Genomic DNA, 112,619 nt, shown 5'->3' on the forward strand with positions numbered 1-112,619 from the left:
AGGTCCACTTCCGCGTCGCCAGTCCGCCGACGGCGCACTCTTGCTTCTACGGCGTCGATACGCCCGAACGCTCTAAGCTGCTCGCGGCGAGGATGGATATCGAGCCCATGCGCGATTTCATCAAGGCCGATAGCCTCGCCTTCGTGTCGATCGACGGCCTCTATCGCGCGGTAGCCGACCAGAAGCGCGACAACACGCGCCCTCAATATTGCGATGCCTGCTTCACCGGCGACTATCCGACATCACTCACCGATCTGGCGCAGCGCGAGAATCGCGACGCGCAGCTTCCCTTTCCAGCCAACAAGGTCGCCTGAATGACAGACCAGAAGCCGCTTTCGGGGCGCATTGCGCTCGTCACCGGCGCGAGCAGGGGCATCGGTGCTGCCACCGCTCGCGCCTTGGCCGAGGCGGGCGCTCACGTCCTGCTGACGGGGCGTGACGTGAAGGCGCTGGAAACGGTCGAGGAGGCGATCCACGAAGCGGGCGGCAGCGCGACCATCGCTCCGCTCGACCTTACCGAGGCGGACGGTGTCTCGCGGCTCGCGGCAGCGGTTGCCCAGCGGTGGGAAAAGCTCGACATCCTCGTGATCAACGCCGCATTCCTGCCTTCCCTCACGCCGGTGAGCCAGATCGAGCCCAAGCAGTTTGGCCAGGCGATGACGGTCAATGTCCTTGCTACCCAGGCGCTGCTCGCGGCGTTCGACCCGCTGCTGAAACGCGCCGGGCATGGCCGCGTGATCGGCTTGACCAGCTCCGTCGGCACGGCACCGCGCCCCTATTGGGGCGCCTACGCCGCGACCAAGGCCGCCTTCGAAGTTCTGCTCGATTGCTATGCAGGTGAGATCGAGAGGCTCGGCGATACCCGTGTCGCCATTATCGACCCTGGGGCAACCCGCACCACTATGCGCGCGCGGGCATATCCGGGCGAGGATCCCGCCAGCGTGAAGCCGCCGGAAGAAGTCGCGACCCGTATCGTGTCGCTTCTCCTCGAGGACTTTCCGACCAGACATCGTGAGCGGATCGGCAAGATCGGTTAACCATTTTCGCGAGCTAAGCGGAAACCAACCTCGGGCACTACCTGCAAAGCCTCGCCGCCACTTCGCGGCGTGGACCGGATTAAAGTGCTCGAGGAAAAGGCTGGCCCGCCATGATCAATACCCACGATCGCTATTCGCTGGCAGCGCAGGAAGATCGTTGCTCGCCGCGCACCAAGCTGACCATTCCGGCCCAGCTACGCGCTTCGGGCGGACGACCGTTCCGTACCGTGGTGCACGATCTGTCGATATCGGGATTCTCGGCTGCCGCAATCAACCGGATGCACGTGGGTCAGCTGTGCTGGCTCACCCTCCCGGGCCTCGAATCGCTCCAGGCGGAAGTGGTGTGGTGGGACAACTGCATCGCTGGTTGCGCTTTCGCCGAGCTGCTCAGCCCGATCGTCCACGACAACATCATCGCCCGCTACACGAGCGGCGGGGTGTTCCGGCCGATCGCCTGAGCTAGCGGACGCTCGCCGCGATGACCGCGTCGAGCATCTTGCGCCGGGCTTCGGAAATCGACTTGCCGGTGGCGGCGGGCCAGCTCGATACGACCGCAATCACCAGCCGCTTGTCCGGCACGATCGTGATGGATTGGCCGAAGATGCCCTGCGCGCCGAAGCTGGCGCCGGGATACGTCCACCATTGATAGCCGTAGCCGTACCCTTCGCCAAATTCGACCTGCGGCGCTCCCGCGCGGGTGAACCAGCCAGCCGGCACCGAAGGCTGCCCGCCCTCGAGCGCGAACTGGCCCATGCGGGCATAGTCGGACAGCCGTAGCGACAGGCAGCACCCGCCGATATTTCCGCCGGTCAGATCGGTCATCCAGAACATCGGCCCAGCAAATCCCGCCGGGTCGACGATCTTGTGTTTCGCGTATGCGGCCAGGGATTGGCCCGTCGCCGCGGCCACCAGGTCGCCGAGAAGATTTGTCTCGAGGGTCTTGTACACCCACTTCTGCCCCGCCGGCGCTTCCCGCGTCAGCGTCCGCGCATAAGTGACGGCCTGGGATTCGCCCGCGACGGGCTCGATCTGCAACATCCTCGCCACGTCGCTGGCCGGATCTGCGTAGTCCTCGTTCCATTTGACGCCGGATGTCATCGTGGCGAGTTGCTCGACACTGACTCCATCGTAGGCAGAGCCCGCGAGCCTGGGCAGGTATTTGGTGACCGGATCTGCCATGCTACCGATGAAGCCGTCCTTCACCGCCGCCCCGAGAAGGGTCGAGGTAAAGCTCTTGGCGACCGAGAAGCTCGTCCAGCGGCCCTCGGGGGTGAAGCCGAGGCCATATTTCTCGTAGCGAACGCGCCCGTCCTGCAGGACCATGATGCCCGCCGCGTTCGAGCTTGCGAGATAGGCATCGAGGGTGGACCTGGTCGCGGAATCGAGCGCGGTTCCCGCAGGCAGTTTTCGCACGACCGGGGCGGACGCGATCTCGTATCCGGCGAAGTAGTTTTCCATGTGACGAAAGCGGTCGGCGCGGGTCCCGTCATCCCAAAACAGGACCTGCTGGTCCTGCAGCGAAATCCGGGTGCTCGGCTGGGTGGGTCGAACCGCTTCGGGTGCGGAAACCGTCGCGCACGCACTCAAGGCGAGTGCCGCAAGCAGGGTGAGCTGTCGCCCCATCAATGTTCCTTCACTAGGGTCACTTGGTGGACGTCGATCCCGCCGCCGCGGAAGCCGCCTTCGCAATACATCAGGTAATAGCGCCAGAGGCGGACGAACCGCTCGTCGAAGCCGGCCGGCAGTCGGTTCGCGCTCGCAGCAGCGTCGAAATTCTCGCGCCACAGCCTGAGCGTTTCCGCGTAGTCGAGGCCAAAGTCCGACTGGTCTGTCCATTCGAGACCCCGCTCTTCAGCCAGCCGGCGGAATTCGGATGTCCGGATCAGCAGCCCGCCAGGAAAGATGTAGGCCTGGATGAAGTCGGCGCTGCGGGCGTAGTGATCGAACAGCGAATCCTTCATCGATATGAACTGTATCGCCGCCCTTCCGCCCGGCTTCAGGTTGCGGGCCACGCAGTCCATGAAATCGGGCCAGAATTCGCGTCCGAGAGCCTCGACCATCTCGACACTGACGATCGCGTCATACTGGCCGTGCATGTCGCGGTAATCGCGCTTGAGGAAAGCGGGCGGCGGCTGCCCAGGGGTCGCTTTCGCCCGGCAATAATCAAGCTGGGCATCGGAAAGGCTGATCGCATCCACCCGGGCGCCGTGGCCGGCCGCGGCATGAGCCAGCATCCCCCAGCCGCAGCCAATCTCGAGCACGGATTGGGCTTGCTCGATACGTACCCGGTCGAGCATCGCGGTGACTTTGCCGAGCTGTGCATAATCGAGCGGTGAGAGAAACTGTTCGGCGCGCGAAGGTGTGTTCGGCGCGCTAAACAAAGCGCTTGAATAACACATCGATTGCCCCAGCCAGGCCGCATAGAAATCGTTGCCGAGATCGTAATGCGCATGGATGTTGCGTTCGGCTCCCGCATGGGTGTTGCGGTTCAGCCAGTGCGCGAACCGTGCCGCCAGCCGAAACGGCCCCCGTGCCCGCCCGGTGTCTCCGAGCGCATCTCCATTGGCCATGAAGAGCGCGAAAAGGGGAACGGGATCGGGGCTGTCCCACTCTCCTGCCTCCCAAGCCTGGTACCAGCCGATCGAACCATTGGTGGCCAGCCGGAGCAGCGCGCGCCAGTCCCGGATCTCAACTTCCGCCTCGAAGCCGGGCGCTCGCCCGCCAAGAAGGCGAGTGCTGCCGTCGGGCAGCCGGCCCACGATCGAGCCGCGCTCCAGCCCTTCGTCGATCCGGTCGAGAACCTTGTGAAATCCCGGTGCGAACAGGCGCGCGAGCACGCCCGGGCTGCGCGCGAACCGCGCACCAGCCGATAGAAGGGAGCCTCCCCTGCCCAACCCCTCTGCATGCATTCCTGCGCTATGAACCGCTTCCTCGCGCGGGGCAAGCCGACCGGCAGCGGCCAAGTCAGTCCTTCTGGTCCCTATAGGCGCCAAGCGCCCTCTCGCGCGCCTCGCGGTGGCCGATCACCTTCGGCGGATATGATCCACGCATCTCATCGGGGGGATCGTGGATGAGCGGATCGCGCACGTCGGCAAGCTCGGGTACGAACTCGCGGATGTAATCCCCGGCGCGGAACTTCTCGCTCTGGGTCAGCGGGGCCATGATGCGGACGAACATGTTGCTGTCCACTCCGGTGCCGGAGATCCACTGCCAGTTGACCGAGTTGTTGCCGTAATCCGCGTCGACAAGGCAATCCCAGAACCATCGGGCTCCTTCGCGCCAGTCGATGAGAAGATGCTTCACCAGGAAGCTCGCCGCAACCATCCGCACCCGGTTGTGCATCCAGCCGGTCTGCCAAAGCTGGCGCATTCCGGCATCGACGATGGGATAGCCGGTCATGCCCCGCTGCCATGCGCGCAAATCGTCCCCGGCCGCTGCGCCGCTTCGCCAGACGCCGGAGAAACCATCGCGGCAACTTTGTTCGCCGTGACGGGGAAACTGGACGATGATGTTCTGTGCATAGTCGCGCCAGATCAGCTCCCTGGCAAAGGTAGACCAGCCCGCGCCACCGCCCCGGTCGAGCCGGTGCCAGACTTGAGCCGGCGAAATCTCGCCCCAATGAAGATGCGGTGACAGGCGGGAGGATCCGTCCTCGGAAGGCAGGTTGCGGGTCTCTGCGTAATCGTCGACGCGATCGGCCCAATCTTCGAGCTGTGCGTGAGCGGCCGCTTCGCCGACTTGCCAGAAAGCGGCCAGCCCGCCGGACCAGTCTGGATGACTCGGCAGGAGACGCCAATCGGCCAGGTTGTCACTCGCCGGCAAATTGCCCGGAGGTTGCAGACTTCCAGGCGCGGGCAATGGCTCGCGAGGTGGCATTTTGGCGAGCAACGCCTTGGAAAATGGGGTAAAAATCTTGTATGGGGTTTCCGCTCCCGTCCTCAAGACATCGGGCGGCAGCAGGTAATTCCCGTCGTAGAGCATTAACTCCACCGACTCCGCGAGGGCATTTTCGGCATCGCGCCACCACGGCTCGTAGTGCCGAATAGCGTGCACCGTCGTCGCGCCGGCCTCTCGCGCTACCTGTGCGACCTGATCGGCTGCCCGGCCCCGCCGAAGTATGAGGCGCGACCCCAGCCGGTCGAGGTCCCGCGAAAGGCTTTCGAGTGAATGGTGCAGCCACCAGCGGGCGGCGCCTCCGATAGCGTTTCGGCCTGCGATGCCATCGTCGAGGACGTAGACCGCAACGACAGGACCGGCCTGGGCGGCCGCGTGAAACGCGGGCTGGTCGGCCAGGCGCAGGTCACGGCGCAGCCACACAATCTGGGGCGAAGTCATCGCGAGCGGAACACAATCAATCGAACGCTGGTTCCTGCCCTCATGAGCGCATCCGACCTTGTTGTCCCCTCGGAACCACCGATCGAAGCGGAAAGCGTCCGACTGCCCCGACGCGGCTTTACCATCGATCGGCGCAAGGCGCTCATGGCGGCTGCATTATGCTGGACGGGGTTCGCGGTTGTCGCGATCCTCGTGGTCTCCGGCCGCACCGGAGCGTTCGACAGTTTCGGCCTGCTTGCCAATCGAAGGCAGGCCGACCTGTCTTTCGCCGGTTCGCAGTTAATGCTGGAAATGGTGAGGGACATGACCGCACTCGGCGGCGTCCTGCTGCGCAATCTGTTCGCCGTGGCGGCAGTCGTCGCGTTGCTGTTCCTCAAGCTGCGTCGCGAGGCAGTTCTTTTTGCGATGACCATCGAAGGCGGCTGGGTCGCGAACTCCATGCTCAAAGGCCTGGTAGGCCGCGAACGGCCGCAGATCGTACCGCACTTGATGGAAGCGGGGGGAGAAAGCTTCCCCTCGGGCCACAGCTTCAACTCCGCGGTGGTCTTTATCGCGATGGCGCTCGCCTTCGCAGCGATGAGCCAGCGCCATTCGGTGCGCTACACGCTGATCGGCAGCGCGATGGTGCTTTCAGCGATGATCGCGTGGAGCCGGGTGATGCTCGGCGTCCATTTTCCGAGCGATGTTGCCGCCGGCTGGCTGGGCGGGGCCGGATGGGCGTTCCTCGCCGCCGCGCTGCTCTACAAGCCCGCCCGGGCTGCGGCGGACAGCGAGGCCGTGCAAGCCATCGCCCCGTCCCCAGCGCTTCGCGACCAGGGCGCACCGAAATCCGGTTGATGCGCCCTTCGCTCGGCAGCGGACCTTTCTAAAGCGGATCGGCCGCGTTCGGCTCACCCTGGCCCGGAGGGCGGCTGTCGAACGGTTCGGGTCCGTTGCCCTCGACGGTCCAGGTCTGGCCCTTGGCGAGAAGCTTGGCCAGGTTCGGCTCCTTGCCCGCGCTCGCCTTTTGCCGCTCTTCGGCGACGGCGGTTTCAAAGGTTGGTCGTGGATCGTCATAGAGGACACCCAAAGCCATCGGGAAAGGCCCGAACGGCATTTCGACCAGCATGTGCGCGATCGAACGATTAGTGACGTCATGGACGATCACCCCGGCCGCCTGCCAGTCACCATCTTCGACCGCAACTATCATCAGGCGCAGCTTCTCCCGGTCGAGGGCGATGCCCTGGGTTCCGCCCGCGAACAGCATCGGCTCTCCATCCTGCAGCCATAGCTGACGGTCCTCGGCGCCCTTGGGTGCGGCGAAATCGTCAAATACGTCCTTGTTGTAGACGATGCAGTTCTGGAAGATCTCGATGAATGCGGCGCCCTGATGCGCATGCGCGGCCTTGAGTACCTCCGGAAGGTTCTTCGACACATCGAATCCCCTTCCGACGAACCGCGCCCCGGCACCCAGCGCAAATGCCGCCGGCCGCGCGGGATGATCGTAGCTCCCCAGCGGAGTCGACGGGCTCCTCGTACCCTCGCGGCTGGTCGGCGAGTATTGCCCCTTGGTAAGGCCGTAAATCTCGTTGTTGAACAGCATGATCTGCAAGTTCACGTTCCGCCGAAGGACGTGCATCAGGTGGTTGCCGCCAATCGACAGCCCATCGCCGTCGCCGGTCACCAGCCAGATATCCAGTTCCGGGTTGGCCAGCTTGACCCCCGTAGCGATCGCCGGCGCACGGCCGTGGATCGTGTGGAAGCCATAGCTTTCCATATAGTACGGAAAGCGGCTGGAGCAGCCGATGCCGCTGATGAACACGGTAGTCGCCGGGTTGGCGCCAATCTGCGGCAGGGTGCGCTGCACGGCCTTGAGGATCGCATAGTCACCGCAACCGGGGCACCAGCGAACTTCCTGGTCGGTTTCCCAGTCCTTCACCGTTGTCGCGAAGGGAGTCATGTCGTTCATTTCAATTGTCCCTGTCGTGATGACGGCGCAACTCGCGTGGCAGAGTGCCGTCATCGTGGCCCGCTTCGGGATTGGGTAGCTGGGTTGCGTCCGCGGGGACTTCCCCGCCCTCGTTGCCGGCAATACCGTCGAAGTACTTGGCGATCGCCGCGTCGAGTTCCGCGATGGCGAAGGGCTGTCCGCTCGTCTTGGTAAGCGGGGTGGCGTCCACGAGGTACTGGTCGCGCAGCACCGTCTTGAATTGGCCGGTGTTCATCTCGGGCACCAGCACATTGTCGAACCCGCGCAGAAGATCGCCGAGGTTCGCGGGAAGAGGCCAGATATGCCGCACGTGAATATGGCTGACGTCGAGGCCGCGCTTGCGAGCGCGACGCACAGCCTGGTGGATCGGACCGAAGGTGCTTCCCCAACCGACGACCGCGAGCTTGCCCGAGGCGTTGCCGAGACAGACGTCCTGGTCGGGCACCGCGACCCCGTCGATCTTGCCCTTTCGAGCGTCGGTCATCGCCTGATGATTGGACGGGGAATAGTCGATGTGGCCCGTATCCACCGCCTTCTCGATACCGCCGATGCGATGCATCAGGCCGGGTGTTCCGGGCTTGATCCACGGCCGGGCGCCCCTTCCGTCGCGCTTGAAGGGAAGCAACTCTTCCCCCGCGTTCTTCTCTTCGAGGAAGGTGACCGGGAAAGGTTCGTAGCTTGCCGGGTCGGGCACCTTCCATGGTTCGGCCGCGTTGGCGATATAGCCGTCGGTCAGCAGCATGACGGGGGTCATGTACTGAACAGCCATGCGGCAGGCTTCGATCGCGCAATCGAACGCATCGCCGGGGCTGCGGGCGGCGATGACAGGCATGGGCGCGTCGCCGTTGCGACCGTAGACCGCCTGATAAAGATCGCTTTGCTCGGTCTTGGTCGGCAGGCCTGTCGAAGGACCGCCGCGTTGCGAGTTGACTATAACGAGCGGAAGCTCGGTCATGATCGCGAGGCCCATCGCCTCGCCCTTCAGCGCGATGCCGGGGCCAGAGGACGACGTGACCCCAAGCTGCCCGGCATAGCTGGCGCCAATGGCAGCACAGATCGCGGCGATCTCGTCTTCGGCCTGGAAGGTGGTGACGCCGAATTCCTTGAGCCGGGCGAGATGGTGCAGGATCGCGCTCGCCGGAGTGATCGGATACCCGCCGAAGAACATCGGCAATTCGGCCAGTTGAGCTCCGGCTACGAGGCCCAGGCTGATCGCTTCGGCCCCGGTGATGGTGCGATACAGGCCCGGCGCGCTGGCCACGGGCTCGACATGCACCTGGCGCAGCGGACCCGATAGCTCGGCGGTTTCGCCATATGCGTGTCCCGCATCAAGAGCGGCGATGTTCGCCTCGGCCAGTTCGGGCTTGGTGCGGAACTTGGCCTTGAGCCACTCGTGGATAGGCTCGCGCGGGCGGTCGAACATCCATAGCGCCAGCCCCAGCGTCCACATGTTCTTGCAGCGCAGCGCGTCCTTGTTGCCTAGGCCGAACGGCTTGACCGCCTCCACCGTCTGCGCGCTGATGTCGAACGCGAGAACCTGCCACTTCGCAAGGCTGCCATCCTCGAGCGGGCTTGTCTCGTACTTCGCTTTCTCCAGGTTGCGCCTGGTGAACTCCCCTGTGTCGGCGATGATCAGTCCGCCGGGCTTCAACGCCGCGACATTCACCTTCAGGGCGGCGGGATTCATCGCGACCAGCACGTCCGGCGCGTCGCCCGCGGTTTCGATCGCGGTCGATCCGAAGTTGATCTGGAAGGCGCTGACCCCGAACAGCGTGCCTTGGGGGGCACGTATCTCGGCAGGAAAGTCCGGGAACGTCGCCAAGTCGTTGCCCGCCAGCGCGGTCGACAGGGTGAATTGCCCGCCGGTCAACTGCATTCCGTCGCCGGAATCGCCCGCGAACCGGACCACGACTGCTTCAGGATTTTCGGAAGAGACCGAGAGCTGTTCCCGCTCGGCGGCTTGGGTTGCCATGAGGTATCCTTATCGAGCGCCTCTGCCGGCGCGGGCACGGATGGCAGCTAGGCAGCACCCACCCGCGTCACAACCAAGTTTTTCTCCTCGCATTGGAAAATGTCGAGTGGAAAAGAACGTTGGGGGCGTTATTCATCTTCAAACGCAACCGATCTCGAAAACCAGGGAGTCCCGAGATGGCCGATACAGAACACTACGTGCGTGAAGACGTCCGCGGCTTTCTCGACATGCTCGAGCAGATGGGCGGCCCGCAACTGGATGAAGTGCCGCTCGACCAGGCCCGCGGCTCTTACGTCGCGATGGGCGCGTTGGCCGAGGCCGAAGCGCGCGATCTGGCAGTCGTGCGCGACTTGACCTGCCCTGGCCCGGCTGGCGAAATACCGCTGCGGCTATACGACAAACGGGAGAATCGCGAACCGGGGCCCGTGATCATGTTTTTCCACGGCGGTGGATTCGTGATCGGCGATCTCGACACCCACAATGCGTTTTGCACCGAGCTTGCCTACGCGCTCGATCTGCCGGTGGTGGCGGTCCATTACCGCCTGGCGCCCGAGGCGCCCTTCCCCGCCGCGCCGGACGATTGCGAGGCGGCTACCCGGTGGGTCGCCTCGAGCCCGTCGGCGCTTGGTCGGCAGGTGACCGGCCTCGTCACCACTGGCGACAGCGCGGGGGGCAATCTCACCATCGTCACCACGCAGGCGCTGACGGACAAGCCCGCCGACGTCCCGGTCATCGTCCAGGCGCCGATCTATCCGGTGGCCAGCGCCATCGAGGAAACCTCGAGCTACAAGAGCTTCGGCGAAGGCTTCCTGCTGACGGCGCGGACCATGGGCTTCTTCAGCGACAGCTATGCCGCGGACCCGCAGGACAAGCGCAACTACCCGATCCTGCACGAGGATCATGCCTCCACCCCCCCGACGGTCCTGATAACCGCAGGGCTCGATCCGCTGCGCGATTCGGGGCGTGAATACGCTTCCCACCTGATCCAGAACGGGGTGGATGTGATCTATATCGAGGCCAAGGGTAACGTTCATGGCTTCGTGACGATCCGCAAGGCTGTGCCGAGCTCCCAGTCCGACGTCGACGCGCTCGTCGCGGCAATCAAGCTGATGCTCGAACGTCACTCGTGAAGGCCGGCAAATGACTCCGACCGACTATCGGCCCTGCGTAGGCATCATGCTCGTGAATGAAGCCGGGCAAGCGTTCGTGGGGCGGCGGATCGACAACAAGGAAGGCGACTGGTGGCAGATGCCCCAGGGCGGAGTGGACGAAGGCGAAGACCTGACCGAAGCGGCGCTGCGCGAACTCGCCGAGGAAACCGGCATCACGGCTGACAAGATTTCCGTGATCGCTCGGCTAGAGGAAGCGATCCGCTACGACCTGCCGGAGGAGTTGATCGGCACCTTGTGGGGGGGGCGCTTCCGAGGTCAGGAGCAGACCTGGTTCCTCGCGCGGTTTTCTGGAACCGAGGAGGACGTGGACCTGGAAGCTCACGATCCTCCGGAATTTTGCGAGTTCCGCTGGATCGATCCGGAACACCTGCCCGAGATGATAATCCCGTTCAAGAAACGGGTCTATCGCGCTGTTCTGGAAGGATTTCGAGAGCTGGTTTGAAATTGGTCAGTTCTGCTGGCTGACCACCGCGTCGGGCATGACCGCCTCCGCGGTGAGCACCCGCGCCTGCGGACCTTTGGCGATGACCGACGCAAGCTGGCGGGTCTCTTCGCAAGTGTCTCCGCACATCGAGCGAAGCTTGGCGAGATTGCGCCGAGCCTTTTCCATGGCGCCCTTTTCGACAAGGGCCGCGCCCTCGCCCGAAAGCGCCGCCAGGTTTTCAGGCTCGCGCGCCAAGGCCAGGCGGTAATAACGAATAGCCTTTCCCTGCAATCCGTTAAGGCGCGCTGCTTGGGCCAGGTCGAGGAAAATCGACGTGGCAGCCGGGTCGATCGTCAGTGCCGCCTCAAAAGCGTCCACCGCCTTGTCAGGTTGACCGGCAGCAATTGCAGCGCGGCCTTCCGTCACCAACGCGGACGCTCGAGGGTCGGTTACGTGATCATCGCTCTGTCCGACGCTGGCTGTCACGGCGAACACGACGGCAAGAGCGGCGGCGGGGGCTGCGAAACGCATGACGAGCTCCTTCAAACGAGGTCGCGAGCTCGATAATCGTTCAACGACGGGCTCGACCATACCGGGCGTCGTTAACATGCCCGCGTCAGACGCGCGATGAAAAACCCGTCCGTTTCATCGCGGCCCGGCGACAATCGCCATCCCCGACCCCGCGCTTCGCCCAAGGGCAGGTCAATGTCGTCGGCGCCCCAGCCATCGTGCCGGGCAAGGAAGGACTCGATTTGACCAGCGCCCTCCTCGTCCAGCAGGGAACAGGTGACGTAGATCAGACGCCCGCCCGGCGCGACCAGGTTCGCTCCAACATCGAGTAGCCGCGCCTGTACTTGCGCGAACCGCGCAAGCCGGTCGGTAGTGAGCCGCCAGCGCGCTTCCGGATTGCGGCGCCAGGTGCCCGTGCCCGAACAAGGAGCATCGATCAGAACCGCGTCGCAGCGGTCTGCCAGATCGGCGAGCACCTCCAACTCTTGTCCAGGATTGAGCAGGCGGGTCTCGATCATCCCGGCGCCAGCTCGAATTGCGCGCGGGGCCATCCTCGCCAGTCGCGCACGATCGCTATCCGACGCCACCAGCTTGCCGCGGTTGTCCATAGCGGCGGCGATCGCCAGCGTCTTGCCGCCCGCGCCGGCGCACAGGTCGAGCACCGTCTCGCCAGGTTGCGCACCAATGGCCAGGCAGGCGAGCTGTGAGCCGGTATCCTGCACCTCTATCTGGCCGGCCTGGAAGGCATCCCAGGTCTCGACCGGTGCACCCGGCGCCACGCGCAGGCCTTGCGGGGCTGCCGTCCACTCCGCTTCGACGGGCAGCAAGATGCTTGCACGATCGGCCTTGAGCGTGTTGACCCTGAGGTCGAGTGGTGCCCGCTTGAGGAGCGAGGCCGCTTCCGCTTCGTCGATGCCCGAGGTCCTGAGCGCCGACACCAGCCACTCAGCCGCGATCCCGCCCTGGGCGACCGTCTCGCCCGGCTTAATCACTGCCGGTCCATGACCCGAGCCGTCGAACAGGTTAACCAACACCGGGTCGGTTTCGGCAAGACGGAGCATCGCCGCACGGCCGGTCGGCGGCACCGGCCCGCAGGCGCGTACTGCGCGGAAGACCAGTTCGCGCACGGCCCGCCGGTCTTTCGATCCGGCGTAGCGTCGGTTCTTGAAGTAATCGGAGATCAGGCGATCGGCCGGCGCGCCATCGGCCTTCGCAGCGGCGATGACCGCATCGAGCAACTCGATCGCGGCTTGGACTCGTGCGGCCGGAGTCATCGCCTCTTACCGGTGAGGGTAGTTCGGCGCCTCGCGCGTGATGGCGACGTCGTGCACATGGCTTTCCGCAAGGCCGGCACCCGTAATCCGCACGAAACGCGCTTTCTCTCGCAACTCCGGCAAAGTCGCGGAGCCGGTGTATCCCATCGCCGCCTTTATCCCGCCGACCAGCTGATGGACGACTTCCTTGGCCGGCCCCTTGTAAGGCACCTGACCTTCGATCCCCTCGGGCACCAGCTTCAGCGCAGAAACGTCTTGCTGGAAATACCGGTCTGCCGAACCCCGCGCCATGGCGCCGACGCTGCCCATGCCGCGATAGGCCTTGTAGCTGCGGCCCTGGAACAGGAACGATTCACCAGGGCTTTCCTCCGTCCCGGCGAGAAGCGACCCGATCATGACGCTTGAGGCCCCGGCCGCGAGCGCCTTGGCAGCGTCCCCGCTGGTACGCAGTCCGCCATCGGCAATGATCGGCACGCCCGACTTGAACGCCTCGGCCGCACATTCGAGCACCGCCGTGAGCTGGGGAACGCCTACGCCGGCGACCACGCGGGTCGTGCAGATGGAACCGGGTCCGATGCCGACCTTCACTGCATCCGCTCCGGCATCGATGAGCACACGGGTCGCCTCCGCCGTCGCGACGTTTCCGGCAACCACTTGCACCGAGTTGGAAAGAAGCTTGGCGCGCTCGACAGCGCGGGCGACATCCTTGTTATGCCCGTGCGCGGTGTCGATGATAACGACGTCGCATTCGGCCGCGATCAGCGCTTCGGTCCGGGCGAAGCCCTTGTCCCCGACAGTGGTCGCGGCGGCCACGCGCAGGCGGCCACTCTCATCCTTTGTGGAGTTGGGGTAAGTGACGGCCTTTTCGATATCCTTGACCGTGATCAGCCCCACGCAACGATAGTTCTCGTCGACCACCAGCAGCTTCTCGATGCGCCGCTGGTGGAGCAACCGGCGCGCCTCCTCCTGCCCGGTGCCGAGGGGAACTGTGGCGAGATTCTCGCTCGTCATCAATTCGCGCACCGGCTGGGCGGGATTTTCGGCAAAGCGCACGTCGCGGTTGGTCAGGATGCCGCACAGCTTGCCTGCTGAGTCCGTCACCGGGATGCCGCTGATGCGGTTCTCGGTCATCAGCGCCTGCGCTTCCCCCAGCGAGGCGTCGGGGCCGATGGTGATCGGGTTGACGACCATGCCACTTTCGAAGCGCTTGACCGCCCGTACGGCGGCGACCTGTTCCTCGATCTCGAGATTGCGGTGGAGGACGCCGATTCCGCCGAGCTGCGCCATGACAATGGCCATGTCCGCCTCGGTCACGGTGTCCATGGCGGCAGACAGTACCGGTATGTTCAGCGCAATCCCGCGCGTGAGCATGGTTCGCGTATCGGCCATGCTGGGGACGATGTCGCTTTCGCCCGGACGCAGGAGGACATCGTCGAAGGTAAGGGCCAGGGGGATGTCGTCGTGTGCCACTGCGTTACCGCTTTCCGCCGGAGTAATCGTGGCGGCCCATCTAACGAGACGGGCCCACGGCGGCTAGGGGGCGGCGCCGCTTTTTCCGCGCTTGCCCGGCCAGCGTTGCGGATCGGCGAAATATCGCACCAGTGCCTCGTTGAGCATAAGGTCTTCCGCCGCTCCGCCCAGCTCCACGCCAGCAGCCTCGTCGCTTGGTTGGTGGTAGTGCTCCGCAACGAAACGCTCGAACAGTTCCGGTCTTGCGAATGCGCTCGTTACCGAGACGGCCGGGACGTCGCGCTGGAGCAGCGCCCAGCTGTCCTGCCGCCGCACGTAATCCTGCGCCAGCCGCTCATCACCTTCCCTTCGGCCGGCTTCCGCTATTACCCGGGCTATTCCCGGCTCAAGGGGCGTGAGGCCCTTGCCGACGATCGAAACCGCGCTTCCGGCGGGCGCCACCGCCAGCGTATCGAGATTGAACGCCGCGACGATTGATTCGAGCGGTATCGAAGGGTTCTCAGTGAACGCCCTGGATCCGAGCAATCCCCACTCTTCGGCCGTTGTGGCGAGGAAATAAACGTCGCGCTCCAGCTTTGGCCCGGCCGCCAGCCGGCGCGCGAGTTCGGTCTGCACAGCGAGACCGCTCGCGTTATCGACCGCGCCGTTGCAGGTTAGGTCGTCGGCGGGCGGGGTCGCGCAACGGCCGAAATGATCCCAGTGCGCAAGCACTAGGACCGCGCCTGCGGAAGGTCGCCGGCCGGGAAGCCTCGCGATCAGGTTGTGGGTACGGACCGAACCCGGAGCCGAAGTCGCTTCCAGCGATGCGTTAAGATCCAGCGGCACGGGCCTGAAATCGGACTCCGACGCTGCACGCAGCAATTGGTCCAGCCGGTCCTGTCCCACGAGCGTCATGAGAGCGGCGCGAGTCAGGACGCCATCGATTGCGGCGCCGTCATCCCCTCCCGCGATGCGATAGGTCCCACGCCGCCGCGTGCCGGTGATCTTTGAGAGCTCGCCTTCGTCCGACACAATGGCCAGGACAGCCGAGGCGCCGGCCCGCAGAAGCGCATCGCGCTGCTCGACGTGCCCCGGATGGTCCCATAGCATGAGCGCGACCCTGCCGGCGACTTCGATACCTTCCAGCTGCTCGCCTTGCTCACCGACAAAAAGCACCGGCGCGCGCTGGACCAGGCCGCGCGTTCCAGTGGTGAAGACGGCTGCAGAACCCGCGGCCAGCGGAATTGGGCGCCCGTTGCGATAGAAGCGCACCGAGCTTTTTTCGGGCAAGCTCAGAGAAAGTTCGACAGGGGCAAACCACGGGTTCGCAGGATCGTTCGTCCCCGATTCAAGTCCGGCCGCCTGCCACTCGCGCGCGAGATATCGCAGGGTCTTCGTTTCACCGTCGGTGCCTGGCTGCCGCCCGCCAAAATCGTCGCTTGCCAGGACGGCGATGTGACGCGCCAGAGTGGCCTCAACCGCCGACTGTTCGCGCGACGACAGTGTCGCCTGCGGCGCCACCGTGGCACAGCCTGCCAGAACAGCTAGAAAGGGTAACCATGCGGACCGCATCATTTGACGTCGCAGAACCCGCATGGCGTCCCGGCTACTCGGTGGTCCACCCGCCATCTACGCTCCAGTTGGCGCCGGTGACGTTCTGTGCCTCGTCCCGGCAGAGGAAGACGGCCACCGCAGCGACCTCGGTGGGCTGAACGAACTTCTTGGTCGCCTGTTTGACCAGCAGGACGTCGTTGATGACCTCTTTGCGTGTCAAACCCCGCGCCTCCATCGTGTCGGGGATCTGGTTTTCTACCAAGGGCGTCCAGACATATCCCGGGCTGATGCAATTCGCGGTGATGCCATGCGGCGCCACTTCCAGGGCGACGGTCTTGGTCAACCCGTCGAGCCCGTGCTTGGCGGCGTTGTATGCGGACTTGAAAGGCGAGGCGACCTTGGAATGCGCGCTGGCGGTGTTGATTATCCGGCCCCACCCGCGCTGCTTCATGTGCGGCACCGCGAGACGAGTGGTGTGGAACGCGGCTGTCAGGTTGAGCGCGACGATCGAGTCCCACTTTTCAACCGGAAAGTCCTCAATAGGCGAAACATGCTGCATCCCGGCGTTGTTGACGAGGATATCGACCGCCCCCGCTCCGGCCATCAGCTCCTCGCACCCGGCGCGCGTCGTGAGGTCCGCGTTGACGTGCAATGCGCCCAGCTCTTCCCGGAGAGCGGCGATTTCGCGCTCATCGCCGAAACCGTTGAGCACGACCTCCGCGCCCTCCGCCCGCAGAGCCCGGGCCATCGCTAGCCCGATGCCCGAAGTGGATCCGGTAACCAGCGCGCGTTTGCCGTTCAGGAACATTTGCACCCCCCAGAGAATTGATCGGCCAAGCGGCCGGAGCTTGCCTTCGCGAACCGTATGGCCACTGTCCAGATTTATCACGGACATTTCGAGGGGGAGAATACATGCGGCTCAACCGGTTCGATCCATCAAGCATCAATGTTCGCGGTGGCGGTGGAGGTTTCCCCGGCGGAATGGGGGGCGGCGTCGGCTGCGGTTCCATAGTGATCGCGCTCATCGCGGCACTGGTATTCGGTGTCGATCCGAGTTCGATGCTCGGCGGGATGCAGGGCGGCGCGCCCACGACACAGCAAGGCGACGGCTCCGAACAATCGGTGGAAGCGCTATGCACCTCCAATCCTTACGCCACCGAAGCGTGCAACACGCTCCAGTCGCTCGACCAGACATGGGCACCGGTGTTCCGCCAGGCGAATGTGCCCTTCAAGCAGCCCACCCTGTTTTTCTATTCTGGGCAGGTCAATTCCGGCTGCGGGGGCGCTACCAGCGCGGTGGGCCCGTTCTACTGTCCGGCTGACGAGACGATGTACATCGACACGAGCTTCTATGATCAGCTTGACCGCCAGCTCGGCGCACGGGGTGATTTCGCTCGGTATTACGTCGTCGCCCATGAATATGGTCATCATATCCAGAAGCTCACCGGCATTGCCGACGCGATCCGAAGCGCACAAAGCCAGGATCCCCGCAGCGCGAACCAGCTCCAGGTGCGTATGGAGCTGCAGGCCGATTGCTACGCCGGGGTCTGGGCGGGGAAAAATCGCAATCTGATCGAGCCCGGGGATTTCGAGGAAGGCATGACCGCCGCCAGTGCGATCGGGGATGATCGACTGACAGGCGGGCGGGTCAGCTCCGAAAATTTCACTCACGGCACCAGTGCCCAGCGAATGGAAGCGCTGCGGGCGGGCATCGAGAGCGCCGACGACACGGTGTGCGATCGCTATGTTCAGGTCGGCTGAGGTGATCCGGGCTGGATTGCTTGCGCTGATGTTCGCTGCGGGAGCACTGACGAGCCCAGCCACAGCGCGCGACCGCAACGAGGCGGCCGCCAACCGGGAGCCTGACGCTCGCGATGTCGCGATGACGCCGATCACCGACCTCAACCTCAGCAAGGAACGAGTTCCTTCTGCCTTGGTGGCCGCACTGGCGGAACCGTATTCCAGCACCGGTCTGGAGGGATGCGCCGCGATCGAGACCGCGATTGCACAACTCGACAGTGCGTTGGGCCCCGACATGGACGTGCAGGCCACAGATGCCGACAGGCTCAGCACCGGGCGCGTAGCCAAGAGCCTGGTCGCTTCCTTCATTCCGTTTCGCGGGCTCTTGCGCGAGATCTCGGGGGCAGCCGAGCAGGAGCGAAACTGGCAGGCAGCAATCTACGCAGGTTCGGTCCGACGAGGTTTTCTGAAGGGCCTCGGGCAGCAAAAAGGTTGCAATTATCCTGCCCGCCCCGCGTTTGCCCGGGTCATCGTGTCAGACTCGGCGGAGGTTGACGACCGAGCCGCGAAGCCCGCAGAAAGCGGGGCAGCCGCGAACGCTAATCTGTCGCACGAGGTAGTGCAGCCCCTCCCCGCTGCGAAGCGCTGAAAACGCAAACGGGGGCGGCAACTGCCGCCCCCGTCGCCCGTCCGGGGCGGGGACAACGACCCGGCGGCTATTGATCCTTTTCCAGTCGCTCGATTTCGCGGTCCAGCGACCGAAGTGCTTCAGAGCGCGCGTTTTCCGGCATGTCGGCGTCGGCCGAGATGCTCGCCCGGGCCGAGCGGAGGCCTGCCAGTGCCTCCTGCCCGATGCGCTTCTGGCAGATGCGGATGACCTGCCGGCCATCGGCACTACGGCTTTCACTGACGTTGCCTTCGCCGTCGCAGGTCATGACAACCCTGGGAGCTGAGAGGCGCGCAATGCGCCCCACGCGAGCAGCCTCTTTGGCCGTCCGCGCGATCGCCTGGCGGTCGACCATGGCGATCCGCTCCTGATCCTCGCCAAGCCGCTCCATCCGCTTCTCGAGCGCCTCCATTTCCTTTTCGAAGGCTTTCTCATCGAACGCGCCATCCGGGCCCGCTCGAAGGACGCGACGCTCGATGACCCGCGGACCGCGCTCGCTATCCTCGGCCGTGCGAACGACCACGACCCGGCGCTTTCCATCCTTTCCGGTCTCGTGGATCACGTAGCGTTCTGCTTGAACCTCTGGCGGCAAAGGCGCTTCCGGCGCGGCTGGCGGAACCGGCACAGCTACGTCGTCGTTCACCAGCGGGGCAGCGGGTGGCACAGGCGGTTCGGGTAGCTGCGGCGCTTCGGGCGCTTCATCCTGAGCATAGCTGATCGACGCGGTGAGCGGGACGAGAAGCATGCTCGCACCGATCAGGAGCGCACCGGCACGCCGGCGGCGGAGAGATGGGTCAGTCATCGTAAGGTTCCTCAAGCGGTGGACGATGGATTTGTCGCCAAGCACGGGGCAAGCCATCGGCGCCGCCAGGGCACCTCGCGGGCCGGCCACCGCCGAAGCGATCAGGATGGCGTAGGCAGCGCGTTCGCTGCGGTCCCGATGCTCGATCACGCGGGCATCGCAAGCCGCCTCCTGGTCGCGCCTCATGGCGCGCCAACCGAGGAGAGACAGCGGGTTGAACCAGTGAAGCGCGAACAGTGGGAGGGCCAGAAAGTTGAACGCCAGGTCCTGTGCGCGGTGATGCGCAAGCTCGTGAGCCAGCGCGAGGTCGCGGGCGCGACGGTCGGATGACGCCATGAAGCCGGGCGGCAGCGCGACGACCTTGTCCAGCACCCCGAACGCCAGCGGAGAAGCCGTCGCGGGAGTTTCGACCAGACGAATGCGTCCGGCCTCTCCGACACAGCGTGCGCTTTCGAGCAGCTGCCGGCGGAGCTGGAAGTAGGAAGTCAGCCGCAAAGTGATGTAGATGACTACGCCGGCAGACCACACCGCAAGGAGCAGGAGTTGCCAATTGAAAGGCGCTTGTGCCGGGGCCGCGGCCAGGTAGCTCAATTCGGCGGTCCCGGTTGGCGGCAAAGGTGGCGGAACTAATACTGCCGGTCCGGGGGCGAGCCAGGCAGGAAGTACTATCGGCGGCAGCACCAGCCGCATCAGCGGCAGGAGCCAAAGCGCATAGGCGGCCTTTGGACCAAAGCTGCGCGATACCGGCCGACGGGCGGACAGGACCAGGGCGATTAGCGCCCCTGTCCAGACGAGCGTGTCGAAGATCCAGCTCATCGCCGCAGCTCCTTCAGGAGAGCCTCGATCTCCAACAAGTCTTGTTCACTGAGCGACTCGCTCTCTGCCAGATGCGCAATCAGGGGCGCTGCACGCCCTCCGAAAAGGCGCTCGACAAGCCGCCTGGATTCGCTTCCTACGTATTCGGATCGTGCGATTATTGGCGTGTAGAGGAACCGGCGTCCGTCTGGTTCGGTCTTGATGGCCCCCTTCGCCACCAACCGGCCGAGCAACGTCTTGACGGTTGGCATGGACCAATCCCGATCCTTGCAGACCCGGTCACACACCTCGGCAGCCGTAAGGGGGCTTTCGTCCCACAACGCTTCGATTACGGCGTGTTCCGCCTCGCTGATCCGCTCCGATTTCAGGTCGCTCTCATCGCTCACCGGTTGTCCTCCCCAGGTGCTTCGAACGACCTAACGATTACGTCTGTAAACATGAAGGTCAGATGAACGATTGCACAGTGCGATGCGGTTGGTAGACCGCTGGCATGCGTTTGTCCGATTGCCACAACGTGCAAGATCTCCGCCTTTTGGCGAAGAGCAGGTTGCCGTGGCCGGTGTTCGATTACATCGATGGCGCTGCGGACGATGAGCTGACCAAGCGCCGAAACACCGCTGCTTTTTCGGACTACGATCTGGTCCCGAACGTCCTCGCAGGCGTCGCTCAAATCGACACGAGTTGCACTATCATGGGCCGGCGTAGCGCGCTGCCACTGATGCTCAGTCCCACTGCGCTCCAGCGGGTATTTCACTGGCAGGGCGAGCGCGCTGTTGCCCAGGCGGCCGAGAAGTTTGGTCTATGGTTCGGCATTTCCAGCCTGGCCACCGTGAGCATCGAGGAGATCGCCGGACTGGTCTCGACGCCCAAGCTGTTCCAGCTTTACGTTCACAAGGACGCGGGCCTCAATTCCTCGATGATCGAGCGATGCCAGGCTGCCGGCTTCGACGCCTTGGCGCTGACGGTGGACACGATCGTCTCCGGGAAGCGCGAACGGTGCCAACGCAGCGGTTTCACCACCCCTCCCCGGTTCACTCCAGCCGCGCTCTGGTCGTACGCCACCCGGCCAAGATGGACCGCCGACTACGTGCTCCGCGAGCGGTTTCGCCTGCCGAATCTCGACAGCCACGTACAAGAGGGCACTGGCAAGGCAGTATCGATAGCCGAATACTTCAATACGATGCTCGACACGGCGATGGACTGGGACACGGCCGCGCGCATCCGGCAGGACTGGGGCGGCACGTTCTGCCTCAAGGGCGTGATGAGCGTGGGCGACGCGCGGCGGGCGGTCGAGATTGGGGCTGACGCCATCATGATTTCCAACCACGGGGGACGTCAGCTCGACGGGAGCCGCGCGCCGTTCGATCAGCTTGCCGAGATCGTCGATGCCGTCGGCGGGCAGATCGAGATAATCTGCGATGGGGGCGTCCGCCGGGGAACCCACGTCCTGAAAGCGTTGGCACAGGGCGCGACTGCTGCAAGCGGCGGGCGACTTTACCTGTATGCCCTCGCCGCCGCCGGCCAACCGGGTGTGGAACGTGCGCTAGGGCTGCTCCAGGACGAGATCGAACGGGGGATGCGGCTGATGGGTGTCACGTCCATCGATCAGCTTGACCGCTCGATGCTGCGGACACGCTAGTCCGCGGCGATTCCGACAAGGACCATCGCCACCAGCACGACCAGGAAACCGTTGAATACCAGGAGCAACCACTCCGGAAATTTCGCGGCGTCGGGCGCGGGGCGGAGCGATCTGCCGGTGAGTTCGCGCCAGATACCCGCCACGAAACAAAAGCCGGCAAAGACGATGAGCGCGAGTGAAGTGGCAAGCACCATCCACGGCGCTACCAGCTTGTCCAGCAGCGCCTTTGCGCCGATCCCGGCGGCCAGGCTGGCCAGACCCGTGCGCATCCAGGCCGCGTAAGTCCTTTCCGCCGCCAGCAAAGTGCGGTCCGCCGCCAATTTCGTCCGCCGCGATGCGCTGTCTTCCTGCGTTTCGGCGCTGTCGACCAAGGTGTCCGCGCTGTCGGCGAGCTTTTCCTGGGCAACGGCTGCGCGATGTTCGACCGGTGTCGCCATGCAGTCCCAACGCTTCGAGGCAAGAATGGTGGCAGGCCGAAATTTTTGCCGTAACAGCAAGCCGATGGGCAGGGCTTATTCCTTCGGACCATTTGTGCTCGACGGCGCCGAACGGCGGCTGCTGCGAGACGGGCGACCGGTGGACGTCTCGGGGCGCTATTTCGACGCCCTGGTGCTTCTCGCCAGCGAGGACGGCCGTCTGGTGACCAAGGAACGGTTTCACCAAGAGGTCTGGCGCGGCATTCCAGTAACCGACGAAGCGCTGACCCAGTGCATTCGCTCGCTCAGGAAGGCGCTCGATGATGATGCTGCGGCGCCCAGGTACATCGAGACCGTGCCGCGGCATGGCTACCGCTTCATCGCGCCCCTGGACGGTCCACGGGAGGATCCGGCACCCCACGAACGCACGGCATGGTCGCTGCATGCCACCGCACAAGATGCCGTTGCAGCTGCTATCGGAGGGGGCGTGGCGGGTGTGATCGGTGCCTTGCTCTACCTCTCGGCCGGTCTCGTAACGCCCCGGATGGGAACTGCTTCCACCCTTCTCGTCCTCGTCAGCATCAATCTCTTCCTCGGCGTGCTCGGCGGAGCAGCGGTGGGTCTTGGCCTCGCAGCCGGGCGGCGCAGCGGAAGGGGTGCGTGGCGGCTCCTGGCGGGGGGAGCAGCCGGAGGCCTCATCGTCGGGTCCTTCGCGCACATGATCGGTGCCGACCTGTTCGAACTCCTGTTCGGCCGATCCCCGGGCGCGATTACGGGCGCTGCCGAAGGCGCGACACTTGGCCTTGCGACCGGCGCCGGCCTCGCCCTTGCCTCTCGCACCTCGGCCCACCGCCTGTGGCTTCGCGGAACGACGGGGTTCCTCGCAGGAGCGACGGGAGGCGCAGCCATTGCGGCGGCAGGCGGCAAGCTCATGGTTGGAAGCCTGGCCGAACTGGCGCTGCGTTTCCCCTCTTCGCGATTGGGGATCGATCAAGCTAGCGCCGGAATGGCTGGAGGGACCAGCAGGCTCGCGCTGGCGATCGTAACGACCCTTGAGGGCGCATTGTTCGTCGGCACCGTTGTCGCGGCTCTCATGGCCGCAGAGCGCCTGCGTAGCGACAATTCCTGAGCCGGATTTCAGCCAAAGATCATTCCCACCTCATGACGCTCACCCGGCGCGGGTGAATGAAGACCCTCCTGCATCGATGGGAGTGAGTCCGATGAACCAAAATGTCATGATGAGCGAGCGCTCGACGCGTGTCCTGAGAATTGCCGGCTGGTCGCTGGCCATTATGCTCCTGATTGCGCCCGCGATAGCGATGCAGTTCCCCAACACCGGAGTGGACTGGACCGCCAGTGATTTCGTCTTCGCCGCGCTCGTGTTCGCCCTCGTGGGCGGGCTCCTGGAACTGGCGGCTCGGGCGAGTCGCAACATATCTTACCGTGCGGCGGTACTCATGGCCGTGGCTTGCGCCTTCCTGCAACTGTGGATCACACTCGCAGTCGGCATCATCGGCAGCGAGAACAATCCGGCAAACTGGACCTACATCGCCATGGTAGTGTTCGCCCTGTCGGTATCGACGGTCACCCGAGGAAAAGCGCAGGCACTCTCCCGCGGGATGGTGGTGATGGCCGTGGTCCAATTGTCATTCAGCGCGATGCATCTGCTGGATGGGCATTTCACTGCAGTGATCGACTTGTTCTTCGCCTGGCTGTGGCTCGGATCCTCACGCCTGTTCGCCCGCGCCGCGAGGCAGACCTTGGAGAGTTAGCACACCTCGGCGGTGTTAAGCGGGAGCGGCCCGGGCGGTGCCCTAGCCGGCGACATCCAGAACGGATCGCCGGCAAGCCGGTGCCGGTCACCGTAAACTTCTCTCAGCACACTCGCGAGAGATGGATCGTACAACGCGAGATCATCGTCATTCACGATCCGGCGCCCGTCGAAGGCGGCGAGCTTATTTGAATTGAACCAGAACTGCGTTCCCTCGGCCCAGTACTCGTCAACGCTCGTGGAAGCGTATTCGTTTTTCCAAAGCCCGGACGCGACCGCCCGAGCGTAGGATTCATCGATCCGCTTTGAAAGGCCGGGATCGACCGCTCTGATCGCGGCAAGGATATCGTGGCTGAACTCGTGAACAAAGATCGTCTCGCCGTAATACCGGCTGGAGGGTAGCCCGAGCAGGTCTTCCGCCGCCCCGCTGGTGAGCGGTCCTGCCATTCCCCGCGCGCGGGCATTCCAGTATTGGCGGTCCGTCATTGCACCGATGCGCTCGTCGTAATGCTTTCTCTCACACCGGGTCAGACGGGGATCAGAGCGATCGGGGCGGGTCCAGTGTGCCTGCTCCGGCAGGTCGGTAGTCGACTCGCTCTCGGCCATGATGGCGACGCGGTAGCCATTGAGCGCCAGCCAGCGCCCGAGGTCCGGCCGCCGCGACAACATGTCATCGATCACGCGGGCGGCGATTTCCAACGCCTGCGCCGGCACCTTGGCCGATCCGACAACCGGGATTCCGCTCGCATCCGCGCGCTGCGAGTAGAAGCGTTCCGCCGACAAGCCGTTACCCGGCACCGTTTGGCACGCGGCAATGCTCGCCGCAGCCACCGCCACGATGATGGTTTTGAGCGCCTTCGGCACCAAGCGCCGGTCAGTAAACCCGCTTCTTAGGCTTGATATACTGCACGTCGTCAGTGAGGGTGTATTCGTGCACCGGACGGTAATCGAGGCGGGTCGTACCGCCCTTGCCGCCCCAGCCATCGAACCAGGCCACCGTGTGCTTCATCCAGTTGGCATCGTCGCGTTCTGGGAAATCCTCGTTGGCATGGGCGCCGCGGCTTTCCTGGCGGTTTGCCGCGCTCGCGATGGTCACGCTTGCCTGCGAAATGAGGTTGTCGAGCTCAAGCGTCTCGATCAGGTCGCTGTTCCAGATGAGCGAGCGGTCAGTCACCGAGATGTCTTCCATTGAACGGTAAATCCCGCCGATCTGCTCCACGCCTTCCTTCATGAGCTCCTCGGTCCGGAACACCGCGGCATGCTTGCTCATCGACTGCTGCATCGCCTTGCGGATCGCCGCGGTCGGCTGACTTCCCTTGGCGTGGCGGAAGTGATCGAGCCGCGACAGCGCGAGCTCCGCACTGTCCTTGGGCAACTCCTCATGCGAAGTGCCCGGCTTGATCGTGTCGCGCAGACGATGACCGGTCGCCCGGCCGAACACCACGAGATCGATCAGCGAGTTCGAGCCAAGACGGTTGGCGCCGTGTACCGAGACGCATGCGGCCTCGCCCACCGCGAAGAGCCCGGGAACCACCGTTTCAGGATTGCCGTCCGGCCCGATGGTCACGACTTCGCCGTGATAGTTCGTCGGGATGCCGCCCATGTTGTAGTGCACGGTCGGTACCACCGGCAGCGGCTGGCGGGTCAGATCCACGCCGGCGAAAATCTTGCCGCTTTCGGTGATGCCCGGAAGCCGCTCGGCAAGGATCTTGGGATCGATGTGATCCAGGTGCAGGTAGATATGGTCCTTGTTCGGACCCACGCCGCGTCCCTCGCGGATTTCCAGCGCCATCGAACGGCTGACAACGTCGCGGCTCGCGAGGTCCTTCGCGCTGGGGGCGTAGCGCTCCATGAAACGCTCGCCTTCGGAATTCGTGAGGTAACCGCCCTCGCCGCGCGCGCCTTCGGTAATCAGAACGCCCGCGCCGTAGATGCCGGTCGGGTGGAACTGCACGAACTCCATGTCCTGCAGCGGCAGCCCGGCGCGCAGCACCATGCCGCCACCGTCGCCAGTGCAGGTGTGCGCGCTTGTCGCGGTGTAGTAGCAGCGCCCGTAACCGCCGGTCGCCAGCACCACCGATTTCGCCCGGAAGCGATGGATCGAACCGTCGTCCATGCACAGCGCGATCACGCCGCGGCAAGCGCCGTCCTGCATGATGAGATCGATCGCGAAATACTCGATGAAGAAGTCCGCATCATACTTCAGGCTCTGCTGGTAGAGCGCGTGAAGCATCGCGTGGCCGGTGCGGTCAGCGGCTGCGCAAGTGCGTTGCACTGGCGGACCTTCGCCCATGTTCTGCATATGGCCGCCGAAGGGGCGCTGGTAGATCGTCCCATCATCGTTGCGGCTGAATGGAACGCCGGCGTGCTCGAGTTCATAGACCGCCTGGGGCGCTTCGCGCACCATGTACTCGATTGCATCCTGGTCCCCGAGCCAGTCCGATCCCTTGACGGTATCGTACATGTGCCACTGCCAGTGATCCGGCGTATTGTTGCCGAGGCTTGCGGCGATACCGCCCTGTGCAGCGACCGTATGGCTGCGGGTCGGGAACACCTTGGTGATGCACGCGGTGCGCAAGCCGGCTTCGGCGGCGCCCATCGTCGCACGCAGGCCAGAGCCGCCTGCGCCGACGACGACGACGTCATACGTATGGTCGATGATCTTGTATGCCGGCTGCGTGCCGGAAGTCTGGGTATTCTGCGTCGCCATCAGGCGGCACCTCCGGAAAACGCAATGCGCGCGATGCAGAACAGGCCGAACGCGATCCCCGCGATAACAGCGAGCGACAGCGCCATCATCGCGCCGAACTTGTTGCCATCCTCATGAACGTAGTCGCCGATCATCTCGGCGACTCCCATGCGCGAATGCCAGAAGAACGTGATGACCATCAACGCCAGACCGGTGGCGACAAGTGGCTGAGCCGCCCACGCGCGCATGGTGGCGAACGAATAATCGTCCAGAAACGCGAGCGAAAACACCAGGAACGCGCCGAGCACGAGGCTCGCGACCGAGGTGTAGCGCATGAGGACCCAGTCATGGGCGCCGTGGCGCGCCGAGCCGAGGCCGCGCACCCGCCCGATCGGCGTCCCCTTGGGAACATAGCGTTCGATTGTCGGATCTTTGCTCATGCTTTGTCCTAGCGAAGAAGGATGAAAGCCCAGAAGACGACGGTCAGCAGTATTCCGCCGATCATCGACACCATCGAGCCAATCTTGTTGTTGCCGAGCTCATAGTTGGCGCCCATGTCGAGCACGAGGTGACGCAGCCCCGAGCACAGGTGAGTGAAGAAAGCCCAGCTCAGGCCAACCAGCACCACCATCCCCAACGGATGCCCCGCCACCGCCTGGAACGTCCCGTAGGCATCGGCGCCGCTCGCCAGTGCGCCGAGCCACCAGAGCAGTACCGGGAGACCGACGAAAGCCATTCCCTGGCCGGTGATCCGGTGAAGTATCGAGACCGCCATATGCGGCCCCCATTTCCAGATCTGCAAGTGCGGTGAAATCGGGCGGTTGGCCATCGACAGGTCCCGGTTGAAAAGTGCGCCTTCCCCTTAACGCCTTGCTCCCGGCGCGCAAGCGGGCCGCTTCGACTTCACGCGTGTTGTGTTGGTGCGACGAGTGATGAATAGCGCGCCGAATGACGACTATTCTCCTGACCGGCGCTTCGCGCGGCATCGGCGCGGCCGCCCTAGCCGCGCTCCAGGCACGCGGCGCGCAAGTTATTGGCCAGGCAACCCGTTCGGCGCCCGGTGTCCTCGGAGCCGATTTCACCGAACCCCAGGCTCCGCAGATACTGTGGGAGCAAGCTCTGGAAGCGGCCGGTGGCTCGATCGATGTGCTCGTCAACAACGCGGGGCTGTTCTCTCCTAACCCGGTCGAAGGCTCCGACATAGGCTGGCTCGATGCCTGGGAGGACACGCTGCGGATCAACCTGACCGCCGCCGCCCAGCTCAGCAGGTTCGCCATCCGCCACTGGCAGGAGCGGGGCGCCGAAGGACGGGTCGTGCACGTTGCTAGCCGCGCCGGACACCGCGGCGATTCGCCGGCGCACTGGCACTACGCGGCCGCGAAAGGCGGAATGCTGGCCCTGCACAAGACGATCGCGCGGGGCTACGCTGCGCAGGGGATCCTGAGTTACGCCATCGCGCCCGGGTTCACTGACACCGGGATGGCAGAAGACTACCTCGCAAGCCGTGGCGGGCCCGGCCTGCTCGCTGATATCCCGCTGGGCCGGGTAGCGACGCCCGACGAAATTGCCACCATGATCGTGTTCTGCGCGCTAGATGCACCGCCGAGCATGACTGGCGCCACGCTCGACGCAAACGGCGCGAGCTATGTTCGCTAGGATTCGTCTTTTCGCAGTTCTGGCTTTGCTCGGAGGCTGCGCGACTGTGCCTGCTCCGCAGCTGGCGGATGCCGCACCGGGGCAACGGGCATGGGCGCAGGCCTGTGACGAGTTCGACGAGTGGGACAAGCCCGGCCCTCCATTCCGGGTGTACGGCGATACCTATTATGTTGGAACTTGCGGTATCACGGCTCTCCTGGTCACGAGCCGAAAAGGTCATGTCCTAATCGACAGCGGCACCGAAAAGGGCGCCGAGATCGTCCTAGCCAATATCCGCTCGCTCGGGTTCGATCCGCGCGACGTGAAGGCTCTGCTGATGAGCCACGAGCACTTCGACCACGTTGGTGGAATGGCCCGCCTGCAGGCGGCGACGGGCGCACCTGTATTTGCCTCGCCAGAGGCGGCCGCCGTCCTTCGCACCGGGCTTCCCGGAGGAAGCGACCCGCAGGCCGCTTCCGGACATCCCGCTTTCCCGCCGGTGTCGGGGCCCATCCATGACGTGGCCTTTGAGATGCCCATGCTCGCATCGCGAAGGTTCCAGCCGATAATAACTCCGGGCCACACTCCCGGGGCGACCAGTTGGACATGGCCGAGCTGCGAGGGCACGACCTGCAAGCAGATCGTCTATGCCGATAGCCTCAGCGCGATTTCGGCGGATGGTTACCGCTTTTCGGATCACCCTGCGTATCTCGCCGGATTCCGCAGAGGGATAGCCCGGATTGCAGCTGCACCCTGTGACATCGTGCTCGCCCCGCACCCCAGCGCCGCGGACATGCGGGGGCGTTTGCTGGGTCACCGCGCAATATCCAATCCCGCGGGCTGCCGCGAGTATGCCGCGCGGGTCGGTTCAACGCTCGATAAACGCCTGGCAGACGAGACCACCGGTGGCTGACTGCTGGACCATCCGTGCGGAAGTGTCCAGGGAGGTTGCGCGCGCTGCCTTGCTGGCGCACGAGGACGCTGTCGACTGGCCCGATGACTGGGTGCTCACCGGCATGGAAGTCGCCGATGACCGTCCCGACGATTGGTTCGTGGAAGTATATCTGGCGCACGAACCCAGCGCATCCGACCGCAAGCGGGTTGCGGCATTGTTCCACGGTGGCTCGCCGGCGTTCCGGGTCTCGCGTCTGGAGAACGAGGACTGGGTGACTCTCAGCCAGGCCGGGCTGGAACCGATAAAGGCGGGACCGTTTCGCGTGCGCACGCCGGAATTCCCGAAAGAGCCGGGCACCCTGGATTTCGTGATCCCCGCTAGCCAGGCGTTCGGAACCGGACATCACGCCACCACCGCCGGTTGCCTGGCCATGCTCGCGGAAATGAAGCGGCGCGGCACCCTCGTCCGGAACGTGGCCGACATCGGCACCGGGACGGGGCTTCTCGCGTTCGCCGCTCTCGCGCTGTGGCCCCGTGCGCTAGCCACCGCGAGCGACATCGATCCTGTCTGCACGGCGGTCGTCGAAGCCAACGCGGTCGCCAATTCTGTGACTCTCGGCTCGCGACAAGGGGAAGTGACGATGGTCGTTGCGGACGGCATGGCAGACCCCCTGCTCCAGGCGCGCGGCCCGTATGACTTGCTGATCGCCAACATCCTCGCCGGTCCGCTGGAAGAGCTCGCGCCCGACTTCCGGCGCTCGGTAATCCCGGGAGGAAGCCTGCTGCTCGCAGGTCTCCTGACCACCCAGGAAGGTGCGGTTCGTTCCGCCTATCTCAGAGCCGGCTTCCGGCTCGCGGGTCGCCTCGTGAATGGCGACTGGTCGATCTTGTGGCTGCGTCGCAGGCGAAACTACTCGCTCCAGCGGTCGAGCGCGTCCCTGTAAGCATCCCGCGCGGTATCGCGCCGCTCTTTCAGCCGCCGAACTTCCTTTTCGTGTTTCGTCCGAAGCGACGAAAGCTTGCGCTCGATCGCGTCCCGTTGCTTCTCAAGTTCAGCGCGCTCCGCTGCCTGACGCTTCTCGGCATCGGCCAGCGCGGCATCGGCGGCATCGAGACGGCTGCGCTTGGGGGGCTTGCCCTTCTTCGGCTTGGGCTTTTCTTTGCCGGCCATCGCCGTAGGCTTCCTGCGCGGCCCCAAGGCCTTCAGTTGGTCGGCGAGGCCGCCACGCGATTTCATAATGACCTCGCCGGGGCGCTTGAGCGGCTCGGCCATCAGTTCCTTATCGGTAACCTGTTCGGCGACGCCGCGTGCAAACAGATCGACATCCGCTCCCCACGCTTCCAGGGCTGCCTTCCGGCTGGACGCGGCCACGTACGCATCGTGAAACCCGGCGGAAGTGCGGAAGACCTTGAGCGCGCGTGGCATGAGCACAAAGCGCCGTCATTCGGCCCTGGTTCCGCCTATTGCCCGACGCTGGCGACAATCTCGGCCCAGGCAGCCTCATCGATGACTTCGATGCCCAGTTCTGCAGCCTTCTTGAGCTTGCTGCCAGCGCCGGGGCCCGCGACGATCAGATCGGTCTTCGCGCTGACCGAACCGGCTGCCTTGGCGCCAAGCCGCTCCGCCTGTGCCTTGGCCTCGTCCCTGCTGATCGTCTCCAGCTTGCCGGTGAACACCACGGTCTTGCCGCTGACTGCACTCTCGAGCGTTTGCACCTCATAGCGCGGCGGAGCGACTTCCTGGAGGAGGTCATCCCAGACCGCGCGGTTGTGCTCTTCGTGGAAGAAGTCGCCCAACGCCTCGACAACCGCCGGCCCCACGCCTTCGATGGAAGTCAGTTCGCCCAACGCGGCCGGATCGCCGCGGGCAGCATCCTGAGCGGTCGAGCGCAGCACCGGAAGCTCGTGAAAACGCTTCATCAGGTCGCGAGCCGTCACCGCGCCTACGTGGCGAATGCCCAGGCCGAACAGCAGCCGCGCTGCATCGGGCGACCGCTTGGACTCGATCGCTGCCAGGAGGTTGTCGACCGATCTCTCCTGCCAGCCATCGCGGCCGATCAAGTCTGACCGGTGGAGCTTCAGACGGAAGATATCCGGTGGCCCCTTATCGAGCCAGCCAAGCTCCATGAACTCGGCGATGGTCTTTTCACCCAGGCCCTCGATATCGAGCGCGCCGCGGCTGACGAAGTGGCGCAGCCGCTCGAACTGCTGTGCCTTGCAAACGAGGCCGCCGGTGCAGCGGACATCCACTTCCCCTTCCTCGGCCACCGCTTCGCTGCCGCACACCGGGCAGTGACCGGGAAACTCGAAGGCGGGGCGCCGCTCGTCCCGCGTGAGGTTCTCGACCACCTGGGGTATAACATCACCGGCCCGTTGAACGACGATCCGGTCGCCTTCACGCAGGCCAAGACGAGCGATCTCATCGCGGTTGTGAAGGGTGACATTGACGACCGTCACGCCGCCGACGAGGACTGGGGAGAGTCGTCCGACCGGCGTCAGCTTGCCGGTCCTTCCGACCTGGATGTCGATTTTCTCAAGCGTCGTCTCGGCCTGCTCGGCCGGAAATTTGTGCGCCAGCGCCCAACGGGGAGCCTTACCCACCGCACCGAGCCGGCGCTGGAGGGCGAGATCGTCGACCTTGTAGACCACCCCGTCGATATCGTACGGGAGACTGGCTCTCCGCCTTCCAATGTCGCGATAGTGCCCCAGCATTTCCGCCACCGATCGGCAGAGCACCAGATCCGGGCTGACCGGCAGGCCCCAGCTTTCCATTCGCTTGACCATGGCGAATTGCCCGGGCTCCGGGAGATCCGAAGTGGCTCCCCAGCCGTGCGCCCAGAAGCGCAGCCGGCGCTGCGCGGTGATACCGGCGTCCTTTTGCCTCAGCGAACCCGCCGCGGCATTGCGCGGAGTCGCGAAAATCTTTCCGCCGGCTTCATGCTGCGCAACATTCAGCGCAGCAAAGTCATCCTTTGCCATGTACACTTCGCCGCGGACCTCGAAAACGGCCGGGACCTGTCCGCGCAGCTTCTGCGGGATATCCGGGATGTGCGCGACATTGGCTGTCACGTCTTCGCCGACCTCGCCGTCACCTCGCGTGGCCGCGCGCACGAGGACGCCACCCTCGTACCGCAGCGAGCAGGACAATCCGTCGATCTTGTCCTCGGCCGTGAAGGCAATCGGCGCATCGCCGGGCAAGGCGAGAAAGCGGCGGATACGGGCGACGAACTCCTCGACCTCGGCGTCCGAGAACGCGTTGTCGAGGCTCATCATGCGCACTTCATGGCGCACCTTGCTCAGGGGCGACGCGGCGACTTCGTGCCCTACCCCGCGCGAAGGGGAATCGGCACGCACGAGGTGAGGGAATGCCGCTTCGAGTTCCGCATTGCGCCGAACCAACGCGTCGTACTCGGCATCGGAGATCTCCGGCGCGTCCTCGGCATGATATAGCCGGTTATGCCGCGCGATCGCCTTGGCGAGCCGCATGAGTTCATTCGCCGCCTCGGCCTCGGAGACGGAAGGGATCATCGGCGACGCAACCTGGCGAGGATGGTGGGCTCCAGTTCCAGGTAAGCAGGGGCGCCCGGGGTGATGACGTCGAAATGGCTCGCGCCCGGGTTCTCGATCACGTCCACTTGCACACCCGCCTGACGCAGCGCTGCCAATCCTTCTGCCCCCGGCGCCGGGAGCCTGGCCTGGACAAACAGCACCTCGCCCAGACCGGAAGAGTGCCTCACGGGAGAGATCGCGGCATACCGTTCCGGGACCTCATCCACTGTCCCGCCCATGAAAGGGGTTACGGCAGCAAACTCGCACAAGGCATCGAACGGCTGCTGGTCGCGAGCGAGGTCGGCAGGGCCATCGAAAACAATCGCGTCCGCTCCAGTAACCGGCTCCCGCTTGCCAATCGGCCCGTCCGGACCCTGCCCGCTCGCCAGCCATTGCGCGGGCAAGGCGCCGGCGGAATGACCGACAAATGTCAGCCTGGTCATATCGAATCGTTGATCGTTGCGGAGATTCTGCACGAGGTGCCCGATCGCGTGCCAATCCGCGAAACTGCCTGGCCAGCCTCCGCCATCGCCGACCTCGCGGTAATCTACGTTGAGCGTGGCGATGCCCTCTTGCTGCCAGCGCGTCGCAAGCGGTGCCATGTAGCTGCGATCCGCGATGCCCGTTTTCCAGCACCCGCCGTGGAAAAGCACAGCGAGCGGGAATGGCCCCTGCCCGGTCGGAACCCGCAGATCGGCGACCGCTCGCGCGTGCGCTGCGTAGCGCAGGATCGCGTCAGGCTTTGACGGCGCAAGATACGCATCGGTGCCATACATGCCGAGCGGTGCCGCAGGCGTCTGGCGCTGTTCGCTCATCGCGCAACCTGCCAGCAGCAGCAATGCAGCGGTCGCCACGATAATTCGCGAAGACGCACTCACACCCCCTCCAGCAGCCGGTCGGCCTGGGCTCGCGCCTCCGGCGTGACTTCCGCACCGGAGAGCATCCGTGCGATTTCCTCCTGCCGGGCCGCGGCATCGAGAAGCGTTACGGAGGTGCGGGTCACGGTTCCTTCGCTCGTCTTGTGAATGACGAAATGCGTCCGTCCCCGCGCGGCCACTTGCGGTGAGTGGGTAACGACGAGGACTTGTCCGCCTTCCGCCAGACGCGACAGGCGCTCACCGATGGCGCTGGCGACCGCTCCGCCGACGCCGCGGTCGATTTCATCGAAAATCATGGCGGCCGCTCCGCCTCTTTCGGCCAGCGCGACCTTCAGAGCAAGAATGAAGCGGCTCAGCTCGCCGCCGCTCGCGATCTTGTTGAGCGGCGCGAAGTCCGCGCCGGGGTTGGTAGCGATGAGAAACTCCACCATGTCGATCCCGAAGGGTCCCCAGCGCTCCTCGGGAAGTTCAGTAACGGCCGTGCGGAAGCGGGCGGCGTCGAGCTTCAGGGGCGCCAGTTCTCCCGCCACGGCGCTGTCGAGCCTGTCGGCGGCGGTGATGCGCGCCTCGTGAAGCGCCCGCGCGCGCGCGCTATAAGTTTCACCGGCTTTCCTGGCAGCGGCCGACAGCACGTCGAGTTCGGCTTCCCCGCCCTCGATCGCGTCGAGTTGCGCCCGCAATTCGCGCATCTTGTCGGGCAGATGGTCAACCTCGCAGCGATGCTTGCGCGCAATCGCACGCAAATCAAACAGACGCGTCTCCGCGCGCTCCAGCGCCAACGGGTCGTGGACCAACGCGCTGGCTGCCGCCGAAAGTTTGTCTTCGGCCTCGCTCGCCTCGATCACCGCGCGGTCAAGCGCGCCCAGTGCATCGGCTAGAAGCGGGTGCTCGGCGGCAATCCGATCGAGCCGTCGGGCTGCCACCCGCAAGGCAGCGAGGGGGGAATCGGACCCCTCCCAAAGTTGCCGTAGCAGTTCGAGATCGCCGGAAAGCCGCTCTCCCTTCTGCATGGCTGCGCGCGCTTCGGCGAGCCGTGCTTCTTCTCCGGCCTGCGGCTCGATCGCGGATAGCTCCGCCAAGTGCGCCAGGAGCAGGTCCTGGTCCGCCTGGGCGGTTTCCACCTGAGTCCGCGCAGCGGCGAGACGCTCTTCCGCTGCGCGCCATTCCGCCCAAGCGGCAGTTACGCTGGCCGGATCGCTCTGAGCAAACCGGTCGAGCAGTGCGCGATGCCCGCGCGGATTGACGAGCCCGCGGTCGTCATGCTGACCGTGCAGTTCGACCAGCGCCGGTGCCATCTCCCGCAACAGCGCGACGCCGACCGCCTGGTCGTTCACGAACGCCTTGCTGCCGCCGTCAGCTTTCAAGGTACGCCGCAATATGAGCGGTTCGCCGGCTTCGATGACAATATCAGCATCGCTGAGCGTTTCCGATATCGCTGGCGGCAGGGCGGCAAATTCGAATGTTGCTGCGACGCTCGCCCGGTCGGCGCCCGCGCGCACCAGGCCGCTCTCGGCACGATTGCCCAGCACCAGGCCAAGTGCATCGAGGAGTATCGACTTGCCGGCACCCGTCTCGCCGGTGAGGACTCCGAGTCCTCCGCGAAAATCAAGGTCCAGTGCCTCTATCAGCACGATGTTGCGGATGGTGAGGCGCGTCAGCATTCGCGCTTTCTCTAGCTTAACCCCCTGCGCGCGTCACGCGGCGAGCGCGCATTTCCCACGCCGCTTGCGCACGAGCCAGCTCGAGAAATGCGTCGGGCGACACGGGTCTGGAGCGCAGAAAGCCCTGGAAGACGTCGCAACCCTCGCGCGCGGCGATTTCGCGCTGTCCCGCGGTTTCGATACCTTCGGCGATGACACTCAGCTCCAACGCTCGCGCCAGCGCGACGATCGCGCGCAATACTGCAAGATCGCGGCTATCCTCCTCGATGCCCTCGATCATGGATCGATCGAGTTTCAGCGCGTCCAGCGGGAGGAGCTTGAGATAGCGGAAATTACAGAAGCCCCCGCCGAAATCGTCGAGCGCGATCCGGACGCCGAAGCTCTTGAGAGCAGTCAGGATGCTGGCACTACGCTCGAGGTCGTCGAGCAGCACCTGCTCGGTAAGCTCGATGGTCAAGCGTTCGGCCGGAAAACCGCTGTCGCTGACAATATGCGCGAAGTCATGGGCAAACCCTGCGCTCGCCAGATCGGCCGGCGTAACATTGATGGAGAGGCGCATATCGGACGGCCAGTCTTTCGCCAGCGCCAGAGAGCGCTCAGCAATATGGCGCGACAGGTGTGCGACGTGTTCGGCCCTCTCGGCGATCGCGAACAGCGCACCGGCCGCAATCTGGCCCACCCTCGGATGATTCCAGCGCGCAAGAGCCTCGGCGCCGATGACCCGGTCGGTTGGGAGATCATACTGGGGCTGGAACGCGATCTCGATTTCACCGCAGTCGATTGCGGTGAGAAGATCCGCCTCGATCTCGGCCGCCCGCATCCCCATGGGGGCGCGGGAGTGACCTGCCCAGGCGATCCTCGCACCGGGCCGGTCGTGAGCTTGGGCCAACGCTCCTGCAAGGCGATCGAGCACATGGTCCGAACGCTCCCCTGGAAGAACGCGAAGAAGCGCGACGCGCGGCCACAGCCTGACGGTTCCGACGCCGTCGATAGCAGCGATCGGTGCGGCAAGCGCTTCGCCGAGGGCTTCGCCGAGCCACTGCCACCGTTCGCGGCTGATCGCCTCGCGAGCGATCAGAGCAAACTTTCCTCCGCCGAGGCGGGCGGCAAGCCATTGGCCGTGATCGAGTTCGTCCGTTGCAAAGTTGAGTATGCGGCGCGCCACTTCGATCAGCGCACCGTCTCCGGTCGCTTCTCCGTAAGCGAGGTTGACCGAATCGAACCTCCCGAGACCGATCAGCAAGGCATGGACCGGGGCCGCGCGAGATCCGCCGGTCGACTCTCCGCGCCAGGTGTCCAGGCACCTGCGCACGGCATCGACGTTGACCAACCCGGTCAGGGCGTCGCGGCGGCAATCATGGAGGTCGAGCATGCTGGCCATCGCTATCCCCCTAGCGCTTCTGTCGCAGCCAAGCGCCCCTGCCAAAGCGCGCGTTGCCAAATGGGACGACGGCAATTAGCGTTGGTGAACGGCCCTGGTAAACGCGGGGTATAGCGGAAGAGGGCGCGTGAACGGGGAGATCGACGTCAAGCGGCTCGCGCTTCTCGCGTCGCGTACCGACCGAGCGATGGCGGCGGCGGCAGAACTGCGCGAACATTTCGATTTCGTCTCGCTCGAGCGTGCAGCGGCAGTCGTGGTGCTTGGCGGCGACGGATTCATGCTCCACACCCTTCACCGGATGCTGGATCGGGGCACCGTCCTCCCGGCCTACGGGATGAATTGCGGCACGGTTGGTTTCCTGATGAACCGCTATCGCAACCCGGCCAAACTCGCCGAGCGGCTGGCCAAGGCGCGTGATTTCCAGATCGCGCCCCTGCGAATGGAAGCCATCCAGCAGGACGGAAAGCGACATATCGCCTGCGCGATCAACGAAGTGTCACTTCTGCGTGAAACGCGCCAGACGGCCAAGATCGAGATCGTCCTGGACGGGAAGACCCGGCTCAAGGAACTGGTCTGCGACGGAGTGCTGCTGGCCACTCCCGCCGGCTCGACCGCGTACAATCTATCGGCCAACGGCCCCATCCTCCCGCTTGATTCGCAACTGCTGGCCCTTACCCCGATCAGTCCGTTCCGGCCCCGGCGCTGGTCAGGCGCGGTGCTCCCCGAACGCAGCCGGGTCAGTTTCAAGGTCAACGAGCCGGCCAAGCGCCCGGTCTCCGTCGTCGCTGACCAGAAGGAATTCCGCGACATTGCGGAGGTGCACCTGGAGATCGCGCGCGAGAACCAGCTCACCTTGTTGTTCGACCCCGGCCATGCGCTCGACGAACGCATCGTCGCCGAACAATTCGCAGTATGAATTCGACAGACTTTCTACCGCGATCAGGTCGGGCTTGCCAAACCGCAGGGCCCTCCATATAGGCGCGCTCCTGCCGGATGGCTGCTCCCCGATAGCTCAGCGGTAGAGTAGGTGACTGTTAATCACTTGGTCGTTGGTTCGAATCCAACTCGGGGAGCCACTTTTCGCACTTGAAGGCGCTAGCGGCCGACTGCCCCGCTCTTCGGACAGTCAGTCGAGGTATCGCCGCCGCGGTGGATCGCATCGGCAGTCGTAACGCCCCTTCACCGCCGAGTTCAAGAACTGTCCTGCCGAGCGGGCTTCGCACAGCTCGCGGTACACTTCAGCCGGCACATCTGCGTAGATGTAACGTCGCCGACCAGTGAACCAGATGCTGAGTTCGCGCTTGCGGGCATTGTAGGCCACTCGCTCGATTGCGGACGACGCTCTCATTTCAAGGACTGGCATGATGCACCAGCGTCCGCGGAATCTCGGCGTTCCGCGACCAGCGGCAGAGCGAATCGGATTCGCGCCAGAACGAATCGAGGCACTTCCGGAACTGCATCCTGACCCTCAGGTTGACTCGCCCATGACCAGCTTTTCGAGAGCGCGCCGTGAGGCCGCGAACCGGCTTCGGGTGACGACACACGACCTGCCGGAGGTCGAGCATTTCCATGTATGTCCGGTGTGCGGCCAACGCGTGGACCGCCGCAGACTGGGCGACGTGATCTACCACGCGCGCCGCCTTCATTCACCTCTGCCGGAGATTGGCCCGGGAGACGGCGCGGACCTTTTGACAGCGCTCCCCGTTCTACATTTCTAACCACAAGGATCCGTTTCCATGCTTCTTCGAATGGCTACCCTGGGCGCGCTCGGTTACGCAGCCTACAAGTACTACGGGAACAACCGCGACAAGGTCGACGGCGCGATCCGCGGGCTCACCTCGGGCGAGAGAGGCTCCGGGTCGGTAATCGAGGATACGCCCGGCCTCGCCGGCGGGCCGCTGAGCGGCCAGGCGAGAGTGGTGCACGCCGGCGAAGGACCGCTTGCCTAGGCTCCGAACAGCAGGCGCGCGCCGACCCAGATCGTCAGCGCGGCGGTGAGCCACCTGATCGCGGTCTGAGGGAGATACCGGACCGCCAGCAGGCTGCCGATCTGTCCGCCGATGACGACCGCGAGCAGAAGTGGCAAGCCCAGCGCGATCGCCTCCCCCATCCGATCGGGTCCGCTTTTGACAAGCTGACCGGCAATGCCGAACAGCGAATTCACCAAGATGAAGAGTGCGGCTGTGGCCGCCACCGCCCGGGCGTTATTCCACCGCGTGAGGTGGAGAAGAGGGGCGAGAAAGATGCCGCCGCCGATTCCGACCAGACCCGCCAGATAACCGATTGGAGCCGCGGCCAGCGTCATCCATCTCGCTCCGCCTGTCGGCTCGCCCTCGCGAGTGGAGGTTTGCGGAAAGAGGAGCGTCGCCCCGGTGAGAACCAGGCTCCCTCCGAGCACAGTCATGAATGCAGCCTCCTTGATCGGAGTAAGCCCCCCCAGAAAGGCGGCCGGGGCGGCGATGGCGGTGAGCGTGGCTGCATTCCGCCACGGGATGATCCGCGCGCGCGCGAAACGAATCGAACTTCCGGCCACGACTGCCACGTTGCAGGCAAGGGAAAGTATCGGCAGCAACCGGTAATCGAAGCCAGAAAGCGCCAGCAACGCGCTGTAGGTCGAGCCGCCGCCGAAGCCCACCGAGGCGTAAAGGAGCGCTGTGAGCGCGAAGGCTGCGGCAAGCACGGGCACGACCCGGTTCCCCTAGCACAGCGCTTGCGGCATCATAGCGCCAGGAGGGATGCAAGCGATGGATCCAGCGACGATCAGACTGGGCGATAGCCTCACCCGTGCCAGACCTTCAGGCGCTGGCGCAATTGCCGCCATCACCGCCGACGCTTTTCGTGAGGATCCTTTCAATCGCTGGCTGTTCGGCTCCTTTTCGGGGATGGCCGGGGTGTTCGGCGCCCTCGCCCGGCATGTCTATGTACCGCGCGGGTTCTCCTACCTCCTCGACGATGCAGGGGCGGCGATGTGGATGCTGCCCGGCGGAGACAGCGAGCCGCCGCTGGCTGCGCTGCCGGGCCTCTACGCTTCGGTCATTTTCAAAAGTAGTTGGGGTGCAAGGCGGCGGACGGATGCAACCGTGGCAGCCATGGCCAGGCACCGCCCGACCTTCGACCATGCCTACCTGTTCACCATCGGACTCCGTCCTCATGCCCAGGGCAAGGGACATGGACGCAAGCTCATCCAGCCTGTGCTTGATGCATGCGACCGCGCGGGACTGCCGGCATATCTGGAGAATTCGAACCCGGCCAACCGTGGTTTCTACCGCTCTTGCGGCTTCGAGCGCGTGGCAATGATCGAGGTCATGCCGGGCGCGCCGCCGCTCGAAGCGATGCTACGCGCGCCCGGAGGAAAACTGCCCTAGACCGCGGCCTTGGCTCCCACCGCGCCGTGGCAATGCTTGTACTTGTTGCCCGAGCCGCAGGGGCACGGGGAATTGCGGCTGATGTCCTGACCCGCCCACGGGTTGTCAGCCACTCCGCCCGGCCCCGCTTCCGCCACCGGCGAACCGGCAAGCGAGCCGAACAACGCTTCCCGAACCCGCGAGCCATCGCCGTCGTCGGAATCTTCCACGCCCATCAGCGGGTCGATATGCCCGGTGAGGAAGTCCGGCAGGTCCGGCAGCGACAGCGGTGCCTGCGGCGCCGGGAGGCGGAACTCGCTGCGCATCAGGATCGAGGTGACGTCCTCACGCAGGGTTTCGAGCATCCGCTCGAACAGCATGAACGCTTCGCGCTTGTACTCGTTGATCGGCTGCTTCTGCGCATAGGCGCGCAGGAAGATCACCTGCCTGAGCGCGTCGAGAGTGGACAGGTGTTCCTTCCAGTGGTGGTCGAGCCGCTCGAGCAGGATCTGCTTCTCGATCCGCTTCCACATCTCGGGATCGGTATCGGCGACCTTGCGGTCCATGACCTCATCGGTGAGCGCGCGAAGGCGCTCCTCGAGCATCTCGGGTTCGACATGGTCTTCCTCGACCCATGCCTCGAACGGGGCATCGACGCCCAAGATATCGATGGCCCGCTGCTTCAACCCCGCGACATCCCACTGTTCGGGGTACGAACCCGGAGGACATGCTTCGCCCACCAGCGTGTTGACGGTGTCGTGACGCATATCGGCGACCACCTCGTCGACGGCATCGGCATCCATGATGTCTGCGCGCTGCTCGTAAATCACCTTCCGCTGGTCGTTCATCACGTCGTCGTATTCGACGACTTGCTTGCGGATATCGTAGTTGCGCGCCTCGACCTTCTTTTGAGCTGTCTCGATCGCCTTCGACAGCCACTTGCTGCCGATTGCCTCGCCGTCCTGAAGGTTGGAATTCATCATCCGCGCGAACAGCGTGTCCGGGCCGAAGATGCGCAGCAGGTCGTCCTCGAGGCAGAGATAGAACCGGCTCAGGCCCGGGTCGCCCTGGCGTCCCGCGCGTCCGCGAAGCTGGTTGTCGATACGCCGGCTTTCGTGCCGTTCGGTGCCGAGCACGAACAGGCCGCCAGCTTCAAGCACCTTCTGGCGTTCGGCGGCGACTTCGGCCTTGATGCGCTCGATCGCGGCATCCCGTTCGGGCCCTTCGGGCATGTCCCTGAGCTCGTCCTCGGTTCGGAATTCAACGTTGCCGCCGAGCTGGATATCCGTGCCGCGGCCCGCCATGTTCGTCGCGATGGTGACCGCGCCAAGCCGGCCTGCCTGGGCGACGATGTGCGCCTCCATCTCGTGGAAACGCGCGTTGAGTACGGAGTGCTTGACGCCTTCCTTCTCGAGAAACTCGCTTAGCAGCTCGCTCTTTTCGATCGAGACCGTGCCCACCAGCACCGGCTGCCCGAGCTTCGATTTCTCCGCGATGGCTTTGGCGATGGCCTGGAACTTGTCCTGCGTGTTCTTGTAGAACTCGTCTTCCTCGTCGATCCGCGCGACCGGCTTGTTGGTCGGAATCTCGACGACGTTCATCTTGTAGATGTCCCAGAACTCGGATGCTTCGGTCGCCGCGGTGCCGGTCATGCCGGAGAGCTTGGGATACATGCGGAAGTAGTTCTGGAAGGTAATCGAGGCCATCGTCTGGTTCTCGGGCTCGATCTTCACGCCTTCCTTGGCCTCGACCGCCTGGTGCAGGCCGTTGGACCAGCGACGTCCGTCCATCATGCGGCCGGTGAACTCGTCGATGATGACGATCTTCTCGTCCTTCACGATGTAGTCGATGTCGCGCTTGAACATCACGTTCGCCCGCAGCGCCTGGTCGAGGTGGTGGACCACTTGCGTGTTCTCCACGTCATAGAGGTTGGGCGTCACGAGCAAGCCGCTGTCGGCCAGCATCGCCTCGATCCTCTCGGCGCCGTCTTCCGTCCAAGAGATCGATTTGGTTTTCTCGTCCGCCTCGTAATAGCTCTCGTCGATCGATTTCACGATCGCGTCGATCGAGATGTAGAGGTCTTGCTTGTCCTCGGTCGGACCCGAGATGATCAGCGGAGTCCGGGCCTCGTCGATCAGGATTGAATCCACCTCGTCGACGATCGCGAAATTGAACGGACGCTGCACCATTTGCGAGCGCTCGTGCTTCATGTTGTCGCGCAGGTAGTCGAAGCCGAACTCGTTGTTCGTGCCGTAGGTGATGTCCGAGCCGTACGCCTCGCGCCGCTCGAATTCGTTGAGATTGGGCACGATCACGCCGACGGTCAGGCCGAGAAACTTGTGGATGCGTCCCATCCAGTCAGCGTCGCGGCGGGCGAGATAGTCGTTGACGGTGACGACATGGACGCCCTTGCCTTCGATCGCATTGAGATAAGTGGCAAGCGTCGCCACCAGCGTCTTGCCTTCGCCCGTGCGCATTTCGGCGATCTCGCCGCGATGGAGCACTATGCCGCCCACCATCTGAACGTCGAAGTGCCGCATCCCAAGCACGCGCCTGGAAGCTTCGCGCACCGTCGCGAACGCTTCAGGCAGAATGTCGTCGAGTGTGCTGCCAGCGGCAAGCTGGTCGCGGAATTTCTGCGTCTGCGCGCTCAGTTCGGCATCCGTAAGCGCCTCGATCTGGGGTTCGAGCGCGTTGATCTGGCGAACGGTTTTGTCGAGCGACTTGACGTAACGGTCGTTGGAAGACCCGAAAACGGCCTTGGCAATGTTCTGGAGCATGGAATGGCCTGACGGCTAGAGGATGTGAACGAGGGCGCCACCGGCGCGCTTGGGGCCGGTCGGGCAAACGTAAGGAAGTGCTGTGCTGCGCCTGCGCTATTCGCGCGCGCGGTCCGGACCAAGCTGGACGGTCGGGATGTAAACGACGATCGCCCGGCGAGGGGTGCAAGCCCGCTTGGCCGCGGCCTTGGCCTGCGTGGTCGTTCGCTGCGCGGTCGTGTTGCATGCGGCCTGTTGACCGCCTTGCGAAACTGCGGGGCTGTTTTCCACCTGCTGCCCGAACTCGAGCATCATGCGCGCTTCGGCGGGCGTCGCGATGGACGCAAGGCCGGTGATCAGCGCGAGACAGGCGAGTATGCGGCGCAACATTGCCGACGATAGATAAGCCCTGTGCGGCATCTCGTCCACCCCTGCCTGAATCGCGTTTACGTCGTCCGCCAGTGTTTATACTGGCCGATGAATGAACATCGAACGCTCACCACTCGCCGTCGCTTTCCCAGAAACTCCGGCGATTGGCGGCGCCACGCCCACAGTTGCGCGCGCCGGTTACAAGGACTGGGGCCGGTGCGATCTTACCTTGGTGGAGCTGGCTCCTGGCACCGCGGTGGCAGGCGTGTTCACCAGGAACGTGTGCTGTTCTAGCGAAGTGGAACTGGGGCGGGAGCAGGTGCGCCTCGGCAAGGCACGGGCACTGGTTGTCAATGCGGGCAACTCGAACGCCTTTACGGGCTATCGAGGACGCGAAGCGGTCGAGGCGATCATGGCGCAGGTCGCCGAACATTTCGGCTGCGAGCCCAGCGACGTCTTCGTCTGCTCGACCGGCGTCATTGGCGTTCCGCTGCCTCAGGAAAAGGCGCGGGAAGGCTTGAGCGCAGCCTTCGTTTCATCTCCCTGTTCATGGGAGGAAGCTGCCCTAACCATCGGGACGACGGATACTTTTCCCAAAGGCGCCACGTCCAGCGCGATGATCGGCGGGACCAAGGTCAACCTCGTAGGCATCGTGAAAGGCAGCGGAATGATCGCGCCCGACATGGCCACGATGCTCGGGTACATATTCACGGACGCGGCGGTGGACGCGGACTTCCTCCAGTCGCTGCTTGGGGCGGCGAGCGAAAACACGTTCAATTGCATTACAGTCGATAGCGATACCTCCACCAGCGATACGGTCCTCGCCTTCGCGACCGGGGCTGCGGGGAACGACCCCATCGTCTCGGTCGAAAGCGCCGGCGCGGATGCGTTCGCCGCGGCGCTGCACGATGTGTGCCGCCAGCTCGCCCATCTCGTGGTGCGGGATGGAGAGGGTGCTCGAAAGTTTATCGAGGTCGCGGTTTCCGGGGCGGTGTCCGACGCGAGCGCACGTCGCATCGGACTGGCGGTAGCGAACTCTCCCCTCGTCAAGACGGCGATCGCGGGAGAGGACGCCAATTGGGGCCGCGTGGTCATGGCTGTCGGAAAGGCCGGCGAGCCTGCGGACCGCGACAAGCTGTCGATCGGGTTCGGCGGAACATGGGCTGCCAGGGACGGGCAGCCGCTGCCGGGCTACGACGAGGCTCCTGTTGCCGCCCACCTGAGGGGTTCCGAAATCTCCATCGAAGTCGATCTCGGGATCGGCGATGGGCGCGCGACGGTGTGGACCTGCGACCTGACGCACGGCTACATAGAGATTAACGCCGATTATCGATCATGAGCGCGCTCGATGCAGAAATGCTCGCCCTGCTGCGATTCGCGGCGGAGCGCTCGATCTTGCCCCGGTGGCGCAATCTTTCCGAGCATGAGATCGAGGAAAAGGCCAAAGACGACCTCGTGACGGTCGCCGACCGCGAGGTAGAAGAGTTCCTGTCGGAAGCACTGACGCGGCTTGCCCCGGGCGTCGCGGTGGTCGGGGAAGAAGCTGTCCACGCCGACCCCAGCCTCGGCGAGCGTCTTTCGGGTGCTTGCTGGATCGTCGACCCCATCGACGGGACTACAAATTTCGCGAGCGGGCACGGCCACTTCGCGACGATGGTCGCGCTGGCGGATGGCGGGGAAGCGATCGCCGCCTGGATCTACGATCCGCAGCGGCAGCGGATGTGCCGCGCGCGTCGCGGTGAAGGCGCCTTCGTGAATGAGGAACGACTGGTGGCGCGGCGATGCGAGGCACACCCGCCCCGGCTTGCCGCAATGACGCGCTACATGGCGCTCCCCCAGCGCACGCTGTTCGACACGCGCATCGCGCCTCGTTTCGAGCTGGTCGACGCCCCGGGATGCGCGGCCGAGCAGTACCCGCTCGTAGCGACGGGAGAGCACGACATCGCGATCTACGAACGCGTCCTCGCGTGGGATCACGCCGCCGGAACGCTGTTCCTCAACGAGGCCGGGGGTCGCTGCGCACACCAGGACGGGTCGCCGTACCGCGTGGATAGCGGACGCAGGGGCCTGGTTGCGGCAGCGTCGCCGGACCTGTGGGACAGCTTTACAAGCATCCTCGACTACGCGGGCTACCGCCCCGGCGAGTAAGGCTTACAGTTCGCTTTCAAGCCAGCTCTTGAGCTGCATCTTCGGTGCTGCGCCCAGCTTCTGGGCAACGGGCTTGCCGTTCTTGAACAGGACCATCAGCGGAATGGACTGCACGCCGATCGAGCCAGGAACGCCGGTGTTCTCCATGATATCCATCTTGGCGATGGTCACCTTGTCCTTGAGTTCGTCCGCGATCTCTTCCAGCGATGGCCCAGCACGGGCTTGTCGGAATCGAGAACGTCCGACTGGAAGCTTGCGTCGGTCACGGCGATGGTCGGCATTGGGAATCTCCTTCTATTCGGAATCAATCTAGGCGCTCGAGGCGCTCACTCAACCTGCGGCCGGGGAAAGCTTTGCGAGCCTTCCGACAAGAGCGTCTTGCGACTGGCCAGAACCTCGCCCGGAATCGGAATCAGCACGGGCGCGTGAGTATAGAGTACGGCCGCGCAGATCTCCCGGTCAGGATAGATCACGTCGAGCGCAGCGGCATAGGCTGCCATCTGCCGCAGGGTACTTTCCGGCACCCCGGCCAGAGAAGCAGGAGGGCGGCGTGCGGTCTTGAAATCGACCACCGTCACCCGCTCGGGCTCAATCAACAGCCGATCGACGGTGCCTGCGACGACCAATCCTTCCACCGTCGCTGCGAGAGGGACTTCGGCCAACGCCGCGGGGGAGAAAACACGGTCGAAGGAAGCCTCGGCAAGCACTGCAAGGACGCTCGCCAAAATCTCCCGGCGTTCATTCTCTTCGATATCGCCGGCTTGACGCGCGAGCCATGCTAAGGCCGTCTCGGTGCGCTGGGCAACTGCCACGTCCGGGAGCCGCTCGAGCAGCCGGTGGATCAGAACACCGCGCCGGGCAGCGACGCGCGCCACCTCGGGGGCTAGGGGCGGGTCAGCCGCTACGTCCCCTCCTGCCGAAGAAGGTGCGAGCGGTCTCGGCGGGCGCGGCTCTGGTCCGACCGGCGCCAACGCCCAGCCAGGCAGCTCGGGCATGGTGTCGACATTGGGTGGGCCAGCATCAGGTATGGCGTCCGCACGGTGGCCCCACTCGCTCCGTGCGCCCCATATGGGGTCCGCCAGTTCTTCTGCGACCATCAGTGACGCAAGCCGGGCGTACCACGAATCCGCCGCGGGCTCCGTCTCCCTCTTTCCGAGCGCGCCGCCGATGAACAGCGCTTCCTCCGCTCTCGTCATCGCGACGTAGAGCAGCCGCCAGTGCTCCTGCCGCTCGTCCGCGCGGATGGCTGCCTCGGCGTCGAGAATTCGGCCAGCTTTTTCCTCTTTTCGCAAGGGTGGCAGAGGTACTGTGCGTCCGCCGCCGCCAGGCAGCTCTTCGGTGAGGGTCACGCTTCGGACCGGCGATGCGTCAGGATTACCGGTGGCATCGGCAAGGATCACGATCGGCGCCTGAAGTCCCTTCGAACCGTGCACAGTCATCACGCGAACCAGGCCCCCGCCGCCATCGGCCTCCCGTTTCAACTCGCCGTCGCCCGCATCGAACCATGAAATGAAGCCGGCCAGGCTGGCGGTGCTCGTTGCTCCATAGGCATTGGCTGCATTGAGCAGTTCGTCGATCGGGTCGTTCACCTCGCGGCCGAGCCGCGCGACCAGTGCCTTCCGGCCTTGCCATGGCCCCACCAGCAGCCAGTGAAGCAGCGCCTGCGGCGGCTCGTAGTCGGCCAACCGCAGCAGATCGCGCAGGCGCTCGGCAGCATCCCGCTGCTGGGGGCTGATTCCGCGGCGCAGGTGATCCCACAGCCGCACACCTTTGGCCCGATAACCGTGTGCGAGCAAATCGGCCTGCGTCCATCCGATGAGAGGGCTGACCAACAGGTTTGCAAGGCTGAGGTCATCGAGCGGCTGGGCGGCAAAGCGGAGCGCCACCATCAGATCCTTGACCCCAAGAGGCGCCCCTAGCCGCAGCCGGTCGACGCCGGCCACGGGCACTCCCGCCGCGTGCAGACGCGCCACGATCAGACCCGCGAGCTCACGCCGCTTGCGCACCAGCACCATGATATCGCCGGGTCCGGCGTTGCGCTTGGCCCCCTTCACCAGCGGATAGCCCTCGCGTAGCCAGGCCTTTACCTGATCGGCGATACGGTTGGCCATCGTGCGCTCGGGTTCCGACAGCCAGTCTTCGGGGCCATCCTCGTCCTGACCGCCCTCACCGTCGTTCGCGCGACCGGAAACGGGATGCCAAAGCGTCACGAGGCCCGGCCGATCATCGCCCATGTGTGGTTGGGGCGCGGCGTCGAGCCCGAAGTTCTCAAAGCCGACCGCTTCGATAGCCCGATCGACAAACTCGAGAACGGGCTGCGCGGTGCGATAGCTCCGGCCCAGCCCGACATCGAGCAGCGTCCGCTCCTCGTCTCCAGCGGCCAGCTCGTCGATCAGCTGCGCGAAGTGCTTTCGCGCCGTCGCGAAGTTTTCCGGGCTCGTTCCCTGGAAGCGGAAGATCGCCTGTTTGTAATCACCGACTACGAACAGAGTGCGCAGAACATCACCCCGCTGGCCCTCGCCGGCGAAGAAGTCACCTGTCAGTGCGCGTATGATGTCCCACTGCGCCTCGTTCGTGTCCTGCGCCTCATCGATAAGAATATGATCGAAGCGCCGGTCGAGCTTGTAGCGGATCCAGTCCGCAATATCCGAACGCGTCAACAGGGCGGCCGCGCGGCGGATCTGGTCGTCGAAGTCGATCAATCCTTCGCGGTCTTTGGCATCCTCCCATGCGAGCGCGAACCGGCGACCGAGCTCGAGAGCCGGTTCGAGGAAATCGGCAAGCTTCAACAATGCCTGCCGCTCACGCAACATGAGCACGGAAGCTGCGACCGCTTCCGCCGCCGCTGCGTAGCCCGGATCGCATTTCTCAAGATACTTGATCGAGCGAACCGCTCCTTCCAGCGTGAAAATGGCTTTTTCCATTGGAGCCGATGCGCTCACCCGTCCCAGCCCGCTCGCCCCGAGGAAGTCCTCTATCGCTGCAATCGTCTTTTGCGCGGTCGGTGTGCCCCACGCGCGGTTCGCGGCGAGGAGCTGCTCGAGCGCGGCGCAATCGAAAGTGCCTTCGGCGCATAACTCGGCGAGGCTCTCTTCCCCGGCGTCGCTCGGCAGTCCGATCAGGCCAAGCACACGCTCCCGCATCGGCGGCTGCCATCCCCCTGGACCTTGCCAAAGCTCGCGCACCTCGGCGCAGCGCATCAGCCAGCCGCGCACGCCATCGGGTCCAAGCCGCTCGCTCAGTTGCGCCAAAGGACCGAGCACCGAACGGTCGTCAGTCGCCTCGGCTTCGACGACCATCGTTGCCAGGACTTGGTGGGCAAGCAATTCGCGGTCGCGGTCCTCCATCGGTCGAGCGCCCGGGATCAACCCTGCCTCGTCCGGGAACGCGGAGAGCAGCCATTGGGAAAAGGCGTGGATCGTATCGATCCTCAGCCCGCCGCCCGGGCAGTCGAGCACCGCCGCGAACCGCGTGCGCGCCCGGTCGAGTGTCGCCGGATCGACCGGAGCCCCGATGGCAAGCAGGTCTCTGGCCAGCTCGGCAGGCTTCAGCCGCACCCAGCGCGCGAGAACGTCATTGACGCGCTCCGACATTTCGGCCGCGCCCGCCTTCGTGAACGTCAGGCACAGGATCTGCGAGGGCTTCACGCCCGGCTTCAGCAGCAGTCGCAGCACGCGCGCGGAAAGCACCTGGGTCTTGCCGGTGCCGGCGGAAGCCGACAGCCAGACGCTGCGCTCCGGTTCGACAGCGCGGGCCTGATCGCCGCGCAGGGGATGGACGGATCCGCTCACGACGTATGTCCCAACCATTCGTCGAGCCGCATAAGCTGGTCGTAGGTGGCGTAGCCTGGCGCATCCGGGTTCAGCCGGGCAGTGAAAGGCTTGTCGCCCAGGATCCAGTAGTCGAGCGCCTGGTCGAGGTAGTATCGTGCCTGCGGCAGAAATTCGGCGGGCGGGATGCCGCTGCGCTTGTTGCCATCACGCAGCGGCGTGGAGACATAACCGAAACCGGTTTCGCTGTCCTTGCTCCGGCCCAGCGACCAGTACTCGAAACCGGTCACCTCGCCGCGCAGCGCGCCGAATGCGCCGCCTTCCACCATCAGACCGAGAGTGCCGAGCTGAAGCGCGTAGCCGGCAGCGACCTGGGCTCCACTTGGCGGCTTACCGGTCTTGTAGTCCACCACCGCGAAAGTGCCGTTTTCGAACCGATCGAGCCGGTCGATCCGCCCGCGCAAGGTCACTCCCCGCCAGTCCATTTCGCCCCACTGCTCCCAGGCCACGGGGCTGCGCGCGGTGTCGACTGCGACGCGCTCGGCGATCCATTCGAGAGCTTTCAGCAGGCGCGGCCGCCACAAGGCGCGCGTCAGGGGGTGAGCTTGCATTGCCGCCAACTCCTCGTCCGCGATGCTCTCGATGGGGCGGCCAGTCCCATGCCACTTTTCGAGGATCGCGTGGGCAACGATCCCCTGCCAGGCGGGCGTCGGCTCTGCATCGAGCGGCTCGAGTTCGGGGAGCCGCAGGATGGCCGATGCATAGAACTGGTAAGGGTCGGCTCGCAGGCGGTCGAGGTTGGTGACGCTGATCGGGACTTTACGCTGAGCGGCATCCGGCATCGGCTCCGGACGAGGATAGCGACTTGCGGGTGAAGCGAAATCAATCGCTTCCGCCCACCGCGGCGCTGCGTCCTCGCGGTGGCTATCGCGCAGGTCGCCGAGCAAAGCCTGGACCCTCAGCAAGAAGCGTGAAGCGATCGCCGGCCCGCTCTCGTCGCGTCGCGCGCGGCTGAGTACCACTTCCGGCGCGCCGAGCGCCGCAGCCAGATCGTGCGCCGACAGCCCGATACGGAAGTCGGCGCCCGGCACGCCAAGAGCACGCAGAACCGCGGGTGCGAGCAGTGGATCCGTCGCTGGGCGAGCGGGCCATGTGCCTTCGTTCAGTCCTGCGGCGATTACGAGATCGGCCCGCGCCATGCGCGATTCGATGAGCCCGTAAATCGCCACTCGCGGGTGCCCCCCGTAAGGGGGACGCACCGCCACCACTTCCATTGCGTCGGTCAACGCCGCGTGCAGTTCTTCCGCTTCGAGGATCGTGCCGACTTCGCGCGCGTGAAGGCGAAGATCCTCGACGAAAGCCGACAGAGCGCGTCCGTCTTCGCGGCTCCACAGCGCATCGCCGGCCAGAGCCTCGCCCGCCGTTGCCAGCCGGTCCAGCCAGTCCGCAAGAGGTAGAGGCAGGTCCATGGTCACAAGAGGGAGAAGGATGCCCTCCACGCCGTCCCACCACTTTTCGACCCCGGCCTTTCGCGCGATCGGCCGCAGCGCGTCCAGTCCCGGACCGGGACGCGGACCCCTAAGCGCGATGTCGAAGGCGCGCAGGCGGTCGAGCCACTCGGCCCTGCGCTCGCCCATCTCTATGAGCGGATTCGAGAGCGCCGCGATCAGGCCGACAGGCGCCGCTTTCTCGGACGCGATTTGCGCCAATTGCAGCACCAACCTGCCCGATGCCGTAATCGACAGCGGTCGACCCGCAGAATCGTCGGCCGGAAGATTCCATCGCCGCAAATGCTGGACCACTCGCCGGGCAAGCGCACGGTCGGGAGTGATCAAGGCGATCCGCTTCTCCGGTTCCGCGACCGCTTGCCGGATCAGGAGAGCGATAGCCTGGGCTTCCGCTTCCGGATTTGCAGTCTGCATCACCCGAACGCCTGTCAGCCGCCGCTTTTCTGGCGGCAGATCGACCCAGGCCTTGCTCGCCTCGGGAGGAAGGAAAAGGCTGGAAATGGCGTGGCTTCGCTCAGGCGGAGCCGCCGCAAGCCCCCGGCGATGCCATGACTGCACCTCGGCACGGTTCACTCCCATGCGGTTAAGCAGCAACTTGAGATGGTATTGAGGGTGGGTGACGGCGTCGTCTTCGCCAAAAGGCGGATCGCCCGGAGACTCGCCCGCCCCCGCCGCGCCCAGCTCCTCCCACACGGTTTGGGGCATGGCCAAGTCCAGATCCGGCAAGATAACCGCCCCTTGGGGAAGCTCGCTGATCTGACGGAGCAGTTGAGCCAAAGCGGGTGACGCACTGGTCACCCCGGCAGCCACGACCGGTGTTGCCGGGGCATGGTCCTTCCAGGTTCTCGCGGCGTGATCGAACAGCCGGTTGCGCCGCGCTGCCGCGTCGAGCGCACCCATCGAAGCCAGTTCCTCGAGCCAGCGCCTCTGGATGCGGGCGATCAGCCGCACGGACCGCTGCCAGTGCACTGCCATGTCTCCGACGATCTCGATAACCTTGTCGCCGAGCAGTTCCTCCGGTCCGATGTCCTCCACCAGCAGGCGGTCCATCGTTCGCCCAACCTCATGCGCGAGGCGCAGCAGCGCCGACCCGCGCGGCGCTTCCGGGCCCATTTCCTCGCGCAAGAGTTCCGCGATCCGCAGCCAGCGGCGGGTCGGCTCCACGGCCGGCGGAATGCCGGCAGCACCAAGGGGGTCGAGGAGGGCCCCAAGGGTCTCGTCAAGATCCAGGTCGCCTACCACCGCCATCCGCGGCATCAGCATCCCGCCGCTGCTCGCGCGCACGAACGCCTCCTGCACGGTGCGCGCCGCACGGGTGGAAGGCAGCAGCAAGGTCAGCCGGGCGAGGCCCAGGTCTGCTTCGGAATATCGTGGTATCAGGCCTGTGACGAGCGCGTCCGCAAAGCCTCGATGAGCGGCGATGGAGAATACCTTAGGACCGGCGCGCTCAACCACCGGTAAGCGCCTCTTCGGTTGGCCTGATGGCTTCGGGAGTGCCGACCTCGAACCAGCGCCCGGTGAAGTTCGCGCCGAAAAGTCGCCCCTCCCCGATGGCGCGCTCCCACAGCAGCATGGTGCCGAACGGTCCTTCGGGTGAATCGCGAAGCAGCCGATGGCTGACCAGTTGGATGCCGGTGTAGATGAACGGCGCGATCCGGCCTGTCTTGCGCCGCGTTAACCGCCCCAGCGGGTCCATGTGGAAGTCGCCTTCACCGCGGAAATTTTCGGCGCGGGAGTGCGGCACGACCAGCAGCAGCGCATCCATGATCGCAGGATCCCATCCAGCAGAGAGATCAGCGAAGGCATTGCGCGGGCCATCGAGCCAGATGTTGTCAGCGTTCAGGCAGAAGAACGGGTCCGGCAGCAACCCGGCCTCGAGCGCCTTCTTCATCCCCCCGCCGGTCTCGAGCAGAAGCGCACGCTCGTCCGACACAACTACGCTAGGCCGCGATCGCGACCGGACGTGGGCCTCGATCGCGTCGCCGAGGTAATGCACATTGACGACCGCTCGCCCGATGCCTGCCTCCGCGAGGCGGTCGAGGGCGTGGTCGAGAAGCGGCTTTCCTGCGACCCGCACCATCGGCTTGGGCTGGCTGGCGGTGAGTGGACGCATCCGCTTGCCGAGACCAGCGGCCATGATCATTGCCGTATCGCTGGCGAGTGCGCTCACCCCAGCGTTCCGCCGAGCTTCTGGCGAACAGCAGGCGGGATATTGGCATCGAACCAGGCCGCGACCGGCGCCAGCGCCGGATGCGCCAGATCGCGCTCAAGCGCCTCCCACACCCGGGGAATGAGGGGCAGATACGCCGGCTTGCCGTCCCGTTTCCACAGGCGGGTGAACACACCGACGATCTTGGCGTTACGCTGGGCGCCGAGCCGCGCGTAATCGGCGGCGAAGTCCGGTCCTCCATCGACTTGCGAGACATAACGAGCGAGCATGCGCTTCTCCAGATCGAGCGAAACCTCGCGGCGCGCGTCCTGCAGCAAGCTGACGAGATCGTAGGCACGGTGGCCTGCCAGCGCATCCTGGAAGTCGATCAGGCCCTGCGCGCCGCCGGGAAGCAGCATGATGTTCTCGGCGTGATAATCGCGCAGGACCGTGACACCCGGCACCTGGCGATCGAGCAGGGGCGCGAGCGCCTCTTCCCACGCTCGCCAGTAGCTCTCGCTGTCGGCCTCAATGCCGGCCGCGGGACAATACCACTCGGTGAAAACTTCGACCTCGCGGCGATAGGCGGCCAAGTCGTAGGGCGGAAAAGGCCCGGGGGCACGGGCATGGAGCGCGACCAGCGCATCGATCGCCGCCGCATAGGCGCTGTCTTCATCCTCCGGGTGAACATCGAGCCAGTCACGCATCCGGTCGTTGCCGAAGTCCTCGAGCAGCACCCACCCCGCCCCCGCGTCGGCCGAATAGATCTCCGGAGCGCGCATCCCGTTGCGGCTGAGCCAGGCGGCGACGTCGAGAAACGGCCGCGGGTCCTCGTTCGGAGGGGGCGCGTGCATAAGCATCGCATTGCGCCCGCCGTCCCGGACGCGGAAATAGCGGCGAAACGAAGCATCGCCCGGAATGGGATCGATGCCGGCGCCTTCCCAACCGGCGCTGGCAAGAAACGGACGAAGGCCTTCGGGCAGGTCGCTCATGGCAGGCGCCCTAGCCAATCCGCGCCCGGTTCGACAATCGCCGCGCGCCCTTTTCCCGCTGTTTCCAGCGTGATCGAGAGGCAGCCGGGCTCATCGGCGAAGCCGCCGGCATTCGCGGGCCACTCAGCGATCATAGCGGCTCCTGCGCGGTAGTCTTCCAGTCCAAGCTCATCGGCCTCGGCAGCCGTCTCCAGCCGGTAGAAATCGGCGTGTACCAGAGGCGGGGCCAGCTCGTCGTACGTCTCGACGATCGTGAACGTGGGTGACGGCACTTCGCCCACATGCCCGAGTGCCGCGATGATCGCGCGCGCCAGCGTTGTCTTGCCCGCTCCCAGCCCTCCGGTGAGAGCCACGACATCGCCTGCGCGCAGGCGCGAGGCGATCCGCGAACCGAAGGCCTCCATCGCCTGGAGATCGGGCAGCTCGATTTTCACGGGATTAGGATTGTCGCCGTCGTGCCCTCACCGCGCCGGGAGAGCAGTTCCAGCGAGCCACCATGCGCTTCGACCAGTTGCCGGGCCAGCGGTATGCCAAGGCCCTGCCGCCGCTCGGGCCTACCGTCCGGTCCCGTGCGCAGGCCTTCGAGCGCACGGCGGAGCTCGTCGCGGCTCATCCCCTTGCCATTGTCCGAGACGACGATCCGGACACCGTCGGACTTGCGCGACAGGTCGACGAGAATTTTGCCCCCGCGAGGGGTGGCGGCAATCGCATTGTCGAGGACTTGGCCGATCGCCCTGCCGAGCTGGTGCGGATCGGCCTCCACCTTGACTGTCTGCCCGCCCCGCAAGTCGAGACTGAGTCCGCCGCCAAGAATGGCGGCCTCCCGTTCGCGCACCACCTTGGTGACGAAGGGCATCAGATCCAGCTTCTCGGGCGCGAGCGGCAGCAGGCCCGCCTCGCTCTGCGACAGATCGAGCACGTTCTCCACCTGGTCGGTCAGTCGCTTTACCGATTCGATGATCGCCGCAACGTATTCGTGCCCTTGCGGCGTGAGATCCCCCGCGACCCCGGCTTCAAGCAACTCGGCGAACCCGCTGATCGAAGTCAGCGGCACGCGGAACTCGTAGCTCATGTTGGCGAGGAAGCGGGTCTTGACCTCGTCGGCGGCCTCCAGCGCCTCGTTCCGTTCGCGCAGGGCATCTTCCGCCTTTTGCGAGTCGGTGATGTCGAGGACAGTGAGAAGTCCGTTTCCGTCGGGCAACGGCACCCCGGCGATCTCCAGCGTACGGCCGTCCGTCAACGCGACCCGGCCGCCCGTCTGCTTGCGGTCCAGCGTTGCCCCGCGCACGATCTCCCCGATTGCTTTCGCCTGGGCTGGCCGGGCGAGATGGGATTCCAGTTTCGCCACAAACTCATCAGCGGTGGGATGGCCGTCGATCTCTTCCGGCGCGAGTCCCCATGCACCCGCGAAGCGGCGGTTCCACAGTTGCATGTGGCCATCCGGCGCGAACACCGCGAGCGCTTCGAACAGGCTGTCGAAAGTGGCGGTACGGGTGCGCAGAAGGGTGTCCCGGGTGGCCGAAAGTGCGAGGCTTTCGGTCCTGTCCTCGGCAATCAGCACCAGTCCGCCATCGGGCATTGGCTGTCCGACGACCCGCAGATGAGTGCCATCGCCGAGCGGCCAGGCCTCCTCGATCGGCTCACCGGAGGCAAACCACTCTATGCGCTCCGAACGCCACCCGGGGAAGTCACGCACCTCCGGCGTTCGACCTGCCTCGCGCGCCTCGCGCAGGAAGCGCTCGAACTCGGTGCCCTCGGCGGCGTCCCGCCCCATTGCAAAAGTCCTGCGGAAAGGCTGGTTGGCGGAAACGAGCTTTCGGTCCGCGCCGAACTGCGCGACCCCGACCGAGAGCTGATCGAGCATCTGTCTCTGCGCTTCGCGAAAGGCGCGAAATTCACGTGCCTGTTCCTCCAATTCCTCGATATCGACCGCGTAGCCTGCGACGCCTTCTTCACCGAGCGGCAGGTCGCTGACCCGCATAGACCTGCGCATCCCGCCGATCGTCGTTGCGACAATGCGTTCGATTGGCCGCTTCTGCTGCGCCGCCTGCGTGGCGACGGCTGCGGCGGACAGACCGTCGACCGGCTCGATCAACTCGGTCTGGGCCTCGACCACGGCATCCGCGCTGTCCGCTCCTACCGCGGCGACGTAAGCCTTGTTCACCAGCTTGAGACGCGCATCGGGCCCGCGGAACCACATAGGCAGCGGCGCAGCCTCGATCAGACCTACCAGGGCGGAGAAATCGCTTTTCGCCCGTGACGCCTCCGCCCGCAGGCGCGAAAGTTCGCTCTCGCTTTCCGAAAAGTCGAATATCCACAGTAGCGCGGCTCCCCCGGGGGAAACCTGCGGGTCGGCCAGCGCACCGCGTACCGCCAGGCTACGCTGGGAGCCGGGGGGCGTAAGCGCCATTCGAAAAGGTGCCGCCGTCTTCTGAGTGCGGTTCACGAGGCCGGAAAGTTCGGCCAATTGCGCGCCTGACAGGCCCCTTGCAGAGGTGCCGCCATCGAGCTCGCTGAGATATTGCGGCAGCTTGGGAAGCCCCAGCCACCCCGCGAGCCGCTCGCTGGCTTCGATACGGCCGTCGGCGCGCACCAGCAGAGGGATGGCCGGCGCCTCGTCGATCATGCGCGCCATCCGGCGAGCAGCCTTGCGCGATCCTTCGGCAGCGCGGGCCTTCGATGCCGCCGCAATCATCAACCCCGCCGCGCCGGCCACCCACGCGGCCAGCAAGAGGCCGATCAGCGCCAGTGCAAGAGGAGAAAACTGCATGGGCGGTCAGCTATGCGCGCTGACCGCCCAAAGCAACTTGGTAACGAGCAACTTAGTAGCGGTAATGATCCGGCTTGAACGGACCTTCAACCGGCACACCGATGTAATCGGCCTGTTGCTGGCTCAGCTTGGTCAGCTGGACGCCCAGCTTTTCGAGGTGCAGCGCGGCGACCTTTTCGTCGAGGTGCTTGGGCAGCACGTAAACCTGATTCTCGTACTCGTCGCCCTTTGTGAACAGCTCGATCTGCGCGAGCGTCTGGTTGGTGAACGAGCAGCTCATCACGAAGCTGGGGTGGCCGGTGGCGCAGCCCAGGTTCACCAGGCGGCCCTTGGCCAGGATGATGATCTTCTTGCCATCGGGGAACGTGACGACATCCGTGCCCGGCTTGATTTCCTGCCAGTCGTAGTTGTCGAGCGCGCTGATCTGGATCTCGCTGTCGAAGTGGCCGATGTTGCACACGATGCTCATCGGCTTCATCGCCTTCATGTGCTCAGCGGTGATCACGTCCTCGTTGCCGGTGGTGGTGACGAAGATGTCGCAGCGCTTGACCGCTTCTTCCATCGTCACGACCTCGAAACCTTCCATCGCCGCCTGCAGCGCGCAGATGGGGTCGATCTCGGTGACCATCACGCGCGCGCCGCCATTGCGAAGCGAATCGGCCGAGCCCTTGCCGACATCGCCGAAGCCGGCGACGCAGGCGACCTTGCCCGCGAGCATCACGTCGGTTGCGCGGCGAATTGCGTCGACCAGCGATTCCTTGCAGCCATAGAGGTTGTCGAACTTCGACTTGGTAACGCTGTCGTTCACGTTGATCGCGGGGAACGGCAGCTTGCCCTGCTTGGCGATGTGGTAGAGGCGATGCACGCCGGTCGTCGTCTCTTCCGAAACGCCCTTGATCGCCTTGACCGTCCGGGTGAGGTAACCCGGCTTGGCTTTCACGAACGCCTTGAGAGCGCGCTGCATCTCGATTTCTTCGGCGTTGCTCGGCTCGGGCATCGTCTCGCCCGCTTCCAGCCGTGCGCCCCACAGCGCGAACATCGTCGCATCCCCGCCGTCGTCGAGGATCAGGTTGCAGGTGGTGTCATCGCCCCAGTCGAAGATGCGCCCGACATAGTCCCAGTAATCGGCCAGGCTCTCCCCCTTGACGGCGAACACCGGAACGCCGCTGGCGGCGATCGCGGCGGCCGCGTGATCCTGGGTGGAGAAGATGTTGCAGGTCGCCCACCGCACTTCGGCGCCGAGAGCCGTCAGCGTTTCGATCAGCACCGCGGTCTGGATGGTCATGTGGAGGGAGCCGGTGATCCGCGCGCCCTTGAGCGGCTGCGAGGCGCCATACTCCTCGCGCAGCGCCATCAGGCCGGGCATCTCGGTTTCGGCGATCGCGATTTCGGCGCGGCCGTAATCGGCGAGGTTGATGTCCTGGATGACGTAGTCGCGGGTAAGCGTCTGGGCAGAAGTGGCCACGGGTAAATCTCCAATGGGGGAATCGGCTGCGCCCTAGCTTCGGACGGCTCCGAAAGCAAATATAAAGGTTCCTTTATATCTCGCTCGGCTGCGCTCCCCGGCTTGCGCGCGAGCGAGCGCTCGCTATCTCCGGGGCCGGGCGCGGACGGGATTGCAAAGAGGATTTAGGACGATGACGATCAAGGTAGGCGACAAGCTGCCCGACGTGAAGCTGACCAAGGCGACCGAGAACGGACCCGAGGCGGTGCAGAGCTCGGACTACTTCGCCGGCAAGAAGGTTGCGCTGTTCTCGGTTCCCGGCGCCTTCACGCCGACCTGCTCGGCGCGCCACCTACCGGGCTACGTCGAAAAGGCCGCCGAGCTGAAGGCGAAGGGCGTCGATGAAATCGCTGCTACTGCGGTCAACGATGCATTCGTCATGGGTGCATGGAACAAGGCCGCCGGAAGCGAGGATATCACCATGCTGGCGGACGGCAACGGCGAGTTCGCAGAAGCCCTGGGCTTGACGATGGATGGTTCCGGTTTCGGTCTCGGCAAGCGCGGCCAGCGCTTCTCGATGATCGTCGATGATGGCGTCGTGAAGGAATTGAACGTCGAGCAGCCGGGCGATTTCTCGGTCTCGAGCGCTGAGCACATGCTCGGGCAGCTGTGACCGGCTGATCTTGAACGATCGGGGCCGCGGCATCGTCTGCCGCGGCCCTTCTCGTATCAATAGCCCATCAGCTTCAGCACTTCCTCCCGGCTGCGCGAATCTTCGAGGAAAGTGCCCATCATCCGGCTGGTGATCATGCTGACACCGGGCGTGCGAACGCCGCGGGCGGTCATGCAGCTGTGCGACGCCTCGATTACCACCGCCACACCTTGCGGATGGAGGTGCTCCCAAATGCAGTCGGCCACTTGCGCGGTGAGCCGCTCCTGCACCTGCAGGCGGCGGGCGAAGCCATGCAGAACGCGGGCGAGCTTGCTGATGCCGACCACCCGGTCGTTCGGCAGGTATGCGATCGCCGCGCGTCCGATGATAGGCGCCATGTGGTGTTCGCAATGGCTCTGGAACGGGATGTCCTTGAGCAGGACGATTTCATTGTATCCGCCGACTTCGTCGAACACCCGGCTCAGGTGGACCGAGGGGTCTTCCCCGTATCCCAGGCAATATTCCTTCCACGCGCGCGCCACGCGGCTCGGCGTGTCGAGCAGGCCTTCGCGCGTCGGATCGTCGCCCGCCCAGCGGATCACCGTGCGGATCGCTTCCTGCACGTGCTCCGGTACAGGCGGCTTGCCGGTGGGATCGTCTTCATCCGGGCCGACCAGGCTGCTCATCGGTGTATTCCCCTTTTCGCGCGGTCATAGGCGCGCCTCATGAGGCTGCCCTGCTTCAACAGGCCGCCCTTGGCAAACGGTTCGAACATCTCCTCCGGCTTCTCGGGATCGAGCACCTGAGATCCGGCAACGGTCTTGCGCACTTCGTCCACTTTCGGCGGGTCGAAAGGCCGCAGACTGCGCGAATTGCGCTGTCCATGCTCGTAGATGAGATCGAGCATCGTGGCCCCGCTCCGCAGTTGCCGTGCCACTTCCTCCTGCTCGATGCCGCAATGTTCGGCGAGCAGGGAATGACGCAGCGCCTCGATCGCGTCGCAGGCGTGCGCGTTGCCGGGACGGGCGCAATCGATGAACACGTCGCACTCGCTGTCGAGGCCCATCGAGCGGTTGTTGAAATTGGCCGACCCGATGCGCAGCACCTGGTCGTCGAAGATCGTCAGCTTGGCATGGACGTATATCGGGGTTTCGCCCGTGAACGGGTTGAACAGCCCGAAACGGTTCCTGTGGTCGAGCTCGTTGAGCCCGCGCACCAGCAGCGCCCGCGCGTAATCCATCGCCTGCTGCTCGAGCCAGCCATCCGCCACCAGCGGTTGGACTAAGACGATTTCAGGCGGGTCCGGCTCTTTCAGCCGCTTGCCGATCGCTTCTGCGATCTTCGGGGAGGTGAGGTACTGGTTCTCGCTGTAGATGAACTTCTTCGCCCCCGCGATCTGGTCGAGGAGGAGTTGCTCGATCTCGCGGATTTCGGAGCATTCCTCATATCGCGCGCGTGTGCGCGCGATGCCGATCTCCACGTTCTCGAACTGGACCGGCAGGTCCTCCGGCCAAAGGCTCTTCTCCGGGGCGTCGATCTCGGTGATCGGCTCCCCGCCGGCGCGGTGCCAGCGTTCGCGGCTGAGGATCCCGAGCTGGCGCGCGGCGTCCCCTTCCATCATCATCGTTGCATCGTGCCAGGGGCCGTACTTGCGGCCATGCGGTCGGCGGCGGCGGCGGTCGTTCTCTTCGTGCGATCGCGTGTCCCAGCGGTCCTGGGTCATGTCGATCCCGCCGCACACGGCCAGCTTGTCGTCGATGACCGCGATCTTCTGGTGGTGCGAGCAGCCAACCGGATGGCGGTTGTCGAACTTGAAGGTAATTCCCTTGTACTGCGCCATGCGCAGGACATCGGCAATCATGTAGCCGCGCGCGAGGAACTGGAAGACCCCCAGCCCCCATTTGAGCACGCGGATCTCGAGGCCGTTTTGATGCCGCGCAAGCCACATCAGGAAACTGCCGAGGCGGCGCGGGTACTTGCGACGGAACGGGCGGCTGAACCATCGGCGGCCGACCGCGAGGTGGATGCGGGTATCGAAGTCCCATCCGACCAGCATGATGCGCTGCCGGGCGTTCAGCATCGCCTTCTGCATGATCGCGAAATAGTCTTCGGCATCGATGATTACGCTGGCGCGCTCGACTTTTGCGAATCGCCAGACGCCTGGTTCGATCGAAGCGTCGCGCTCCGAATCGTCGGTGCACCCGCCTTCGTCGGCCATGGGCCTTTCGCCGCTCAAACCATCACCCCTCGTTGCCTGACGTCGCCTGCTTGAGGCGACAACTGTCAGGACGGGCGGTGCGTAGCAAGAGAGGCGTCCAATTCTCCGGACAGCCCTCCGGAAAAAAGCCCCGAAAGCATTTCAGGCCGCCCCCCCTGTGCGGGAGACGGCCTGAAATGATGGCGCGCCCGGAACGATTCGAACGTCCGACCCTCAGATTCGTAGTCTGATGCTCTATCCAGCTGAGCTACGGGCGCGCATTGGAGGGCGGCACATAGGGTCGTCCCTCCACCTTGGCAATCCCTTATCAGGCATCCTGCCGGGCATCGCCAAAAAGCTGCATGGCAAGGTGGCGGTCCAGAGGCGGCAAAGGGAGAAGCACGATCTCGTCAGGTGTTGACCAGCGCAACTCCGCGTCCGGCTCTGCCCGGGGCGTACCGGCCCAGGCGGTCACTTTGTAAAGGGTTATGACAATCGCTGGCTCACCTTCCCCTGGAGCGCCTTCTGCCCGGCCGACCGGTGCGAAACCCATGCCTGGCACAACGATGGTCAACTCCTCGTTAAGCTCGCGGACCAACGCCTGAGCGTGGGTTTCCGCGGGCTCGACCTTGCCTCCCGGAAACTCCCACAGGCCCGCGTGACGCTTTCCATGGGGCCGCTTCTGCAGGAGCCACCGGCCTTCGCCATCGGTGATCGCCGCCGCCACGACAGCCATCGTTGTCGGGTTTTTTGTCACTTCGATCCGCTCCGGAAACCTTTTCTTAACGGGTGAGGCCCAGAAAGCGAAAGTCAGACAGTTTTCGACGGACAACACAGAATGCCGATGCGCAACCTCATGAAACGGATTGCCAGCGACATTTCGGGGGCCACCGCCGTCGAATACGGTCTGATACTGGCCCTGATCTTTATGGCCATGATCGCGGCGGTCCAGAACTTCGGAATCGAGACGATTTCGATGTGGACCAACGTCTCGACCAAGGTTGAAGGGGCCAACACCAAGTGAGACCGGGGTTAGGAGTTTTTCAACCAATCCTCCTTAACACCGACATGCCCACACCGCGAAATTTGGGTTGCGGCGGGGGCCGGGTAGCCGAAGACTGAACCAGGAGATTTCAAATGCAGTTCATCAAGAATCTCGTCCGCGACGAAGCGGGCGCCACCGCCATCGAATACGGCCTGATCGCCGCCCTCATCGCGGTTGCCGCGATCACCGCCATGACCAGCCTGGGCACCAGCCTGAGCGGCACGTTCACCAAGGTCGGCACCGAAGTCGCCAAGGGCAACTAAGGCCTGCTATCTTGCAAAAGTCAGGCGGCGGGAGCGATCCCGCCGCCTTTCTTTTTATGTGCGGCTAGCGTCCGCGAACCACCAGCTTCACTTTCTGGCCAACCTGCAGGGTCTGTCCGGACGAAAGCCCGTTGAGCACGCGGAAGCGCTGCTCCTGCGCATCGGTATAGGCCATTCGCGCCGCCAGCGACTGGATCGTATCGCGCGGTCCCACTGTCACCACGTCGATCACGCGGGGGATTACCTGCGCCGCCTCGTTGGCGCTGATCCGACGCATCGAATTGAACATCGGCGAAAATACCGACGAACGTCCCGCCTGGCTGATTGTCACGAAGTGGAACGCCTGGCTGTTCGAGAACTCGTAAGCGAACACCACCACGTCGACCTGGCCATTGCCGGTGTTGACGCGCGCGGTCCCGTACATCGCCGGGATGCCATTCACGGTGGTTCGCTGCAGCTCCTGCGGCGCAATCTGCTGGTTCTGGCTGAGCGAGGCGAAAGCCTGCCGCACATAGTTTTCCAGATTGCCATTATAGGACGCGGTGGTGAGCTGCCCCTGGCCGCTCTGCCCCTGGATGCTGACTGCCTGGGTCCCGTTGACCATGTAGAACCCCCCTGGCGCGGTAAAGGCCAGGCGGTAGCCGGGGTGGATGAACTGGCTACCCTCGATCACCCCTTGCGCAGGATCGTCGCCGTAAACCAGGCCGTCGATCCGGCTGAGGAACGTGTCGCGATTCGTAACGCCGGTCGCGTTCCCCGCCAGGCGGAGCGCGCCCTGCACGCGGCTCGCCGGATCCGGGTGAGTCGATGCCCATTCGGGCACCGTCGCGTTGCTCCGCCCCTGGAGCGAGGCGTCCAGCGCGTTCTGCATTGCAAGACTCTGGAGGACGGTCGCCATCGCATGCGGATCGTATCCCGCGCTCCTAAGGTACTGGATGCCCAAGCCATCGGCCTCGACCTCCTGGCTGCGCGAGAACTTCAGCGTCAGCAACTGTGATCCTTGCTGGATGCCGCTGCTAATCGCCTGGCCGATCTGGCTGTTGCCAAGGACCGCGCCGGCCAGGATCGAACCCAGAGCGCCGAGAAGGGAATTCTTGGTCGCGGCGCTCTGGCGGCGTTGGGCGTGCCGGGCGGCGACGTGCCCCACTTCGTGACCCAGCACCCCGGCGAGTTCGGCTTCGTTGTTCATCAGGCCGACGAGCTGACGCGTGGTGTAGATATAGCCACCGGGAATGGCGAAGGCGTTGTTGACCGAGCTATTGAGCAGCGAAACGGTGAACGCATCGCGCGCGTTGGACAGGCTGGATTGGACCGCGATGTTCTTGCCCACCTGTTCGACGTACTGGGCCTGCGGACCGGTCATCGCCCCGCCAAACTCCTGGAGAAGCTGGGGATGGGCCTCGGCACCCTGACGCGCTTCTGCCTGGCTGATGGTGGCGGCCTGCGCGCCGGTGCCGGCGGCATCCGCGGTCGTCGCGCAGCCGCTCAGGAAAAGCCCCGCCGTGCTGGTGACGAGCAGCAGTGTGCGCAGGCTTCTGCGGTTGAATGTCATGTCTGGTCCTTTCCAAGGCATGCACGGCGACCCACCGCCCGCCGCGGTTTTTGTTCTGGCCGTGGAACCCGCACCAAGCGGGCTTGGTTCCCTTGGGAAACTCGGTCAGTCGGCGCCGATGGCGAGGAACCGGTCTTCTCGCTTGCGGCGAAGCATCGCCGGGTCGAGCGCGGCGAGCGCGTCGAGTTCCTCGCCGATCGCCTGGCCGAGTGCACGCGCGGCCGCAGCCGGGTCGCGGTGGGCACCGCCAACGGGCTCCGGGACGATGCGGTCGATCACACCCAGCCGCTCGAGATGTTGCGCGGTGACCTTCATCGCCTCGGCCGCATCGGGCGCTTTCTCGGCGGTTCGCCACAGAATCGATGCGCAGCCCTCAGGGCTGATCACCGAATAGACCGCGTGCTCCATCATCAATACGCGCTCGGCGCTCGCCAGGGCGACCGCCCCGCCCGACCCGCCCTCACCCACGATCACCGCGACCATCGGCACCGGGAGCGCAAGGCAAGCCTCGGTAGAACGGGCGATCGCTTCCGCCTGGCCGCGCTCTTCCGCCTCGATGCCAGGAAAGGCGCCCGAGGTGTCCACCAGCGTCACCACCGGCAGCCCGAAGCGCCCGGCAAGCTCCATCAGACGGATCGCCTTGCGGTAGCCTTCCGGCTTGCCCATCCCGAAGTTGTGGCGGATGCGGGTCTCGGTATCGTGACCCTTCTCGTGACCGATGAGCACCACCCTGCGCCCGGCGAGGCTTGCGAGCCCGCCGAGGATCGCCTGGTCATCGCCATAGAGGCGGTCGCCCCCGAGCGGAACGAATTCATCGAAGGCGTGAGCGACATAATCGCGGAAGTGCGGGCGGCCCGGGTGGCGCGCGACCTGCGTTTTCTGCCACGGCGTCAAAGCACGGTAGGTGCTGGCAAGGAGATCGGCGCTCTTGGATTCGAGGCGCGCAATCTCGCTCGAGATGTCGACATCCTCGCCCGTCGAGGCGGAGCGCAATTCGGCGATCTGCTTGTCGAGCTGGGCGACCGGCTTCTCGAATTCGAGGTAGGACTGCATGGGCACGGCAGCTAGTCGCCCCGGCGCGCGCGCGCAAGCGGATGCCGCTCGTTCACAAGGGCTACCAGCCGGGCCGAATCCACGTGGGTGTAGATTTGCGTGGTCGCGATATCGGCATGCCCGAGCAGCGTCTGCAGCACGCGCAAGTCCGCTCCCCCTTCCAGCAGGTGCGTCGCAAAGGCGTGGCGAAGCACGTGAGGGCTCACCTTCTCGGGCGCGATCCCGGCGCGCATCGCCAGTTCCTTGAGAAGCTGGAACAGCCGCACCCGCGTGAGATGCTTGCCCCCGCGCGATGGAAACAGGTAGCGGTCCGCCGGACCTTCAGCGGTGCGCACCGCCAGCCAGCGCGACAGGGCAGATCGCGCCGCGCCGCTCACCGGCACCATCCGCGATTGTCCACCCTTGCCGGTGACGGTCAGCAAGGGCGCGTCCCGCGGCACGGCGGAAATTGGCAGGGAAACAAGCTCGGTGGCCCGCAGGCCGGAGCCGTAAAGGAGTTCCAGCAGCGCGAGCATCCTTAATGCGGAAGGACGCTCAGCCGCAGCCTCGCTCTCGGCCTGCTGGAACAGCGTCTCGACCTCGAAGTGCGAAAGGATCCGGGGCAAGGACCGCCGGGGCGCAGGGCGCGGAAGGGCACTGCTCGGATCGTCGGCGCGCTTTCCCTCGTCGACCAGAAAGCCATAGAACTGCCGCAGCGCCGAAGCTTTGCGTGCAACGCTCGTGGGGGCGAGGCCCGACCAGGCCTTCTGCAATCCGGAAAGGCGCGCGCCGTCCGCGTTTGCGAGGTCCCCGATTTGCTGCTCTGCCTGCTCCAGGTCGCGCCGGTAGGCCGCCAGCGTGTTCACCGCCGCTCCCCGCTCCGCGGCGAGCATGGCGAGGAAGTCGTCGATCGCGGCCACGTCGCTATCGAACCGCCAGAACAGCGGTCACGCGCGGGCGACCGCCTCCGCGGCGATCATCCTGGCCTCGGCCGAAAGTCCCACGCGATTGAGCGCGCTGACGATATGGTAAAGGTGCCGGGCGGTCATGCGATCCCAGCCCTCGCCCTGCATCCCCAGGCCCGCCAGCAGCGCGACGAGCGCCTGGTTGTCCACGGCGGCGGCGCCGTCGATGGCACGTGTCCATGGGGTCGCACTGTTCAGCCGCATCTTGAGGTCGGCCGAATAACTCTTCGCGTCTCCCCCATCGATCCGGCCCAGCCCGGCCAGACCTGCGATCAGAAACTGGGAACGGCGTTTACCGGCACTGTCGTCGTCGCTGACGAAGTCATCGACAGCGCCCGAAGAGACAGCGTTGCGGCTCGGCGCAGCGAACACCAGCTGGGCCCACCCGGCGCTGCCCTGCGGCACCACGTCCGCCCAGCGCAACGCATCCCGTTCCAACCCCGCCGAAAGCATTGCCGCAAGCAGGGGGCCGGCGTCGTCGGCAAAGTCCTCATTCGGCTCAAGCCGAGCAGCGGCGTAGGCCGTGAGGATCAGGCGCGCGTAGCCGATCTTGCCGGCGTCGCGTTCGCCCCACACGTCGCGGATCGCGTCCATTCGCGCGGCGGCATCGGCGCCGACGTAGGCCTGCCGCAACCGCCCAGCCAGGGTCGCTGCGGGACCTTCGAGATCCTCCTCCGCGTAGGCCATCGAATAAAGATCGATAAGCGCCGCGGACGATAGGATACCCTCGCGCGCCGCCAGGTCGGAGGCAGCGATCCGCTGGGGCAATGCGAGCATCGGCGCCACTGCGGAGACCCGGCTGTAATATGGCGTCGCGCTCTCGAGCAGGCCGTCGGGCACCGGCTCGCCCACCGCATTCGCCAGGGCGAAACGCATGGGGGTCAGTTCGTCGACGCCGTCCCACTCGATCGTCACAGCCCCGCGTCCCTGTCCGGCAGCCCCCGCATAGCGCTGCGCAAGCAGGGCATCGATGGAGGCTGCCTGCCCGCGGCTGCGGACCCGGTTGAGGTCCGCCTTGGCGCGGGCGGCCTCGCCCGAAAAGGCATTGCAGATGCCCTGCAGCAGGCGCCAGTTGGCGTCCTCGCGGCCGCTGCCCTGCAGCCGGACGGCAGGACAGGCGCCCACGAGATCGGCAGTGCCGATGTAGGCATCCAAAGCCGCATTGGTCAGCGCCGGGTTCCACTCCGCCGTGTCGACATCCTGCGCGATGGCACGGGCGGCGGTGAATTCTCCCATCGCATTGAGCGCGGCGATCCGCAGTGCGGCGAAATCGGCCGGGTCCATGCCGTCCGGAGAAGCAAGGCGGCTCGCCAGCGCGCGTCGCAGGAGAACGTGGCCCCAGCGCGAAACGACCGGCCCCTTTGCCCCCGTGAGCGCCGCACGCACCAGCGAGGCGGGCTGGTTGGCCAACGAGAACGTCGGCAGTCCGCCTTCGGAAGGAGCCAGCACGCCGACCTGCTCGAGCGATCGGCGAGCGCCGGGGGGAATGTCGACCTTGGGCTTCAAACCGAGAAGTTCGTCGAGTTCGTCGGTCGACATCTTCTCGATTTCGTCGAGAGAGGGAAGCTTGCCGGCGAAAGCGGGTAGCTCGGGCGCCGCGCCCGGCGCTTCCCGCTTGCTGCCTGCTCCCGGAATGGGCTGGATCACCGGGATGGAGGTCGCCTCGCCAACGGGCGCCCCGGGCTGCCCCGAGGAGCGCGGTCCGGGAGCGGGAGCCCCGGTCGCGGTCGCGGTCGGGCCCGGCTTGGGTTCGTCGAAGCCGGGAGGCAGGAGCGATTCCGGCGCGCTTTGCGCCACCGCGAGGCCTGAGGCCAACGCCAGCGTCGCGGCTCCGCCGACGAGTGCGACAAGCCGTCTCATCGTACGCCTGCCGGCAATTCGACCGGTTCGCTGAGCGGACGCAGCGGCTCCTCCCCGCCGTCGATCCATGCATAGACGAGCAGCAGCGCGAACAGCGCCGCTGCGGTCCAGCCAATCCGTTTGCCGGTCATCGCCAAGAATGCGACCCTTTCCTCTGCGCAACGAGCGTCAGGGCCATCATGCCCTGCACGGTTGCACCGCCCCTAGCGCATCTATAGGCGAGGCGGCAATGCGCCCCGACACCGCTGCCCTCACCCCCGCCGAGATCGGCGGCATAGCGCGCCGGATCGATCGGCCTGTCGTGCTGGTCGGCCTGATGGGCGCTGGGAAGACGACCGTGGGCCGCAAGCTTGCCGCACTGCTCAACCTCGATTTCGTCGATGCGGACCACGCGATCGAAGAAGCCGCCACCATGAGCATCGCCGATATCTTCGAACGGTACGGCGAGCCCCACTTTCGAGACGGTGAGCGCCGCGTGATCGCTCGCTTGATCGAGGAAAACCATGGCGTGATCGCCACCGGGGGCGGCGCATTCGTGGACCCGCAGACGCGCGCGCTGATCCTCGACAAGGCAATCGCCGTGTGGATCGATTGCGACATCCCCACGCTGGTTCAGCGCACATCGCGGCGCAACACCCGCCCGTTGCTCAAGAGCGGCGATCCGGCGGAAATCCTGGAACGGCTCCGGCGCGAGCGAGAGCCATTCTATGCACAGGCGCCCATCAGGGTGACAAGCGGCCAGGATCCGCTCGCCGAAACCGCCCTCCAGATAATCGAGGCGATCGATCGATGGCTGTAGTTCCCGTCTCGCTTGCCGGCCGCAGCTACCGCGTCGAGATCGGCTGGTCGCTGCTCGATTCCGCCGGCGAGGCGCTAGCCCCGTTTACCCGCAAGGCGCGGGTCCCGGTCGTTTGCGACCGCAATGCCTGGACCCATCACGGCGAGCGCCTCCGGGCCGGGCTCGAAGCCGTCGGCAGGGAAGCATCGCTCTACATCGTGGAGCCCGGAGAAGGCTCGAAAAGCTGGGAGGGTCTTTCCGCCCTGACCGACTGGCTGCTGTCGGAGCGCGTCGAGCGTAGCGATCATGTCGTCGCACTGGGCGGCGGGGTGGTCGGGGATCTCGTTGGCTTTGCCTCCGCTATCCTCAAGCGCGGATGCGGCTTCGTCCAGTTGCCCACCACCCTGCTGGCACAGGTGGACAGCTCCGTCGGCGGCAAGACGGCGATCAACACCCCGGCAGGCAAAAACCTCGTCGGCGCGTTTCACCAGCCTTCCCTGGTGCTGGCGGATCTCGGCACGCTGCGGACACTCCCGGCGCGCGAACTGAGAGCCGGTTTTGCCGAGGTCCTCAAGTACGGCGTGCTGGGCAGCGCCGCGTTTTTCGAATGGCTCCTCGACAACGGCACGGCCGTCCTTTCGCTCGATGAGGTGCCCCTGGAACACGCGGTGGCAACCAGCGTGGGCATGAAGGCCGCCATCGTCGCCGAGGACGAGCGGGAGACAACGGGCGCGCGAGCTTTGCTCAACCTTGGCCACACATTCGGTCACGCGCTGGAAGCGGAAACCGGCTTCGGTGACCGGCTGCTGCACGGCGAGGCAGTGGCGCTCGGCATGGTCCTGGCCGCGCGCTACTCTGCGCGGAAAGGCCTGGTGTCCTTCGCCGAAGCTGATCGGATCGCCCGCGCCGTCACGGCTGCGGGGCTGCCTTCCGAAATCGCCGAACTCGGCCTCGAATGCGACGGCAGCGTGCTGGCGAGCCACATGCAGCACGACAAGAAGATGGAAGGCGGGACTCTGCCTTTCGTCCTCCTGAGGGGAATCGGCGCGGCATTCCTGGCAAGAGACGTCGAACTGCGCGACGTGGCTGCCTTCCTCGACGGTGAATTGCGGCGGGGGTAGGCTGCGTCCATGGCCCGCTTCATCGACCTCTCCATCCCGATCACCAATGACGTCGTCTCGGACCCAGAAGTCATGCGTCCGCGCATCACCTACATGACGCACGAGGACACGTGGCAGCAGATTGCCATGTTCTTTCCGGGACTTACCAAAGACGACCTGCCCGATGGCGAAGGCTGGGCGGTCGAGCAGCTGACGCTCAGCACGCACAACGGCACGCACATGGACGCGCCGTGGCATTTCCATTCCACCACTGATTCCGGCGCGAGTCCCGCGCCGAGCATCGACGAAGCGCCGCTCAACCGCTTCTTCCGTCCCGGCGTGAAGCTCGATTTCAGCCACCTGCCGCACGGGCACGTGGTGAGCGCGAAGGACGTCAATGAAGCGCTCGATCGGGCCGGAAACACCCTCAATCCGCTCGATATCGTGCTTGTTCAGTCGGGCGCGGTGTACGGAACACCCGATTTCACCGACCAGGGCGTCGGCATGGGCGCCGAAGCCACGCTGTTTCTGACAGAGCAAGGGATCGAAGTCGTCGGCACCGATGCCTGGAGCTGGGACGCGCCGTTCAGCCATACCGCCAATCGCTGGGCCGAGAGCCGCGATCCCTCCATCATCTGGGAAGGCCACAAGGCGGGGCGTATCCGGCCGTACTACCAGATCGAGAAGCTGACGAACCTCGCCGCCCTGCCCTCACGCGGGTTTACCGTGAGCTGCTTCCCGGTGAAGATCGAGCGCGCCAGCGCCGGGTGGATCCGGGCGGTAGCCCTGATCGAAGACTAGCTAGCGTTCGAGCGGCCGCCGCGTGCTTCGTCGTATCCGATCACATCGCACAAGGTCGAGCCGTCGCCCGGCTTCGCGATGACGCTGAGAGTGCCGTCGGTTTCGAGCACCACTGCGTGGACCTTGTCGAGCGCCTCCGCGCCATGCTTGCGCACCGAAGCGCGGATGTCCGATTTCCCGATCCGCTCCTGCTCCATCGCTTTCTCAAGGAAGGAGCCGTTGAGCAGCAGCAGGCGCGGAGTGGAGCGGGTCATCCGGAAAAGCCACGGCCAATTGAGCGAAGCCTTTGCGACCAGCCACTGGAGGCTGCACAGCACGACCACCGCCAGCGCGCCCTGGCTCCAGGTGGTCGACTTGGAGAGGATCGTGGTAGCCAAAATCGAACCGAGCGCAACGGTGACCACGAAATCGAACGCGTTGAGCTTGGCCAGCGTGCGCTTGCCGTAGAGCCGCAGCACCACGACGAGCCACGCGTAGCCGAGCACGGCGAGCAGCGCCGCCCGCCCAAGACCGGACCATCCATCGAACAGCATGCAAAGCTTACGCACCACCGGACCAAAGGGTCCGGGCGGTCGACTTGATCGACGAGCAGACGGCTGACTAGGCTGCCGGGCGGGAACGTAGCGGCGCGACGTTGGCCGAGGAGCCTGCCATCATGTCATCGTGCTCGGCGAACAATCTCTCCAATTCCTCGCGACGGCTGAGCAGCGTCTGGGCGATGCCAGGCGCGAGGCTTTCTCCGTCGCCAATCCGCCCGAGCAGCGCCGACAGGTCGCTGATCGTCGCCTCGTCCGGCGTTTTGAAGAAATGGCCGCGGCCGTCGAAGAAACCGATACCCTTGTGAGCCATCGTTCGCTCTCCCGCGGGTCCGGTATGGGCCCGGATTCGCGAAAGTCTTACGAACGGGTGGCGAGCGCCAGCGGATTTACCATGTTCCGCCCCTCGATGGAGAGACCGTCCCGTTTCGGGCCGGTTATTTGACGAGCATCTCCGGCTCGAGATCGACGCGCTCGAAACCTTCGAACAGCGCGTCGAACAGCAAGGAGCGGTGGCATTCGGCAGCGTCGCGTTCGTAACACAATAGCGCCACCCGCTTGCCTTGCGCGATCTCGCGCAGCTCGCCCATCTGGGCCATCGCCTCGGGCAGTTCGAGCTGGCCGGCATAGACCCGCGCCAGCCCTGCGTGATCGCCGCGCCGGGCTGCCTCGCGCCCTTCGGCGGGCGTGCCGAGCTGCTTGAAATGGCGGTAGGCGATGCCCGCTTCCTCGGCCGCGGCCTTGAGGCTAGACTTCGAGAACCCTGGTCGGCGCGAGAGCGGAAGGAAGCGAATGTCGGCGAGCAGCTCAACGCCGGCCTCGCGCAGTGCATCGATCACCGCCGCTTGCGTCACCTGCTCATATCCGATCGTGTAGATCGTCGGCATCAGAACAGCCGTGCGCCGTTGGGCACATGGACGTCAGGCGCGAACAGCACGACCTCGCCCGCGTTGTCGGCAAAACCCAGCGTGAGCACCTCGGACATCGCAGTCCCGATCTGGCGCGGCGGGAAGTTGATCACGGCCGCGACTTGTCGCCCCGGAAGTTCACCGATCGCGTAGTTCGCCGCGATCTGCGCGCAGCTCTTCTTCACGCCGATCGCCGGGCCGAAATCGATGCGCAGCCGGTACGAGGGCTTGCGCGCCTCGGGAAAATCCTCCGCCTCCACGATGGTCCCGACGCGTATGTCCACCTTGAGGAAATCGTCGAAGGCGATCTCCTCGGCAGCCGGCGCATCGGGGGCATGGGAGAGGTGCATCACTCCAGCTCGAGGATCACTTCATCGACAGCCAGGCTGGCGCCCTGCTGTGCGTTGATCTTGCTGACAGTCGCGGCCTTCTCGGCGCGCAGGATGTTCTCCATTTTCATCGCCTCCACGGTGGCGAGCGGCTGGCCCGGCTGCACCTCGTCGCCTTCCGCGACGTGGAGCTGCACCAGCAGGCCCGGCATCGGACAGATGAGGAACTTCGACAGGTCCGGCGGGACCTTCTCGATCATGTGCTGCGCGAGCGGCGCGACGTGGGCGGGCAGCACCCGCACCTCGTGCTGAGCGCCGCGGGTGGTCATGCGGTAACCCCAGCGGCGCGGCGCGAGCTGGATGCCATATTCGGCGACCGGCTCAGCCTCGTCGTCCTCGGCATCCTCGCCGTAAAGCTCGAAGTCGATCAACCGGTCGCCCGGGGTGTATTCCAGCGCGATGGCGACGGGCTGGCCATCGACCGTGATCGCGTCCTCTTCGAGGCTGACGGCGTGCTCGACCCCGTCGATCCGTACCACCCAGTCGCCGTTCGCTGCTTCGCCTTGCGCAAGCTGGCCGTCGATCCGCCGCGCGCGGTCGGCATCGGCGGTCGCGAGCGCCCCGGCGACCGCGGCGAGCGTGCGCCGCACATCTTCGCTCGTCTCCGCGCCATGGAAGCCGTCCGGATACTCCTCGGCGATGAAACCCGTGGTGAGCTCGCCCGAGCGGAAGCGCGGGTGCTGCATGATTGCCGAGAGGAAATCGACGTTGTGGCCAAGGCCCTCGATGCGAAAGTTGTCGAGCGCCTGAACCTGCAGGTCCGCCGCCTCGTCGCGCGTCTCGCCCCAGGTCACCAGCTTGGCAATCATGGGGTCGTAGAACATCGACACCTCGCCGCCTTCGTAGACGCCGTCGTCGACCCGCACGCCGTCCATCCCGCGGCGGCCGTTGGCCTCGCCGTCATCGGTCCAGCCTTCGACCGGAGGCTGGTAGCGGATCAGTCGCCCGGTGCTCGGCAGGAACCCGCGATAGGGGTCCTCGGCGTAGACGCGGTTCTCGATCGCCCAGCCGTCGATGCCGATGTCGCCTTGCGTGAACGGCAGCTTTTGGCCTGCCGCCACGCGGATCATCTGCTCGACGAGGTCGATCCCGGTGATCGCCTCGGTCACCGGGTGCTCGACCTGCAGGCGGGTGTTCATCTCGAGGAAGTAGAAGCTCTCCCCCGTCGGGTCCGCGCCGCTGACGATCAGTTCGACGGTGCCCGCGCTGTAGTACCCGACCGCGCGCGACAGCGCGACGCACTGCTCGCCCATCGCCTTGCGCATCTTGGGCGTCACGAACGGCGACGGCGCTTCCTCGACCACTTTCTGGTGACGGCGCTGGATGCTGCACTCGCGCTCGTTGAGATAGACGATGTTGCCGTGCTGATCACCGAGGATCTGGATCTCGATGTGGCGCGGATTGAGGATGAACTTCTCGATGAACACGCGATCGTCGCCGAACGAGTTCAGCCCTTCGCGCTTCACGCTCTCGAACCCTTCGCGCACGTCGGTCTCGTTGTAGGCGAGCCGCATGCCCTTGCCCCCGCCGCCGGCGCTGGCCTTCATCATCACCGGGTAGCCGATCTCGTTCGAGATCCGCACTGCGTGCTCGGTATCCTCGATCTCGCCGACGAAGCCGGGGACGACGTTGACGCCGGCTTCCTTGGCGAGCTTCTTGGACTCGATCTTGTCCCCCATCGCCGCGATCGCGTTCACCGGTGGGCCGATGAAGGCGATGTTCTCCTTCGCCAGCGCCTCGGCGAAGCTGGTGCGTTCGGACAGGAAGCCGTAGCCCGGATGGGCCGCCTCGGCGCCGGTCTGTTTGCACGCGGCAATGATCTTGTCGGCGACGAGATAGCTCTCCGCCGCCGGCGCCGGGCCGATATGCACCGCCTCGTCCGCCATCCGCACGAACGGCGCGCGCGCATCGGCGTCCGAATAGACCGCGACCGTCGCGATACCCATGCGCCGCGCGGTCTTGATGACCCGGCACGCGATCTCGCCCCGGTTGGCGATGAGGATTTTTTTGAACATCAGTCGTCGCGCTCTTTCCGCGTTCTCAAGAGGAAAAACCAAATCATCAGCGCCAATGTCGATAGAGCGAGAACCCACCAGACAATGCTGAAGGTGTTGCTGCGGTTTTGGCACTCATCGAAAGACTCCGGGCAGTCACCCATCACGGCTGCCAGCGCGGTGAATCCGAATACGATGACCCAGACCACTCCGCTGATGAAACAGCCGAGCTTGTTCACTCCGCTGCCTCCGCCACCCGGCACGCCCGCAGCGGCTCCTCGGCTTGGAGCGCCGTCAGCCCCAGCTTGGCGAACAGCGCGGCGTCGCTGTCGTCGCCCGCATTCGGCGCGGTGAGCAGCTTGTCGCCAGTGAAGATCGAGTTCGCGCCGGCGAGGAAGCACAGCGCCTGGGTCGCCTCGCTCATGGACTCGCGGCCGGCGGAGAGACGCACCATCGAGAGCGGCATCGTGATCCGCGCGACCGCAACGGTGCGGACGAACTCGATGTCGTCGATCCTGGCGAGCGGGGTGTCCGCCAGCATGTCGCCCAGCACCGTGCCCTTGACCGGCACCAACGCGTTGACCGGCACGCTCTCGGGATGCTGCGGCAGGGTGGCGAGTGTGTGGATGAAGCCGACGCGGTCCTCGCGCGTCTCGCCCATGCCGACGATGCCGCCCGAGCATACGTTGATGCCCGCCGCGCGGACGTTGGCGAGCGTATCGAGCCGCTCGCCCATCGTGCGGGTGGTGATGACCCGCTCGTAGTACTCGGGGCTGCTGTCGATGTTGTGGTTGTAGTAATCGAGCCCAGCCTCTGCGAGCATGTCGGCCTGGCTGGGCGTCAGCATGCCGAGCGTCATGCAGGTCTCCAGCCCCATCGCCCGCACGCCCTTCACGATCTCGACGATCGCGGGCATGTCGCGGTCCTTGGGATTGCGCCACGCGGCGCCCATGCAGAACCGCTGGCTGCCGTGGTCCTTCGCCTGCGCGGCGGATTGCAGCACTGCCTGCACGTCCATCAGTTTCGACGCCTGGACGCCGCTGTCGGCATGGACCGACTGCGAGCAGTAACCGCAATCTTCCGGGCAGCCGCCGGTCTTGATGCTGAGCAGAGTGCAGAGCTGGACCTCGGCGGGCGGATGGTTCTCCCGGTGCACGCTCGCTGCGTGGAACAGCAGCTCGGTGAACGGCAGGTCGAACAGCGCGGCGATCTCTTCGCGCGTCCAGTCGGTGCGGACTTCGGTCATTCAGTTGTCTCCGGGCAGCCGGTAGTGAAGCCGTACTGCGGGTCGAGTTTCTCGGCAGTCGGGAAAAGGAACTGGAGCGCCGCTGGCACGACCGCGTGATAGATCGTCGCGTGCGTGTACTCGGGATGCGGCACCGCGCATACCTTGCCCCGCGTGCCAACTGCCGCGAGGAAGTCTTCTGCGATAGCCGCCTGGTCCGCGCCTTCGTCGGCGGTAGCGAGCAACAGCCGGTGTCCTGCCTGCTGCTTGCTCATCAGCGCAGCAGCGGCGGCGGTCAGCTTGGCGTTGTCCCACCACAAGCTCGGGCTGATCGCGGCGTAACTGCCGAACAGATCGGGCTCGCGCAGCCAGGTTTCCGCGATGAACAGCCCGGCGAGCGATTCGCCGATCACTCCGTCAGTCCCGTTCGTTCGATAACGTGCTTCGATCAGCGGCTTCACCTCGTTTCGAATGAAGCGGCGAAAACGCTCCGAATGGCCCGCGGTCGGATACTTGGCGAGCAGCGCCGGATCGCTCGTCGGCCCCGTCAGTTCCTCGCGCCGGTCCTGCGTGGCGATGCCGACGACGATCGCATCCTGCTGGCGGCCCCACGCCGCCCCGATGACGCTCGCGCCTACGATGTGTACGAAGTCCTGGTCCACTCCGCCGTCGATCAGGTACAGCACGGGGTAGCGTTTATCGTTCTTGGCGTAACCGGCGGGGAGATAGACGTTGATCGTGCGCTCGCCGTTCATGACTTGCGAGCGCACTGTGTAGCTTTCACCCAGTGTAATCGGCGCCGGGCTTGCCGCAGGTATCTCGGCGACGGAAGCCGAGGCAAGCGCCGCGCAGGCAAAGGCGAGTAACCTCCAGATCACGCCGGCTTCCGGGCAAGATAGAGGCCGAGCGCCATGACGGCGATGCCGAGCAGCCGCTTGGGCGTCAGCGCGCTTTGGATTGCGCCGAGCCACCCGAAGTGGTCGATCGCCGCGGCCGCGACGATCTGCCCCAGCAGCACGAAAAAGATCGCGTTCCCGAGGCCGATCCGCGGAGCCGCGAACGCGACCGAGGTGGCATAGAAAAGCATGAAAATCGCGCCGAACCAGATGTGCGGCGTCTCGAAGGTGAACGCGGAGCGCGCGGGAAACCCGGTGATGGCAACCGCCACCAACGCGATCACGAGTCCCACGGCGAACGTCACCGCGGTCGCCGCGATGGGCCCACCGAGTTGCTTGCTGAGCGCCGAGTTGAACGCCGCGAACACGGGGATGCCGATTCCCGCCATGAACATCATCGCGGCGATGGGCAGGAAGGCGTTCGATTGCGCGCCGTTCACTCGTCGGCCTCCAGTTCACTTCCGACCGGCGGCATGTTGTGGCCGAGCAGCCGCAGCAGGTCGGCCGCGCATTCCACCACGTTGGAGCCGGGGCCGTAAATGCCCTGCACTCCCGCCTCGCGCAGGAAGTCGTAATCCTGCGGCGGGATCACCCCGCCCGCGACGACCTTGATGTCCGCCCTGCCCGCTTCCTTGAGGAGCTGGATCAGTTCGGGGATCAGCGTCTTGTGGCCCGCGGCAAGGCTGCTCGCGCCGATCGCGTCGACATCGTTTGCGAGCGCCATGTCGCGGGTCTCCGAAGGGGTCTGGAACAGCGGGCCGCTGATCACCTCGAACCCCATGTCGGCGAAGGCGCTGGCGATCACGTTCGCGCCGCGATCGTGCCCGTCCTGGCCCATCTTTGCGACCATCACGCGCGGGCTGCGGCCGAGGCGGCGGGCGACCGCCTCCACGCCTTCGACCACCTGCTCGTACCGCGCATCGCCCGCGTAGGCTTTCGAGTAGATGCCCTTCACCGGGGTCGGCACCGTGTCGTAGCGGCCGAACGCCTGCTCCATCGCGGCGGAAATCTCGCCCAGGGTGGCGTCGTGGCGCGCCGCCTCCACTGCGAGGGCGAGGAGATTGCCGCCACCCTTCGCGCCTTCGGTCAGGGCCGCAAGCGCAGCCTGGCAGGCGCTCTCGTCGCGCGCCGCGCGCACCGCCTTCAGCCGGGCGATCTGTCCCTCGCGCACGGCGTGGTTATCGACCTCGAGCGTTTCGAGGTGTTCTTCTTCCGCCTTGCGGTACTTGTTGACGCCGACGATCACCGTCTCGCCGCGGTCCACGCTCGCCTGCTTGGCGGCGGCGGCTTCCTCGATCGCGGCTTTCGGCTTGCCGGTCGCGACGTAGGCGGTCATCCCGCCTGCCGCATCGACGTCCGAGATCAATTTCTCCGCTTCTTCCACCAACTTGGCGGTCAAAGCTTCGACGTAATATGAGCCGCCCAGTGGATCGACGACGTTGGTGATGCCGGTTTCTTCCTGCAGCACGAGCTGGGTGTTGCGCGCGATCCGAGCCGAGAAATCGGTGGGCAGTGCGATCGCTTCGTCGAGCGCGTTGGTGTGAAGGCTCTGGGTTCCACCAAGCACCGATGCCAGCGCCTCGATCGTCGTGCGGATCACGTTGTTGTAGGGGTCCTGTTCCTGCAACGAGACGCCGCTGGTCTGACAGTGGGTCCGCAGCATTTTCGAGCGTTCGCTCTTCGCGCCCAAGCTGTCCATCGTGCGCCACCACAGCGTGCGCGCGGCGCGCAGCTTGGCGACTTCCATGAAGAAGTTCATCCCAATGCCGAAGAAGAAGCTCAATCGCCCCGCGAAGGCATCGATGTCGAGCCCCGTGGCACAGGCGCGCTGCACGTATTCCTTGCCGTCGGCGATGGTGAAGGCGAGTTCCTGCACCGCCGTCGCCCCGGCCTCGTGCATGTGGTAGCCGGAAATCGAAATGCTGTTGAATTTCGGCATGTTGGCCGAGGTATATGCGATGATGTCGGAGACGATCCGCATGCTCGGCTCGGGCGGGTAGATGTACGTGTTGCGGACCATGAACTCCTTGAGGATGTCGTTCTGGATGGTCCCGTCGAGCTTCTCCTGGCTCACCCCCTGGCGCTCGGCCGCGACGATGAAGAACGCGAGCACCGGGATCACCGCGCCGTTCATGGTCATCGACACGCTCATCTGGTCGAGCGGGATGCCGTCGAACAGGATCTCCATGTCGCGCACGGTGTCGATCGCCACGCCCGCCTTGCCGACATCGCCCACCACGCGCGGGTGATCGCTGTCATAGCCCCGGTGGGTGGCGAGATCGAAGGCGACCGATAGTCCCTTCTGACCCATCGCGAGGTTGCGGCGGTAAAAGGCGTTTGATTCCTCGGCGGTCGAGAAGCCGGCATACTGCCTGATGGTCCAAGGGCGGCCGGCATACATGCTGGCCTTCACCCCGCGGGTGAACGGTGCGAAACCGGGCAGGCCCGGATCGCCGGGCGCGTCTTCGGCCGTGTAGAGTGGCTGGATTGCAAAGCCTTCGGGCGTCTGCCACGCGAGGTCCTTGCCCTTCACCTCCTTGTCGGCGAGTGACTGCCAGTCGGTCTTGGTCGGGCCGGAAGCGGGGGTATCGGTCATTCGAGTCCTCAGGCGGTAGCGCTCGGCCTCGCACTGACGCTTTCATGCCACCGGGTCAACGACAGCAAATCTTCAGCCGGACCGCAGCCGACGAACTTCGCAAAGTCGACCGTGGTGAGCAGCAGGATATCGGCCATCGAGAACCGGTCCCCCGCGAGGAACTCGCCGCTTTCGAGGCTGCGGTCGAAGAAGGCGAACGCCTCCGCTACGCGCGGCCGGTTCGCCTCGCCCCACTCGGCGTTGCGTCCCGGAAGCGCGGCGGTGAAGCGGTGCGTATGCACCCAAACCTGCCCGATCGGGCTCATCGCGATCATCTCGACGCGGCGATTCCACATCTCGATCACGCCGATCTCGGTCGGCGTACAGCCGAAAAGCGGCGGGTCCGGATGCAACGCCTCGAGGAAGCGGCAGATCGCCACGCTCTCGGCAATCACGGTGCCGTCGTCGAGCTCGAGCGCGGGGGTCTGGCCGCGCGGATTGATCGCGAGAAACTCGGGCGATTTCTGCTGGCGCGCGGGGATAGACACTTCTCGGGAAGGAAGCGCGATGCCTTTTTCAGCGGCGAAGATGCGCACCCGGCGCGGGTTGGGCGCCGGGTTCGGGCTGTCGTAGAACAGCACGCCTTAGCGGCCCTTGAAGGCGGCTTTCCGCTTCTGCAGGAACGCCATGCCGCCTTCCATCGCATCCTCGCTGGCGCCAGCGATGCGCTGCCCTTCCGCTTCGGCGAGGAGGACGTCGGGCAACCCGCCGTCGAGCGCGATCGCGATATTGCGCTTCATGGTGGCATAGGAGAGCGTCGGCCCGGCGGCGAGTTTTTCGGCCAGCGTGGTCGCTTCGCCCATCAAAGCCTCGTCATCCACGCAGCGGTAGATCAGGCCCCATTCTTCGGCCCGTTCGGCGCCGATCTTCTCGCCCAGCATCATCATCCGCGTGGCGCGTGCCCGCCCGATCGCGCGGGTGAGCAGCCAGGTTGATCCGCCATCGGGGACCAGTCCGATGTTGACGAAGGCCTGGAGGAAATAGGCGTTGCGCCCGGCGAGCACGAAATCGCCAGCGAGCGCGATCGAGCAACCGACGCCTGCCGCCGCGCCGTTGACCGCGGTCACCACCGGCACCGGACAGCGGATGATCTGGCTGAGCAGCGGGTTGTAGTGGTTCTGCAGCGCGAGGTGGCTGCCGCCCTTCGCGCGCCGCTCGTCGCCCTCGCCACGCGCGGCGAGGTCCGCGCCCGAGCAGAAGCCCTTGCCCGCCCCGGTGATCAGCACGCAGCGCGCGTCGCCCAGATCGTAGAACGCCGCGCTGAGATCGTCCGCCATCTCCAGCGAAGCGGCATTGAGCCGCTCGGGCCGGTTGAGCGTGATCTTGAGGACGTCACCCTTGCGCTCGGTCAGGATGGTTTCGTAATCGGCCACACGCGCTCTCCCGTTTGCGTTTCGCTTCGCAACGGGTGTGGCGCGGTGATGATGGCTTGGCAACGGTGGAAATATCCACCTAATCCCGAACCGCGTCATTCCCGCGAAGGTGGGAATCCATGTGGGACGCTGGCAACTGGATCCCCGCCTTCCCGGGGATGACGAATAAGGGATAGGCCTACCCGGTCACCCCGGACTTGATCTGGGGTGGTGCCTCTTTTCAGCTCCGCGCCCCGAAGAAAAGCACTGGCCCGGATCGAGTGTCCTTCGGACAGCTTCGCTTCCCGGGCCGACGAGAGGTTAGTGAGAGTCCGAGCCCCGCGGCGTCTCCATGATCTCGGTCAGCTGACCCATCATGTCCTTGGGGTGCAGGAAGAAGATCGGCGTCCCGTGCGCGCCGATGCGGGTGGGGCCGAGGATGCGCTTGCCCAGCCCTTCGAACCACGCGCGGGCCTCGTCGATATCGGGCACCTCGTAGCAAAGGTGATGCTGCCCCCCGAGCGGGTTCTTCTCGAGGAACCCGCGGATGGTCGAGCCCTCGCCCAGCGGCTCGATCAGCTCGATCTGCGTGCCGTTCATGCCGGAATCCGTGGGAGTATCGACGAAGCACACCTTCACCCCCTGCTCGGGCATGTCGAACGGTTCGGTGATCTGCGTCGCGCCCATCACCTCGCGGTAATAGCCCACGCTGTCCGCGATCGAGGGCGTCGCGACGCCGATGTGATTGAGACGGCCGAGTTTCATCATCGCAATAGATTCCACGCCTCGAAGTACTGATCCATCCACCCGTTGGGGTATAGGTCGAGTGGCTCGCACTCGAAATGCATCGATCGCTTGTCACCGTCGTTTCGGTTGCGACCAGCGGCTTCGGCTCCTGCGAGCCAAGACTGATGACTGAGTTTCACATGCTCAGCTACAATTGAACTAGGAATAATCCAGCAATCAGGTTTTCTGATCTGCGGCTCCGAAGGCCGGACGAAGCAATAAAACAGCCCCTCTACGGCGGTTTCCGCACTGCTCTTAAGTTGCCACTTTTTGCCCGGCTCTCGCATGGTCTTTACCTGCAAGGATCCAAGCGGCTTCCCTGCTAAGTCGGAGACCAGAATGTCGATATTCGGCACATTTTTCGAGACGAGGGCAGCAAGGAAATTCTGGCGCAGCAGCTGATACATGACGAAGTGCTCGCCAGCGGCGCCCGTAGTTGATGTAGGCCTACGCGCCATGGCTAAAGCGGAATATTGTCATGCTTCTTCCACGGGTTCTCAAGCACCTTCCCGCGTAGCTTCCTCAGCCCCAGCGCGATCCGCCGCCGGGTCGAGTGCGGGTAAATCACCTCGTCGATGTAGCCGCGGCTTGCCGCCACGAACGGGTTGGCGAAGCGGTCCTCGTATTCCTTGGTCTTCTCGGCGATCTCCTCCGGCCCCAGCCCGCGGAAGATGATCTCCACCGCGCCCTTGGCGCCCATCACGGCGATCTCGGCGGTGGGCCAGGCGTAGTTGAGGTCGCCGCGCAGGTGCTTGGAGGACATGACGTCATACGCCCCGCCGTAGGCCTTGCGGGTGATCACGGTGATCTTGGGCACGGTAGCCTCGGCATAGGCGAACAGCAGCTTCGCGCCGTGCTTGATGATGCCGTTGTGCTCCTGCGCGGTGCCGGGGAGGAAGCCGGGCACGTCGACGAAAGTCAGGATCGGGATCTCGAACGCATCGCAGAAGCGCACGAAGCGCGCGGCCTTCTTGCTCGAATTGATGTCGAGCACGCCAGCCAGCACCATCGGCTGGTTGGCGACTACGCCCACCGTGCGCCCCTCGACCCGGCCGAAGCCGCAGATGATGTTGCCCGCGTGCGCCGGCTGGACCTCGAAGAAGTCCCCCTCGTCGAGAACTTTGCGGATCACTTCGTGCATGTCGTAAGGCTGGTTGGCGTTGGCCGGGATCAGCGTGTCGAGGCTGTCCTCGGCGCGGTCCCACGGATCGCTCGTCGGGCGCTCGGGCACCGGTTCGCGGTTCGACAGCGGCAGGTAGTCGAAGAACGCGCGCGTCGCCATCAGCGCCTCGATGTCGTTCTCGAACGCAACGTCAGCCACGCTGGTCTTGGTGGTGTGGGTGATCGCCCCGCCGAGCTCTTCCTGCGTCACGACCTCGTTGGTCACCGTCTTCACCACGTCCGGCCCGGTGACGAACATGTAGCTCGAATCCTTCACCATGAAGATGAAGTCGGTCATCGCCGGCGAATAGACCGCCCCGCCCGCGCACGGGCCCATGATCAAGCTGATCTGCGGCACCACGCCGCTCGCGAGCACGTTGCGCTGGAACACCTCGGCATAGCCGCCGAGACTGGCAACGCCCTCCTGGATGCGCGCGCCGCCGCTGTCGTTGAGGCCGATGACCGGCGCGCCGACCTTCAGCGCCATGTCCATCACCTTGCAGATCTTCTCCGCGTGGCGCTTACTCAATGAGCCGCCGAACACGGTGAAGTCCTGGCTGAACACGAACACCAGCCGCCCGTTGATCGTGCCAGAGCCCGTGACGACGCCATCGCCCGGGATGCGCTGGCTCTCCATCCCGAAGTCCATGCAATCGTGCTCGACATACATGTCGAGCTCCTCGAAGCTGCCTTCATCGAGCAGGACGTCGAGCCGCTCGCGCGCGGTCAGCTTGCCCTTGGCGTGCTGCGCGGCAATGCGCTTCTCGCCCCCGCCCATGCGCGCGGCGCTGCGGCGGCGTTCGAGTTCGGCGATATTGGCGGACATGCGCTCTCCCGGGAAAATTTGCCCAAGCGGTTAGTCGCGGGACAGCGCGGCGGTCAACACATCCTGGCTGGCTGCCGCTAAAGCCGGACGATGCCCTGTGCCACCAGGCTGCGGCCGGTATCGAGCACGGTCTGGTCCGCTGGCATCGTGGTCCAGCCCAGCTTGTCCCTGGCATGCTGCCCGGACACGACCTTCTTCTTGCCGACCTCGCCCGCGATCTGGCGGATTTCGCTGTTGAATAAAGCCATGAGCTTGAGGATCGGCGTAGGCATCCGTCGCGTCGGCACCTTGCGCGCATCCGCTCCCATGTGATCCCGCAGGACGCGGGCCATGTCCCCCATCCACATGAAGTCCGCCGCACAGGCGAAACGCTCGCCACGAATGGTCTCGGGCGAGGCTTCGAGTGCGAGAACGTGCAAGCTCGCAACGTCCCGCACATCGACGATCGTGAACCCTATGCGGGGGATGGCGGGTATCTCGCCGGTCAGGAAGCGCCGGACGAACTCTATCGATGCGGAAAGATCGTCGTTCACCACAGGCCCCAGCACGGCCACCGGGTTCACGCTGCAGAACGCCATGCCGGCGGCGTTCCCGGACACCCAGTCGCGCGCAGCGCGCTCCGCGATGGTCTTGGACTTCACGTAAGGCTGCACGCCGGGCGCATCGGGATTGGTCCAGTCGCGTTCGTCGAAGGTCGTTTTCGACGCGGGATGTCCGTAGGCAATCGCGGCCGAGCTGCTTGTCTGTACGAAATGCTCTACGCCCGCCGCGTGTGCGAAGCGGAGTGCCCTTAGCGTGCCCTCGCGCGCAGGAACGATCAGCTCGTTCTCATCCTTGGGCACTCCTACCGGGAACGGCGAGGCGACGTGGCACACATGAGTGCAGCCTTCGTTGGCAAGATCCCACCCGGCATCGTCCATCAGGTCCGCCTCGAACACGTAAAGCCGATCGCCCGCGCCGGGCCAGCGGCCACGCAGCCGCGCCTCGCTCCTGGCCTTGCTGCGGACGGTAGTGCGCACGCACCAGCCCTTGTCCAGCAACTGGTCGATCACTTCGCCCGCGATGTAGCCGGTACCCCCGGTGACCAGAACCGTGCCCGCCATTTGCTTGTCTCCCCTTCGCGAAAGACATAGCCCATCCCGCTTGTCCGGGGGGAGAAATTTACCTCAGCAGCACCAGCTCTTCGGCCATGGTGGGATGGATAGCCACGGTGTCGTCGAATTGCTCCTTGGTCAGTCCGGCCTTCACCGCCACCGCGGCGGCCTGCATGATCTCGGGCGCTTCGGGCCCGATCATGTGGAGGCCGAGGATCTTGCCCGTCCCCTCGGCGCAGATCATCTTGTAGAGCGAGCGCTCGTTGCGACCGGCGAGCACGTTCTTCATCGGCCGGAAGTCGCTCTCGTATACCTTGACGACACCGTACTTGTTGCGCGCCTCTCCCTCCGTCATCCCCACCGCTGCGAGCGGCGGATGGCTGAACACCGCGCTCGGAATGGCTTCGTAATCGACGGTGCGGGGATTGTTGCCGAAGACGGTGTCGGCAAACGCCTGGCCTTCGCGGATGGCTACGGGGGTAAGCTGCACGCGATCGGTTACATCGCCCACGGCATAGATATGCGGGACATTCGTGCGGCTGAATTCATTGACCTTGACCGCGCCTCGCTCGCCAAGCTCGACCCCGGCGTTCTCCAGGCCCAGCCCGTCGGTGTTCGGCACACGCCCGGTGGCGAAGAGGACGCAGTCCACCTCGAGATCCTCGTGATTGGTCATCGATACGCTGAGGCTGCCGTCCGGGTTCTGCGCGATACCGCGAAAAGAGGCGTTGAACCGGAAGTCGATGCCCTTCGCCAGGCTGATCTGCAGCAGCCGGTCGCGCAGGGATTCGTCGTAGCCGCGCAGCAATTGATCCGACCGGTTCATGATCGTGACCTTGCTGCCGAACTCGTTGAAGATGCCGGCGAACTCGTTCGCAATGTAGCCGCCGCCAGCGATCAGGATGCGCGGCGGCAGGGCATCGAGGTGGAACGCGTCGTTGCTGGTTACGCCCAGCTCATGGCCCGGGCAGTCCGGGACGTGGGGTCTCGCTCCAGTCGCCACGAGGATATACCTGGCCGTCACCGTGCGACCGCCGCCGAGCCTCACCTCGTGCGCTCCGATCAGTGTGGCGCGGTCGAGAATGATATCGACATCGTGGTTTTCAAGCGTGTTCGTATAGAGGCCGTTGAGCCGGTTCACGTCGCGCAGAACGTTGTCGCGCAGGACGGACCAGTCGAACTTCGGGTTTTCTATGGTCCACCCGAAGTTGGTTGCGTCCACCAGGTCTTCGGCGAAGTGCGCGCCATAGACGAGCATCTTCTTGGGCACGCATCCGCGAATGACGCAGGTTCCGCCGACGCGATGCTCTTCGGCTACCGCCACCTTCGCGCCATGGCTTGCCGCCACCCGGCTTGCCCGGACGCCGCCAGAGCCGGCACCGATGACAAACAAGTCGTAGTCGTAAGTGGGCTCACTGGCCATGCGCATCTCCTGTCAGTAGGCGCATATGGCCGGGGTGGCCGGGGATGCCAACTCCTGCGAGTTTGGATCACATGTCGAGGTCGTGGATCGCAGGATCCCAGAAAGTCGCGAGGGAGACCGCCGCGATGGTGACCGTGCGGGCAACGCCCGGATCCACGGGCGCCGAAAGCATCAGCGCAGGTCGGCCCGTGAGTTCGAGCGCACCGATCTCACGCCCATTCTGCTCAAAAACATATCCTACCGGCGTCAGACTCGGCATCGAGGTTCCGGCAATATGGTCGACCGAGCGGAATCGCACCATCTCCCCGCCCAGTGCAATTTCGCCGCGTCGTTCGTAGCGCGTGATCGCCGAGCCTCCGCCGACGACCTCCTGCAATTCAAACCGTGCCGGGATCGGGCGGCCCTCTGCCGTGAAATCGCAGCGATACGCCATCGGCTGCATGGTCACCTCGGCCAGCCCGAGATCGAGCGCATGTTCGCGCATGGCGCAGCGCGCTTCGATGGTGGAGCTGATCTGGGGCCCCGCGATAGTGAAATCGCTGTGGCCGCGACGCGCGATGGCTCCCCCGAACGACCATCGGTCGAGCGAGCGATCGAATGTGCCTCTGTACTCGCCGGCGGTGAAGTGCCCGCCCGGCATACCGCCGATCCCCGCTATCTCGGTGCGAGCTGACGCTTCTGCGAGCGACGCGGGAAGCCTCATTTGCGCCGGAGCGCATGCGCCGACGGCAATGAAAGAAAGAACGTGGAGAGCACGCGGCATCGCAGAAATCTTGACTAGCCCCGAAGAACAGAGCGGCGCGACCCGTAATGGTCAGGAAAACACAAAGTTACCTGAACAAGACCTGTCGCGCCCCTCCGGATTCGAAGATGCTGGATAACGAACCGCGCGATTAGCCGCGGGCGTGGCGCGGTCCGCTGCCGCCCTGCCCACCGCCACTGTTGCGACCGCCTCCGATCCGGCCACCGCCACTCTGGCCCTTGCCACGGAAGCGCCTCTGGCGGTTGGTCCCGCCGGACTGTCCTGCCTTCTCCCCCTGACGTTCGCCGCCGTGCTGTCCCTGCCGCGGACCGCGATCGTTGCGGCGATCGCCGAGCGGCTTGGCGTAGACCTTCTTCGGTGCGCTGCGCTGCTGCTGGCCGGGATTGCCCTTGGGACGCACGATCGGCGCGTCCTCGATGAAGGCGCGGAAGTTGTCGGGCAGCGGCAGGCGTTCGCAAGTGACGCCCGTCAGCTTCTGGATGTCGCGCAGGTAGGCCCGCTCATCCTCGGCACATAACGTCAGCGCAATGCCGTCGGCACCGGCGCGGGCGGTACGGCCGATCCGGTGGACGTACTGCTCGGGCACATTGGGCAGCTCGTAGTTGATCACGTGGCTCACACCCGAAACGTCGATCCCGCGCGCGGCGATGTCGGTCGCCACCAGCACCTTGACCCGGCCGGACTTGAAGTTCGCCAATGCGCGCTCGCGCTGCGGCTGGCTCTTGTTGCCATGAATTGCGTCGGCCTGGATGCCGGCCTGCGCCAGCTTTTTCACCACACGATCGGCACCGTGCTTCGTGCGGGTGAACACCAGCACCCGGTCCATATCTTCGGTCTTGGGATATCGTTTCTGCAGCATCAACTCGAGAAGCGCCTGCTTTTCGCTCTGGCTGACAAGGGTGACGTACTGATCGACGCGCTCCGCCGTGGTCGCCGCAGGCGCAACCGAGACGTGCGCCGGATTGCTGAGGTACTGCTTCGACAAGTCCTTGATCGAACCCGGCATCGTGGCGCTGAACAGCAATGTCTGGCGCTCTTTCGGCATCAACGCGACAAGCTTGCGCAGCGCGTGAATGAATCCGAGATCAAGCATCTGGTCGGCCTCGTCGAGGACGAGAATCTCCACGCCGTCGAGACGAACCGCCTTCTGGTCGACCAGATCGAGCAGCCGTCCGGGGGTGGCGACCAGGATATCGGTGCCCCGATGAAGCTTGTTGCGATCCTTGCCCACGGATGTGCCACCGACGATCACGTCGACCTTTAGGCCGGTGAAGCCACCGTAGTCCTCGGCACTCTTGGCGATCTGGCCGGCCAGTTCACGCGTAGGAGCGAGCACGAGCATGCGCGCCGACTTGAACGGGGTTTGCCGTCTGGCCTCGCGCAGGCGATCGATGCTGGGCAGCATGAACGCTGCGGTCTTCCCGGTTCCGGTCTGGGCGATACCGAGCAAGTCGCGCCCTTCCAGCACGAGCGGGATCGCCTGGGTCTGGATCGGCGTGGCGACGGTGTAGTTCTTCTGCTCCAGCGCCTGGAGGACGGGCTGCGACAGCCCGAGATTTTCGAATGACATGTTCGTATTCTTCTTCGCGTAAGCGGCAGCGCGCCGTGGGAATCCGGGAGCGGATTCCGCGCGTGCAGCGGGTGGTGGAGCCCGGAACGGACCCCGTTAACGACCCGCGTGAATTGGGAAGTCTGGATAATGAACCGAAGCGCGGCCGGGGCAGTTTGAGCACGATCGAAGTGACACTTCGATGGCAGCCCAGCCCGCCTGTTCACGCTGCAAGGCGCTTCGATGCGCCGGCAAATGGTCTGTCAGCCGCGAAAAGTCAAGCTCCGGCCCGCGAAATCGCGTCAGCCACTCGCCACCATCCGTCCGATGAGGTCGCCCAACTCGCGCTCGGAGAACGGCTTTGCGAGCCGCGGCACCTCCAGCGCAGTACCCTCCGGCAGATCCGCGTATCCGGTGATTATCGCGGAGCGGATCGCAGGCTGGACTATCTTCGCTTCGCGGATGAGGTCGGCGCCGTTCATCCCGGGCATCGCGAAGTCGGAGAGCAAGAGATCAAACTGCCGCTCGCGCAATGCAGCGAGTGCGTCGGCGCCGGAATACCTCTCCGTCACCTCGTGCCCCATGTCCTCGAGCATGGTGACGGTATTGAGAAGCACGATCGCATCGTCGTCCACGGCCAGTACCCGCAGCGGAGAAGCGCCTTCGGTTTCTGGTGTGTCCTCCTCGGGCTGGGCCAACGCGGGCGACTGCGCCGTGAGGAGCCAGATCGATGCGGTCGTGCCCTCACCGGGCGTGCTCTCGATGACCAGCCGTCCACCGCACTGCTCCGCCATTCCCTGGACCATCGAAAGGCCAAGGCCCGTTCCCTTCCCAACACCCTTGGTGGTGAAGAATGGTTCTGTCGCACGGGCAATCGTATCGGCGTCCATGCCCTCCCCGTGATCGATGACCTGGACCCGGACATATTGTTGCCCGTCGTCTTCCATCTCCGGGCAACCGATCTCCAGCTGGATGCTGCCCCCCGCCGGCATCGCATCGCGGGCATTGACGATGAGATTCGTGAGCGCGAGCTCGAACTGCGCGCGATCGGCCATGACTGGCGGGACCCGCCGCGCGAAGCACATTTCCAGGGCGATATTGGGACCAATGGTCGAACTGAGCAGCTCGACCGTCTCGCGCACGCTGCCCGGCAGGTCGACCGGCGCTATCTCGAGCTCCTGCTTCCGCGCAAACGACAGGAGTCGACTGGTAAGCGTCGCCCCCCTCCGCGCGCCTTGCATCGCGTTGTTCAGGAACGGCACCGCGTCATCGCCCTTTCGAAGCCTGCGGAGCGCAATCTCGATGCTGCCGCAAACGGCCGCCAGAATGTTATTGAAATCGTGCGCCACGCCACCTGTGAGCTGGCCGATCGCCTCCATCTTCTGGGACTGAAAGAATTGTTCCTGCGATCTGACAAGAGCTTCCTGGGCATTCTTCCGATCGGTCAGGTCACGCGTGATCTTCGTGAAGCCGATCAGCGCGCCCGCTTCGTCACGGATCGGATCGATGACCACGTGCGCCCAGAACCGCCGTCCGTCCTTGCGGACCCGCCAATCTTCGGCTTCAAACCGGCCTTCCGTTCGCGCGGTTTCCAGGGCTCGCTGGGGGACGCCCGCCTCTTGATCTTCTTCCGGATAAAAGCGCGAGAAATGCTGCCCGATGATTTCTTGGGCCGAGTAGCCCTTGAATCGCTCGGCGCCTGCGTTCCAGCTCGACACGTTGCCGCTCGGATCGAGCATGTAGATGGCGTAGTCGGTCACCTGCTGCACGAGCAGCCGGAACCGTTCCTCGCTTTCACGGAGCGCTTGTTCCGCTTCCCGTCGCTGCGACAGGTCTCGGGTAATCTTGGCGAAGCCCAGGTGGTGTCCTGATTCGTCCCGGATGGGCTCCACGACGACGTTGGCCCAGAAGCGAGTGCCATCCTTGCGCACGCGCCAGCCCTCGGCCTCGGAAATGCCCTCGGCAAGCGCCCGTCCAAGCGCCCGCTCGGGCAACCCTGCGACACGATCTTCATCGCTGTAGAAGACGGAGAAGTGCTGGCCGATGATCTCGTCGGCACGATAGCCCTTAAGCCGCTCAGCACCCGTATTCCAGCTGCTGACGATCCCTTGCTGATCGAGCATGTAGATCGCAAAATCGCTGACGCTCTGAAGAAGCAGATCGGCTCGATTATTGGTCAAATTCAATTCCGCCATCCGCTCAGCGCGATAGCCCCCCCTATGGCTAATCGGCGCTCAAACGGTTCATTTAGTCGATTGTTCCGGAAAGATTGCGCGAACGAAATCGTGTGTCAGGACAACTCGGCCGCCTCGATAAGCGAGCAAGTGCTGGCATCGAATTTTCCGCTTCCGGAATCGATCCGGTTGGCGATCGCCTTGCCTAACTCCACGCCGAACTGGTCGAAGGGATTGATTCCCATCAACACCGCATTTGCAAAAGTACGATGCTCGTGGAACGCGATGAGAGCCCCGACCGTGGCCGGGTCCACATCGTCAACGAGGATGGTGGCACTGGGACGATCGCCAGGATAATCGCGCGCTGGCTCTTCCCCCTTCTGGCCCGCCATCAGCGCCGCACCCTGAGCGAAGCAATTCATCAGCAATATTCGATGGTGCGCGGGGTCGAGTACATCCCCGGGGGCGATGCTGGCGATGAAATCGACCGGCACCTCGATGGTACCCTGGTGAAGCAACTGGAATACCGCGTGCTGCGCGTCGGTGCCCACTCCCCCCCAGGTAATCGGCGCGGTGATACGCTGGACCGGGACCCCGTCAGTGGTCACGCGCTTGCCGTTGGATTCCATTTCGAGTTGCTGGAGATACGCCGGAAACAACGCGAGCCGTTCGTCATAAGCGAAGACTGCGCGGGTCTGGCAGTTCCGGACCGCCGCGTAATAGCGGTCCGCAAACGCGGCCCGCAGCGGCAGGTTCGCCCTCCCCTCCGTTTGCCGGAAGTGCTCGTCGATCGCGCGAGCCCCCGCGAGCACCGCGTCAAATTCCGACCACCCGACGGCAAGTGCAATCGGAAAGCCGATGCTGGACCAGAGGGAGTACCGTCCGCCGACTGTCTCGGGAAAGGGTAATACCCGCGTCTCGTCGATGCCCCAATCGACTGCTTTTTGCGGAGCGGCGGTGAGCGCCACCACCTTGCCATAAGGATCGGCGATCCCGCTGCGCTCCAGCCATTCGAGCGCGCTCCGGGCGTTCGTCATCGTCTCGATGGTTGTGAAGGTCTTTGAGGCCACCGCGATCAAGGTGGTCGCCGGATCGCATTTTGCAAAAGCCGCTTCGAGCGCGAGGCCGTCGATGTTGGAGACGACATGGACGTCGACCAGCGCGTCTTCCCGGGCCAGCGCATCGATGGCAAGCTTCGGGCCCAGCGCGGATCCGCCGATGCCGATGTGGATGAGATGGCGGACTTCGCCGAGCGCGCCGCGATGGATGGCATCCACCAGGATGTGCATCCGCTGGTGAAGCGCTTCCGCTTCCTCGACCGCCGCCTCGGACCCCGTTCCGCGCTGGGCAGCATGATCGGCCGCCCGGTCTTCGGTCACGTTGACGCGCTCTCCGGCAAACAACGCATCTCGCTTGCGGGTAAATTCGCTCGCCTCCGCGAGAGCTTCGAAGGCCGAAAGAAGCGCATCGTCGAGATGCGTCTTCGACCAGTCGAACAGTGCCCCGCCGCCTTCCCATTCGAGGCGTCCCGAGAACTTCTCGACCCGTGCTGGATCGGCATCGAACAGCGCGCCCAGGGTCTGCCGCGGGCATCCCTCGATTTTTTGCCACGCCGCTCCCGCTGCTTCACTCACGCATAAAATCCTTTCCCATGGGGCAGACACCCGACTAGGGACTGCCGCAATGTTTGCAAGCGCCCGCGGCCCGTTTCCAACCTACGTTGACCCGGCCCCCTCCAGCGGCGATTACCCGGTGACACCGTGAGCAGCACGCCCGCGTCACCTGGAGCTGGCGAAAACGAAGAGCCGAAGGAAACGCTCGGGTCCTTCACGTGGTTTGTCGTCAAGCTCGCGCTTGCGGTGTTCCTGTTCCGCGCCTTCGTCTTCTCCTTCTATTCGATCCCTAGCGAGTCGATGCTGCCTCGCTTGTGGAACGGCGACTACTTCATCGCGGCCAAGTGGCCGTATGGTTATTCGCGCTGGTCGCTTCCGTTCAATCTGCCGCTCATCCCCGGCCAGGTCCTGGGTGCCCTGCCGGAACGCGGCGACGTCGTGGTGTTCAAACATCCGGTCGATCACGTCGACTACATAAAACGGGTCATCGGCCTGCCCGGCGATACGGTCGAGGTCAAAGGTGGGCAGGTGATCCTCAACGGTGTTCCGGTGAAACGCGAACGCATCAGCGAATTCCTGTTGCCGACTTCCGCAAACACCGCCTGCGTGACCGGCGGACGCCCGGTACTCGCCGCTGGCGCCCATGCTTGCGATTACATGCGCTATCGCGAAACGCTTCCGGCCGGAATATCGTTCGACACGCTCGATTTCGGTCCGACCCCGCAGGACAATTTCGGCCCCTTTCTGGTACCGGACGGCAGTGTCTTCGTGATGGGCGACAACCGGGACAACTCCCTCGATAGCCGCTTCCCGGCAAGCGCGGGCGGCGGGGTCGGAGCGGTGCCGGCCGACTTACTGGTAGCGCGGGCAAGCGTCATCGTGTGGTCGACCGACGGATCGGCAGATTGGATCAAGCCGTGGACTTGGTTTTCTTCCGCGCGGTGGAGCCGGTTTGGACACGGCATATGAGTGAACTGGACGGAAAAACCCGGGAATGGCTGGCGCGAACCGGCTTCACGGTTCGCAACGAGGCGAGGTGGCGCGCCGCGCTGACCCATGGCAGCACCGGGGAAACAGAAAACTACGAGCGGCTGGAATGGCTTGGCGATCGCGTTCTAGGCCTTGCCATATCGCACTGGTTGTTCGAGCGCTCCGACGCCGCCGAAGGTCAGCTCGCCCAGCGGCTCAACGCCCTCGTGAGCCGCGATGCTTGTGCGTGCATTGCGCGCGACATCGGGGTGCCGGAGCACGCCCGCCTCGGCAAACAGGCCCGAGATGACGGGGCCCACGACAGCGACAATGTGCTGGGCGACGTCATGGAAGCTTTGCTGGGCGCAAACTTTCTCGACGCAGGGTTCGATCCCACGCGGGATCTGATCCGACTGCTCTGGCGCGAAGCGATGGAAGGTCGCCGAGGGCGCTCCAAGCACCCCAAGTCGGCCTTGCAGGAGTGGGCTGCCGGGAGTCGCCGCAAGCCTCCCGAATATTCGATCGTGGAACGGTCCGGCCCGGACCATGCCGCTCGGTTCACTGTCCGGGTCATGGTGCATAACGTGGGCGAGGTCGAGGCGACCGCAGCCAGCAAGCAACAGGCGGAAACCGCCGCTGCCAAGCTATTCATGGAGAAGTTCGGATGACCGAGGAAGCGGAAACACGCTGCGGCTTCGTCGCGGTCATCGGCGCCCCTAATGCGGGTAAGTCCACCCTGGTCAACGCGCTCGTCGGGCAAAAGGTGGCCATCGTTTCCGCCAAGGCGCAGACCACCCGCGCGCGCCTGCTGGGAATTGCGCTTGAGGGCCCCGCGCAGATGGTGTTGGTCGACACTCCCGGCATTTTCACCCCGAAGCGCAAGCTGGACCGGGCCATGGTGAGCGCTGCGTGGGAGGGTGCCGAAGCCGCCGATGCGATCCTTCTTGTTGTCGATCCCGTCAAGCAGCGGCGGCACGAGCTCGAGCCTCTCATCGAAGCGCTCGACAAGCGGCCGGAGCGCAAGATCCTTGTGCTCAACAAGGTCGACGTCGCGAAGAAAGAGCCACTGCTCGCGCTCGCCCAGGAATTTGGGGAGAAGGCAGACTTCGCCGAGATCTTCTTCGTGTCGGCGCTGACCGGGGATGGAATTCGCGAGTTGAAGACCTCGCTCGCCGGAATGATGCCGCAGGGGGAGTGGGTCTATCCCGAGGATCAGGTCTCGGACGCCAGCGAACGCCTGCTGGCCGCGGAAATCACCCGCGAGCAACTCTATCGCCAGCTTCATGAGGAACTGCCCTACGATAGCGCCGTGCGGCCCGAGAAATACGTGGAGCGCAAGGACGGCAGTGTCGAGATCCACCAGCAGATCGTGGTGGGGCGCGAAACGCAGCGCCCGATCGTTCTCGGAAAGGGCGGAAGCAAGATCAAGGCGATTGGTGAAGCCGCTCGCGCGGAACTGTCTGAACTGCTTGGGCGCAAGGTCCATCTTTTCCTCCACGTAAAAGTGGAGGAGAACTGGGCCGAAAACCGCGAAATTTACGAGGAAATAGGGCTCGACTTCGGGCGCTGACCAGTTCTGCCAAGTGCGCGTTCTGGTTTCGGCGGACTTGCGCTAGTGCGCAATCCAAGGCGCGCCCCGGTATTCAGGCGCCGCGTCCCTGCCCGGGAAACGGCGCCCCTGGTCACTAGCGCTTCTTGGCGATTTCGATGCCGTTCTTCTTGGCGAAATCCTTGGTGGATTCCTCGCTGCGGTTGATGGCCTTGGCTATTTCCTTGAGACCCTTGCCCTTGCCCGCCAGCGTCCGGAGCATGCCGGCTTCCTCGGCCTTCCACGGTTGCTTATGCCGCTCGAAGTGCTCCTTCGCCATCAGTCGGCCTCCGCTTTCGCGGCAGCCTTCTTCACGGTCGTCTTCTTGGCGGGCGTCTTCTTCGCTGCTGCCTTCTTCGGAGCGGCTTTCCTGGCGGGTGCCTTCCTGCCCTTCTTCTTTGGCGGCCCCTTGGCAGCGCGAGCGTCGATGAGTTCGATCGCCTGCGCTTCGGACAAGTCTTCCGGCCTCATGTCCCGGGGAAGAGTCGCGTTGGTCGTCCCGTCGGTGACATAAGGGCCATAGCGCCCGGCCATGACCTTCATCTCCCCGCCGCTGGTGGGATGCGCGGCGAAGGTCTTGATCGGCTCTGCCTTCGCCCCCCCCGCGCCGCCACGCTGGCCGGCTTGAGCGAGGATATCGACTGCCCGGTTCATCCCGACCTCGAACACTTCCCGCGTGTTCGAGAGCTTTCCATATTTCCCATCGTGCCGGAGGTAGGGTCCGTAACGTCCGATATTCGCTTCGATTTCGAGGCCGGTTTCCGGATGATTTCCGATGACTCGGGGGAGGCTCAGGAGCTTCAGGGCCCACTCGAGGTCGAAATCAGGCAAATCCTTGGGAATCGACGCGCGCTTCGCATCCTTCCCCTCGCCCAGTTGGACATAGGGACCGAACCGGCCGCTTTTGCGTTCGACTTCAAGGCCGGTCTCCGGGTCCTTGCCCATCGAAGCGTCCTCTCCACCCTCGGCTCCCCCGCCCGTGCTCGCGAACTGGCGGGTGTACTTGCACTCGGGATAGTTCGAGCAGGCGATGAACGCGCCGAACTTGCCGCCGCGCAGGGCGAGACGCCCACCGCTCCGTCCCTCGGCGACGCATACCTGGCATTCGCGCGGATCGTGGCCGTCGGCACGGGGAGGGAACAGGTAGTCGGAGAGGTATTCGTCGAGCACTTCGGTCACTTCCGAGGGCTTCTTCTCCATCACCTCGTCGGTCTTCGGTTTGAAGTCGATCCAGAATTGGCGAAGCAGCTTCTTCCACTCCTCGTTTCCGGCGGACACCTCGTCGAGTTCATCCTCCATCCCGGCAGTGAAGTCGTATGCGACATATCGTTCGAAGAAGCGCTCGAGGAAAGCGGTGAGCAGCCGGCCCGACTCCTCGGCAAAGAAGCGGTTCTTTTCCATCCGCACGTACTGGCGATCGCGAATGGTCTGAATGGTCGAGGCGTAGGTGGATGGACGTCCGATCCCGAGCTCTTCCAGTCGCTTGACAAGGCTCGCTTCGGAAAACCGCGGGGGCGGCTGGGTGAAGTGCTGGTTGGCCTCGACACCTGTCTTCGCAGGGGTGTCGCCGTCGCGCAGCAGCGGCAGCAGCCCCTCCTCGTCGTCCTCTCCCTTTTGGTCTCGTCCTTCCTCGTACACGGCCAGAAAGCCCGGGAACTTCACCACCTGACCGGTGGCCCGTAGCTCATGCCGCCCGGTTGGATCGCGCAGAGTGACGGTAGTGCGTTCGAGGCTGGCCGCCGCCATCTGGCTTGCCATCGCGCGCTTGAAAATGAGGTCATAGAGACGCGCCTCGTCGCCCTGGCCGGCACGGTCGCGAGTAAAATCGGTCGGCCGGATCGCCTCGTGCGCTTCCTGCGCGTTCTTGGCCTTGGTCTGGTAGATGCGCGGTTTTTCGGGAAGGTATTGGCCGGAGAAGCGGTCGCTGATGGCCTTGCGCGCGGCACTGATGGCGCTGCCGTCCATCTGGACTCCGTCGGTCCGCATGTAGGTGATGGCGCCGGCTTCGTAGAGGTTCTGGGCCAACCGCATCGTATGGCTCGCCGAATAGCCGAGCTTGCGCGCGGCTTCCTGCTGGAGCGTCGAAGTGGTGAACGGGGGCGCAGGGTTGCGCTTGAGCGGCCTGGTATCCACTCCCTCAACCGTAAAGCGCGCATCCTCGACCGCCTTCTTCGCGGCCACCGCGGTCCCCTCGTCTCCAATGGAAAGGCGCTCGAGCTTATTGCCTTCATAAGTGACCAGCCGCGCCTCGAAAGCGGTGCCGTCGTGCAGCAGGTGCGCGACGACCGACCAGTATTCCTGCGCGACGAATGCCTCTATTTCCCGCTCGCGCTCGACGATCAGCCGCAGCGCTACCGATTGCACCCGGCCCGCGCTCTTGGCGCCCGGCAACCGCCGCCAAAGCACTGGCGAGAGGGTGAAACCATATAGATAGTCGAGCGCGCGGCGGGCCAGGTAAGCGTCGATCAGGTCCTGGTCCAGCTCGCGCGGCCTCGCCATCGCATCTGTCACCGCGGTCTTGGTGATCGCATTGAACGTGACCCGCTCCACGTCCTTGGGCAGGGCCTTTTTCTTCGCAAGCAGGTCCCGCACGTGCCAGGAGATCGCCTCCCCTTCCCGGTCGGGGTCGGTCGCAAGGATCAGACGATCGGCCTTTTTCGCGAGGTCCGCGATGTCCTTCACCCGCCCCGTCTTGTCGCGATAGACTTCCCAGTCCATCGCGAAGTCCTCGTCCGGACGGACGCTGCCGTCCTTCGGCGGCAGGTCCCGCACGTGGCCATATGAGGCGAGGACCTTGTAGTCCTTGCCGAGGTATTTCTCGATGGTTTTCGCCTTGGCCGGCGATTCTACGATGACGAGTTGCATGAAAGTGGTGTGTGTCCCTACGCGTATACGTACGCGCGAGGGTGGTGCCTGGTCCCTCCGTGCGTCAAGCGGGCATGCGACGCAGGCGAACCATGACCAGCGCGAACATCGCCGCCAGCAGAAGATCGATGCTGCCAAATGCCGCGGTGATCGCATCGGTCTGCCCGCGCGCCCAGAACGCGACCGCGGGAATCCCGAAGCAGAGCTTTTCGAAGATGGTCAGGGGAACGAGCCGTTGATAGCGCATGGGATCTCCGGCGATGATCCAGAACAGCCCCTGGAACACCAGTGCCAGGCCAACGAAGCCGATTTGGGTCAGCTTGTGAGGATCGGGCAGCGGAATGAGATAGGCGGGCACCAGCACGGCCACGCCGTAGACCGCGGCGAGGCGATACACGCGATTGGCGAAACGAAGGTCAGGCGGCAAGGCTCACCCGTCCCCCGGCGTGGCGAACGAGACGCCCGGCAATCTCCAGCTCCAGCAGGGCGAGCTGGACGGCCGCGGCGGCCTCTCCGGACTGGCGGATCAATTCGTCCACCGCGACCGGAGCGGTGGTAAGGAGTGCGGAGACGTCTGCAGGCTCGGCATCGGCAAGCTCGTCATCACCGAAAATGTAGGCAGGCGCCGCTTCCCGGAACGTGGATCGCGGCGTACCGTCGAATCCGCTCAGCAGTTCGATCACGTCTTCCGGCGCCTGGACGAGGACCGCGCCGTCGCGGATGAGCTGGTTGCACCCCGTCGCGCGCCCGTCGAGCGGGCTTCCGGGAATGGCCATGACCTCCCGCCCTGCCTCGGCAGCGAGGCGAGCGGTGATCAGCGAGCCCGACTTTGGCGCCGCCTCGACAACAAGTGTGCCGCTCGCCGGCCCCGCGATGATGCGATTGCGGCTGGGAAAATGACGTCCACGCGGCTCGGTGCCCGGCATCTGTTCGGCGATCAGCAGCCCGCGGCTGGCGACTTCCTCCTGCAGCTCCGCGTGTTCGGGCGGGTAAGTCACGTCGATACCGCTGGCGATTACACCGATGGTCGCCGGCAGAGCGCCGCGATGGGCGGCGCCGTCGATCCCGCGGGCAAGGCCGGAGACGACGGTGAATCCCGCCTGCGACAGCGCGGAAGCGAAGTCTCTCGCAAGCTTGATTGCCGCGGCCGAGGCATTTCGAGCGCCAACCATCGCGACGCAGGGCCGGCTGGCGAGCGAGAGATCACCGCGCCACGTGAGTATCGGCGGCGCACTGTCCAGCTCCGCCAGCAAGGCGGGGTAATCCGGCTGGTCGTGGAACAGGTATCTGGCCTTCGCCCGGCGCACCTGCGAGATTTCCTCTGCAATCCCCTCGGGAGATGCGGCACGATACGGTGCCCCGCCCCGCTGCGCGAGATCGGGCAACGCCTTGATGGCAGCTTCGGCGGTGCCGAACCGCCGCAGCAACTGCCGGTAGCTGACCGGGCCGATGTTGGGCGAGCGCAGAAGCCGGATGCGCGCGAAAGCTTCCTCCTGCGAAAGGCTCATTTAGGACTGCCGACCCGGGGCTCCTCACCGCGCATCAGGCGGGAGATATTGGAACGGTGCAGCCAGATCACGATTGCTGCGATCGCGACCAGAGGCGGAAGGTACTCGCCGTATCCCAGTGCAGCGGCGGCAATGACCGCAGCGATCACTGCTGTCATTCCCGCGACCGAGCTGATCCGCACTAAAGCGAGCACCCCGAGCCAGACGAGCGCATAGGCAAGGCCGATCGGCCATGCGAGGCCAAATGCGACGCCCGCATTGGTCGCAACTCCCTTGCCGCCCTTGAACCCGATCCAGACCGGAAAACAGTGCCCGATGACGACGGCGACGGCCGCCAGCGCCTCGGCATGCGGCCAGAGAAACTTGGCTAGGATCACCGCGCCAAGGCCCTTGGCAAGATCAAGCAACAGTGTCGCGGCTGCCAAGCCCTTTTTCCCGGTGCGCAACACGTTGGTCGCACCCGTCGCTCCGCTCCCGATCTCGCGAACGTCTCCCAGGCCCGCGGCGCGGGTGAGAAGCAGCCCAAAGGGTATCGAGCCCAGCAGGTATCCGGTGATCGCTGCGAGCAGCCAGTCCATTTCGCCCTCTCCTCGCGCCGCGCTTGTCGAACCGACCGCCAACGCTCTAAGCGCGTCGCTAGATGAAAGCATGGTGCTTCGACAAGCGCACTAGGGGGCGTTCTGACTGATTTGCCGAAGGCCGAGGCGCCGATCCTGCTGTTCGATTCCGGCGTCGGCGGCCTGACCGTGCTGGCCGAGCTGCGCAAGGCTTTGCCCGAAGCGCCCGTCATCTACGCTGCTGACAGCGCGGGCCTTCCCTATGGCAGCAAGACGGAAGCGGAAATTGCGGCGCGCGTGGCTGGCTTGCTGGGCGTGTTGACCGAGCGGTACCGGCCACGCCTTGCGACCATCGCCTGCAACACGGCCAGCACTATCGCGCTCGGCATGGTGCGCGACGTGCTCCACATCCCTATCGTCGGTACGGTACCCGCCATCAAGCCGGCCTCGCTGGTCACGAAGACCGGCGTCATCGGCTTGCTCGGTACCGAAGCGACCATCCGCCAGGCGTATGTGGACAGGCTCGAAGCAGAGTTCGCCAGCGACAAGCGCATCCTGAGGTTTGCCGCACCAGGTCTCGTGGCTGCGGCAGAGGCCAAGCTACGAGGACAGCCTGTCGACCAGACCGCGATCGCTGACACGGTGAAAGGATTGCGCGCGATGCCAGGCGGTGAGAGCATCGATGTCGTGGTCCTCGCCTGCACGCACTTTCCTCTGCTCATCGCCGAACTGGCAGAGGCGCTGGGCCCAGGGACACGCTTCGTTGACGGAGCCGGGGGCATCGCCCGGCGCATCGTCCATCTCACGCAAGACCAGGCTTTCACGAGGACCCGGGAAGATTTCGCGGTGACCACGGGACCGGTCGGGGAGTTTACGGAACTTGCGCCCGCCTTAAAGACGTTCGGGCTGGAACGGGTGGAGAAGATCTGATGCCAGCGGCGGGTGACCGTGTCGCGGTGGTGCGGGAAAGCCTCGAAGAGTTGGCCCAGGAGCGCGGCGATATCACCGCCGAAGTTCTCGATCGCTATTATGCCGCGCAGCCCGATGCGCGTGCCTCGTTCGCGCGACACGGCCTCGGCGATGTCGCCGGGCTCGAAGCGCGAATGGTTTCAGAATCGATCTATCTCTTGCTCCGCTGGGTGGAGGAGCCCTCGGCAGCCAGGATCGACCAGGCGACCACGATCGTGCATCACAACGATACTCTCGATATCGGCCCGCGTCGGTACATGGGGCTCATCGACGCGGTGATCGACATCCTGCTCGAGGCTTCGGAAGACAAGGCCGAGCAACATGCGATGTGGCAGGCGATCCGGGCCGAAATCGCCTTTTTCATCGATAGCCTGCGCTCCGAGTTCCTGCACACCATCGACGCACAGCCACTGATTTGCCCAGAGTGATCCGGCTCTTGCGGAGGGCAACTCCGGAAAGAACACAGTGGCATTTTGTGGACCGGAAGAGTAGGTGACGGGCGATTGCCGGACGGACCCGGCGCGACCGCGAGTGCCTGCGTGAACTACGACCAGATTTTCGACCAGGCGATAGACCGGCTCCACGAAGAGGGCCGCTACCGCGTTTTCATCGACATCCTGCGGAACAAGGGCGCCTTTCCCAACGCCCGTTGTTTTGCCGGGCACAACGGCCCCAAGCCCATTACCGTGTGGTGCTCGAACGATTATCTCGCGATGGGTCAGCACCCCAAGGTGATCGCCGCGATGGAAGAAGCGTTGCATGACGTGGGCGCCGGTTCGGGCGGCACGCGCAATATCGGCGGCAATTCGCATTACCACATCGAACTGGAAGCCGAGCTGGCCGACCTGCACGGGAAGGAAGCGGCGCTCCTGTTCACCAGCGGCTATGTTTCGAACGACGCGACATTGTCGACGCTGGCGAAACTATTGCCTGGCTGCGTGATCTTCTCGGACGAACTCAATCACGCCAGCATGATCGCGGGCATCCGCAACTCGGGGTGTGAGAAGCGCGTGTTCCGGCACAATGACCTCGAGCATCTCGAGGAACTGCTGGCCGCCGAACATCCCGACGTACCCAAGCTGATCGCGTTCGAAAGCGTGTATTCGATGGACGGCGACATCGCGCCGATCCATGCCATCTGCGACCTCGCCGAAAAGTACAACGCTCTGACCTATATCGACGAGGTCCATGCGGTTGGCATGTACGGGAAGCGGGGCGGCGGTATTTCGGAGCGCGACGCGGCGGCTCACCGCATCGACATCATCGAAGGAACGCTTGGCAAGGCTTTCGGCGTGATGGGCGGCTACATCTCGGCGGATCGCAAGATCGTGGACTGCATCCGCTCGTATGCTCCAGGTTTTATCTTCACCACCTCGCTCTCGCCTGTCCTGGCCGCCGGGGTTCTCGCAGCTGTGCGCCACCTCAAGGAATCGAGTGTCGAGCGTGAGGGGCAGCAGGCCGCTGCAGCGCGCTTGAAAACGATGCTGAGCGAAGCGGGAATTCCGGTCATGGATACGGTCACCCACATCGTGCCAGTGATGATCGGCGACCCCGTGCGCGCCAAGAAGATCAGTGACATCCTGCTCGCCGAATACGGAATCTACGTTCAGCCAATCAATTTTCCGACTGTGCCGCGCGGGACCGAGCGCCTTCGCTTCACCCCGGGGCCTTCGCATGACGAAACGATGATGCGCACGCTGACAGACGCGTTGGTGGAAATCTGGGACCGCCTCGACTTGCAACTCGCAGAAGCTGCCTGATTACACTGCCCGGAAGGCATGATCTCGGCATAATCGCGCCGTGATCGGCGAGTTTCTCCAGAACCGCTCCGGAAGGGTGATAGCACTCGGGCGAGTGCTGATGGCCGTCCTGTTCTTCGCGGCCCTCTGGTTTGATCCCGCTCAACCGGCTCGTGCGAGCGCTCTGGGATACGGGCTGCTGGGCGGCTATCTGGCCCTGGCGCTGGTACTGTTGGCCGTCGCACTGAGGAGCTGGTGGTGGGACCATCGCCTCGCCTGGCCGGTGCTGGGAATCGACGTCGTCGCCTTCCTGTGGGCCGTCTTCTTCACCGAAAGCCTGAACGACGATTTCACCAGCCCATTCCTCGCCTTTTTCACGTTCTTGATGCTGGCGGTAACAATCCGCTGGGACTGGCGAATGACGGCGGCGACTGGCGTCGTGGTGACTGTGCTCTACTTCGTCGTCGGGCTTGGCCTGACAGCAAACGAATTGGACATCAATCTGCTGCGCTTCGGACGGCGCGTCGCCTATATGTTCGTGCTGTCGCTACTGCTTATCTGGTTCGGATTGCAGCGGCGCGAGCAACAAATCGGCGCGTTTTCGGAGACGTCCGCGCCAGCCGAAAGCCTGCCGGTACCACTCGAGGGCGCGCTTCATTACGCAATCGAGCAGACCGGGGCGCGGGCAGGCGCGATCGCATGGAGCAATGGCGAAGAGCCCTCGATAGAGCTTCGAACCGCGGGACTGCACTCATCAGCCCGCCGCCTGGCTCCGGGCGACCTATCGGAGGACCGCGCGTTCGGCGCGAAAGTAAGGCTGTTCTCCGCCGACCGGCAGCGAAGCCTGAAAGCGAGCTCGGGCAGCCGGCCAGAGGCCAGCGGGAAGCGAGTCAGCGAACCCCTCGCCGATCTGCTTGGAGTCGGCGAGGCCTTGGCAGTTCCCTTCAGCGGCGGCGCCGGACGTGGCGAGATACTGCTCGTGGGGATCAATGGCGTTGGTGCCGATCATGTAGTGATCGGGCAGCTTGTCGCGCGCGAGGTTCGCGCGGCACTCGACCGCCACGCGACTCTCGTTCTTTCCCACGAAAGCGCCCTTGCCCGCACCCGCTATGCCCTTGCTCGGGACCTTCACGACAACGTCGCGCAATCGCTCGCCGGTGCGGCACTGCGGCTTGAAGGATTACGAACCTCGATCCGAGCCGGCAACGATCCGGACGCGGAAATCGTTGAACTCAAAGCGGCGCTCCGGGCAGAGCAAAAGCAGGTGCGCGAGTTGATCGACCGGCTTCGTTACGGTGAACCCGAACTCGATACGGCGGAATTGAGCGCGAGCGTCTTACCATTAGTGAATGAGCTGTCGCGAGCCTGGAACGTGGCCATCGCGCTCGACTGCCCGCACCCTCTAGCTGGGCCGGCGGAGCTGCGCCACGAGATCGCCAGCATCCTGCGCGAAGCGGTCGCCAACGCCGTGCGTCACGGCGAAGCGCGAAAAATGACAGTCGCATTTCGGCGCGCGGATAATAAACTCCGGCTGACGATCAGCGATGATGGCACAGGATTCCCCTCAGGGGCCGGACGAGATGCGCCGCGATCGATCCGGGAGCGCGTCTCGCGTCAGGGCGGGTTCCTTGCTCTGGATACTGAACGCGCAGGCACAAAGCTGGAAATCCAGCTGCCGATGGGAGACGAAGCGTGATCTCGGTACTTCTTGCGGACGACCACCCCTTCATGCGGGCCGGAGTCGAGGCGGTGCTTCGCGGTTCGCGGTACGACATCGTCGAAACGGTGAGCGACGGGGAAGCCGCGCTTGAGGCGGTCGCGCGTCGCGATCCGGACATCTGCATCTTCGACATCCGCATGCCCAAGCTCGATGGCGTGGGTGTTCTGGAAGCGATGCGCTCACGCGGTGACGAGCGTCCCGTCGTAATCCTGACAGCCGAATTGACCGACCGCGCGCTCTATACGGCCGTAAAAGCCGGAGTTAACGGCATCGTGCTGAAGAACGGCGCGGAGGATTCACTGATCGAATGCCTGGACGAAGTAGTGAGTGGCGGCAGGGCGATCCCGGCGGAACTGCTGACGCGCGCGCTCGACCTGGCGATGAGCGGAGGTACTCGCGAACCTCTGGCCGTGCTGGCCCCCCGCGAGCGGCAAATCGCCGAGTTGGTTGCCCAAGGGCTGCGCAACCGCGACATCGCCGAACGTCTCGGTATGACGGAGGGGACGGTTAAAGTTTATCTCCACGGGATCTACCAGAAGATGGACGTCGAAAACCGCACGTCGCTGGCCCTGATCGCCCGGGAGGCCTCGAAAGTGAGTTAGGACCTGGGGTCGTTCAAGCCCCGGAAGATCCGCATCCTGGCCACAGCCGCAAGATCGCCGCCAAGTTGGATCAGGCGCTTCACGCGGGTAGCGGCGGATAATGAGCCGCGGGCCAGTCTTAGGCTGCCGTAAACCATTCGAAGCGTAGAAATCATGCCGGTTGACCAACCGCGAAGCGCGGACGCAGTGGACGAGAATGGCAGTTCGAAATTTCTGGAAAAGCGCGGCCGGGGCGGGTGACGATCTCACCAGCGATGGGCTGCGTCATGCCATTCTCGACGATTTCGAACAGACCGGGCTTGCGTGGATTTGGGCCTCGGATGCCAGTGGCTGCCTGAATTATCTATCCCGCGGCGCAGCGGAGGCGATCGGGGTTCCACTCGCCTCGCTGTTGGGCAAGCCCGTTGCCGAGCTATTCGAGACAGATCCCGATGGTCCGGATGACCGATCGGCAAGGCCATTGGGGTTCCAGCTCAAGGCGCACAACCGGGTCTCGGACGTGACCGTCCGTTGCGCGCTGCCGGAAGCGCATACAGGACGACCGGTATGGCTATCGCTGTCGGGGCAGCCGAAAACGGACTCCCGCGGGAAGTTTCATGGCTACCGCGGATGGGCTACCGACATCTCGGTCGAATACCAGCGCAAGATCGCGGATTCGCGGATGGCAGAGTTCGATTCTCTCACCGGCCTTTACAACCGTGATCGCATGAGCCGCCGGCTCGACGGCATGCTGGCCGCATTCAAGGCCGCGAAGCGCACTTGCGCCCTGATGATGCTCGACCTCGACCGGTTCAAGCAGGTCAACGACACCATGGGTCACCAGGCCGGCGACAACCTTCTTCAACAGGTGGCGGAGCGGCTGAAAAGCATCATCGGGGACCGCGGCGAAATCGGTCGTCTGGGCGGGGACGAGTTCCAGGTCATCATTCCCGATGTGGACGACCGCGGAAAGCTCGGCGAGCTGGCCGAAAAAGTCATCCAGATCATCTCCCAGCCTTATCCGATCGAGGACAAGCGCGCGATCATCGGCACGTCGGTCGGCATCGCCATCGCCCCCTATGACGGGCTCGAAACCGAAGAACTGGTCCGCGCGTCCGACCTTGCACTTTATTCGGCCAAGAACGGCGGCCGGGGCCAGTTCCGTTTCTATTCGGCCGACCTCAAGGACGAGGAGCAGGAGCGACAGCTTCTGCTTGATGACCTGCGCGAAGCGTTGGCCGCCGAACAGCTCGAGCTGCACTATCAGCCTGTCGTGCGCATAAAGGACAACCTGGTGGTCGGCATGGAAGCGCTGATGCGCTGGGAGCATGCGGAGCGCGGCTGGGTCAGTCCCGGACTGTTCATTCCGGTCGCAGAGGACTCCAGCCTAATCGGGCCACTGGGCGACTGGGCGCTACACCGCGCCTGTCGGGACGCGATGGAGTGGCCCGACACGGTGCGGGTCGCGGTCAACGTGTCCGCCCGCCAGTTCACCGCCAATGGATTCGTCGACATCGTCTCCGATGCCCTGCAGGCCAGCGGGCTGGACCCGGACCGGCTCGAGCTCGAGCTGACGGAAAGCGTGTTCATGGGCGATAGCGAGGCGACCGACGAGACCTTTCGGGCGCTCAAGAAAATCGGCGTGCGCCTGGCGCTCGATGACTTCGGCACCGGCTATTCCTCTCTCAGCTATCTGAGGTCCGCGCCCTTCGACAAGCTCAAGGTGGACAAGAGCTTCGTCGATTCGTGCACCCAGGCAGACCAGAACAGCGCGAAGATCATCACCGCAATCATCGGCCTGTCGAAAGCGTTGGGGATGGAAACCACCGTGGAAGGCGTCGAGGCGTTCGACCAGCTCGAGGTGGTCAAGGCCCGCGGAGCGGAACTCGTTCAGGGCTGGATCTACGCCAAGGCGATGCCGCAGAGCGCCATCCTGCAGCACATCGAATCCGGGGTTTTCAGGATCGAGCCCAGTGGACCCGAGAAGCACCGGCCCGACCGCCGTTCGATGTTCCGCAGGATCGGCATCATTCACGGCGACCACCGCTACGACGCCGTCATCCGCGATCTCAGCAAGACCGGTGCGTTCATCGAGGGTCTCGTCGGCGTTCCCGACGGGACGGCGATGGTGCTCGACCTCGGTCAGGGACAGCTGGTTGTTTCGCGGGTCACCCGGTCGGAAGGAGCGCAGTTCGCCGTTGAGTTCGAGACTTCGTTGGTCAGCGACGGCGCCGGCGGCCTGTGCACCCGTCACCGGGTGAGCCCCTATGCGCTGGCCGCCGCAAGTATGCCGCTCGCCAGTTTGCCGCAGGGCGCATCGCCAGTCGGCCTCGCAGCAAATCCGGCCAGCCCACCGATGTTCATGCAGGTGCAGGTCGGCAGCGGCGGCTGAGGCTTTACTCGCGCCGGCGAGCGGCTAAATCGGTTGCCATGAGCAATGCATCTCCACCCAGTTACGACGAGGTCGTCCTCGGGCGCCGGTCTATCCGCGGGTATCTCGACAAACCGGTGCCGCGTGAATTGATCGAGGACGTCCTTGCCCTCGCGATGCGGTCGCCCTCGTCGATGAATACCCAGCCGTGGCATTTCCATGTGATCACCGGAGAGCCGCTCGACCGCATTCGCCGGGGCAATACCGAGAATATCCTCGCCGGCGTTCCGGACAGCCGCGAGTTCCGGCGGGGGAGCGCTTTTGCCGGCGTCCACCGCGAGCGGCAAATCGGCGTCGCCAAGCAGCTGTTCGAAGCAATGGGGATCGCGCGTGACGACAAGGACAAGCGCCAGGACTGGGTGCTGCGCGGCTTCCGCCAGTTCGACGCGCCAGTCTGCGTTATCATTACCTACGACCGCGTTCTCGACGATGGAGACGACAGCAAGTTCGATTGCGGCGCGGTTACTACAGCGCTGGTGAACGCGGCGTGGTCACGCGGGTTGGGCTGCGTAATCAACTCGCAAGGGATCATGCAGAGCCCGATCGTCCGTCAGCACGCGGGAATTCCCGACGATCAGGTCATCATGAAGGCGGTAGCGCTCGGCTGGCCGGACGACACCTTTCCCGCCAACGCGGTGGTCAGCGAGCGAAAGCCGGTCCAGGAAGCTGCGCGATTCGTCGGCTTCGGCGACTGACTCCGGTCGAATTCGATCAACGCATCGAGCCGCGTTCCAAACGTCTCATCCGCGAGCCGTTTCTGAAGAACGACGGTCTGTAGAACCGTTAATCTCCGCGACAGGCGAGCGAGCCGACCCGCTCGCTCCCCATCGCGGCACGCCAGCAACGTGTCGCGCAGCCGGAGAGAAAGACAATGAAGATCGCAGCACTCACCGCTCTGCTTCTCGCCACGGGAACAGCCGTCTTCGCGCAGGATGTGCCGACCGCAGGCGCGACTACCGAGACTACCACGACGACAACGGTGCCGACCGCCAACGGAAACGGGGCGGAAGTCTCGCGAACGACGGAAACCACCACTACAACCGATGACGCCGGAAGCGTTTCGACGACCGCTTCCACGCAGCAGTCGGTCACCACCCCGAGCGGCATCACCAACACGGTGAACCGCGCAATCGATGCTCTGGGCAAAACGACCACGACGACCGGTCATGTGAAGGCGGACGCAAGCGCCCACGTTCACCCCTCTACCCCCAAGAAGCCCAAGTAAACAGACCGCGCCATAAATGCGCGATAATCGTCCCGCGGCGATCTTCGCCGCGGGACTTCGTTTGAGTCAGCGAAGCGACACCACGTTGTCGCTCGCGCGCGGATCGACGCGGTCGCCGCGATAGAGGCTTGCCATCGGCTCGTCCTCGACGATGATCTGTTCGGCCTTGCCGAAGCCGTTGAAGCCGGTCTTCATCGCCGCTCCATAGGCGCCGAGCATCCCGATTTCGATATAATCACCTGCCTGGATATCGGCCGGCAGCATGAAGGGTCCCTTCATGTAATCGGCGTCATCACAAGTCGGTCCGTAGAACGCGAACTCCGCGAGAGGTTGAGTGAGGTCATCTTCGAGCGCGACGACCGGGAAACGCCATTCGATATGCGCGGCATCGAACAGCGCGCCGTATGCGCCGTCGTTGATGTACAACTCCTCGCCCCGGCGCTTCTCTACCCGCACAATCAGCGAGGAATACTCGGCGCAAAGCGCGCGCCCGGGCTCGCACCACAGCTCGGCGTTGTAGGCGATCGGCAAAGCTTCGAAGTGGCGGTGGATGATCGCGAAGTAATCTTCGAGCGGCGGCGGCTCCATCCCCGGATAATCGCTGGGGAAGCCCCCGCCGACATCGACCACGTCGATGACCACCGACGCCTCGGCGACCGCGGCGCGCACGCGCTCCAGCGCCTGGACGTAGGCAAACGGCGTCATAGCCTGGCTGCCAACGTGGAAGCACACGCCCAGCCAGTCGCAGTGCTGGCGGGTCGCCTGTAGCAGCTCCGCCGCATCCGCGAGATCGCACCCGAACTTGGCGGCCAGGCTGAGCTCGGAGTATTCCGAAGATACGCGCAGGCGAACGAGCAGGCGCAGGTCGCCAGCGGCGACGCCTTGCTCCGAGGTGGTCGCCTCGACGACCTTCTCGAGCTCCTCGATCGTGTCGAGGCTGAAGGTCTTCACGCCATGCTGGAAGTAGGCTTCGCGGATCGCCCGCGCGGTCTTGACCGGGTGCATGAAGCACAGCTCGGCGGCCGGCAGCGCTTCGCGCACCAGGCGGACCTCGGCGATGGAGGCTACATCGAAGTGGGTCACCCCGTTGTCCCACAAGACCCGCAGGAGATCGGGCGAGGGATTCGCCTTCACGGCATAGAGCGACTTGCCCGGAAACTTCTCGACGAAGAAGCGGGCAGCGCGCGCAGCAGCGTGCGGGCGGTTGAGGATTACCGGTTCGTCCGGCGCGAGGGCGCGAACTACAGACCGTGCGTCAGGATGATGGTGCAACTCAAGGGACCCCCAAACGGTAAGTTTGAACGAGGCAGCCTTGCGGTTATGGAAGTCCCCTTGGGGCTGCGGGGTGCGCCTATATAAGGCGCTGCGTGAACCGCAAGTGAAAATCGGGACTTTTGCCCACAACCCCCGCACGCGAGGGACCGTGGCCCACGTCCGTTCAGCTGAGGCGGTCGCGGAAGTCCTCGTATCCGAAGCTCTTCACCTGCTCGAGCGAATCGCTTTCGCTGTCCCACAGCCAGATGCTTGGCAGCGGGACGCCATTGAAGGTGTTGGTCTTGACCATCGAATAGTGCGCCTGGTCGAGAAACGCGATCCGCTCGCCAGGCTCGTTAGGCACCGGCAGGCGGTAGTCGCCGATGACGTCGCCGGCGAGGCACGACGGGCCGCCGAGCCGGACCAGTTCGCCCTGCCCTTCCCCGGTTCCGAGCCAGTCACCCGGATCTCCTAGGCCGCTCTCGCTTGCCGGCCCCCGGCCCTCGTGCAGCATCGCCGGCCGATAGGGCGCTTCGATGACGTCCGGCATATGACACGTCGCCGAGATGTCCACGATGGCCACGGATTGGCCGTTCCAATGCGAATCAAGAATCGTCCCGACGAGGATGCCCGCATCGAGCGCAACGGCTTCACCAGGTTCCAGATAAATCTCCGCGCCGGTGTCCTCCTTCGCGTCGCGCAGGAATTCGACCAGTTCCTCGCGTTGGTAGTCCGCCCTGGTGATGTGGTGGCCGCCGCCCATGTTGATCCACTTGAGCTGGCCGAACCACGGCTCGATCGCATCGAACACGGTGTCCCACGTGCGGCGGAGCGGTTCGAAATCCTGCTCGCACAGGTTGTGGAAGTGGATGCCGTCGATCTGGCCCATGATCTCGGGCGTCAGCTGGTCGATTGGAAAGCCCAGGCGGCTGCCGGGCGAGGAGGGATCGTAACGCGGCACCTCCCCTTGGGGGCATAGCGGGTTGATCCGCAGGCCAATGTCAAACCGCTGTCCGGCGGCGCGCGCTTCTTCCAGGATAGGCGCGTAGCGCTCCATCTGGCCTGGAGAATTGAAGATGACATGGTCCGACAACCGGCAGACTTCGGCCAGCTCGGCTGGCTTGTAAGCGGCACAGTAAGTCGCGATCTCGCCATCGTAGAACTCGCTCGCAAGGCGCGCTTCGTAAAGGCCGCTGGTGCACACGCCGTCGAGGTATTCGCCGATGATCGGGGCGACCGACCACATGCTGAACGCCTTGAGGGCGGCCAGGACCTTGATGTCGGCCTCGTCGCGGATGTCGGACAGGATCTGCAGGTTGGCGCGCAGTTTCGCCGCATCCACCACGAAGGCCGGAGAGTCCACCCGGCTCAGGTCGAAGTGCGCGAATGCTCCGGGATCGCCGGCTCTGGTTTCCATGTCAGTTCCTTGTCAGCCGAAGGGCGCCTTGAACACGAGCCACGCCCCGCCCGCTATAAACGCGAAGCCGGCGATCTGGCTGGGACCGGGGCGCTGGTCGAACAGGATCCAGGCAATCAGCACGAACGCGCTAAGCGAAAGGACTTCCTGGATCGTCTTCAGTTCGGCCAAAGAATAGCTTGCCGCCCCGATCCGATTGGCTGGAACGGCAAGGCCGTATTCGAACAGGGCGATAACCCACGCCATCAGGATGGCCAGCCAGACCGCCATGTGGGGCATCTTCAGGTGGCCGTACCAGGCGACATTCATGACGACGTTCGACAGGGCCAGCAAGCCAACCGGCGCGAGCATCGTCCAGTTCACGGATCAGAATTCCACAGGGGCCGCGAGTTCTTCGACGGTCCAGGGCAGGCCATCCGAATTGAGCATGTCCATGAACGGATCGGGGTCCATTTCCTCCATGTTGAAGACGCCCTCGCCTGACCATTTGCCGGTCACCATCATCGCGCTGCCGATCATCGCGGGCACGCCCGTGGTATAGCTTACCGCCTGATTTCCGGTTTCCTCGTAGGCCGCTTCGTGGCTGCAGATATTCTTGATGTAGAATGTCTTCTCGCCCGACCCGTCCAGCGCCTCGCCGGTAGCGATCACGCCGATGTTGGTGTTCCCCTTGGTCGTCTCGCCCAAGGTTTCCGGCTTGGGCAGCACGGCGGCGAGGAACTGGAGCGGAATGATATCCTTCCCCTGATAGCGGATCGGCTCGATCGAGGTCATGCCGACGTTCTGGAGCACGGTGAGGTGCGTGATGTAGGCATCGCCGAATGTCATCCAGAAGCGTGCCCGTTCGAGCTCAGGAACAAACCGGGCGAGGCTTTCCAGCTCTTCGTGATACATGAGATACATGTTCTTCGGGCCGACCGCTTCGAAGTCGAAGTTGACCTTGTTCGACATTGCAGGAGTCTCGACCCACTCGCCGTTCTCCCAGTGACGGGCGGGCGCAGTCACCTCGCGGATGTTGATTTCCGGATTGAAGTTGGTCGCGAAATGCTGGCCATGATCGCCGCCGTTGCAGTCGAGAATGTCGAGCTGGCGAATGGTCTTCAGCTTGTGCTTCTTGAGCCACATCGTGAACACGCTCGTCACGCCCGGATCGAAGCCGGAGCCGAGCAGCGCCATTAGCCCCGCTTCCTTGAACCGGTCGTGGTAGGCCCACTGCCACTTGTATTCGAACTTCGCCTCGTCCTTGGGCTCGTAGTTGGCGGTGTCGAGATAGTTCACGCCGGCTTCCAGGCAGGCGTCCATGATCGGCAGATCCTGGTACGGCAGCGCCAGGTTGACCACGAGACTGGGGTTCACCTTGCGGATGAGGTTGACCATCGCCGGCACTTCTTCAGCGTCGATGGAATAGGTCTGCACGTCCCGGCCGGTGCGCTCCTTCACCGAAGCGGCGATGGCATCGCACTTCGACTTAGTCCGGCTGGCGAGGTGTATGTCGGTGAAAATCTCCGCATTCATCGCCATTTTGTGCACGCAGACCGAGCTGACTCCGCCCGCACCGATTACCAGGACTGTCGACATTTCTACTCCGCTTGAACTCGCTCCGCCTTCCGGCGGAAGATTGACGGTGCCCCCATAGGACAATGCGCCAGACGGGCAAGGCGGTCCGGCTTTTTGCCTTTCCTACCCCGCGGTTGTTCGGGCAAGCTTTCAGGCATGCCGCTTGTTCATACTTTTCGCCCGCGTCTATCGCATCTGAGAAGCCCGTTGCACGCGCCGCTTCCCGACTCCAGGACTGTGGTCCAAGTGGTCCACGCTTCAGCTCGGGGGACCTGAACATGAATGAATCTCCCCAGCGCCGGCCGACCCGCGCGGGCGTACTTCGCGCCGCCGAGAAGATCGCGGTCATCCTTCCGCCTACTCCATTGCTACCGCTTGAAATCCACGGCGTCCGCCTGTGGGCGAAAGCAGAAAATCTGCAGCCTATCGGCGCCTTCAAGATCCGCGGCGGGTGGCACAGGCTGAGCGACATGACTCCCGAAGAACGCGAGCGCGGCGTGGTCGCGGTCTCGAGTGGCAACCATGCGCAGGGCATCGCCTGGGCTGCGCGCGAGCTCGGCATCCGGGCGACGATCGTGATGCCGCATAATGCCCCGCGGGTGAAACTGGACGCCACTCGCGCAATGGGGGCGGAAGTTGTCCTTTACAAGCGACCGCGCGAGGATCGCGACGCCGTCGCCGCGAAGATCGTCGAGGAACGCGGCGCCGTGCTCGCCCACGCCTTCGGCGATCCCTGGGTGATCGAAGGGCAGGGAAGCGCGGGCATCGAGATAGCCGCCCAGCTTGGACGCCAGCCGACTCGCATCGTTGCGCCCTGTGGCGGTGGGGGGCTGGCTGCGGGCCTCGCGCTGGCCTGCCCGGAGAGCCGGGTCATCCCCGTCGAGCCGGAGGGATGGGACTCCGTCGGTCAGTCCCTGGCAGCCGGTGAGGTGCGCGCCATCGGCAGTGATGCTCCTCTTACCATCTGCGATTCGCTCCAGCCCTTGGCGACGAGGCAGATGAACCTCGATGTGCTCGCCGACCGCTCGGAACCGGGGGTTACCGTGACGGACGCCGAGGTGCGGCGGGCTCAGCGTTTCGCTTTCTCGAAACTGAAGCTCGTCGTCGAGCCAGGGGGAGCTGCCGCCCTCGCCGCCGCAATCGCCGGGAAGGTTACGCTCGACGAGAACACGGTGATCATGCT

The 112,619-nt window shown here is 64.7% G+C and carries 108 protein-coding genes, 2 tRNA genes and 1 pseudogene (2 of these 111 running past the window's edge); 38 read left to right on the forward strand and 73 right to left on the reverse strand.

Annotated elements, in window-relative coordinates:
• The 3 genes from purF to IEW58_RS06365 all read left to right on the forward strand — a co-directional run.
• A protein-coding gene (gene purF, locus IEW58_RS06355; RefSeq protein WP_188644358.1) for an amidophosphoribosyltransferase crosses the window boundary here: on the forward strand, positions 1-314 show its end. 1,159 nt of this gene lie to the left of the window's left edge; only the last 314 of its 1,473 coding nucleotides appear in the window; its start codon lies off the left edge, out of view; the stop codon is at positions 312-314.
• Positions 315-1,037, forward strand: a complete 723-nt coding sequence (locus IEW58_RS06360) for an SDR family NAD(P)-dependent oxidoreductase (protein ID WP_188644359.1) — start codon at positions 315-317, stop codon at positions 1,035-1,037.
• A gap of 110 nt (positions 1,038-1,147) precedes the next feature.
• On the forward strand, positions 1,148-1,495 hold the full coding sequence (locus IEW58_RS06365; protein WP_188644360.1) for a PilZ domain-containing protein: 348 nt from the start codon (positions 1,148-1,150) through the stop codon (positions 1,493-1,495).
• A gap of 1 nt (position 1,496) precedes the next feature.
• On the opposite strand, the gene IEW58_RS06370 is transcribed toward IEW58_RS06365, so the two are convergent.
• From IEW58_RS06370 to IEW58_RS06380, 3 genes are read right to left on the reverse strand one after another with little or no spacing between them, the layout of a single operon-like run.
• Complete coding sequence (locus IEW58_RS06370) at positions 1,497-2,660, reverse strand: serine hydrolase domain-containing protein (RefSeq protein WP_188644361.1); 1,164 nt, start codon at positions 2,658-2,660, stop codon at positions 1,497-1,499.
• Positions 2,660-3,946, reverse strand: a complete 1,287-nt coding sequence (locus IEW58_RS06375) for an SAM-dependent methyltransferase (protein ID WP_188644362.1) — start codon at positions 3,944-3,946, stop codon at positions 2,660-2,662. Before IEW58_RS06375 ends, IEW58_RS06370 begins: the two co-directional genes overlap by 1 nt.
• 55 nt (positions 3,947-4,001) lie before the next feature.
• The gene (locus IEW58_RS06380) at positions 4,002-5,372 is read right to left on the reverse strand and encodes a cryptochrome/photolyase family protein (RefSeq protein ID WP_188644363.1); all 1,371 of its coding nucleotides are present in this window, start codon (positions 5,370-5,372) and stop codon (positions 4,002-4,004) included.
• A 42-nt stretch (positions 5,373-5,414) separates the two neighbouring features.
• On the opposite strand from IEW58_RS06380, the gene IEW58_RS06385 reads away from it, so the two are divergent.
• Positions 5,415-6,209, forward strand: a complete 795-nt coding sequence (locus tag IEW58_RS06385) for a phosphatase PAP2 family protein (protein WP_188644364.1) — start codon at positions 5,415-5,417, stop codon at positions 6,207-6,209.
• 28 nt (positions 6,210-6,237) lie between these two features.
• Here the strand turns inward: IEW58_RS06385 and IEW58_RS06390 are convergent, their stop codons facing one another.
• Positions 6,238-7,320 carry a 2-oxoacid:ferredoxin oxidoreductase subunit beta gene (locus IEW58_RS06390; RefSeq protein WP_188644365.1) on the reverse strand — a complete coding sequence of 361 codons (1,083 nt, stop codon included), beginning with the start codon at positions 7,318-7,320 and terminating at the stop codon, positions 6,238-6,240.
• 1 nt (position 7,321) lies between these two features.
• Positions 7,322-9,313, reverse strand: a complete 1,992-nt coding sequence (locus IEW58_RS06395) for a 2-oxoacid:acceptor oxidoreductase subunit alpha (RefSeq protein ID WP_188644366.1) — start codon at positions 9,311-9,313, stop codon at positions 7,322-7,324.
• 176 nt (positions 9,314-9,489) lie between these two features.
• On the opposite strand from IEW58_RS06395, the gene IEW58_RS06400 reads away from it, so the two are divergent.
• Both IEW58_RS06400 and IEW58_RS06405 read left to right on the forward strand, forming a co-directional pair.
• A complete protein-coding gene (locus IEW58_RS06400) occupies positions 9,490-10,443 on the forward strand; it encodes an alpha/beta hydrolase (RefSeq protein WP_188644367.1) in 954 nt (317 codons plus the stop codon).
• A 10-nt stretch (positions 10,444-10,453) separates the two neighbouring features.
• Entirely contained in the window at positions 10,454-10,927 is a 474-nt protein-coding gene (locus IEW58_RS06405) for an RNA pyrophosphohydrolase (protein ID WP_188644368.1), read from the forward strand.
• Between the two features lie 6 nt (positions 10,928-10,933).
• Here the strand turns inward: IEW58_RS06405 and IEW58_RS06410 are convergent, their stop codons facing one another.
• From IEW58_RS06410 to IEW58_RS06430, 5 genes are all read right to left on the reverse strand, one after another.
• The gene (locus IEW58_RS06410) at positions 10,934-11,440 is read right to left on the reverse strand and encodes a tetratricopeptide repeat protein (protein WP_188644369.1); all 507 of its coding nucleotides are present in this window, start codon (positions 11,438-11,440) and stop codon (positions 10,934-10,936) included.
• Positions 11,441-11,511: 71 nt separating this feature from the next.
• Positions 11,512-12,693, reverse strand: coding sequence for an RsmB/NOP family class I SAM-dependent RNA methyltransferase (locus IEW58_RS06415; protein ID WP_188644370.1), 1,182 nt, complete (start codon positions 12,691-12,693; stop codon positions 11,512-11,514).
• Between the two features lie 6 nt (positions 12,694-12,699).
• Complete coding sequence (gene guaB, locus IEW58_RS06420; protein ID WP_188644371.1) at positions 12,700-14,163, reverse strand: IMP dehydrogenase; 1,464 nt, start codon at positions 14,161-14,163, stop codon at positions 12,700-12,702.
• Positions 14,164-14,226: 63 nt separating this feature from the next.
• Entirely contained in the window at positions 14,227-15,663 is a 1,437-nt protein-coding gene (locus IEW58_RS06425; RefSeq protein WP_188644372.1) for a M28 family metallopeptidase, read from the reverse strand.
• 85 nt (positions 15,664-15,748) lie between these two features.
• On the reverse strand, positions 15,749-16,504 hold the full coding sequence (locus IEW58_RS06430; RefSeq protein WP_188644373.1) for a 3-hydroxybutyrate dehydrogenase: 756 nt from the start codon (positions 16,502-16,504) through the stop codon (positions 15,749-15,751).
• 104 nt (positions 16,505-16,608) lie between these two features.
• Between IEW58_RS06430 and ypfJ the strand changes: the two genes are divergently transcribed.
• Positions 16,609-17,457, forward strand: coding sequence for a KPN_02809 family neutral zinc metallopeptidase (ypfJ, locus tag IEW58_RS06435; protein ID WP_188644374.1), 849 nt, complete (start codon positions 16,609-16,611; stop codon positions 17,455-17,457).
• Between the two features lie 121 nt (positions 17,458-17,578).
• Positions 17,579-18,085, forward strand: a complete 507-nt coding sequence (locus tag IEW58_RS06440; protein WP_188644375.1) for a hypothetical protein — start codon at positions 17,579-17,581, stop codon at positions 18,083-18,085.
• Positions 18,086-18,152: 67 nt separating this feature from the next.
• On the opposite strand, the gene IEW58_RS06445 is transcribed toward IEW58_RS06440, so the two are convergent.
• Positions 18,153-19,721: a M56 family metallopeptidase gene (locus IEW58_RS06445; protein ID WP_188644376.1), complete on the reverse strand. Its 1,569-nt coding sequence runs from the start codon at positions 19,719-19,721 to the stop codon at positions 18,153-18,155.
• On the reverse strand, positions 19,718-20,107 hold the full coding sequence (locus tag IEW58_RS06450; protein WP_188644377.1) for a BlaI/MecI/CopY family transcriptional regulator: 390 nt from the start codon (positions 20,105-20,107) through the stop codon (positions 19,718-19,720). Before IEW58_RS06450 ends, IEW58_RS06445 begins: the two co-directional genes overlap by 4 nt.
• 104 nt (positions 20,108-20,211) lie before the next feature.
• Between IEW58_RS06450 and IEW58_RS06455 the strand changes: the two genes are divergently transcribed.
• The gene (locus tag IEW58_RS06455; RefSeq protein ID WP_188644378.1) at positions 20,212-21,360 is read left to right on the forward strand and encodes an alpha-hydroxy acid oxidase; all 1,149 of its coding nucleotides are present in this window, start codon (positions 20,212-20,214) and stop codon (positions 21,358-21,360) included.
• Here the strand turns inward: IEW58_RS06455 and IEW58_RS06460 are convergent.
• Positions 21,357-21,797: a YidH family protein gene (locus IEW58_RS06460; protein ID WP_188644379.1), complete on the reverse strand. Its 441-nt coding sequence runs from the start codon at positions 21,795-21,797 to the stop codon at positions 21,357-21,359. The genes IEW58_RS06455 and IEW58_RS06460 overlap by 4 nt on opposite strands.
• 64 nt (positions 21,798-21,861) lie before the next feature.
• Here IEW58_RS06460 and IEW58_RS06465 point away from each other — a divergent pair, with 64 nt between their 5' ends.
• Together IEW58_RS06465 and IEW58_RS06470 are read left to right on the forward strand one after the other, a co-directional pair.
• Positions 21,862-22,905: a winged helix-turn-helix domain-containing protein gene (locus IEW58_RS06465; protein ID WP_188644380.1), complete on the forward strand. Its 1,044-nt coding sequence runs from the start codon at positions 21,862-21,864 to the stop codon at positions 22,903-22,905.
• A 91-nt stretch (positions 22,906-22,996) separates the two neighbouring features.
• Positions 22,997-23,548 carry a hypothetical protein gene (locus IEW58_RS06470; RefSeq protein WP_188644381.1) on the forward strand — a complete coding sequence of 184 codons (552 nt, stop codon included), beginning with the start codon at positions 22,997-22,999 and terminating at the stop codon, positions 23,546-23,548.
• Here IEW58_RS06470 and IEW58_RS06475 read toward each other — a convergent pair.
• Genes IEW58_RS06475 through sdhC form a run of 4 tightly spaced genes read right to left on the reverse strand, consistent with a single transcriptional unit; the run spans position 23,545 to position 27,065 of the window.
• Positions 23,545-24,411 (reverse strand): glycoside hydrolase, encoded by an 867-nt coding sequence (locus tag IEW58_RS06475; protein WP_229658467.1) that lies wholly within the window; start codon positions 24,409-24,411, stop codon positions 23,545-23,547. The genes IEW58_RS06470 and IEW58_RS06475 overlap by 4 nt on opposite strands.
• Before the next feature lie 10 nt (positions 24,412-24,421).
• The gene (gene sdhA, locus IEW58_RS06480) at positions 24,422-26,257 is read right to left on the reverse strand and encodes a succinate dehydrogenase flavoprotein subunit (RefSeq protein WP_188644382.1); all 1,836 of its coding nucleotides are present in this window, start codon (positions 26,255-26,257) and stop codon (positions 24,422-24,424) included.
• On the reverse strand, positions 26,257-26,676 hold the full coding sequence (gene sdhD / locus IEW58_RS06485; protein WP_188644383.1) for a succinate dehydrogenase, hydrophobic membrane anchor protein: 420 nt from the start codon (positions 26,674-26,676) through the stop codon (positions 26,257-26,259). Before sdhD ends, sdhA begins: the two co-directional genes overlap by 1 nt.
• Before the next feature lie 8 nt (positions 26,677-26,684).
• A complete protein-coding gene (gene sdhC / locus IEW58_RS06490; RefSeq protein WP_188644384.1) occupies positions 26,685-27,065 on the reverse strand; it encodes a succinate dehydrogenase, cytochrome b556 subunit in 381 nt (126 codons plus the stop codon).
• Positions 27,066-27,184: 119 nt separating this feature from the next.
• Here sdhC and IEW58_RS06495 point away from each other — a divergent pair, with 119 nt between their 5' ends.
• Genes IEW58_RS06495 through IEW58_RS06505 form a run of 3 tightly spaced genes read left to right on the forward strand, consistent with a single transcriptional unit; the run spans position 27,185 to position 29,709 of the window.
• A complete protein-coding gene (locus IEW58_RS06495; RefSeq protein ID WP_188644385.1) occupies positions 27,185-27,892 on the forward strand; it encodes an SDR family NAD(P)-dependent oxidoreductase in 708 nt (235 codons plus the stop codon).
• 46 nt (positions 27,893-27,938) lie between these two features.
• Entirely contained in the window at positions 27,939-28,784 is an 846-nt protein-coding gene (gene bla, locus IEW58_RS06500; protein ID WP_229658468.1) for a subclass B3 metallo-beta-lactamase, read from the forward strand.
• Positions 28,777-29,709, forward strand: a complete 933-nt coding sequence (locus tag IEW58_RS06505; protein ID WP_229658469.1) for a 50S ribosomal protein L11 methyltransferase — start codon at positions 28,777-28,779, stop codon at positions 29,707-29,709. Before bla ends, IEW58_RS06505 begins: the two co-directional genes overlap by 8 nt.
• Here the strand turns inward: IEW58_RS06505 and IEW58_RS06510 are convergent.
• The 5 genes from IEW58_RS06510 to IEW58_RS06530 all read right to left on the reverse strand — a co-directional run bounded on the left by IEW58_RS06510 (position 29,676) and on the right by IEW58_RS06530 (position 36,234).
• Positions 29,676-30,038 carry a hypothetical protein gene (locus tag IEW58_RS06510; protein WP_229658470.1) on the reverse strand — a complete coding sequence of 121 codons (363 nt, stop codon included), beginning with the start codon at positions 30,036-30,038 and terminating at the stop codon, positions 29,676-29,678. The genes IEW58_RS06505 and IEW58_RS06510 overlap by 34 nt on opposite strands.
• A 188-nt stretch (positions 30,039-30,226) precedes the next feature.
• On the reverse strand, positions 30,227-32,293 hold the full coding sequence (gene ligA, locus IEW58_RS06515; protein WP_188644389.1) for an NAD-dependent DNA ligase LigA: 2,067 nt from the start codon (positions 32,291-32,293) through the stop codon (positions 30,227-30,229).
• The gene (locus tag IEW58_RS06520; RefSeq protein WP_188644390.1) at positions 32,290-33,168 is read right to left on the reverse strand and encodes an alpha/beta hydrolase family protein; all 879 of its coding nucleotides are present in this window, start codon (positions 33,166-33,168) and stop codon (positions 32,290-32,292) included. The genes ligA and IEW58_RS06520 overlap by 4 nt, the downstream gene beginning before the upstream one ends.
• A gap of 20 nt (positions 33,169-33,188) precedes the next feature.
• Positions 33,189-34,853, reverse strand: a complete 1,665-nt coding sequence (gene recN, locus IEW58_RS06525) for a DNA repair protein RecN (RefSeq protein WP_188644391.1) — start codon at positions 34,851-34,853, stop codon at positions 33,189-33,191.
• Positions 34,854-34,869: 16 nt separating this feature from the next.
• Positions 34,870-36,234: a bifunctional diguanylate cyclase/phosphodiesterase gene (locus tag IEW58_RS06530; RefSeq protein WP_188644392.1), complete on the reverse strand. Its 1,365-nt coding sequence runs from the start codon at positions 36,232-36,234 to the stop codon at positions 34,870-34,872.
• A gap of 139 nt (positions 36,235-36,373) precedes the next feature.
• Here IEW58_RS06530 and IEW58_RS06535 point away from each other — a divergent pair, with 139 nt between their 5' ends.
• Both IEW58_RS06535 and IEW58_RS06540 read left to right on the forward strand, forming a co-directional pair.
• Entirely contained in the window at positions 36,374-37,150 is a 777-nt protein-coding gene (locus IEW58_RS06535) for an NAD kinase (protein WP_188645696.1), read from the forward strand.
• An 85-nt stretch (positions 37,151-37,235) separates the two neighbouring features.
• Positions 37,236-37,310, forward strand: a tRNA-Asn gene (locus IEW58_RS06540).
• 50 nt (positions 37,311-37,360) lie between these two features.
• Here IEW58_RS06540 and IEW58_RS06545 read toward each other — a convergent pair.
• Entirely contained in the window at positions 37,361-37,597 is a 237-nt protein-coding gene (locus tag IEW58_RS06545) for a KTSC domain-containing protein (RefSeq protein WP_188644393.1), read from the reverse strand.
• Between the two features lie 385 nt (positions 37,598-37,982).
• Between IEW58_RS06545 and IEW58_RS06550 the strand changes: the two genes are divergently transcribed.
• A complete protein-coding gene (locus tag IEW58_RS06550; protein ID WP_188644394.1) occupies positions 37,983-38,183 on the forward strand; it encodes a hypothetical protein in 201 nt (66 codons plus the stop codon).
• Here IEW58_RS06550 and IEW58_RS06555 read toward each other — a convergent pair.
• Positions 38,180-38,920, reverse strand: coding sequence for a sulfite exporter TauE/SafE family protein (locus IEW58_RS06555; protein ID WP_188644395.1), 741 nt, complete (start codon positions 38,918-38,920; stop codon positions 38,180-38,182). The genes IEW58_RS06550 and IEW58_RS06555 overlap by 4 nt on opposite strands.
• A 58-nt stretch (positions 38,921-38,978) precedes the next feature.
• On the opposite strand from IEW58_RS06555, the gene IEW58_RS06560 reads away from it, so the two are divergent.
• Complete coding sequence (locus tag IEW58_RS06560) at positions 38,979-39,599, forward strand: GNAT family N-acetyltransferase (RefSeq protein ID WP_188644396.1); 621 nt, start codon at positions 38,979-38,981, stop codon at positions 39,597-39,599.
• On the opposite strand, the gene secA is transcribed toward IEW58_RS06560, so the two are convergent.
• Together secA and IEW58_RS06570 are read right to left on the reverse strand one after the other, a co-directional pair.
• A complete protein-coding gene (gene secA, locus IEW58_RS06565) occupies positions 39,596-42,358 on the reverse strand; it encodes a preprotein translocase subunit SecA (RefSeq protein ID WP_188644397.1) in 2,763 nt (920 codons plus the stop codon). The two genes, IEW58_RS06560 and secA, sit on opposite strands and share 4 nt — an antisense overlap.
• A gap of 96 nt (positions 42,359-42,454) precedes the next feature.
• Positions 42,455-42,757, reverse strand: coding sequence for a hypothetical protein (locus tag IEW58_RS06570; protein WP_229658471.1), 303 nt, complete (start codon positions 42,755-42,757; stop codon positions 42,455-42,457).
• Between the two features lie 61 nt (positions 42,758-42,818).
• On the opposite strand from IEW58_RS06570, the gene argJ reads away from it, so the two are divergent.
• The gene (gene argJ / locus IEW58_RS06575; protein WP_188644399.1) at positions 42,819-44,045 is read left to right on the forward strand and encodes a bifunctional glutamate N-acetyltransferase/amino-acid acetyltransferase ArgJ; all 1,227 of its coding nucleotides are present in this window, start codon (positions 42,819-42,821) and stop codon (positions 44,043-44,045) included.
• Positions 44,042-44,854 carry an inositol monophosphatase family protein gene (locus tag IEW58_RS06580; protein WP_188644400.1) on the forward strand — a complete coding sequence of 271 codons (813 nt, stop codon included), beginning with the start codon at positions 44,042-44,044 and terminating at the stop codon, positions 44,852-44,854. The genes argJ and IEW58_RS06580 overlap by 4 nt, the downstream gene beginning before the upstream one ends.
• 3 nt (positions 44,855-44,857) lie before the next feature.
• Here the strand turns inward: IEW58_RS06580 and IEW58_RS06585 are convergent.
• The 8 genes and pseudogenes from IEW58_RS06585 to ahcY form a co-directional block, all read right to left on the reverse strand.
• Positions 44,858-45,135 (reverse strand): annotated as a pseudogene (locus IEW58_RS06585) (thioredoxin family protein).
• 45 nt (positions 45,136-45,180) lie between these two features.
• Complete coding sequence (addA, locus tag IEW58_RS06590; protein WP_188644401.1) at positions 45,181-48,645, reverse strand: double-strand break repair helicase AddA; 3,465 nt, start codon at positions 48,643-48,645, stop codon at positions 45,181-45,183.
• Positions 48,642-51,587: a PD-(D/E)XK nuclease family protein gene (locus IEW58_RS06595; protein ID WP_188644402.1), complete on the reverse strand. Its 2,946-nt coding sequence runs from the start codon at positions 51,585-51,587 to the stop codon at positions 48,642-48,644. Before IEW58_RS06595 ends, addA begins: the two co-directional genes overlap by 4 nt.
• Positions 51,580-52,302 (reverse strand): nucleotidyltransferase family protein, encoded by a 723-nt coding sequence (locus IEW58_RS06600; RefSeq protein WP_229658472.1) that lies wholly within the window; start codon positions 52,300-52,302, stop codon positions 51,580-51,582. The genes IEW58_RS06595 and IEW58_RS06600 overlap by 8 nt, the downstream gene beginning before the upstream one ends.
• Positions 52,299-53,273, reverse strand: a complete 975-nt coding sequence (locus IEW58_RS06605) for an aminoglycoside phosphotransferase family protein (protein WP_188644403.1) — start codon at positions 53,271-53,273, stop codon at positions 52,299-52,301. Before IEW58_RS06605 ends, IEW58_RS06600 begins: the two co-directional genes overlap by 4 nt.
• A complete protein-coding gene (tsaE, locus tag IEW58_RS06610) occupies positions 53,270-53,707 on the reverse strand; it encodes a tRNA (adenosine(37)-N6)-threonylcarbamoyltransferase complex ATPase subunit type 1 TsaE (RefSeq protein ID WP_188644404.1) in 438 nt (145 codons plus the stop codon). The genes IEW58_RS06605 and tsaE overlap by 4 nt, the downstream gene beginning before the upstream one ends.
• Positions 53,704-56,043, reverse strand: coding sequence for a PAS domain-containing sensor histidine kinase (locus tag IEW58_RS06615; protein ID WP_188644405.1), 2,340 nt, complete (start codon positions 56,041-56,043; stop codon positions 53,704-53,706). Before IEW58_RS06615 ends, tsaE begins: the two co-directional genes overlap by 4 nt.
• A 52-nt stretch (positions 56,044-56,095) precedes the next feature.
• Positions 56,096-57,508 (reverse strand): adenosylhomocysteinase, encoded by a 1,413-nt coding sequence (gene ahcY, locus IEW58_RS06620; protein ID WP_188644406.1) that lies wholly within the window; start codon positions 57,506-57,508, stop codon positions 56,096-56,098.
• A 172-nt stretch (positions 57,509-57,680) separates the two neighbouring features.
• Here ahcY and IEW58_RS06625 point away from each other — a divergent pair, with 172 nt between their 5' ends.
• Positions 57,681-58,160 (forward strand): peroxiredoxin, encoded by a 480-nt coding sequence (locus IEW58_RS06625; RefSeq protein WP_188644407.1) that lies wholly within the window; start codon positions 57,681-57,683, stop codon positions 58,158-58,160.
• A gap of 56 nt (positions 58,161-58,216) precedes the next feature.
• Here the strand turns inward: IEW58_RS06625 and folE are convergent, their stop codons facing one another.
• From folE to IEW58_RS06645, 4 genes are all read right to left on the reverse strand, one after another.
• Positions 58,217-58,825 carry a GTP cyclohydrolase I FolE gene (folE, locus tag IEW58_RS06630; protein ID WP_188644408.1) on the reverse strand — a complete coding sequence of 203 codons (609 nt, stop codon included), beginning with the start codon at positions 58,823-58,825 and terminating at the stop codon, positions 58,217-58,219.
• Complete coding sequence (locus IEW58_RS06635; RefSeq protein ID WP_188644409.1) at positions 58,822-60,357, reverse strand: phospholipase D-like domain-containing protein; 1,536 nt, start codon at positions 60,355-60,357, stop codon at positions 58,822-58,824. Before IEW58_RS06635 ends, folE begins: the two co-directional genes overlap by 4 nt.
• A gap of 180 nt (positions 60,358-60,537) precedes the next feature.
• A tRNA-Arg gene (locus IEW58_RS06640) sits at positions 60,538-60,614 on the reverse strand.
• Between the two features lie 50 nt (positions 60,615-60,664).
• Entirely contained in the window at positions 60,665-61,072 is a 408-nt protein-coding gene (locus tag IEW58_RS06645) for a (deoxy)nucleoside triphosphate pyrophosphohydrolase (protein WP_188644410.1), read from the reverse strand.
• A gap of 120 nt (positions 61,073-61,192) precedes the next feature.
• Between IEW58_RS06645 and IEW58_RS06650 the strand changes: the two genes are divergently transcribed.
• Together IEW58_RS06650 and IEW58_RS06655 are read left to right on the forward strand one after the other, a co-directional pair.
• Positions 61,193-61,360, forward strand: coding sequence for a Flp family type IVb pilin (locus IEW58_RS06650; protein WP_229658473.1), 168 nt, complete (start codon positions 61,193-61,195; stop codon positions 61,358-61,360).
• 113 nt (positions 61,361-61,473) lie between these two features.
• Entirely contained in the window at positions 61,474-61,644 is a 171-nt protein-coding gene (locus IEW58_RS06655) for a Flp family type IVb pilin (RefSeq protein ID WP_188644412.1), read from the forward strand.
• A 64-nt stretch (positions 61,645-61,708) separates the two neighbouring features.
• Here IEW58_RS06655 and IEW58_RS06660 read toward each other — a convergent pair whose 3' ends face one another.
• The 5 genes from IEW58_RS06660 to IEW58_RS13950 form a co-directional block, all read right to left on the reverse strand.
• A complete protein-coding gene (locus IEW58_RS06660; RefSeq protein ID WP_188644413.1) occupies positions 61,709-63,196 on the reverse strand; it encodes a M48 family metalloprotease in 1,488 nt (495 codons plus the stop codon).
• A 105-nt stretch (positions 63,197-63,301) separates the two neighbouring features.
• Positions 63,302-64,249 (reverse strand): acetyl-CoA carboxylase carboxyltransferase subunit alpha, encoded by a 948-nt coding sequence (locus IEW58_RS06665; protein ID WP_188644414.1) that lies wholly within the window; start codon positions 64,247-64,249, stop codon positions 63,302-63,304.
• A gap of 11 nt (positions 64,250-64,260) precedes the next feature.
• Positions 64,261-65,148, reverse strand: coding sequence for a tyrosine recombinase (locus IEW58_RS06670; RefSeq protein WP_188644415.1), 888 nt, complete (start codon positions 65,146-65,148; stop codon positions 64,261-64,263).
• A 27-nt stretch (positions 65,149-65,175) separates the two neighbouring features.
• Positions 65,176-67,053 carry a hypothetical protein gene (locus IEW58_RS06675; protein WP_188644416.1) on the reverse strand — a complete coding sequence of 626 codons (1,878 nt, stop codon included), beginning with the start codon at positions 67,051-67,053 and terminating at the stop codon, positions 65,176-65,178.
• Positions 67,050-67,184, reverse strand: a complete 135-nt coding sequence (locus tag IEW58_RS13950; protein WP_268237102.1) for a hypothetical protein — start codon at positions 67,182-67,184, stop codon at positions 67,050-67,052. Before IEW58_RS13950 ends, IEW58_RS06675 begins: the two co-directional genes overlap by 4 nt.
• A gap of 98 nt (positions 67,185-67,282) precedes the next feature.
• On the opposite strand from IEW58_RS13950, the gene IEW58_RS06685 reads away from it, so the two are divergent.
• Genes IEW58_RS06685 through IEW58_RS06695 form a run of 3 tightly spaced genes read left to right on the forward strand, consistent with a single transcriptional unit; the run spans position 67,283 to position 69,732 of the window.
• Positions 67,283-67,852, forward strand: coding sequence for a shikimate kinase (locus IEW58_RS06685; protein WP_188644418.1), 570 nt, complete (start codon positions 67,283-67,285; stop codon positions 67,850-67,852).
• Positions 67,843-68,952, forward strand: a complete 1,110-nt coding sequence (gene aroB, locus IEW58_RS06690) for a 3-dehydroquinate synthase (RefSeq protein WP_188644419.1) — start codon at positions 67,843-67,845, stop codon at positions 68,950-68,952. Before IEW58_RS06685 ends, aroB begins: the two co-directional genes overlap by 10 nt.
• A 9-nt stretch (positions 68,953-68,961) precedes the next feature.
• On the forward strand, positions 68,962-69,732 hold the full coding sequence (locus IEW58_RS06695; protein ID WP_188644420.1) for a cyclase family protein: 771 nt from the start codon (positions 68,962-68,964) through the stop codon (positions 69,730-69,732).
• Here the strand turns inward: IEW58_RS06695 and IEW58_RS06700 are convergent.
• From IEW58_RS06700 to pgi, 21 genes are all read right to left on the reverse strand, one after another.
• Entirely contained in the window at positions 69,729-70,280 is a 552-nt protein-coding gene (locus IEW58_RS06700) for a DUF421 domain-containing protein (protein ID WP_229658474.1), read from the reverse strand. The two genes, IEW58_RS06695 and IEW58_RS06700, sit on opposite strands and share 4 nt — an antisense overlap.
• Positions 70,281-70,332: 52 nt before the next feature.
• Positions 70,333-70,581 carry a hypothetical protein gene (locus IEW58_RS06705; RefSeq protein ID WP_188644421.1) on the reverse strand — a complete coding sequence of 83 codons (249 nt, stop codon included), beginning with the start codon at positions 70,579-70,581 and terminating at the stop codon, positions 70,333-70,335.
• 124 nt (positions 70,582-70,705) lie between these two features.
• Positions 70,706-71,155 carry a DUF488 domain-containing protein gene (locus IEW58_RS06710; RefSeq protein WP_188644422.1) on the reverse strand — a complete coding sequence of 150 codons (450 nt, stop codon included), beginning with the start codon at positions 71,153-71,155 and terminating at the stop codon, positions 70,706-70,708.
• Positions 71,155-71,526, reverse strand: a complete 372-nt coding sequence (locus IEW58_RS06715) for a tRNA-binding protein (RefSeq protein WP_188644423.1) — start codon at positions 71,524-71,526, stop codon at positions 71,155-71,157. The genes IEW58_RS06710 and IEW58_RS06715 overlap by 1 nt, the downstream gene beginning before the upstream one ends.
• The gene (locus tag IEW58_RS06720) at positions 71,526-73,580 is read right to left on the reverse strand and encodes an acetyl-CoA carboxylase biotin carboxylase subunit (RefSeq protein ID WP_188644424.1); all 2,055 of its coding nucleotides are present in this window, start codon (positions 73,578-73,580) and stop codon (positions 71,526-71,528) included. Before IEW58_RS06720 ends, IEW58_RS06715 begins: the two co-directional genes overlap by 1 nt.
• Entirely contained in the window at positions 73,580-73,798 is a 219-nt protein-coding gene (locus tag IEW58_RS06725) for a hypothetical protein (protein WP_188644425.1), read from the reverse strand. The genes IEW58_RS06720 and IEW58_RS06725 overlap by 1 nt, the downstream gene beginning before the upstream one ends.
• Complete coding sequence (gene bioB, locus IEW58_RS06730; protein WP_188644426.1) at positions 73,795-74,805, reverse strand: biotin synthase BioB; 1,011 nt, start codon at positions 74,803-74,805, stop codon at positions 73,795-73,797. The genes IEW58_RS06725 and bioB overlap by 4 nt, the downstream gene beginning before the upstream one ends.
• Entirely contained in the window at positions 74,802-75,662 is an 861-nt protein-coding gene (locus IEW58_RS06735; RefSeq protein WP_229658475.1) for an alpha/beta hydrolase, read from the reverse strand. The genes bioB and IEW58_RS06735 overlap by 4 nt, the downstream gene beginning before the upstream one ends.
• Entirely contained in the window at positions 75,659-76,120 is a 462-nt protein-coding gene (locus IEW58_RS06740; RefSeq protein ID WP_229658476.1) for a DMT family transporter, read from the reverse strand. The genes IEW58_RS06735 and IEW58_RS06740 overlap by 4 nt, the downstream gene beginning before the upstream one ends.
• The gene (gene scpA, locus IEW58_RS06745) at positions 76,117-78,276 is read right to left on the reverse strand and encodes a methylmalonyl-CoA mutase (RefSeq protein WP_188644427.1); all 2,160 of its coding nucleotides are present in this window, start codon (positions 78,274-78,276) and stop codon (positions 76,117-76,119) included. The genes IEW58_RS06740 and scpA overlap by 4 nt, the downstream gene beginning before the upstream one ends.
• An 8-nt stretch (positions 78,277-78,284) precedes the next feature.
• Positions 78,285-78,896 (reverse strand): glutathione S-transferase family protein, encoded by a 612-nt coding sequence (locus IEW58_RS06750; protein WP_188644428.1) that lies wholly within the window; start codon positions 78,894-78,896, stop codon positions 78,285-78,287.
• 3 nt (positions 78,897-78,899) lie between these two features.
• The gene (locus IEW58_RS06755) at positions 78,900-79,688 is read right to left on the reverse strand and encodes an enoyl-CoA hydratase-related protein (RefSeq protein ID WP_229658477.1); all 789 of its coding nucleotides are present in this window, start codon (positions 79,686-79,688) and stop codon (positions 78,900-78,902) included.
• Between the two features lie 300 nt (positions 79,689-79,988).
• Positions 79,989-80,432, reverse strand: a complete 444-nt coding sequence (gene mce, locus IEW58_RS06760) for a methylmalonyl-CoA epimerase (protein ID WP_188645701.1) — start codon at positions 80,430-80,432, stop codon at positions 79,989-79,991.
• Complete coding sequence (locus tag IEW58_RS06765) at positions 80,432-80,860, reverse strand: hypothetical protein (RefSeq protein ID WP_188644430.1); 429 nt, start codon at positions 80,858-80,860, stop codon at positions 80,432-80,434. Before IEW58_RS06765 ends, mce begins: the two co-directional genes overlap by 1 nt.
• A 53-nt stretch (positions 80,861-80,913) precedes the next feature.
• Positions 80,914-82,440 carry an acyl-CoA carboxylase subunit beta gene (locus tag IEW58_RS06770; RefSeq protein WP_188644431.1) on the reverse strand — a complete coding sequence of 509 codons (1,527 nt, stop codon included), beginning with the start codon at positions 82,438-82,440 and terminating at the stop codon, positions 80,914-80,916.
• A gap of 77 nt (positions 82,441-82,517) precedes the next feature.
• A complete protein-coding gene (locus IEW58_RS06775; protein WP_188644432.1) occupies positions 82,518-83,543 on the reverse strand; it encodes an NAD-dependent epimerase/dehydratase family protein in 1,026 nt (341 codons plus the stop codon).
• Positions 83,544-83,601: 58 nt separating this feature from the next.
• A complete protein-coding gene (gor, locus tag IEW58_RS06780; RefSeq protein WP_188644433.1) occupies positions 83,602-84,957 on the reverse strand; it encodes a glutathione-disulfide reductase in 1,356 nt (451 codons plus the stop codon).
• Positions 84,958-85,024: 67 nt separating this feature from the next.
• Positions 85,025-85,720, reverse strand: a complete 696-nt coding sequence (locus IEW58_RS06785; RefSeq protein WP_506016862.1) for a VV20781 family protein — start codon at positions 85,718-85,720, stop codon at positions 85,025-85,027.
• Between the two features lie 130 nt (positions 85,721-85,850).
• Complete coding sequence (locus IEW58_RS06790) at positions 85,851-87,290, reverse strand: DEAD/DEAH box helicase (protein ID WP_188644435.1); 1,440 nt, start codon at positions 87,288-87,290, stop codon at positions 85,851-85,853.
• A gap of 281 nt (positions 87,291-87,571) precedes the next feature.
• A complete protein-coding gene (locus tag IEW58_RS06795) occupies positions 87,572-89,449 on the reverse strand; it encodes a hybrid sensor histidine kinase/response regulator (RefSeq protein ID WP_229658478.1) in 1,878 nt (625 codons plus the stop codon).
• Positions 89,450-89,559: 110 nt separating this feature from the next.
• The gene (gene pgi / locus IEW58_RS06800; protein WP_188644437.1) at positions 89,560-91,077 is read right to left on the reverse strand and encodes a glucose-6-phosphate isomerase; all 1,518 of its coding nucleotides are present in this window, start codon (positions 91,075-91,077) and stop codon (positions 89,560-89,562) included.
• A 126-nt stretch (positions 91,078-91,203) separates the two neighbouring features.
• Here pgi and lepB point away from each other — a divergent pair, with 126 nt between their 5' ends.
• The 3 genes from lepB to era are packed head-to-tail and all read left to right on the forward strand — an operon-like array spanning position 91,204 to position 93,595.
• Complete coding sequence (gene lepB, locus IEW58_RS06805) at positions 91,204-92,025, forward strand: signal peptidase I (RefSeq protein WP_188644438.1); 822 nt, start codon at positions 91,204-91,206, stop codon at positions 92,023-92,025.
• Positions 92,022-92,693, forward strand: a complete 672-nt coding sequence (rnc, locus tag IEW58_RS06810) for a ribonuclease III (protein WP_188644439.1) — start codon at positions 92,022-92,024, stop codon at positions 92,691-92,693. Before lepB ends, rnc begins: the two co-directional genes overlap by 4 nt.
• Positions 92,690-93,595, forward strand: a complete 906-nt coding sequence (era, locus tag IEW58_RS06815) for a GTPase Era (RefSeq protein WP_188644440.1) — start codon at positions 92,690-92,692, stop codon at positions 93,593-93,595. Before rnc ends, era begins: the two co-directional genes overlap by 4 nt.
• A gap of 115 nt (positions 93,596-93,710) precedes the next feature.
• On the opposite strand, the gene IEW58_RS06820 is transcribed toward era, so the two are convergent.
• The 5 genes from IEW58_RS06820 to plsY form a co-directional block, all read right to left on the reverse strand.
• Positions 93,711-93,893: a hypothetical protein gene (locus tag IEW58_RS06820; RefSeq protein WP_188644441.1), complete on the reverse strand. Its 183-nt coding sequence runs from the start codon at positions 93,891-93,893 to the stop codon at positions 93,711-93,713.
• On the reverse strand, positions 93,893-96,478 hold the full coding sequence (gene topA, locus IEW58_RS06825; RefSeq protein WP_188644442.1) for a type I DNA topoisomerase: 2,586 nt from the start codon (positions 96,476-96,478) through the stop codon (positions 93,893-93,895). The genes IEW58_RS06820 and topA overlap by 1 nt, the downstream gene beginning before the upstream one ends.
• Positions 96,479-96,542: 64 nt before the next feature.
• Positions 96,543-96,875, reverse strand: a complete 333-nt coding sequence (locus tag IEW58_RS06830; protein WP_188644443.1) for a hypothetical protein — start codon at positions 96,873-96,875, stop codon at positions 96,543-96,545.
• A 19-nt stretch (positions 96,876-96,894) separates the two neighbouring features.
• Positions 96,895-97,986 (reverse strand): DNA-processing protein DprA, encoded by a 1,092-nt coding sequence (gene dprA / locus IEW58_RS06835; RefSeq protein WP_188644444.1) that lies wholly within the window; start codon positions 97,984-97,986, stop codon positions 96,895-96,897.
• Positions 97,983-98,564, reverse strand: coding sequence for a glycerol-3-phosphate 1-O-acyltransferase PlsY (gene plsY / locus IEW58_RS06840; RefSeq protein WP_188644445.1), 582 nt, complete (start codon positions 98,562-98,564; stop codon positions 97,983-97,985). Before plsY ends, dprA begins: the two co-directional genes overlap by 4 nt.
• 111 nt (positions 98,565-98,675) lie before the next feature.
• On the opposite strand from plsY, the gene murI reads away from it, so the two are divergent.
• The 8 genes from murI to IEW58_RS06880 all read left to right on the forward strand — a co-directional run bounded on the left by murI (position 98,676) and on the right by IEW58_RS06880 (position 107,208).
• Complete coding sequence (gene murI / locus IEW58_RS06845) at positions 98,676-99,473, forward strand: glutamate racemase (RefSeq protein WP_229658479.1); 798 nt, start codon at positions 98,676-98,678, stop codon at positions 99,471-99,473.
• Positions 99,473-99,940 (forward strand): hypothetical protein, encoded by a 468-nt coding sequence (locus tag IEW58_RS06850; RefSeq protein ID WP_188644446.1) that lies wholly within the window; start codon positions 99,473-99,475, stop codon positions 99,938-99,940. The genes murI and IEW58_RS06850 overlap by 1 nt, the downstream gene beginning before the upstream one ends.
• A 111-nt stretch (positions 99,941-100,051) precedes the next feature.
• Positions 100,052-101,272 carry a 5-aminolevulinate synthase gene (gene hemA / locus IEW58_RS06855; protein ID WP_188644447.1) on the forward strand — a complete coding sequence of 407 codons (1,221 nt, stop codon included), beginning with the start codon at positions 100,052-100,054 and terminating at the stop codon, positions 101,270-101,272.
• 40 nt (positions 101,273-101,312) lie between these two features.
• Positions 101,313-102,947, forward strand: coding sequence for a sensor histidine kinase (locus IEW58_RS06860; protein ID WP_188644448.1), 1,635 nt, complete (start codon positions 101,313-101,315; stop codon positions 102,945-102,947).
• Positions 102,944-103,573, forward strand: coding sequence for a response regulator (locus IEW58_RS06865; RefSeq protein ID WP_188644449.1), 630 nt, complete (start codon positions 102,944-102,946; stop codon positions 103,571-103,573). Before IEW58_RS06860 ends, IEW58_RS06865 begins: the two co-directional genes overlap by 4 nt.
• A 196-nt stretch (positions 103,574-103,769) precedes the next feature.
• Positions 103,770-105,944 (forward strand): putative bifunctional diguanylate cyclase/phosphodiesterase, encoded by a 2,175-nt coding sequence (locus IEW58_RS06870; RefSeq protein WP_188644450.1) that lies wholly within the window; start codon positions 103,770-103,772, stop codon positions 105,942-105,944.
• Positions 105,945-105,982: 38 nt separating this feature from the next.
• The gene (locus IEW58_RS06875; RefSeq protein ID WP_188644451.1) at positions 105,983-106,678 is read left to right on the forward strand and encodes a nitroreductase; all 696 of its coding nucleotides are present in this window, start codon (positions 105,983-105,985) and stop codon (positions 106,676-106,678) included.
• 176 nt (positions 106,679-106,854) lie between these two features.
• Complete coding sequence (locus IEW58_RS06880) at positions 106,855-107,208, forward strand: hypothetical protein (RefSeq protein ID WP_188644452.1); 354 nt, start codon at positions 106,855-106,857, stop codon at positions 107,206-107,208.
• A 66-nt stretch (positions 107,209-107,274) separates the two neighbouring features.
• Here the strand turns inward: IEW58_RS06880 and IEW58_RS06885 are convergent, their stop codons facing one another.
• The 4 genes from IEW58_RS06885 to IEW58_RS06900 all read right to left on the reverse strand — a co-directional run bounded on the left by IEW58_RS06885 (position 107,275) and on the right by IEW58_RS06900 (position 111,457).
• Positions 107,275-108,480 carry an alanine racemase gene (locus IEW58_RS06885; protein ID WP_188644453.1) on the reverse strand — a complete coding sequence of 402 codons (1,206 nt, stop codon included), beginning with the start codon at positions 108,478-108,480 and terminating at the stop codon, positions 107,275-107,277.
• Between the two features lie 166 nt (positions 108,481-108,646).
• Positions 108,647-109,879, reverse strand: coding sequence for a carboxynorspermidine decarboxylase (locus IEW58_RS06890; RefSeq protein WP_188644454.1), 1,233 nt, complete (start codon positions 109,877-109,879; stop codon positions 108,647-108,649).
• Positions 109,880-109,891: 12 nt separating this feature from the next.
• Positions 109,892-110,242, reverse strand: coding sequence for a DMT family protein (locus IEW58_RS06895; protein WP_229658480.1), 351 nt, complete (start codon positions 110,240-110,242; stop codon positions 109,892-109,894).
• 3 nt (positions 110,243-110,245) lie between these two features.
• Positions 110,246-111,457 (reverse strand): saccharopine dehydrogenase family protein, encoded by a 1,212-nt coding sequence (locus tag IEW58_RS06900; protein WP_188644455.1) that lies wholly within the window; start codon positions 111,455-111,457, stop codon positions 110,246-110,248.
• Between the two features lie 257 nt (positions 111,458-111,714).
• On the opposite strand from IEW58_RS06900, the gene IEW58_RS06905 reads away from it, so the two are divergent.
• On the forward strand, positions 111,715-112,619 hold the 5' portion of the coding sequence (locus IEW58_RS06905; RefSeq protein WP_188644456.1) for a threonine ammonia-lyase. 58 nt of this gene lie beyond the right edge of the window; the window shows 905 of its 963 coding nt (coding positions 1-905); the start codon lies at positions 111,715-111,717; the stop codon falls past the right edge of the window.

The sequence above is a fragment of the Tsuneonella deserti genome (assembly GCF_014644315.1).
GTDB lineage: Bacteria > Pseudomonadota > Alphaproteobacteria > Sphingomonadales > Sphingomonadaceae > Tsuneonella > Tsuneonella deserti.

Bases quoted from the DNA above. Each gene is read 5' to 3' on its own strand.
- IEW58_RS06360 (WP_188644359.1), top strand. From the start codon at position 315: ATGACAGACCAGAAGCCGCTTTCGGGGCGCATTGCGCTCGTCACCGGC.
- IEW58_RS06365 (WP_188644360.1), top strand. From the start codon at position 1,148: ATGATCAATACCCACGATCGCTATTCGCTGGCAGCGCAGGAAGATCGT.
- IEW58_RS06370 (WP_188644361.1), bottom strand. From the start codon at position 2,660: ATGGGGCGACAGCTCACCCTGCTTGCGGCACTCGCCTTGAGTGCGTGC.
- IEW58_RS06375 (WP_188644362.1), bottom strand. From the start codon at position 3,946: ATGCATGCAGAGGGGTTGGGCAGGGGAGGCTCCCTTCTATCGGCTGGT.
- IEW58_RS06380 (WP_188644363.1), bottom strand. From the start codon at position 5,372: ATGACTTCGCCCCAGATTGTGTGGCTGCGCCGTGACCTGCGCCTGGCC.
- IEW58_RS06385 (WP_188644364.1), top strand. From the start codon at position 5,415: ATGAGCGCATCCGACCTTGTTGTCCCCTCGGAACCACCGATCGAAGCG.
- IEW58_RS06390 (WP_188644365.1), bottom strand. From the start codon at position 7,320: ATGAACGACATGACTCCCTTCGCGACAACGGTGAAGGACTGGGAAACC.
- IEW58_RS06395 (WP_188644366.1), bottom strand. From the start codon at position 9,313: ATGGCAACCCAAGCCGCCGAGCGGGAACAGCTCTCGGTCTCTTCCGAA.
- IEW58_RS06400 (WP_188644367.1), top strand. From the start codon at position 9,490: ATGGCCGATACAGAACACTACGTGCGTGAAGACGTCCGCGGCTTTCTC.
- IEW58_RS06405 (WP_188644368.1), top strand. From the start codon at position 10,454: ATGACTCCGACCGACTATCGGCCCTGCGTAGGCATCATGCTCGTGAAT.
- IEW58_RS06410 (WP_188644369.1), bottom strand. From the start codon at position 11,440: ATGCGTTTCGCAGCCCCCGCCGCCGCTCTTGCCGTCGTGTTCGCCGTG.
- IEW58_RS06415 (WP_188644370.1), bottom strand. From the start codon at position 12,693: ATGACTCCGGCCGCACGAGTCCAAGCCGCGATCGAGTTGCTCGATGCG.
- IEW58_RS06430 (WP_188644373.1), bottom strand. From the start codon at position 16,504: ATGTTCCTGAACGGCAAACGCGCGCTGGTTACCGGATCCACTTCGGGC.
- ypfJ (WP_188644374.1), top strand. From the start codon at position 16,609: ATGCGGCTCAACCGGTTCGATCCATCAAGCATCAATGTTCGCGGTGGC.
- IEW58_RS06440 (WP_188644375.1), top strand. From the start codon at position 17,579: ATGACGCCGATCACCGACCTCAACCTCAGCAAGGAACGAGTTCCTTCT.
- IEW58_RS06445 (WP_188644376.1), bottom strand. From the start codon at position 19,721: ATGAGCTGGATCTTCGACACGCTCGTCTGGACAGGGGCGCTAATCGCC.
- IEW58_RS06455 (WP_188644378.1), top strand. From the start codon at position 20,212: ATGCGTTTGTCCGATTGCCACAACGTGCAAGATCTCCGCCTTTTGGCG.
- IEW58_RS06460 (WP_188644379.1), bottom strand. From the start codon at position 21,797: ATGGCGACACCGGTCGAACATCGCGCAGCCGTTGCCCAGGAAAAGCTC.
- IEW58_RS06465 (WP_188644380.1), top strand. From the start codon at position 21,862: ATGGGCAGGGCTTATTCCTTCGGACCATTTGTGCTCGACGGCGCCGAA.
- IEW58_RS06470 (WP_188644381.1), top strand. From the start codon at position 22,997: ATGAACCAAAATGTCATGATGAGCGAGCGCTCGACGCGTGTCCTGAGA.
- sdhA (WP_188644382.1), bottom strand. From the start codon at position 26,257: ATGGCGACGCAGAATACCCAGACTTCCGGCACGCAGCCGGCATACAAG.
- sdhD (WP_188644383.1), bottom strand. From the start codon at position 26,676: ATGAGCAAAGATCCGACAATCGAACGCTATGTTCCCAAGGGGACGCCG.
- sdhC (WP_188644384.1), bottom strand. From the start codon at position 27,065: ATGGCCAACCGCCCGATTTCACCGCACTTGCAGATCTGGAAATGGGGG.
- IEW58_RS06495 (WP_188644385.1), top strand. From the start codon at position 27,185: ATGACGACTATTCTCCTGACCGGCGCTTCGCGCGGCATCGGCGCGGCC.
- IEW58_RS06510 (WP_229658470.1), bottom strand. From the start codon at position 30,038: ATGGCCGAGCCGCTCAAGCGCCCCGGCGAGGTCATTATGAAATCGCGT.
- ligA (WP_188644389.1), bottom strand. From the start codon at position 32,293: ATGATCCCTTCCGTCTCCGAGGCCGAGGCGGCGAATGAACTCATGCGG.
- recN (WP_188644391.1), bottom strand. From the start codon at position 34,853: ATGCTGACGCGCCTCACCATCCGCAACATCGTGCTGATAGAGGCACTG.
- IEW58_RS06530 (WP_188644392.1), bottom strand. From the start codon at position 36,234: ATGGCCAGCATGCTCGACCTCCATGATTGCCGCCGCGACGCCCTGACC.
- IEW58_RS06545 (WP_188644393.1), bottom strand. From the start codon at position 37,597: ATGCCAGTCCTTGAAATGAGAGCGTCGTCCGCAATCGAGCGAGTGGCC.
- IEW58_RS06550 (WP_188644394.1), top strand. From the start codon at position 37,983: ATGGCTACCCTGGGCGCGCTCGGTTACGCAGCCTACAAGTACTACGGG.
- IEW58_RS06560 (WP_188644396.1), top strand. From the start codon at position 38,979: ATGGATCCAGCGACGATCAGACTGGGCGATAGCCTCACCCGTGCCAGA.
- secA (WP_188644397.1), bottom strand. From the start codon at position 42,358: ATGCTCCAGAACATTGCCAAGGCCGTTTTCGGGTCTTCCAACGACCGT.
- IEW58_RS06570 (WP_229658471.1), bottom strand. From the start codon at position 42,757: ATGCCGCACAGGGCTTATCTATCGTCGGCAATGTTGCGCCGCATACTC.
- argJ (WP_188644399.1), top strand. From the start codon at position 42,819: ATGAACATCGAACGCTCACCACTCGCCGTCGCTTTCCCAGAAACTCCG.
- IEW58_RS06580 (WP_188644400.1), top strand. From the start codon at position 44,042: ATGAGCGCGCTCGATGCAGAAATGCTCGCCCTGCTGCGATTCGCGGCG.
- IEW58_RS06605 (WP_188644403.1), bottom strand. From the start codon at position 53,273: ATGAGCGACCTGCCCGAAGGCCTTCGTCCGTTTCTTGCCAGCGCCGGT.
- IEW58_RS06615 (WP_188644405.1), bottom strand. From the start codon at position 56,043: ATGCAGTTTTCTCCTCTTGCACTGGCGCTGATCGGCCTCTTGCTGGCC.
- IEW58_RS06625 (WP_188644407.1), top strand. From the start codon at position 57,681: ATGACGATCAAGGTAGGCGACAAGCTGCCCGACGTGAAGCTGACCAAG.
- folE (WP_188644408.1), bottom strand. From the start codon at position 58,825: ATGAGCAGCCTGGTCGGCCCGGATGAAGACGATCCCACCGGCAAGCCG.
- IEW58_RS06635 (WP_188644409.1), bottom strand. From the start codon at position 60,357: ATGGCCGACGAAGGCGGGTGCACCGACGATTCGGAGCGCGACGCTTCG.
- IEW58_RS06645 (WP_188644410.1), bottom strand. From the start codon at position 61,072: ATGGCTGTCGTGGCGGCGGCGATCACCGATGGCGAAGGCCGGTGGCTC.
- IEW58_RS06650 (WP_229658473.1), top strand. From the start codon at position 61,193: ATGAAACGGATTGCCAGCGACATTTCGGGGGCCACCGCCGTCGAATAC.
- IEW58_RS06655 (WP_188644412.1), top strand. From the start codon at position 61,474: ATGCAGTTCATCAAGAATCTCGTCCGCGACGAAGCGGGCGCCACCGCC.
- IEW58_RS06660 (WP_188644413.1), bottom strand. From the start codon at position 63,196: ATGACATTCAACCGCAGAAGCCTGCGCACACTGCTGCTCGTCACCAGC.
- IEW58_RS06665 (WP_188644414.1), bottom strand. From the start codon at position 64,249: ATGCAGTCCTACCTCGAATTCGAGAAGCCGGTCGCCCAGCTCGACAAG.
- IEW58_RS06675 (WP_188644416.1), bottom strand. From the start codon at position 67,053: ATGAGACGGCTTGTCGCACTCGTCGGCGGAGCCGCGACGCTGGCGTTG.
- IEW58_RS13950 (WP_268237102.1), bottom strand. From the start codon at position 67,184: ATGACCGGCAAACGGATTGGCTGGACCGCAGCGGCGCTGTTCGCGCTG.
- IEW58_RS06685 (WP_188644418.1), top strand. From the start codon at position 67,283: ATGCGCCCCGACACCGCTGCCCTCACCCCCGCCGAGATCGGCGGCATA.
- aroB (WP_188644419.1), top strand. From the start codon at position 67,843: ATGGCTGTAGTTCCCGTCTCGCTTGCCGGCCGCAGCTACCGCGTCGAG.
- IEW58_RS06695 (WP_188644420.1), top strand. From the start codon at position 68,962: ATGGCCCGCTTCATCGACCTCTCCATCCCGATCACCAATGACGTCGTC.
- IEW58_RS06705 (WP_188644421.1), bottom strand. From the start codon at position 70,581: ATGGCTCACAAGGGTATCGGTTTCTTCGACGGCCGCGGCCATTTCTTC.
- IEW58_RS06710 (WP_188644422.1), bottom strand. From the start codon at position 71,155: ATGCCGACGATCTACACGATCGGATATGAGCAGGTGACGCAAGCGGCG.
- IEW58_RS06715 (WP_188644423.1), bottom strand. From the start codon at position 71,526: ATGCACCTCTCCCATGCCCCCGATGCGCCGGCTGCCGAGGAGATCGCC.
- IEW58_RS06720 (WP_188644424.1), bottom strand. From the start codon at position 73,580: ATGTTCAAAAAAATCCTCATCGCCAACCGGGGCGAGATCGCGTGCCGG.
- bioB (WP_188644426.1), bottom strand. From the start codon at position 74,805: ATGACCGAAGTCCGCACCGACTGGACGCGCGAAGAGATCGCCGCGCTG.
- scpA (WP_188644427.1), bottom strand. From the start codon at position 78,276: ATGACCGATACCCCCGCTTCCGGCCCGACCAAGACCGACTGGCAGTCA.
- mce (WP_188645701.1), bottom strand. From the start codon at position 80,432: ATGAAACTCGGCCGTCTCAATCACATCGGCGTCGCGACGCCCTCGATC.
- IEW58_RS06765 (WP_188644430.1), bottom strand. From the start codon at position 80,860: ATGTATCAGCTGCTGCGCCAGAATTTCCTTGCTGCCCTCGTCTCGAAA.
- IEW58_RS06770 (WP_188644431.1), bottom strand. From the start codon at position 82,440: ATGTCCGCCAATATCGCCGAACTCGAACGCCGCCGCAGCGCCGCGCGC.
- IEW58_RS06775 (WP_188644432.1), bottom strand. From the start codon at position 83,543: ATGGCGGGCACGGTTCTGGTCACCGGGGGTACCGGCTACATCGCGGGC.
- gor (WP_188644433.1), bottom strand. From the start codon at position 84,957: ATGGCCAGTGAGCCCACTTACGACTACGACTTGTTTGTCATCGGTGCC.
- IEW58_RS06785 (WP_506016862.1), bottom strand. From the start codon at position 85,720: ATGCCGCGTGCTCTCCACGTTCTTTCTTTCATTGCCGTCGGCGCATGC.
- IEW58_RS06790 (WP_188644435.1), bottom strand. From the start codon at position 87,290: ATGTCATTCGAAAATCTCGGGCTGTCGCAGCCCGTCCTCCAGGCGCTG.
- rnc (WP_188644439.1), top strand. From the start codon at position 92,022: ATGAGTGAACTGGACGGAAAAACCCGGGAATGGCTGGCGCGAACCGGC.
- era (WP_188644440.1), top strand. From the start codon at position 92,690: ATGACCGAGGAAGCGGAAACACGCTGCGGCTTCGTCGCGGTCATCGGC.
- IEW58_RS06820 (WP_188644441.1), bottom strand. From the start codon at position 93,893: ATGGCGAAGGAGCACTTCGAGCGGCATAAGCAACCGTGGAAGGCCGAG.
- topA (WP_188644442.1), bottom strand. From the start codon at position 96,478: ATGCAACTCGTCATCGTAGAATCGCCGGCCAAGGCGAAAACCATCGAG.
- dprA (WP_188644444.1), bottom strand. From the start codon at position 97,986: ATGAGCCTTTCGCAGGAGGAAGCTTTCGCGCGCATCCGGCTTCTGCGC.
- plsY (WP_188644445.1), bottom strand. From the start codon at position 98,564: ATGGACTGGCTGCTCGCAGCGATCACCGGATACCTGCTGGGCTCGATA.
- IEW58_RS06850 (WP_188644446.1), top strand. From the start codon at position 99,473: ATGCCAGCGGCGGGTGACCGTGTCGCGGTGGTGCGGGAAAGCCTCGAA.
- IEW58_RS06870 (WP_188644450.1), top strand. From the start codon at position 103,770: ATGGCAGTTCGAAATTTCTGGAAAAGCGCGGCCGGGGCGGGTGACGAT.
- IEW58_RS06875 (WP_188644451.1), top strand. From the start codon at position 105,983: ATGAGCAATGCATCTCCACCCAGTTACGACGAGGTCGTCCTCGGGCGC.
- IEW58_RS06880 (WP_188644452.1), top strand. From the start codon at position 106,855: ATGAAGATCGCAGCACTCACCGCTCTGCTTCTCGCCACGGGAACAGCC.
- IEW58_RS06890 (WP_188644454.1), bottom strand. From the start codon at position 109,879: ATGGAAACCAGAGCCGGCGATCCCGGAGCATTCGCGCACTTCGACCTG.
- IEW58_RS06900 (WP_188644455.1), bottom strand. From the start codon at position 111,457: ATGTCGACAGTCCTGGTAATCGGTGCGGGCGGAGTCAGCTCGGTCTGC.